Here is a 110,112-nt window from a genome sequence, read left to right on the forward strand (position 1 = left end):
CCGCTGGTCTGCGCCTGCCATGGCGTGAGCGCGGCGGCCATCCGCGCCTGCGGCGCGCGCGACCTGGCCGGCGTCGGCGCCGCGACGGCGGCCGGCACCGGCTGCGGGTCCTGCCGGCCCGAGATCGCGGCGCTGCTGGCCCGCCAGCCGGAGGATGCGTGATGCGCCACTTCCCCGCCTTCCTGGACCTGGCAGGCCGCACCGTGCTGCTGCTGGGGCATGGCGACACCATCGCCCGCAAGTCCGAGCCGCTGCGTCGCGCCGGCGCGACGTTGCGCCAGGCAGCGCGCTTCGATGCCGCACTGCTGGATGGCGTGGTGCTGGCGATCGGCGCCGATGCGCCGGAGGCCGACCTGCAGGCGCTGTCGGCCGAGGCGCAGCGGCGCGGTATCCCGGTGAACATCGTCGATCGCGCCGCGCTCTGTTCGTTCATCATGCCGGCCATCGTCGACCGCGATCCGATCACGGTGGCGATCTCGACAGGCGGCGTCGCGCCGACCCTGGCGCGCCTGCTGCGCCAGCGGATCGAGACGGTGCTGCCGCCGCGCATCGGTGCGCTGGCGGCGCTGGCCGGCCGCTTCCAGGCGCTGCTGCGGCGCCGGCTGCCCGACCTGCCGGCGCGGCGGCGCTTCATCGACGCGGTGCTGCTGGGCCGGCCCGGCGAACTGGCCCTGGCCGGGCGCGATACGCAGGCCGAGGCCGCCTTCGCGCAGGCGCTGGAGGCGGCGGACACGGCGCCCGCGGGGATCGTGCACCTGGTCGGCGCCGGGCCTGGCGCGGCCGACCTGCTGACGCTGCGCGCGCTGCGACTGCTCGGCGAGGCGGATGTGATCGTGCACGACCGCCTGGTGTCGGAGCAGGTGCTCGACATGGCGCGGCGCGACGCCGAGCGGATCTTCGTCGGCAAGGCGCGCGCCAATCACTGCATGCCGCAGGCGGAGATCAACGCGCTGCTGGTGCGCCTGGCACGCGAGGGCAGGCGCGTGGTCCGGCTGAAGGGCGGCGACCCCTTCGTGTTCGGACGCGGCGGAGAGGAAGCCGCCGCGCTGGCTGCCGCCGGCATCGCGCACGAGGTGGTGCCCGGCATCACCGCCGCCCTGGCATGCGCGGCCGAGAGCGGCATCCCGCTGACGCATCGCGATGCCGCGCGGATGCTCACGCTGGTGACGGGGCACACGCGCGACGGGCGGCTCGACCTCGACTTCGCGGCATTGGCGCGGCCGGGGCAGACGATCGCGGTGTACATGGGCGCGGCGACCCTGCCGGATCTCTCGGCCGGATTGATCGCGGCGGGGCTTGATCCATCCACGCCGGCGGCGATCGTGGAGGATGGCGGAAGCGGCGCGTCGCGCCGGCTGGATGGCACGCTCGGCAGCCTGCCGCGGCAGTCGCGTGGCTGGTCGACGCGGCGGCCGGCACTGATCCTGGTGGGCGAGGTGGTGGGCCTGGCGCGACTGCCCTGCCCTGCATTCGAGTTGGTCGACGCAACCGCGGACCCCTGACCGCGCCGGGGCGCGCAGGGACCGGTTGAGAATGCGCCGAGCGGCGCCTTCTGCATGCCGGCACCGGCATTCTCAAACGGTCCCTCCGGCCGGGTGCATTCGTCCGGCGGTGGGCATCGCCATCAGTGCGCGCGGCATGCGGGTTCAGGTGGGCCACGCGGCGCAGCGCGATCCCTGTCGCGCGCCACGACGCGGCGGCGGATGCGCGGCCATCGCGGCGTGCGGTCCCCGGCGCTGTTCGTTGCGGCGGCGCACAACACGACCGGCAGGCGCCGTGCCTGGTGCGCGCCGCGAGAGCGAGTGTCGTCACGCGCATCCCGACCCGATCGGATGCTTCCAGCTGAGCGGGATCTGCTCTGGCGGCTGCGACGCCGTCAGGCGAGGTCGAGCAGCAGCGCCGGATGCCCGCATCCCGCCAGGAAGCGCAGCAGGTCGGCCGGCGCCAGCCCGGTGCTGGCCGCATTGGTCAGCGGATGCACCCAGATGCGATCGAAACCCTCGGCAAGGTGCCGGTCCATCACGAAGCGCACCGTGCCGGGCGCGGCATTCACCAGGCCCAAGGGCGTGACCGAGCCGGGCGGCACGCCGAGCGTGGCCACGAGTTCCTCCGCGCTCGCCATCGTCACCTTGCCGGCCTGCGCCAGGCGCGCAAGCACGTTGACCGAGACCTGGCGGTTTTCCTCGAGCGTCGCGAGCAGGAAGGGGCCGCTGCCCTTGGCCGGCTTGAGGAAAAGGTTCTTCGTGTGGCCGCCCGGCAATGCGCCGCGCAGCGACCGGCTCTCCGCCACCGTGAAGACGGGCGGGTGGTGGCGGGTGTCGGCGGCGATGCCGGCGGCGTCGAGGCGGGCGAGCACGCCCTCGGGCGTTTCCGGCATTCAGTCCAGGCGGATGTTGTTGGCGCGCACCACCGCCGCCCAGACCTCGATCTCGGCATCCAGCCAGCGGCGGAAGCTCTCGGGGCCCTCGGCCTTGTTGACGGCGCCGAGGGCGGTGATGCGTTCGGCGGTGGCCGGGACGGCCATGGCGGCGCGGATATCGGTGGCGAGGCGATTCACCATGGGCGCCGGCGTGCCGCCCTGCGCCAGCACGCCCTGCCAGGTGCCCGACTGCGCCGCCGGCCAGCCGAGCTCGGCGAAGGTCGGCACGTCGGGAAAGTCCGGCAGTCGGGCCGGCCCGGTGACGGCGATCGGGCGCAGCGTGCCCTGGCGGCAGAACGGCGCGGTGGCGGTGGCGCCGTTGATGAGCATCTGCGCTTCGCCCGCGGCAACCGCGGTCAGCGCCGCGGCGCCGCCGCGGTAGGGGACCTGCGTGAGGTCCGCGCCCCAATGCTGTGCCACGAGCAGCCCGGTCAGGTGATTGCCCACGCCGATGCCGGCATGGCCGATATTCAGGCGCTGCGGATTGGCCTTGGCAAAGGCGACGAGCTCGGCCGCGTTGCGCGCCGGCACCGAGGGATGCACGGCCAGGATGTAGGGTGCGTAGATCAGCATCGTGACGGGTGCGAGGTCGCGCTTCAGGTCGAATGGCAGGCGCGAATAGAGCGAGGGCGCCGTCGCCAGCGTCGAGACGTCGATGATCAGCAGGGTGTGGCCATCGGGCGGGGATTTCGCCACGAGGTCGGCGCCGATGTTGCCGCCGGCGCCGGTGCGGTTTTCCACCACGACGTTCTGGCCGAAGGCGCGGGTCAGGTCCGGGGCAAGGATGCGGGCCAGGATGTCGGAGGTGCCGCCGGGGGCGAAGGGGACGACGAATCGCACCGGGCGATCGAGGTTCTGCGCGGCGGACGGGCGGGCTGGCAGCGTGAGGGCGCCGGCGGCAAGGCCGAGCGCGGTGCGGCGGTACATGTCGTGATCCTCCCGGGGCGATGCCGTTGGCGCAAGGATCGCGCCAGCGAGGCGCAGGTGTCGAGGGGCTTTCGGTGCGGCGCGCGATGGCGGCCCCGGGCCGGTGGCCAGGGATGTGGCGTGCGCCGGCGGTCGGCGGGGCGATCGGCGAGGATTCCTGCGCGGGGTGGGTTGCATTCGCCGGCGAGCCATGCGATTAGCCCGGCCCGCTCGGAGCGCGGGCGTAGCTCAGGGGTAGAGCACGACCTTGCCAAGGTCGGGGTCGAGGGTTCGAATCCCTTCGCCCGCTCCAGTCGGTTTTCCAACCTCACATTTCTTGCTGCCAGGCAGCGCCGTGAACCGCAGGTTTCCTGGGGTTTTGCCGCGCCGGCTTGAGGGTTGGAGAACGCAACGACCCCGGAAATCGCTCTCCGGAGGCCCGAAAATCTCCGAAGCTCGGGGGTAACCCGATTTAACCCTCAAGCTTTATCCTATTGATCTTATAATCTTTTCTTTGCGCTGAGCTTGGGGCCATTCCACAAGCAGACCGGGTACCGGTGACTCCTCGGTACGCGAATCCCTTTGGGTAGGCCTCGACCCTTCTCAGTAGGTCCAATTCACATGGCGCACTGGCAGCCTGTTGAGCAGGTCGCGCCGTAGCGGCGCATGGGAAGCACCACCTCCATAACTGGCCCGATTGAACAGGCAGGGCCCAGCCTTGGGCGGGATCCCGACGTTGCGTCGGATCGACTGTCCACCGATGGGCAGTCGATCACCGCCTGCCGCAGCCTGGCCGCACCGGTCACCGTCAATCGAGCCGCCCGCACCGTCGAGGTTGTGCGGAGCACCGCCGCCCGGGCCCGAGCCGACCCGCGCCATACCACCCAGCGATCGCAGCGTTCTGGTCTCCGTCAACCTCGACAACGACGGCCGGCGCGAGGTTCTCGGCATGGTGACCGGCGCTTCCAAGCTCGAAGCTGTCTGTCTCGGCTTCTCTCGCTGCCTTACCAGCAGGGGCCTGCGCAGCGCGGAACTGCTAATCCCCGTATCAATGCGGAAGCGGCCCACAACCACCTTGATGGACAGGCCAAAATGGCCAAAACTAACCACTGATCGGGATGGGGCTACGCCATGCAGAGCATGTCGGCAAAGGAGGCGAAGTACGGCTTTGGGCGTTTGATCGACTTGGCTCGCGCCGCACCGGTGTTGGTCGCCAAGCATGGTCGGCCAGTCGTGGTAGTGATGTCAGTTGAAGAATACACGAAACTGAAAAGCCACGACGTTGTGGACGACAGTATAAAAATCACCAAGAGCAAAACGGCCGATCCAAATGGTGTTGAAAAGAACTGATCCGCATCGATGACAGCGACTAAAACCGAACGCGATCTTGAGGAGGCCTTGGTCTCAAAACTGAAGGACCTCAAGTACGAATGCCGTCCCGACATCCGAGATCGCGCCACACTGGAGCGAAACTTCCGTGAAAAATTCGAAAGCCTGAATCGTGTCACTCTGACCGACGGCGAATTTCAGAGGCTCATAGACGAAATCGTCACTCCTGACGTGTTCACCGCTGCTCGAACGCTTCGCGAGCGCAATAGCTTCATTCGTGATGACGGCACACCGCTCAACTACACGCTCGTCAACATCAGGGACTGGTGCAAGAATTCCTTCGAGGTGGTCAACCAGCTCCGTGTCAACACGGACAACAGCCACCATCGCTATGACGTCATTCTCCTGATCAACGGGGTGCCGGTCGTTCAGATCGAACTGAAGACTCTCGGCATAAGCCCGCGTCGCGCCATGGAGCAGATCGTCGAATACAAGAACGACCAGGGAAACGGCTATACAAAAACAATCCTGTGCTTTCTGCAGCTGTTCATCGTCAGCAACCGCGATCGGACGTTCTATTTCGCGAACAACAATGCACGCCATTTCGCCTTCAATGCCGAGGAGCGCTTTCTGCCGGTCTACGAGTTTGCCGATGTAGACAACAAGAAGGTTGTCCATCTCGATAGCTTCGCTGAGACCTTTCTCGTCAAGTGCACGCTCGGCCAGACCATCAGCCGTTACATGGTTCTGGTCGCAAGTGAGCAGAAGCTCCTAATGATGCGTCCGTATCAGGTCTACGCCGTGAAGGCGATTGTCGACTCCATCGCGCAAGATTGCGGCAATGGCTACGTCTGGCACACGACCGGCAGCGGCAAGACGCTCACGTCGTTCAAGGCGTCAACGCTCCTCAAGGACAATCCGGACATTGAGAAGTGCCTCTTCGTTGTGGACCGCAAGGATCTGGATCGGCAGACGCGCGAGGAGTTCAACAAGTTCCAGGAAGGCTGCGTCGAGGAAAACACCAACACCGCCTCCCTCGTTCGTCGCCTCGTCTCCGACGACTACGCTGACAAGGTCATCGTCTGCACGATCCAGAAGCTGGGCCTCGCGCTGGACGAAAACAGCAAGCGCAACAAGCAGCAGAAGAAGGACGGCAAGAAGAGCTTCAAGGAACAGCTGGAACCGCTACGCGACAAGCGCATCGCCTTCATCTTCGACGAATGCCACCGGTCGCAGTTCGGCGAGAACCACAGGGCTATCAAGGAGTTCTTCCCGCGCGCCCAGCTTTTCGGCTTCACGGGAACGCCGATCTTCGATCAGAACGCCGCCCAGCAGAAGATCGAGGACACGCAAGCCAGCTTGAAGACGACGGAAGATCTCTTCCAGCAGCGCCTTCACACCTACACCATCACGCATGCCATCGAAGACGGCAACGTCCTCCGGTTCCACGTCGACTATTTCAAGCCGCAGGGCAAAACCCTACCCAAGCCGGGTGAACCTCTGGCCAAGCGGGCGGTGATCGAGGCGATCCTCTCCAAGCATGACCAAGCCACCGGTCAGCGTCGGTTCAACGCCCTGCTCGCAACATCTTCGATCAATGACGCCATCGAGTATCACTCCCATTTCAAGACAATGCAGGCCGAGAAGCTGGCGGCCGATCCCAGCTTCCGCCCGCTGAACATCGCCTGCGTCTTCTCTCCGCCCGCCGAGGGCAATCCTGATGTCAAGCAGATCCAGGAAGACCTGCCGCAGGAGAAGGAAGACAACGCGGTTGAGCCGGAGAAGAAGAAGGAGGCCCTGAAGGCCATCCTCGCGGACTACAACACCCACTACGGCACCAACCACAAGATCGGGGAATTCGACCTTTATTATCAGGACGTTCAGAAGCGTATCAAAGACCAGCAATGGCCGAATTCCGACCTACGCAAGGCTTACCCCAATCTGCCGCGCCACAAGATCGACATCACGATCGTGGTGGACATGCTGCTGACCGGCTTTGACTCGAAGTTCCTGAACACCCTTTACGTCGACAAGAACCTGAAGCATCACGGCCTGATCCAGGCCTTCTCGCGCACCAACCGAGTGCTGAACGCCACCAAGCCCTATGGCAACATCCTCGACTTCCGCCAGCAGCAGGGGGCCGTCGATGCCGCCATCGCCCTTTTCTCAGGCGAGGCGGCTGCCGAAAAGGCCCGGGAAATCTGGCTGGTGGACAAGGCTCCCGTGGTCATCCAGAAACTGGAAACTGCGGTGCAGAAGCTCGATGCCTTCATGAAGTCGCAGGGGCTCGATTGTGCGCCCGAAGCCGTGCCCAACCTGAAGGGCGACGCGGCCCGCGCAGCGTTCATCGAGCATTTCAAGGAGGTCCAGCGGCTCAAGACCCAGCTTGACCAGTACACAGACTTGACCCCGGAAAACGCCGCAGCGATCGAGCAGGTGCTGCCGCGCGACAATCTTCTTGGCTTCCGCGGCGCCTACCTGGAAGCGGCCCAGCGCCTGCGGGCCCAGCAGGGCAAGGACGCGGACAAGCCTAGCCAGGACGCCGACCAACTGGACTTCGAGTTCGTCCTCTTCGCCTCGGCCGTCATCGACTATGATTACATCATGGGTCTGATCGCTCGCTATTCCGAGGCGACACCCGGCAAGCAGAAGATGAGCCGTGAGGAGCTGATCGGCCTGATCCAGTCCGACGCCAAGTTCATGGACGAGCGTGAGGACATCGCCGCCTACATCGCCACGCTGAAGGCGGGTGAGGGTCTGAGCGAGAAGGCTATCCGCGAGGGCTATAGCCGCTTCAAGGCCGAGAAGAACGCGGCTGAGCTGGCGGGCATTGCGGGCAAGCACGGCCTTGCCGCCGAGGCGCTTCATGGCTTCGTCGATGGCATCCTGCGGCGGATGATTTTTGATGGCGAGGCACTGACCGATCTAATGGAGCCCCTTGGTCTAAACTGGAAGGCGCGGCGGGTGAAGGAACTGGACCTGATGGCCGACCTGATGCCGCTGCTAATGAAGCGTGCCGGTGGCCGCGATGTTTCGGGGTTGAGTGCTTATGAACACTAGGTCAATATCCCTTACTGCTGAGGATGACAGTAACTCGACGGTGACGCCGAAGCGGCGCTTTCCGAAGTTCGAAGGGGCGGCAGGTTGGAAAATTGAGAAGGTCGACAAACTAGTTGAGACGGTCACTCCGCCTAAGAAATTGCCAACTTCGCACTACGCCCCCAGCGGCCAATTTCCGATTATTGACCAATCTAAATTGGACATCTGCGGTTGGACTAGCGACCATGCTGCTTTGATTCAAGACGGGCTCCCGCTCATCGTTTTTGGAGATCACACTTGTATTCTGAAGCTTATCGACCGTCCTTTCGCTCAAGGCGCCGATGGCATCAAGATACTTAGCTGCCGCCCAAAGGTGGAAACGTATTTTCTATACCAATACCTCAACTATCGACCGGTCGTTACTGAAGAATACAAAAGGCACTACTCTATACTGAAGGAAAAACTAGTCCCCTTTCCTAACGCCAAAACGGGCGAACAACAAAAGATCGCAGACTGCCTGGCTTCTGCGGACGCGCTGATTGAGGCGCAGCGACGGAAGGTGGAGGCGCTCAAGGCCCACAGGAAGGGCCTGATGCAGCAGCTTTTCCCCAAGGAAGGCGAAACCGAACCCCGCCTCCGCTTCCCCGAGTTTGAAAGCTCTGGTGAGTGGGAGGAAGGCACTATCTCTGATATCGGGACCGTGCTGCAAGGTTACGGTTTTCCTGAAAGGCTCCAAGGTCTGAAGACCGGTGATTATCCCTTCTACAAGGTGAGCGATATTTCGAGATCCTTGAGTGTAGGCAGGACATTCATCGAGAGCTCGGCAAACTACGTCAATGAGAACCATCTGAAAGAATTGAGGGCTAAGCTGATCCCAGCAGGAACGACTGTATTTGCCAAGATCGGTGAGGCGATCCGTTCCGATAAGAGAGCTATCACTACAACTCCGTGCCTAATTGATAACAACGCAGCGGGTGTGAAGTCGATCAAAGTAAGAGCGACCGACTTCTTCATTTATTTGACGATGGAGCAGATATCTCTGATCGATCATGCCGGCGGGGTAGTCCCAGCGGTGAATAAATCGGCGATTGAAGCGATACCCGTGAAATTTCCCAAGGTTGCGGAGCAACAGCGCATCGCCGACTGCCTCGGCTCTCTCGACGACCTCATCACCTCCGAGAGCCAGAAGCTCGACACCCTCAAGACCCATAAGAAAGGGCTGATGCAACAGCTTTTCCCCTTGGTCGAGGACGATGACGCATGAGCGGCATCCGGACGTATCAGAGCCTGGCCAAACTTGTGACCCGGTTGCGGGATGATCTGAACGACGCCGATCTCGTGCTGCTTTACGCCTACAACCGCACTGGCAAGACGCGCCTGTCGATGGAATTCAAAGACGCGGGCAAGCGCAAGACCAAGAAGAACCCGACCGCGACCCCAGACACCCTCTATTTCAACGCCTTCACCGAGGATCTGTTCGTCTGGGAAAACGACCTTGAGGGCGACAGCGTCCGTCGTCTTCAGCTGAACGAGAAGTCGTCCTTCTTCAACGCGATGACCGAGCTCGCGTTGGACGAAACGATCGCCCAATATCTCTTTCGATACGCCGATTTCGAGTTCGACTTCACCTACAGGGATGTCGAGCAGGGCAAAGAGACCGTCTCAAAGCCGGATTTCGTGAGCTTTCGGAAGGACGGCGTGCGCAACATCAAGGTGTCGCGCGGCGAACAAAACATCTTCATCTGGTGTGTGTTCATGGCGATCTGCGAGCGCATGCTGGACGGGCATGAATCCTATCAGGGCAAAAAGTATCTCTACATCGACGATCCAATCTCGTCGCTGGATGACAACAACGCGATCTCAGTCGCCTGCGATCTGGCGAAGCTCCTCCGCCGGGCGGCGACCCGGAAAGACGGCGCGGGCGCGCCGGCGCCAATCAAGGTGATCTTCTCCTCGCATCACTCCTTGTTCTTCAACGTGATGTGCAACGAAGTCAGCAGACGGATCGACGGCGAGCCAAAGATCACCCACAAGCGCTGTTTCCTGCATCGCCCAGGTGGCGACGGCACCTACACGCTTCAGGCCACCGAGGACACGCCCTTCTTCCACCACGTCGCCACTTTGGCTGAATTGCAGCGCGCCGCCGATCCCAACAAGGGAAAGCTCTACACCTTCCATTTCAATGCCTTACGCAGCGTCATGGAGAAGACGGCCTCTTTCTTCGGGCATCCGAGCATGGCGTTCTGCCTGAAGACGCTCGACAACGAGGAAGACCGGGCGCTGTTCAACCGTGCCCTGAACCTGCTGAGCCACGGCGCCTATGCCATCCATGAACCCACGGAAATGGGTGAGGATAACAAGGCACTCTTCCGGCGTATCCTGAGCCAGTTCATCACGCGGTTTGAGTTCGCCCTGCCAGGCGTTGTCGCCGCCCAGACCGCGGCCCTGGCGCTGGCGCCCGCCGCTGAGGAAGCACCCGCACAATGAACGACCACAATCAAAAGCAGCTGGGCAGAACGCTCTGGAACATCGCTGATACACTGCGTGGCGCGATGAATGCGGACGATTTTCGCGACTACATGCTGTCTTTCCTCTTCCTGCGCTACCTCTCTGACAATTACGAGATGGCCGCGAAGAAGGAGCTCGGGCGCGACTACCCAGATCCCAACGCGATCGGCAATGGCGGGCGCTCGCCCCTTTCTGTTTGGTACGCGGAGAACCCCGATGATGTGGTGGCTTTTGAGAAGCAGATGCGCCTCAAGGCGCACTACGTCATCAAGCCGGAACACCTCTGGACCAGCATCGCCCATATGGCGCGCACCCAGAACGACGAGCTGCTGAACACCCTGCAGGCCGGCTTCAAATACATCGAAAACGAGTCGTTCCAGAGCACGTTCGGCGGCCTTTTCTCGGAAATCAATCTTGGCTCTGACAAGCTCGGCCGGACATACGCTGATCGCAACGCCAAACTCTGCACCATCATTACTGAGATCGCCAAAGGGCTCGCCGATTTCTCGTCCGATGTGGATGCGCTGGGCGACGCCTACGAATATCTGATTGGCCAATTTGCGGCCGGCTCGGGCAAGAAGGCGGGCGAGTTCTATACCCCCCAGCAGGTATCAGACATCCTTTCCGCGATCGTGACCCTGGACAGCCAGGAGCCCGCAACCGGAAAGAAAGAACGGCTCGCCAGCGTGCTCGACTTTGCGTGCGGCTCCGGTTCGCTGCTGCTGAACGTGCGCAAGCGCATGGGGCCGCACGGCATCGGTAGAATCTACGGGCAGGAAAAGAACATCACCACCTACAACCTCGCCCGTATGAACATGCTGTTGCACGGCGTGAAGGACACGGAATTTGAAATCTATCACGGCGACACGCTGACCAATGACTGGGACATCCTGCGCGAGTTGAATCCTGCCAAGAAGCCCTCCTTCGATGCCGTCGTGGCCAACCCGCCCTTCAGCTTGCGCTGGGAACCGACTGAGGCGATGGGCGACGATGTGCGGTTCAAGAACTACGGGCTGGCCCCCAAGTCAGCCGCGGATTTCGCCTTCTTGCTGCACGGCTTCCACTATCTGAAGGATGAGGGCGTCATGGCCATCATCCTTCCTCATGGCGTGCTGTTCCGAGGAGGGGCAGAGGAGCGCATCCGAACCAAGCTGTTGAAGGATGGCCACATCGACACGGTCATCGGCCTTCCGGCGAACCTTTTCTATTCGACGGGTATCCCGGTATGCATCCTTGTTTTGAAGAAGTGCAAGAAGCCGGACGACGTACTTTTTATCAACGCGGCTGAGAATTTTCTAAAAGACAAGCGTCAAAACAAATTGGGAGATGGTAAGAACGGAACGCCAGATCACATTGGCAAAATCGTCACGACCTACCAATTCCGCAAGGAAGAAGACCGATATTCCAAGCGTGTGAGCTTGGAACGTATTGCTGAGGAGGGGTACAACCTCAACATCTCTCGTTACATCAGCACCGCTGTGGGCGAGGAAGAGATCGATCTGCCGGCCACTCAGGGCGAGCTGTTTGAGATTCAGAAACAGATCCGGGACGCGACTTCGAGGCACAACGCCTTCTTGAAAGAACTTGGACTTTCCCTGTTGCCGGGCGCCGAATGAATGTTTGTATTTCGTAATGCCGAAAACGCGGACATACTGCTCGCACAAGCCAAAGCCCCGGTCGTGTTATGGCGTTCTGGCAATCGGCCTTAATCCTGGCCACTGCTGCTCCCAACAGACTGGGGATGGCCGCATCAGCATCGTCAGCGTCATGCACTCCGGCTGCCGTCCGTCCAGGATTGCCGTGACGATGTCCGGGGCCAGGAGGGTCAGGCGGAGAAGGCTGCTCAGGTAGCCGCGCTCGAGGCGCTCGGCGACGGCCATCTCGGTGATGGACGCGTAGCGCCCCTCGTCGAGCATCCGCTGATATCGGAACCCCCTGGCCAGCGCCTTCACCAGCGTGGGGTCGGCCCTTGTTGTGACCGGCGCCACGCCATCGGTCATCGGTGTCACGACGGTCTTCCGGCCTGGCCGGTGGCGGATCGCCAGCGGCACCCGGACCGTGATGCTGGTCGCGGCCGTCATGCTGCCACCCTTAGGGCATCCGGCCGGATGGCGCCGAGGTCGCGGACGAGCCCGCCGAGCCCTTCCAGCCGCAGTCGAATGTCAGCGCCAGCCGGGCCGACTATCACCCGCTCCACCAGCGACCGCACAATCCGCGCCTGCTCCGCGGGGAAGAGATGCTCCCACAGCGGGTCCAGCCGATGTAGCGCATCCTGCGTCTCGTCCTCGGTCAGGTCGGGCGCCTCCCTGCGCGCCGCACGCCAGGTGCCGACCACGATCTCCGGTTGGCGCAGCAGCGCCCGCACCTGCTCCACTACCGCCGCCTCGATCTCCGCCGCCGATACCCGGCGCACGATGGTGTCGTCGCCGGCGGCGTCGCCCTTCAGCACGCGCTGGGCCACGTAGTAGCGATAGAGGCGGCCGCTCTTCCTGGCGTGGGTCGGCGACAGCGCCCGTCCATCTACCCCAAAGATCAGACCCTTCAGCAGCGCCGGCGTCTGCGCCCGATTCTGGTTGGCGCGGACCCGAGGGCTGATCTGCAGCACGGCATGCGCCCGATCCCAGAGCTCCCGCGGCACGATGCCCTGGTGCTCGCCGGGATAGACCTGCCCCTTGTGCGCGGCCTCGCCGACATAGGTGCGGTTGCTCAGCAGCTTGTAGACGTCACCCTTGTCCAGCGGCCGGCCCGCCTTGCTGGTAGCGCCCTCCGCCCGGAGGCGGGCGACGGTCTCGATGCCGGATCCCGTCTCCGCGAAGATCTCGAACACCCGGCGCACCCGCGCCGCCTCGTCCTCATTCACCACCAGTTTCCTGGCGATCACGTCGTAGCCGAGAGGTACCTTGCCTCCCATCCACATGCCGCGGGCGCGGGAGGCCGCGAATTTGTCGCGGATCCGCTCGCCAATGACCTCTCTTTCGAATTGGGCGAAGCTGAGCAGGATGTTCAGCGTCAGCCGCCCCATGCTCGTGGTCGTGTTGAACGACTGCGTGACGGACACGAAGGTCACGCCATGCGCGTCCATCACCTCCACCAGCTTGGCGAAATCCATCAGCGAGCGGCTGAGCCTGTCGATCTTGTAGACCACGATGACGTCGACCAGATCGGCCTGAATGTCGCGCAGCAGGCGCTGCAGCGCCGGCCGCTCCAGGGTCCCGCCAGAGAAGCCGCCGTCGTCGTAGCGGTCGCGCACCAGCACCCACCCCTCGGCGCGTTGGCTGGCGATGTACGCCTCGCAGGCATCGCGCTGTGCATCGAGGGTATTAAACTCCTTCTCCAGCCCCTCGTCCGTGGATTTGCGCGTGTAGACGGCGCAACGCAGCTTCTTGGTCGTCGCCGGCATGGCCGGCTCGATGCGGGCGCGGCGGCTCATGCATCACCCCGCGCGCGCAGCCCGAAGAACGTCAAGCCGTTCCAGCGCGTGCCGGTGATGTGGCGCGCGATGGCTGAGAGCGACTTGTACGGCCGACCCTCAAATTCAAAGTCGTTGACGCGGACGGTGACCACGTGTTGCACGCCCTGCCATTCCCGGATCAGACGCGTGCCGGCCAGCGGGCGGCTGTCGGCGCGGATGCGGCGCAGGACGACGTTGCCGCCGTCTAACTGCTCGCCCAGCGCCACCAGCCGATCGACGGTCTCGGGCTTCAGCCCGCCATACGCGAGCTCCTGGATGCGATACGCCAGCCGGCTCTGGATGTAGGCCCGGTTCCAGGGCGGCGGCTCCTTGCCGAACAGCTCCCGCCATTGGTCCTTCAGCGTGGCGGTGGGCGCCGCCTGCAGCGCGGCGAGGCGACTCAGCACCTGCGTGGGCGGGATCTTCGGGATGGTGGGTGCCGGCGCGGACGCGGCGGTGGATCGTCTGGTCATGCGAGTCCCTTCCTGTTGGGGTTCGCATGCAGGCGCTGCCTGGCGGTGGAGTGTAGGGGAACGTCTCCCACCCCCCGAGCTATCTCGGCATCGCGCGCTTCATCCTCGGCAACGCGGCTGCGCAGCCGCACCAGGCCGGCAGCAAGGATGCTGCACACCTCGCGGAGGTGGGGCGGAAGCTGGGGGTTGCCGGAGGTCGAGGGGGGGATGCGTGCCACCCCCTCCCATTACTCACCCATCGGACAATCCGTATCACGCCGAAGATGCAGATTGGATTCGACTTTCACCCGCTCTGGTTGATAGAACGGAGAGTGAACTCATCACCGGGCCGTTACGTAATGAGCAAGGACGATTTCCAGCGCTTCGCCGGCCAACGGTTCCTCCGAACCGTTGAGGCTGGTCTCCTGCACGCCTTCTTTGAGCGGTATGGCATTACGCCGGAACGGCTCGACTTGTCGCTGCTTGAGACGTCACCCGATCAGGGCAGGACGGCGGTGAACGCCTATCTCCTCCAGACGCCCAAGGAGGAAATCCCGGAAAGCCTGACGGCGGACCTGCACCGAATCGAGCGCCTCGGGAAGCCGGTCGGCCAGGAAGCCCTGCTGCAGGAGGCGCGGCGCCGCGGTGTCGAACTTCTGCCAGCCGCACTCCTGGCGAAGACCGGCACGCGCAGCCTCGCCCTCCGCGCCTTCATCCACCAACCGGAAGTCTTTGAGGGCGCCGAGAACGGCCTGGCCTTTCTCCAGCCGCAGGCGGTCATGGAATTTGTGGCGCCGGAAGAGGGCATTCCGGCCGATCTCAGCGATGATCGTCTGCGCACGCTCGAGGCGCATGCCCGCGCGATCTTCCAGGCCGAGCTCCGCGATGAGTTCTGCGAAGCGCTCGCGTATCACGATGGGGACGATGTGAAGGTCTCCATCCGTCATGGCGCGGTGCTCACCATCACCGAGGTCCTGGAAGGCCGGCGCAAGCGCATCCGCAGCTTCCGCGAGATCGACAATGCCGTGCTGGCCTATTCTGCGATGGACGGCCGACTAAGGATCTGGGGCTGTAGCAAGGCCAGCCGTGCCGCCTTGGCCAAGGCCTTCGCGGAGGTCATCCTCGATAACCCGGGGCTGTTCAGCGCCGCGGCGTCGCGGCGCCTCTACACGTTGCAGGCCGTAGAGCGGGCTGGCGCTGCATTTCAGTTCCGGCATGGGCACGACGTTGGCATCGCCGGGATCCAGATCTATGAGGCACAGGCCAACAAGGTGGCGGTCGGCAAGGGTGGCCGCGAGAAGGTCATTCGCTCGCTGATCGCGCGTGAGGCCGATGGTAATGCGTTGCAGGCGCTGCACGAAAGCCGCCCGGAAATCAGCTTCCAGTCCGGCACCTGGCGCCTTGCCCACCTGATCTTCAAGATCACGCTAAAGGTGGAAGGCCCGCGGCCTCCCGTTATCACCGTCAAGATCAAGCCCAGCGACATGCTGAGCTTTCCGAGAGAACGCCACCAGCGGCGCGTCATGACGCTGCTCGCCATGAACGAGATGCTGTGTGAACGAGAGCCTGCCCGTACTGCTCTTGCGGCAGAGTGAAGGCGGCGATCCGGCCTATCTGCTGGGCGTCCCCAACCTCTCGCCTGCTGCTGCCAGCGCTTTCCAGCAGTTGCTGGCGCTCGGCGTGGTCCTGCATCGAAGAGTGCTCGACACCTGGGATCCCTGTGCCACCTGCAGTTGCGGCGCGGAGGAGCGCCGCGTCCGATGGATCGACAGCGCACCATTCGCCATTTGCCCCCTCTCCCGCGAGGACGACGAGGCCCTCGATCCAGGCGACCTTCAGCTTTTCCAGATCTCGCTGTCCCGCTTGACCGAATTGGTGGGTCGTGCCGCCGCGCTGGATGACCGGCCTGAACAGGTCGCGCCTTGCCTTTGGCGTTTGGGGCGCCTGGCGGGCGGCCGGGTGCTGCTGCTGGCGACTTCATCCTCGGCTGTGCGCGGCGCTGGCGTCTTCGATCGGCTGAAGGCCTTGGACAGATCGGCGCACATCACGCTGATCGCCAACATGAAATCGGCCGTCGACATCGCCGCGCTCGCGGAGCGCGGCATCGATGTCGTGCCCCCCGACGAAGCGTTCATGCCGAGCGAGCCGACCAGGCCGGTGCGGGTGGATCTGAACCGGCTGCTGATGGTCACGGTTACGTCCGACCCCGACGTGCTCGAGGTGAGTCCGCTGGCGTTCACCTCTGCGTATGGCGGCCGGGCATTGCCGTTGGAACCACGAGACGCTCGGGTACTGAACATCCTGGCCCGCGAAGCCGATGATGGCGGATCCCTGGCGACCCGGGACGATCTGTATCGCGCGCTCGTGGGCAGGGACGATGCCGATGCACCAGTTGGCGACGAGCAGCTGGAGAAGTCCGTCAGCCGCATCCGTGGCGCCCTCTGCGATGCGAGGGGCATGCCTCGTGCCGAGGGAAAGCGGCTGATCGCCGCAGTCCGAGGCCACGGATATCGCCTTGTAACACCGACCATCCGGGTTCTGATCAGGTAGGCGCCAGCCGCCGAGAGGAAGCCGAGAGGTTTCGGGAGGAAGCCGAGAGGCCCGCCCCGGCCATCGGCGCGAAGGTCCGCCATCGCAACACGATGGATGGACCCGCCCATGGCCCAATCGCCTCGCCTTCCCGATCTCACCCCGATTCATTGCCTGGCCGCGAAGGAGGCGAAGCGCCTCTGCCGCACCCTGCATCTGCCCGACCACGAGCGGGAGGATCTGCGCCAGGATCTCCTGCTGGATTTTCTGGCGCGGCTGCCAGCGTTCGATCCGAGCAAAGCTGACCTCCCGGCCTTTGCCATGGTGTGCTTTCGCCATGCCGGGACCCGCATCGCTCGCCGCGTCACGGCTGAGCGCGCCGCCCGCCATCCCCGCTCCCTCGACGATGCGCTGCCGAACACCGAGGGGCTGACGCTCGGCGACACCATCGGCGAGGCCGATGGCTACGCCGCGTGGTGCGGCCAATCCACGGATGCCATCGCGGCGCTGGAGCGCCGCCTCGACTTGGAGCGCGCGGCCAGCGCGATTGCCCCCGAGGACTATCCCCTCTGTGCCGCCCTCAGCGAGCACACGCCGCATGAATTCGGCGAGCAGAAGACGATGCCGCGCATGCGCATCTATCGCCGCATCCGGGAAATGCGCCTGCGGCTGCTCGCCGCCGGCATCCCCTCTGCCGCCTGATACGGATTTCGAGGTGGCTGAGTAATAGTGGTCATGGACAAACCCATCCCCGACATCCGCGCAGTGGCGAAGCCTCTCACCGAGGCGTCGCTCTGCACCTGGCTGGGCGCCGCAGCACCTGGCGACAGCATCACCTACCACCGCGGCGCACTCGCCCGACAGGTCTGCCCGCAGTTGCAGTGCCTGCCCGAGCCGGAGCGCACCGCGCTGCAGCGCCTGGCGGCCCGCGCCTGGAAGCTGGCCGAGCTCGGCCTGGCGGATATCGTGCAGCGCCGCCACGGCTACGAGGACTACGCCTACATCCTCGTCGCCCGGCGCCGGCCGCGTCGCTATGCGTCGTCCATCCTGCCCCTGCTGCTCGCGGAGGCCGCGTGATGGACGCGCCCCGCACCAACCGCCCCACCCTCGACGCACTGCGCCACATGCCGGTGAGCGACGTCATCGCGCTTCCCGCCGAGCATCTGGCGCTGCTGCAGACCGATGCGCGCGAGGCACTGGATGCCGCCAAGCGCATGCAGGACTGGATCGAGGCCGCGATTGCGCTGCGCTACGAGCAGCGTGCCGTCGGCGCACGTGCCGCGGCCGGGAAGGACACTGGCACGGTCCGCTTCCAGGACGGCGCCGTGGAGATCGCGGTCGATCTACCCAAGCGGGTGGAATGGGACCACACGCGGCTCGCCGCGCTGTCCGAACAGATCCGCGCCGGCGGCGAGGATCCCGGCCAGTATGTCGAGGTCAGCCTCAAGGTCTCGGAGCGGGCTTACACCGCCTGGCCGGAGCGTATCCGCGCCGCCTTCGAGCCGGCCCGCACGGTCCGCACCGGCCGCGCCACCTATCGCTTGGCCATCCTGTCCGAGACCGCGCTGTGCGACAGCCCGCATGCCGGTGGAATCATCCCAGTGCGGGCAGGCCGCTGATGGCGCTCCGCATCGTCACGGCCGACGACCGGCTCTCCGCCGCCGCGAACAAGACCACCATGGTCATCGTCGGCGAGAGCGGGTCGGGCAAGACCACGCTGGTCAAGGCATTGCCCGACGTCGAGACGGCCTTCCTCGACCTCGAGGCCGGCATGAAGTCCGTGCAGGACTGGCGCGGCGACAGCATCCCCGTCCGGTGCTTCGAGGACATGGTGGTTCTCGCCTCCCTGATCGGCGGCCCGAACCCTGCCGCCCCGCCCACCGCCTTCTTCTCGAACGAGCACTACGCCCACTACGCCGCGCAGCATCCCGACCTCGTCGCGATGCTCGCCCGCAAGTCGATCATCTTCGTCGACAGCATCACCGATCTGACGCGCCAGGCCATGGTCTGGGCGAAGAAGCAGCCCGAGGCCTTCTCGGACAAGACCGGTAAGCCGGACACCCGCGGCGCCTATGGGCTGCTCGGGCGCGAGGTCATTGGCCTGCTGAAGCACCTCCAGCACGCGCCAGGCAAGACGGTGATCCTGGTCGGCATCCTGGAGAAGCACACCGACGACTTCGGCCGCGTCACCTGGCAGCCGCAGATGGAGGGCGGCAAGGCCGGCCGCGAACTCCCCGGCATCGTCGATCAGGTCATCACCCTCTCGCTGTTCTCCCGCGATGGCGACGGCGCGCTGGTCCACGACCCTCAGCGCGGCACGGAACGCCGGCTGGTCTGCCAGGCGGGCAACCGCTTCGGGCTGCCGGCCAAGGACCGCTCCGGGCGCCTCGACGAGACCGAGCCGCCGGATCTGCTCGCGCTGCTCCGCAAGATCAACGCTCCCGCCCCATCCCCAGCCTGACCCGAACCCGAGAGGCGCACCGATGTACGACATGAACGACGCAGAGCTGCCGCGCGGCTCCGACCTCATCCCGGACGGCACCTTTGCCAAGGTGACCATGGTGATCCGCCCCGGTGGCGTGGACGGTCAGGGCGAGGCGGACCGGGGCCTTCTGAAGGCATCCCGTGGCGGCGGTGACACCGCCATGGTCGACGGCGAATTCACCGTCGCTGCCGGCCCGCACATCCGCCGCAAGTTCTGGCAGACCTTCACGGTGGTCGGCGGCAAGGTCGATGAGCACGGCGTGTCCATCGCCTGGAAGATCTCGAAAGGGACCTTCCGAGCCATGATCGACAGCGCGCTGGGTCTCGACCCGCAGGATATGGGCGAGGCCGCCAAGGCGAAGCGGGTCCTGCGCGGCTTGTCCGACCTGTCGGGCATCACCTTCGCCGCGAAGATCCGGGTCGAGCCGGCGAATGACCCGCGCTACAGCGACAGCAACCGCCTCGACCGCGTGGTGCTGCCGGGCGAGCCGGAATATGCGCGCATCATGGCGGGCGAGCCGGTGCCGGCCTCGCCCAGCGGCCAACGCGCAGCAAAGCCCGCAGCTGCTCCCGTGCCTACCGCCCCGGCCTGGGCCAGCACGGCAGCGCCGCAGGCCGCCGCACCAATGTCGCCCTCCTGGGCAGCACCGGCCGCCGCGCCGTCTGCCCCGCCCCCGCGTTCGGCACCCCCCGCCGCCGGCGGCCCGGCCTGGCTGAACGGGTGATGCGCCGATGGTCCGTCGCCGCTGGACGCGGCCGGCGCAGCCGCGTGCTGCGGCCAAGTCCCTGTCACCGGCGCGCGGTTGCACGCCTGAGGACCAGGTTCGTCGCCTCACCTGCGCGCTCTGCAGCCGGGAGGCGAAGGGCTTCGGCTACATCCACGAGATGCGGCTGGGCGAGTTTCCGCATCACCGCTTCTGCTCGATGCGGTGCTGCGAGGCGGGCGGCGCGATGGCCCGCAGGTCCAACGGCGTGATCGACAAAACGCAGATGGAGGAGCGCGCGGTGAAGGACGCGCGCCGGCCGCTCGCGGAAGTGCTGGTGGAGATGAACCTCATGGCGCCGTTCCACGACCGCAGCGCGGTGGAGATCGACCGCATCATCGAGGCCTGCGTCGACGGCTTTCAGGCATCGATGCAGCGCCAGGCCGCCGAGCGGGATCCGCTCGACGACCCGATTCCTTTTAGCTGAGGGAGCATTGCCATGAGCACCGGTGAAATCTGGCGCGATGTTCCCAGCCTGCCTGGCGTGCTGGCCAGCAGCGAGGGGCGCGTGATGATCACGCCCTATCGCGGCCCCATGCCGAACGGCGGAGAGCGCCCCTATGGCGGCACGCCGACCTTTGGCGTGTGGAACAAGCTCGACGCGCGCTTCGTCACCACCGTCGGCGAACGCACATGGAAGGTGGCGCGGCTTATCGCTGAAGCATTCCACGGCCCGCCGCCATTCGACGGCGCCGTCGTCATGCATCTCGATGAGAACGCGGTGAACAACCGTGCCAGCAATTTGCGGTGGGGGACGCAGAAGGAGAATCTCAACGCACCTGGCTTTCTCAACTACTGCCGTTCGCGGACTGGCGACGATAGCCCGTCCGTGAAGGGGCGGCGGAAGGCCAGCGCCCCATGATCCTCGACCTCAACCACCAATCCGGCCTGGTCTATGGGCGATCCGCGCACACCGGCACGGACACCACCGCGCGCATCAACGCGCATGTCGATGCCGCACTGGTAGTCCGCAATCAGCGGCAGCGACCACGCGACTATCTCGGCGGCAGTCGCGTCGGCGAGGCCTGCGCCCGAAAGCTGGTCTACGAGGTGTCCCACGCGCCAAAGGATGCCGGCCGCGACTTCGACGGCGGCATCCTGCGCATCTTCGACGCCGGGCACCAGTTCGAGACGCTGTCCATCCGGTGGCTCCGCCTGGCCGGGTTCGATCTGCGCGATCGCGGTGCCGATGGCGAGCAATTTGGCTTTGCCGCCGCGGGCGGAAAGCTCCGTGGTCACGCCGACGGCGTCATCGTGGCCGGGCCCGATGTCGGCATCCGCTGGCCGTCGCTCTGGGAGCACAAGGCGCTCGGTCAGAAGTCGTGGAACGACCTGGTCAAGCACGGCCTGCGCCAGTCCAAGCCGATCTACTTCGCCCAGGTGCAGCTCTACATGGCCTACCTCGAACTCGAGGTGGCGCTGCTCACCGCGCTGAACCGCGACACGCTGGCGCTGCACCACGAGGTGATCCCCTTCGACGCAGCCGAGGCGCAGCGCCTGTCCGATCGTGCGGTCGACATCCTGCGCGCTGCTGAGAATGGCGAGTTGCCGCCCCGCATCGCCGCGCACGCTGACTTCTATCTCTGCCGCTTCTGTCCCTACGCGGCCCGCTGCTGGGAGCATGTCCAATGACGCCTGTCACTTCGTCGCGCATGATGCCTCTTGCCTTCAGCTTGAAGCGTCATGTCCTTCGTCACGCGCATCGCTTCTGGTGCGAGATCGATGCCAAGGAGGTCGCGACCGCCCCGATCTACATCTTTCCAGATGGTCGCCGCTTCGACTCTGACGATGTCGAGCGGCTCGCCACCAGCAATTTGGCCGGCACACTCAAGCTGCCGCACCCTCACTGCATCTTTGAACTTCAGGATCCTGAACAGCCCGAGGCATGTCTCGCCTCCTATGCACGTGCCACTGAGGCGGGGGTCGATAGCTTCCTGTTCCGCTTTCTCCCAGAGCGGAATTGCTGGAGCGACCTGATGGCCGCAGTGGAATTCCTGCCCAACGGTGTGGCCGAAGTCATGGGCCACCCGAAGGAGCAGGACCCGAACCACTACGCGCCGACCTTCGAGGCCGCTACCTCCATGGTCTGGCGTGCGCTCGGACTACTTTCGATCCCCACACCCCTGGCCGAACAGCAGCTCTCGCCACTGCGTCGGCGATCCTTTGCGAAGGATGGCGTGCGCGGATGGACCTATCGCGTTGCCGACATCCAGCCGCACATCATCGCATCCGCGCTGGCTGAGCGGAGCGGCTCACATGCCTCACCCCGTTGGCACATTCGCCGTGGCCACTGGCGTGCGCTCGCTGGTGGTCGCCGCGTCTTCGTCCGCGAGTGCGAGGTCGGCGATATCGCGCGTGGTGGCGTGATCAAGGATTACCAGGTGAATGGCGGGGATCTGCCATGAGCTTCACCCCATCCCCACAGCAGGCCGATGCAATCCGCGCCATCGTGGATTGGTTTCAGAACCGCACGCACCAACAGCAGGTCTTCCGCCTGTTCGGCTTTGCCGGCAGCGGCAAGAGCACCGTCATCACCTACGCCATCCAGGCGATCGGCATCGACGTGGCTGCCAGCGGTGACGAGGAGGATGCGGCACGCCGCCGCATTCTCTTCGCCGCCTTCACCGGCAAGGCGGCGCTGGTGATGACGCGCAAGGGCACCCCCGCCTCCACCATCCACTCCCTGATCTATCGCGTCTCGGAGGCGACGCCCGAGGAGATCGACCGCGTGGAGCGGGACCTGCTCGACCTGCAGCGTGGTCTCGGGCGCATGGGACCTGCCGAGCGCGCCTTCGCCGAGATGCAGATCAGCAAGCTGCAGCTGCGGCTGGCGGACATCCACAAGCCGACCTTCTTGCTGAACGAGCAGTCGCTCGTGCGTGATGCCGACCTCGTCGTGTTGGACGAGGTGTCGATGGTCGGCCCCGAGATGGCCGCCGATCTGCTGGCCTTTGGCAAACCCATCCTGGTGCTGGGCGATCCCGGCCAGCTGCCGCCGATCAAGGGCACCGGCGCCTTCACCGAGGCAAGGCCGGACATCATGCTCACCGAGATCCACCGCCAGGCCGGCGAGAGCGCCATCATCCGCCTCGCCACGATGGCGCGGCAGGGCATCGACATCCCGCCCGGCGAGCATGACGCGCATGTCTGGAAGCTGCCGCGCAATGCGGTGCGGCCCGAGCAGATGTTGCGCGGCGGCCAGGTCATCTGCGGCCGCAACGACACGCGGCGCTGGCTCAACAGCCAGATCAAGCAGGCCGCTGGCTTTCCAGCGCCCTATCCCGCGGGCCAGGACGAGAAGCTCATCTGCCTCAAGAATCGCCATGACCTGAGTCTGGTCAACGGGATGTTCCTGTCGCTGGCGGAGATTCAGCACGAGAGCGACCTGGCCTTCTCGGCCACCATCACCACCGAGGATGGCGTCGCCATCTCTGGCCGGCACCGCTTCTATAAGGGCCATTACGACGACCACGTCCGCTACGACCGGGAGCGGCTGACCCGCGACTACCGCGAGATGCGTGGGCTGATCGAGAGCAGCTGGGGCTATGCCATCACCTGCCACAAGGCCCAGGGCAGCCAGTGGGAGAATGTCGTCGTCTACGATGACGGGCTGAGCCGCACGGCCGAGGACCGCAATCGCTGGCTCTACACCGCCATCACGCGCGCCGAACGTGGGTTGGTGATCCTTGATTGACCTGAACGACGCGGCGCCGCCGGCACCATCCTTCCGCTACGACCTGGACGCCATCGGCCCCCGCCTGCGCGACACGGCACATGCTTGGGTGCCCGGGCTGTTCCCCAATGGGCGGCGCCAGGGCGATGAATGGCGTCTCGCCAACATCCAGGGCGCGCCGCCGCGCCAATCCGGATCCTGCGTGATCATGCTGGCCGGCGAGCATGCCGGCGACTGGCATGACTTCGATGGCGCGCAGGGCGGTGGGCCATTCAGCACGCTGGAGCATGGCACCGGCCTCTCGGGCCGGCTGCTGTTCGCCGAGGCTGCGGCGCGTGTCGGTTGGACGGGCGACGCACCGGTGCGTCAGGAGCCACCGCCGGCGCGCAAGCCCGAGCGCGACATGACGCACGAGATCGGCTTCGTGCGGGAGCATGCGGTGCCGATCGCCGGCACGCCCGCCGAGCACTACCTCCAGGGCCGCGGCCTGGCCGTGCCGGTCGGCGCCGACCTCCTGTTTCATCCCGACCTGACGAATTTCGAGACCAAGGCCGGCTACCTGGCGATGATCGGCTTGGTTCGCGATCTCGCCGGCGAGGTGATCGCGCTCCATCGCTCCTATCTCCAGCAGGATGGCGACACCGTCCGAAAGGCCGATGTCCCCAAGCCACGCATGATGATGGGCAAGGTGGGTGGCGGCGCGGTGCGCCTGGCGCCGATCGGCACCCACGGCGTGCTCGGGCTCTGCGAGGGCATCGAGACCGGCCTGGCCGTCATGGCTGCCTGCCCAGGGCTGCCGGTCTGGGCCACGCTCTCCACCTCCGGCCTCGAGCAGGTGCAGCTGCCGCCCGAGGCCCGGCGCATTGTCATCCTGGCCGACCATGACACCTCCGGCGCCGGCATGCGCGCCGCGGACGCTGTGGCAGGCCGCCTTCGCCGCAACGGCATCGTCACCGCCATCGCCGTGCCGCCTCAGCAGGGCGACGACTTCAACGACATGCTGGGCCGGGATGGCCCCGAGGCCATCGCCGCCCTGGTGGACGCCGCCCTGCGCAGTGCCGGCACGCCGCCACCACCGGCCGAGGACGAGACCGGCCGCCACCTGCCGCTGGGATTCCTGGAACCCACAGCGCCATTGCCGGTGCTGCGCGCCGATGAGGGCAATCTCCGCCGCGCCACCGATCGCGCCTGGAGCGCCGTCCTCGCCTCCAACCGCACCCCTTGGCTGTTCCGGCTCGGGGGGCTGCCCAGCTGGGTCACGCCGGACGATGAGGGCCGGCCCGTCGCCGCCACGGTCTCGGAGGAGCGGCTGCGCCACATGCTGGCCAAGCTGGCCGACTGGCGGAAGGTCAACGCCAAGGGCGACGCCATTCCCGCGCCGCCGCCCACCGGCGTGGTGAAGTCGCTGCTGGCCACCCCGGATCCGGGCCTGCCTATCCTCGCTGGCATCGTCACCACGCCGGTGTTCGGGCGAGGCGGCGTGCTGCTCACCGAGCCCGGCTACCACCCCGACGCCCGGCTGCTCTACCGCCCGACCGTGGGCTTTCGCCTGCCATCCGTTCCAGACCGCCCTTCAGGCCAGGACATCGCCGCCGCCCGCTCCCTGCTGTTGGATGACCTGCTGGGCGACTTCCCCTTCACCAGCACCGCAGAGCGCGCCCACGCCCTGTCCCTGCTGCTGCTGAGCTTCCTGCGGGCCATGATCGATGGCCCAACGCCGTTGCATCTGATCGAGAAGCCCACCCCTGGCACCGGCGCCACGCTCATGGTGGACGTCATCGCCACCGTCCTGACCGGGGTCGGCGCCTCCGTCATGACCGAAGGGCGCGACGACGAGGAATGGCGCAAGCGCATCACCGCCAAGCTGCGGCAGATTCCATCGCTGATCCTGATCGACAATCTGCGCGAGCAGCTGGACAGCTCCGCCCTGGCTGCGGCCCTGACCGCCCCGTTCTGGGAGGATCGCATTCTCGGGCAATCCGAGATGACCCGGCTGCCCATCCGCTGCGCCTGGGTCGCCACGGGCAACAACCCCACCTTCTCGAACGAGATGGCGCGGCGCCTGGTCCGCATTCGGCTCGACGCGCACACCGACCAGCCCTGGCGCCGCGACAGCTTTCGCCATCCCGACCTCATGGTGTGGGTGCGCGCCAATCGCGGCCGGCTGGTCGCCGCCTGCCTCACCCTCTGCCAGGCCTGGATCGTGGCAGGCCGGCCCCGCGGCGGCCGCAGCATCGGCAGCTACGAGATCTGGGCGCAGACGCTGGGTGGGGTGCTGGAGGTGGCCGGCATCGAGGGCTTCCTCGGCAACCTCGACGAGATGATGGCGGCGTCTGACAGCGAGGGCGGGGCGTGGCGGGCTTTCGTGCAGACTTGGTGGGACCGCTTCGGCACGGCGGAGGTCAGCGCCAGCGACCTCTTTGGGCACGCCAGGATGGCCGATCCGCCACTGCCGATCAGCGCGAAGGATGAAAACGGACAGCGCGTTCGCCTCGGTCGGGCCCTCAGCAAGATGCGCGATCGCGTGTTTCGGGTCAGCGATAGGCGCGTGCGTCTCCAGTCCGGCGGCGCGTCGCACAACGCCCAGCGCTGGCGGCTGACGACGTCTCAGGAAAGCAACACCGGAAAATCCTCCCCTTCCTCCCCTGTAGGACCGCAGGCGGGGAGGATTGGTGAGGGTCGGGGAGGATTCTCCGACAATCCTAACCTAGCAACGATCCAGGATTTACCTGGCGCGGGGGAGGAAGGGGAGGAAGGGGAGGATTTTTCCTCCCCCTACACATGCGCGCACGCGCGCACACACATGAACCGAGGGCCGGGAATTTCCTCCCCTTCCTCCCCTTCCTCCCCGAACCCTGATTCTACCTCGGTTTTTCGAGGGGAGGATCGCGGGGAGGATGCGGCGCAACCCTCCCCATCCTTCCCTGGTCCCCCGGCCTGGCTGGATGGCGTGCCGTGATGCGCCGTCCGCACAGCACCGGCCCGCCCAGACCCCGATCGACTGAAAGCCGGGCAGCGACGGCGAGCTCCACCAAGAACCGCGCCGTCGCCGCCCTCACCAGGATCATCCCCTCTTGGAGACCACCATGGCACCCGCGACTCTCACCATGCCCGCCGCCCATGCAAGCGGCCCGCCCATCGCCCTCCCGCCCGCGATCAGCCTGGCGCACCACGCGGTCCTCGCCCTGGATCTCGGCACCACCACCGGCTGGGCGCTTCGTAGCCACGATGGTGGCATCACCTCGGGGACCATGACGTTCAGGCCAACCCGCTTCGAGGGCGGCGGGATGCGCTTCCTGCGCTTCCGCGGATGGCTGGCCGAGGTCGCTGCTCTGTCCGGCGGTGTGGCGCGGATCGTGTTCGAGGAAGTCCGCGCCCATGCCGGCACCGATGCGGCGCACATCTACGGCGGCTTCCTCGGCGTGCTCACCGCCTGGTGCGAGGAGCACGAGGTGCCCTACGAGGGCGTCCCGGTCGGCACGATCAAGCGCTACGCCACTGGCAAGGGCAATGCCGACAAGGCGAAGATGGTCGCCGCCATCGAGGCCCGCGGCTTCCGCCCCGCCGATGACAATGAGGCGGACGCGATCGCCCTGCTCCTATGGGCCACTGATCCCACCGGAGGTCGCGCATGAGCATCCATGGCGCACCTCTGCCGCCCCGTTCCTGCCTCGACCGCGGAACGCGCAGCCCGACCAACGACAGCGAGGTGAACGCCATGCGCGCCGCCGCCTGGCATCGGCACGGCGTGGCCGCGCTGCCCGTCGCCGACATCACGGACGACTGGCTCCGTCAGGCCATCACCAACGAAGCCAACCGCCGCTGGGGGCGTCGCAACGGGGAGAACCACGATGGCCGGTAAGCGCAAGCCCAAGGTGGCGAAGCCGAAGCACGACGATCTGGCGAAGCCGTCGAAGTGGCGGCTGCAGCATGGTGGCTTCTCGGAGCCCATTCGCGAGGCGGATCCGGACACCGGGTCGCCGGTGGCGCATCGTCGTGCCGTGGATACGCTGGGCATGATGCTCGCCAACGGCAACATCACGCCGCAGATGCACGAGGCGGGCTGCATTTTCCGCACGCTGTTCCGCAGCGCCGCCATCGACAGCATGTCCACGTCGCAGCTGATCCGCCTGCCGGGCTCGACGGCAGACCGGCTGTCCAACCGCCAACTCGATGCGCGTCGCCGTGTGCTTGCAGCGATGGATGCGCTGGGTGGGCATGACAGCCCGGCCGGCTCCTGCGTGTGGTTTGTCGTGGGCCTTGAGATGTCGGTTCGTGAATGGGCGGCACGTCGAGGCTGGAGCGGCAGGCCAGTGCCGCAGCCGATCGCGGGCGGCATGCTGGTCGCAGGCCTTGGCATCCTGGCTATGCATTTCGGGCTGACGCCACGGTTACAGGCAGCGTGAGAGAATTCCCACGAGGCCGCGTGCGTGATGGGTTCGACCCGGACTTCAGCTCAGGTCGGGTTTTGGCTCATGGCGGGAGGCTGTGGAGGCCTGCCCGTTCTGTCTGGCTCAACTCGAGTGCGGAACTGGTGGGCGAACCGCTTCTACCGGAACGCGCAGAGCGGTGCGCAGGCCGACAACAGCCGGCGCGTTCAGAAGGAACCAAGCGGTCCCCAGCGTTTCCAAAAAAACGACGGAGAGGCCGTTACCCCCGACCCGCAGAACGTGACCGACTTTAGTTAGATGATGGTCAATCTCGTCGAACTTCGCCATGTCGTCGGAATGGTGGGCGCCGCCGCACTTATTTGCGACGTATCGCACCGTCTCCTCGCGCTTAAGCACCTTGCCCACAAAGGCAAGGCAGGGAAGCTGCCCGAACCGGCCGAGCTTCACTTCGCTCAATGGGTGCGTGTCTGGCGACGCCGAGATCTGTCGCTCGAACTGAGACCTGTGTGGGCTCTGAATTCCGGGCTCTCGATAGAAATAATGTGGCCTGACGTGCGCCCCAGCAACCTCGTACCCGCCGCAGGCAAACAGCAGCGCTTGGTCGATCGGCACGCCATCCAGTGTCGGCGCTGGGATGAGAAGTGGGACACCTGCAGCGTGCGCGACCTGGGCAAGCGCACCGTCGAAAAGAAAACGTAGCGACAGGCTTGCTCTGATTGCTTCAGACGCACCCGGACTGGGCTCCTTCATCAGAGCATCCAGGGCATCGAGATGAATGCGTACAACCTCAGCGCGGCGGATCAATACGTCGTCTTGAATCATTTGCTCTCGACCCCTCAGGAATGGAACGCGGACGCATCCATCGTATCGCGGCACATGGCCGGTTCACCAAGACCAGACTTCACCGGCAAGCCTCGACGGTCCTGGAAGAGGCGCATGCAGCGGGCAGAGTCCGAAAGCCAGATCCCGGACCACGCCGGACCGTGTTACAATAGGTCCCCTGGCGGCGCACAAATCGAGTTGGCTATGATGGTGACACGTCGAGAAGGTGCGTCGAGCACCGCGGCTCCCGAGCCACTCGCCAGCTGATCAGTCACTGTGGCTCTCGAGCCGCAGGGTCCTTGCTGGCCCCGCTGTATGCGGGGGGCGGAAGCGCGCAAGGTCGCTAGCGCCAGGCGGAAAATATGGGTTGCGGTTTGCAGCCTTCGCCCACGGCTTCAAATCGTTAGCTGCAAACCGACGCCGGGCCGCGGCCCTGCAAACCACCTGCAAACCGGATGGCATCATGACGCTCCCCTGGATGGCGGCGAAGATTGTGCTGCGTCCGGTGGCGGAGCTGCGCCCGCATGCCAGCAATGCCCGCGTCCACAGCGCCGAGCAGCTGGAGCAGATCAAGGCCAGCATGCTGGCCTTCGGGTTCACCAACCCTCTGCTGGTGGACGACGACGGCGTGCTGATCGCCGGCCACGGGCGGCTCGAGGCCGCGACGGCGCTCGGCATGGCGAAGGTGCCGGTGATCGTGCTGCGGCACCTGTCCGCGGCGCAGAAGGAGGCGCTGCGGCTCGCCGATAATCGCATCGCGGAGAATGCGACATGGGACCAGGCGCTGCTGCGTGATGCGCTAGCCGCGGTGCAGGTGGCGCAGGACATCGACCTCGGCGCGCTCGGCTTCTCGGCGGATGAGCTCGCGGACATCCTCGCGGCGGCTGGAGATGCCGTGTCCGACGGCGACGCGCCCGAGGCTCTGTCCGCGGATCCCGCCGAGGGGGGCGGTGCGGCGGGCGCGGCGGGCACCGGGGAGGAGCCGGAGGAGGATCCCGCCGATGCCGACCCGGAGCCGCCGCGCCAGGCCGTCACCCGCCCCGGCGACCTCTGGCTGCTGGGCCAACACCGCCTGCTCTGCGGCGACAGCACCGACACCGCCAGCGTGGCGCGCGTGATGGGCGATGACCGCGCGGCCCTGCTGTTCACCTCCCCGCCCTATGGAAACCAGCGGGACTACACGACCGGCGGCGTGACGGATTGGGATGCCCTGATGCAGGGCGTGTTCCAGCATCTCGACGTTGCCATGCGCCCGGACGGCCAGGTGCTTGTGAACCTCGGCCTGATCCATCGCGACAACGAATGGCAGCCCTATTGGGCCGGCTGGCTCGACTGGATGCGTGCCCGCGGCTGGCGCCGCTTCGGGCTCTACACCTGGGACCAGGGGCCCGGCCTGCCCGGCGACTGGAACGGGCGGCTGTCGCCCGCCTTCGAGTTGCTCTTCCACTTCAATCGCGAGGCCCGGCGCCCCAACAAGATCATCCCCTGCCGCTGGGCGGGGCACGTCAACTCCGAGAAGGGTGGCCTCCGCGCCAAGGACGGCACCGTCGGTGAATGGCAGCATGCCGGCCAGGGCGTGCAGGAGACCAGGATCCCGGACAACGTGCTGCGCATCACGCGGCACAAGGCCCGCGGCATCGAGACGGAGCATCCCGCGGTGTTCCCCGTCGCGCTGCCGGACTTCCTCATGCGTGCTTATGCTGATGAGGACGATGTGGTGTTCGAGCCCTTCGCTGGCGCCGGCACCACCATTATCGCTGGCCAGCGCACCGGACGCCGCGTGCGCGCGATCGAGCTCGCACCGGCCTATGTCGACCTCGCCGTGGCGCGGTGGCGGATGCTGCATCCGGACATCCCGGTGACGCTGGCGGACGATGGCCGCGACTATGATGCCGTGGCCGCGGCACGGGTGGAGGTCACCGCCAATGCAGCCTGACCTCGTCGTCTCCACACTGCCGGTCGCGGCGCTGGTCCGATACGCCGAGAACGCGCGCACCCATTCGCCGTCGCAGGTGGCGCAGATCGCCGCCTCCATCGCCGAGTTCGGCTTCGTGAACCCGGTGCTGGTCGACGCCGATGGCGTGCTGATCGCCGGCCACGGCCGCGTCATGGCCGCGAAGCAGCTGGGCCTCGCCTCCGTGCCGGTGCTGCGGCTCGGCCATCTCTCCCCGGCGCAGGCGCGGGCGCTGCGCCTGGCCGACAACCAGATCGCGCTGAACTCCGGCTGGGACGAGGCGCTGCTCGCCGCCGAGATCGCGCGCATCCGCGACGAGGCGGTGGTCGACCTGGATGTGCTGGGCTTCTCCGGCATGGAGCTCGACCGGCTGCTGGCAGCTGCCGATGCCGGTCTCGGCGATGATGCTGACGAGGCACCTCCGCCGCCGGTGACTCCAATCACCCGCAACGGCGACCTCTGGCGCTGCGGCGAGCACCGCCTGCTGTGCGGTGACGCCACCCGGATCGAGGACGTTCAGCGCGCTCTCGGCGCCGGCCACCTGGCCGACATGGGCTTCGTCGATCCGCCGTATAATGTCGCCTACGAGGGCGGCACCGCGGCCAAGATGACCATCGCCAACGACGCGCTCGGCGGCGGCTTTCCCGAGTTCCTACGGCCGGCGCTGGCCAACCTGCTCTCGGTCACGAAGGGCGCCTGCTACGTCTGCATGTCGTCCTCCGAATGGCCGACGCTGCATCGCGTCTGGCAGGAAGCCGGCGGGAAGTGGTCGAGCACCATCATCTGGGCGAAGAACACCTTCGCGCTCGGCCGCGCCGACTACCACCAGCAGTTCGAGGCGATGCTCTACGGGTGGAAGGCCGGTTCGCAGCACTATTGGTGCGGCGCCCGCGACCAGGGGAATGTCTGGCACTTCGATAAGCCGGCCAGGAACGACCTGCACCCCACGATGAAGCCGGTGGCGCTGGTGGAGCGCGCGGTCCGCAACAGCAGCAAGCCGCGCGACACTGTGCTGGACTGCTTCGGCGGGTCGGGCACGACGATGATCGCGGCGGAGCGCACGGGGCGCCGCGCCGTCCTGCTGGAGATCGATCCCGCCTATGCCGACGTCATCGTGCGCCGTTGGCAGGAGACGACCGGCGAAGCCGCGGTTTTGGAGGGTGATGATCGCATCTTCGCCGATGTCACCGCGGCGCGCGGCATCGTCGATCATGATGTGATTCAGACCGCCGAAACATAGCAATTCCGCGCCGCTGCATCTTGCTTGGCTCGTGCGCGGCACAGCGCGAATGGTCCGTCACACGCAGAGCACCCCGCCCTGCCCCACGACGGAGACCAAGATGACCGACCGCGAAGCCCGCGCAGCCCGCAACCAGGAACGCAGCCTGGCCGCCTTCCTCGCGAAGAAGGCGGAGTTCGACGCCCTTCTCGCGGAACTCCAGCAGGCCAGCGCGGACCACTTCGGCGCGGATCCCGAGGTGGTGCTTTGGGGTGAGGCGGCCTGGCTTTCCGACGCCACTGCGAAGCTGAAGGACATCGCGGACCAGCATTTCCGCCGCGGCGAATACGACCTCTGACGCGGGCCACTTCCGCACCGCCCCGACCGGGATCTGCCCGGCGGGGCTCCCGGCAGTAGGGGCCGATGGTCGGCGCCCGACACCGGAGACCACCACGATGACCAAGCTTTCCGACAGCCAGCGCGTGATCCTAAGCGCCGCCGCGCAGCACGAGATGGGCCTCGCCCGCGCGCCGAAGACCCTGCCGGCCGCGGCCCGCAACGCGGTCTTCCGCAGCCTGATCAAGAACAACCTGCTCACCGAGTTCAACGCGCCGCGGGACTTCGTCGGGCTCGGCTGGCGCCAGGACGAGGACGGCACCTGGATCGTGGCGCGCATCACCGACGAGGGGCTGCGCGCCATCGGCATCGACCCGAACGAGGGCGACGCGGGGGCCGGCGAGCCCGACGGCTCCGGCATCGAGGGCAGCGTGCCCGACACGGCGCCCACGGTGGCGCTGGCCGCGGAGCCCGCCGGGCAGGACGCCCCGGCGCCCGAAGCCGCCCAGGCTGCGCCCCTGGCGGAGGAGATCGTCCTGCTCGACCAGGCCCTCGCGGCGCGCATCGCCACGCCGCGGACCAGCCTGCGCGACGCCACCACGGCCGTGCTCGCCGCCTGGGACGACGAGGCCAATCGCGAGGGCGACATGATCGGCGCCCTCGAAGCGCCGATGGAGGCGCTGCGCACCCTGCTCGCCGGCAAGCCCGCCCGCGCCGCCCGCGAGCCGGGCGCGCCGCGCAAGCCGCGCGAGGGTACGAAGCAGGAGCAGGTGCTGGCCATGCTGCGCCGGCCCGAGGGCGCCACAGTCGCGCAGATCGCCGAGGCGACCGGCTGGGCGCAGCACACGGTTCGCGGATTCTTCGCGGGGCTGAAGAAGAAGGGCCACGCGGTCGAGGTTCGGGAGCGCATCCGCCAGATCGGCCCGAACAAGACGGGCGCGAAGGGCTCCTTCACCATCTACGCCCTGGCAGAGTGACGCCAGGCGGGAATGGTCAGGGCTCGCTGCTGGAAGGCAGCGGGCCCTGATGCCGTTCCCAGGGCTTCAGTTTCGGCTTCGGGGGATCGAGGGCGAGCACCAGTTCCTCGGCCGTCCACCCTTGACGCTTCGCAGCCTTCGCAACGCCGAGCAGCACCTCGCGCGCATCATCGATGTATAGTTTCACGACGCGCGGTGTGCCGACACCGTTCCCCGCCAGAGCCATCGCTTTCGCCGCCTCATAGACCATCTTCTCGATGTCTTTCGGCCCTCTGCGCTGTGGCATGTTCGTTGCCCTCTGCTCCTCCGAACAGGATGCACATCGCGCATCGCCGCGCCCATCGAAAACCTACAGAGCATATCGATCATTCGAGTTGGCTGCGCTCCGACGCAGCGCGAATCGTCCGTCACCCGCAGGGCATCCCGCCCCACCGAGACGGAGACGCAGATGAGCCAGAAGTCGATGCCCGCTGAACGCCGCTGGATCATCCTCGCGCAGGATGGCCGGCATGTGACGATGGGGCGCGCGGCACCACCCAGCGAGGCCGAGGTGGAAGCGGCCGCCGCGGCGCTCGCCGCTCAGGGCCTCGCCGGCTGGCTCGCCACGCTTGACGGCAATTACTGGACGCGCCGACGCGTGACCCTCGCGCCGGTGCAGCTGCTCGGCGACGGCGCCAGCCTGGATTGGCCCGCTGCCATCACCGCCTTTGAAGCCGCCCGCCAGCGCGCCCTTCGTCCCCTCTGAGAAGGCCGGCATCGCCTACACGCGCGGCGGGAGGTCGCCGCCATGCCGGAACTGACCGCATCCACGCGCGAGGCCGCGCGGCGCCTCGGCGTCAGCGACACAGCCATCCACAAGGCTGAACGCGCCGGCCGCATCGCCCGCGAGCCGGACGGCCAGTGGGACATCGACAAGACCCGCCGCCGCCTGACCGAGACCGCCGATCCCGCCCGCTCGCCCCTGGCCAGCGGTGCCGGCGCGGATGGCACGCCCTTCGCGCGGCTGAAAGTGGCGCAGCTCGCGCTGAAGGTGGAAGCCCAGCGCCTCTCGCTGGATGAGACCAAGCGCCGCCTGGTCGATGTCACTGAGGCCAACGCCGCGCTCGACGAAATCGGCAGCACGATGCGCGACGCGCTGCTGAACTGGCCCGCCCGCGTCTCGGGGCTGATCGCCGCCGAGATCAGCGTCGACCCACATCTGCTGCAGACCATCCTGCAGAGCCACATCAACGACCTGCTGACGGAGGCGGCCGATCGCTTCGATCCAGCAGGCCTCGGAGGGGACCGGTCTTCGCAGCCGTGAGCATGTGCGCCGGCGTGTCGGCGCCATGCTGCGACCACCGCCGCAGCTCACCGTCTCGGAATGGGCCGAGCGGCATCGCATGCTGGGCAGCCGCGCCTCCGCCGAGCCCGGCCCCTGGCGGACCAGTCGCACGCCCTACCTGAAGGACGTGATGGACGCGCTGTCGGCGGTGCACCCCGCCCGGCGCGTCGTGTTTATGAAGGGCGCGCAGGTCGGCGCCACGGAGAGCGGCAACAACTGGCTCGGCTACATCATGCACCATGTGCCGGCACCGGCACTGGCGGTGCAGCCGACTGTGGAACTGGCCAAGCGCTTCTCGCGGCAGCGCATCGACCCATTGCTGGAGGAAACGCCCGCGCTGCGCGATCGCGTGGCGCCCGCCCGGGCGCGCGACAGCGGCAACACCATGCTGTCCAAGGAATTCCCCGGCGGCATCCTCGTGCTGACGGGTGCGAACAGCGCGGTCGGGCTGCGCTCGATGACGGCGCGGTTCCTGTTCCTCGACGAGGTGGACGCCTATCCGGGCGACGTCGCCGGCGAGGGTGATCCGATCGCGCTCGCCGAGGCCCGCGCCCGCACCTTCGGCTGGCGGCGCAAGGCCTTCCTGGTCTCGACGCCCACCATCGCCGGCCGCAGCCGGATCGAGCGGGAGTATTTGGCCTCCGACCAGCGCCGGTTCTTCGTGCCGTGCACGGCCTGCGGTGAGATGCAGTGGCTGCGCTTCGAGCGGCTGATCTGGGAGAAGGGTGCGCCGGAGACGGCGCGGTACCACTGCACCGCCTGCGACCACCCCATGCAGGAGCACGACAAGACCGCGATGCTCGGCGGGGGCGAGTGGCGCGCGACGGCCGAGGGCCAGGATCCGCACACCATCGGCTTCCACATCTCGGCGCTCTACTCGCCGGTGGGCTGGCTGTCCTGGGAACAGATCGCCCGGGATTGGGAGGCCGCCCAGGGCAAGCCCGAGGACATCAAGACTTTTCGGAACACGGTCCTCGGCGAGACCTGGCAGGAGCAGGGCGAGGCGCCGGATTGGGAGCGCCTGGTCGAGCGCCGCGAGGACTTTCCGATGGGCGCGGTCCCGCCCGGCGCATTGGTGCTCACCGCGGGCGTGGACGTGCAGGATGATCGCCTGGAATGCGACGTCTGGGGCTGGGCGGAGGGGTTTTCTTCCTGGCTGGTGGATCATGTGGTCATCCCCGGCAGTCCGCGGGACCGCGAGCCCTGGGACGAACTTGCGCGGCTATTGGCGCGCGATTGGCCACGCCACGGCGGCGGCGCCATGCGCATCGCCCGGCTCTGCGTCGATACCGGCGGCCGCGATACCGCTGCCGTCTATGGCCATCTGCGCCGGCTGCGGGATCCGCGCATCGCCCCCACGAAGGGCATCGACGGGTGGAACCGGGCGCAGCCCGTCCAGGGCCCGACGCCAGTGGATGCGCTGGTTAACGGCCAGAAGCTCCGGCGCGGGCTGAAGCTCTGGACCGTCTCCGTCTCGACCTGGAAGGCCGATCTCTATCGCCGGCTCTGGCTCGGCCGCGGCGATGGGGAGGGGCTGCCGCCCGGGTGGGTGCACCTGCCGCGCGCAGTTGAGGTGGAGTGGGTGAAGCAACTGGTCGCGGAGCAGCTGCGCACCACGAAGGATCGCCGCGGCTTCGCGCGGCAGGAATGGGCCAAGCTGCGCGAACGGAACGAGGCGCTGGACTGTGCGGTGCTGGCGCGCGCCGCGCTTTGGCTGCTCGGCGCCGATCGGTATGGCGAGCAGTTCTGGGCGCGGCTGCGGGATGAGGCGGCAGATGCACCGCTGTGGCCGAGCGAGGTTCCCGCTGCCGGGAACATCGCTCACCCACCGGCTTCGCATGCCGAATCGCCACCAGCCACATCCGACACCCGGCGCCCGCGGGGCTGGCTCGCGCCGCGCAGTGGCTGGCTAAAGGGGAGCGTCTAGGCGCCCAGGAATTCCAGCACGGTGGCATTAAAGGCCGTGGGGTTGTCCCAGCTCATGATGTGACTGGCGCCCGGTATGGTCACCCGCCGAGCATCAGGGATCGCCTGCTCCAGCCCGTCGAGCACGGACAGAAAGGCCGGCCGGGTCAGCTCACCGCCTACCAGCAGCGTGGGCGCGCCGATCGCCTCGGCCGCGGCGCGAGAATATGGCGTTCGTCCCTCCTTGATTTGACCGAGTAGGGTGAGCGCGTTGTCACGGCTGATCCGCTGGCGCTCCTCAGCGAGTTTGTCCCAGGCGTCCGGCCCGATGGCGTATTCGTAGAAGCGGCGAAGCCCGTCCTCGATATCACCTTGCCTGACACGCTCGACTGCCTCGGCGATGAGCGCCGTGTAGGTCGCGGGCGCCGTGCCGGGCGGCAGCAGGGTTTCGTCGAGAACGCCGGCCGGCTCGGCCAGGACCAGCCGATGCACGAGCTGCGGATGCCGCTCGGCGATACGAAATGCGATGTAGGCGCCGCGCGAATGCCCAACCAGATCGACGGGGCCGGCGCCGAGGCCGGCGATGAATACGGCCACGTCAGAAATATGCTGGTCGATGCTGAAGCCGCTGCCGGCGCCATCCCAAGGCTCTGGCCAGTAGTGACGCAGGCTCACCGCGATGGTTCGGAATGGCGCCGCGGCGAAGGCGTCCATCTGCGGCGACCAGTAGCGGTAATCGTTCAGCGAGCCGTGGACCAGGACCAGTGGGTCGCCCGATCCCTGCTCGGCGTAGGCCATGTCATGGCCATCGATCTTCAGGCTCGGCATCGTCGCGTGGCGTCCTCCCTTGGCAGCGAGCATGCGAAAGGCGGCTGGCGGTGTCCACCCGACAGCCCGCGAGCGCGGGGAAGCGAATGACGCCATGACCAATCCTTCCGACCTCGCATGGGCGCTGGCGCAGCCTGCCGGCAGCCGGGCCGCGGCCCTGGCCGCGGCCTTCACCGGCGGCGCCACGCGCGTGACTTTCGACGGCCGCACTGTGGAGTACCGCTCGCTCGATGAGCTGGGCCGCGCGCTGTCGGTGCTGCATGCGGCCGAGAACACCGCCGCGCGCCGGCCGAGTGTGACCTTCGCCAGCTTCTCCCGCGAGGGAAGTAAGTGATGGGGCGTCTCCGCGATGCCTGGCACGCGCTGCGGGGCTACGCCGCGGCGCAGGACAGCCGCGTCTCGAGCTGGGCCGCATCCGGCAGCAGCGCCACGGCCGAGGTCGGCGCCGCCGCACCCACCGTGGCGCGCCGCGCCCGCGATGCCGTTCGGAACGATCCCTACGCCGCCCGCATCGTCGATCTCTGGACCGGCAATGCAGTCGGCGCCGGCATCACCACCCGCTGGCCGGACAAGCCCCATGCTGAGGCCTGGCGCCGCTGGTCCGACAGCACAGCCTGCGATGCCGAGGGGCGCCTCGACCTCTATGGCCTGCAGGCGCTGGTCATGCGCGCGGTGGTGGAGAGCGGCGAATGCTTCGTGCGGCTGCTGCCCGCTGACATCACGCCGGCCAACCCGATCGGCCTGCGGCTCCAGGTGCTGGAGAGCGACCACCTCGACGCGGCCCGCCAGGGCGTCATCGAGGGCGTTCCCACGCTGCAGGGCATCGGCCTGGGCGAGGCCGGAGAGCCGGTCGGCTACTGGTTGCACCGCGTGCATCCGGGCGCCTCCTGGGTGCTGCCGGGCGGCGCCACCTGGCTCAGCAGCCAGCGTGTCCCCGCGCGCGACGTGCTGCACATCTATCGCAAGCGCCGGCCCGGCCAGCTGCGCGACGTCTCCTGGCTCGCCCCCGTGCTCACCCGCCTCCGCGACCTCGGCGACTACGAAGCGGCCCTGCTCATGAAGGCCAAGATCGAGGCCTGCCTGGCCGCAGTGGTCTCCGAGGATGGTGACGACTCCATGACCGGGCCCGCCTCGGGCCTGCTGCGCGACGCGCAGGGCCGGACGGTCGAGAGCTTCGAGCCAGGGATGATCCTCTATCGCCGCGGCATGGGATCGGTGGAGGTGGTGAATCCCTCCGGTGGTGGCAGCCACGCCGCCTTCGCGCGGCGCGCGCTGGAAGCCTCCGCCGTCGGCACGGGCCTGACCTATGATCAGGTCGCCGGGGACCTCACCCAGGCCAACTACTCCAGCCTGCGCGCCGGCAAGATCGAGTTCCGCCGACTCTGCGAGCAGGTGCAGTACGGTATGCTGATTCCGATGCTGGTGCGGCCCATCGCCGATCGCTTCCACCAGCAGGGCGCGCTGCTCGGGCTGTGGGGCGCTGAGGTGCCGGACGGCCTCTCGCATGTACCGCCGGCGCACGAGATGATCGATCCACTCAAGGACACCACCGCGCTGATCGCGCAGGTGCGCGCCGGCTTTGTGCCGCAGCCCGAGGCGGTCGGCGCCTTCGGCTACGACTTCCGCCAGGTGGTCGAGATGATCCGCGAGGCCAATGCCCTGCTCGATGAGGCCGGCCTCTCGCTCGACAGCGATCCGCGCCGCGTCGCGAAGTCGGGCGCTGCTCAGGACGCCGCCCAACTGGCCGCCATCGAGATCGCCGCCACCGGCGCCGCGTCGCCGCGCGCCGAGCCTGCCCCAGGAGACCAACCATGATCGCAGGCGCCTACGACTGGACCGACGACATGCTCAAGATCAAGAGCATGCAGAAGAAGTTCCGCGACAGCTTCAACGGCAACGAGATCAATCCGGCCCGCTGGGAGGTCGCGGCCAGCGGCGGCGGCATCACCCACACCGTCGCCGATGGCGCCGTCACCATCTCCACGGGCACGACCCTCGACGACGAGCTGACGCTCACCAGCCGCACCACCTTCACCATCCCGCTCCGGGTCATGGTGGCGGTGAACATGAGCCAGCGCATCGTCGGCCAGTCCGTCTGGCTCGAGCTGGTCAGCATTGACCCCACCACCGCCCAGCCGGACGGGCGCAGTGCGGCGGCCTGGCGGCTGGACGGCGCCAGTGCCACGCTCGCGAACTACGAAGTGCAGAGCGAGGGCGCCCCGCGCCTTGGCAGCGCCTCCGGCAGCACCATCCCGACCACCGCCCCTGCGGGCTGGTCGGTGCTGGAACTCGAGCCGACCAACGACGAATGCTACTTCCACGGGCGGCTGCTCGACACCACCGCGGCGCGGTCGAACTCCTATGTCCGCCATCAGCAGATCCCGGAGCCGAGTGCGCTGTATCGCTTTCGCATCCGCGTGCGGAACCGGCAGTTCATCAGCGGCATCTCGGCGGTGGCGAACAATGGCGGTGGGGCGGTGCGCATCACTCGCGCCGCGCATGGCTTTGTCACGAATGACACGGTGACGGTCGCCGACGTCTCGGGCGTGTCCGGGGCGAATGGGACCTTCACCATCACGGTGATCGACGCGAACAGCTTCGATCTGGTGGGCTCGACCTTCACCGGCGCCTATCTCAACACCGGCTGGGCGTCGGTCAGTCGCAACCTGGCGCCAGTCTCGAACACGGACATCAAGGTCCAGTTCGTCACCATCGCTGACTATGCCGAGCTGACGACGGAGATCACCGCCGGCCGCGGCCAGTCGGTCGCGGGCCAGGGGCTGGGTGTGAACGTGCTCAGCACCATCCCCCCGACGGTCACGCCCGTGGGTGGTCAGGCGCGCAACACCAGCGGCGCCGTACCAGTCCTGGCCGCGACCGGTTATTCGGCTAACCCGGTCGCGGTGACCACGGCGCGCGGCGTCGATCTGCTGGCGACGCTGATCGGGGCGCTGGTGACCAAGCCCTACGCGATCCCCGAGGCGGACTGGCAGTACGCCGCCGCCGCGGGTGGCATCATCAACACCACCGACGTGGTGCTCCGGGCGGCCGCCGCGGCCGGCATCCGGAACTACGTGACCTCGATCGATGTGCGGAACGCCCACGCGACGGTGGCGACAGAGGTGGTGATCAAGGACGGCGCCACGGTGATCTGGCGGCAGCTGCTGCCAGCCGCGATGGCCTCTCCGGTGGAGATCACCTTTCCCACGCCGCTGCGCGGCACCGCGGCCACGGCGATGAACGTCGCCTGCATCACTACAGGCGCCCAGGTCTACGTCAACGCGCAGGGCTTCGCCGCGCCGTAGCGGCGCCGCCCCAGGAGCACATCTCATGACCGAGCCGATCGAGTCAGGCGGGGAATCCCCCGCACTGGACGGAGACGCTGCGCACGATCGACTGCCCACCGCTGGGCAGTCGATCGCCGCCTGCCGCGCCCTGGCCGCGCCCGTTACCGTCGACCGTGCCGCGCGCACCGTCGAGGTGGTGTGGTCCACCGGCGCTCGCGCGCGGAACTTCGTGCCCCCGCTCGGTCCCATCATCGAGGAGCTCGACATGCGGCCAGAGGCGGTGCGCATGGACTCGCTCCGCTCCGGTCGCGCGCCTGTGCTGGACACCCACCGCCGCGCCGGCACGCGCGACGTGCTCGGCCGCGTCACCGCCGCCCGCCTCGAGGCCGGACGCGGCTACGCAACCCTGCAATTCAGCGGCGCCGATGACGTCGAACCGGTCTGGCAGCGCGTCGCCGACGGCACATTGCAGTCGGTGAGCGTCGGATACCGCGTGCATCGCTACGAGCCCCGGCCCGACGCCGCCACCGGCCAGACCATCCACCGCGCGGTGGATTGGGAGCCCTACGAGATCTCGATCGTGCCCGTCCCGGTGGACGCGGCCGCAGTCGTCCGTGGCGAGGGGGACCAGGACACCCCCGCCACCGCCATCGAACCCGCCCTGAGCAACCCCGAGGAACCACCCATGACCGAGACGACGCCGGCTTCGCCGGATCCCGCGCCGGCGCCGCCCGCGCCGCCCACCGCGCCGCCCGAGCCGACCCGCGCCATGCCGCCCACGCCTGACCTTGAGGCCATCCGCGCCGAGGCGGAGCGCGCCGCGGTCGAGCGCATCGCCGGCTATGAGCCGGTGCTCGCCGCCGCCCGTGGCCTGGTGACCGCCGACATGCTCGACACCATGCGCGAGGCCGCCATCCGCGACCGTGTCTCCCCGGAGGTGCTGCGCGGCCGGCTGTGGGAGGCCTTCACCAGTGGCGCCGCGCGCCCGTCCCTGCCGGCGCGGCCCGACACCGGTCCCTCCAACGAGGACCCGTCGCAGCTCCTCGATGCCATGGCCGAGGCACTCGCCGCCCGCACCATGCCCGGCTACCAGGCCCCGGCCACCGGCCGCCACACCGAGTTCCTGGGCTGGCGCCCCTCCGACATGATCGGCGAGCTGCTGCGCGCCCGTGGCGAGCGGAACGTCCCGCGCAACCCGACCATCCTCGCCGAGCGCGCCTTCCACACCACCTCCGACTTCCCGGCACTGCTCTCGGCCGCGGCCAATAAGATGCTGCTGGCCGCCTATGCGCCGGCCGCGCCCACTTACCGGACGCTGTTCCTCCGCCGCGACTTCCGCGACTTCAAGCCGCACCGCCACCTGCGGGTCGGCGACTTCCCGACGCTGCTGCCGCTGTCGGAGAATGGCGAGGTCCAGGCCGGCACCATGTCCGAGAGCCAGGAGCTCGTTTTCCTGCAGACCTTCGCCCGGCGCATCCGCGTCACGCGCCAGATGCTGGTCAATGACGACCTCGGCGCCTTCACCGACTTCGCCAGCATGATCGGCCGGCGCGTGGCCGATTTCGAGAACGCGACGGCCTATGCGCTGGTGAACAGTGCCAACGGCGATGGCCCGACGCTCATCACCGGCAATGCCGCGGTCTTCGGGACGGCCGCGGCGCGCGCCAACAAAGCAGGTGCCGGCACGCTGCTCGACTTGCCGAACCTCGCACTCGGCCGTGCCGCCGTGATGCGGCAGCGGACGCTCGACGGCCTGCCCATCGCGGTGGGCGCGCAGATGCGCCTGCTGGTCGGGCCGAACCAGGAGCTCGCGGCGCGCCAGCTCACCGTCTCGGTGCAGGCGACGCAGACCAGCAACGCCAACGTCTATGCTGGCTTCGTCCAGCCGCTGGTCGAGCCGCTGATCCCGGCCAACCGCTGGTACCTGTTCTCCGACCCGATGGCCGCGCCGGTCTACGTCTACGGCTACCTCAACGGCGCCGAGGGGCCGCAGGTCACCACCGGCAATGTGCAGGGCGTCGATGGTGTCGAAGTCTCGGTGATCTTCGACTTCGGCGTCGGCGCCATCGACTGGCGCGGCGCCTGGTTCAACCCGGGCACCTAAGGGCACGCCGCTGCGGGGCGGGCAGTGCGCGAAAGCGCCCGCCCAGCCGTAAGGCGTCGCGCGTCGGTATGTGGCCATTTTCGCGGGCGGGGATCAGAAGGACAGGTCGCTGCCCGCGATCCGCGATCACCACCCGATGCCCGCGCTCAACGAGCCGCAGGAACAGAGCGAGCTTGCCCCGCATCGCGCGACTGCTGACCCTCACTTCAAATGCCATGTCGCGCCTCACGCAAAGCCGAGGAAGACCGCCAAGCTTCTGTTCAGCGCGGTGATCTCCTCATCTGAGAGCCTCCCGATCACGGACGTCGCTCGATCGCGGCGGATGCTGGTTAGCTTTTCCACCATCACCCAGCTCGGCTGACGGATCGACAACCGATCACTCGGCGCGACTGCCACACGCAGCAATCCGGCATCGCGCTCCCGCGACGTCAGGGGGCACACCACCAGACTGAGCGTTTGGTCGTACATGTCCGACTGCACCACCACCGCCGGCCTGGGTTTCCCCGCATAGTCGCCGCCTGCACGGTCGGCGACGACCACCACCTCACCGCGGCGCATCGTATTCGGGGATATCGTCGTCTCCCTCGGGCCAGGCCGAATTGCGCTCGATGAAGCCCATCACCTCGCCGAACTCGTCATCCGCATCGACGAGCTGGGATTGCCGGCGCGCCTCCTCGGCAAAGCCGGGGGCGCGGGTGTCTGGGACCCAGATCTGGATCGGGCGCAGGCCGCGCTTGCGCAACTCCGCCCGGTGGGCAGCCACGCGCTTGCGCACATCAGGAGCGGGCATCGGAACCTCCATGAGACGTTACATGTAACGTCTTTGGCGGCCGACTTCAAGGCCGTCCTTCCTCACCAATCCACCCTCCACAGGAGCAATCCATGCGCAACTATGTGCAGCCCGGCGACAGCCTGGCGCTCGCCGTCCCCTATGCGGGCGGCGTCACCTCCGGCCAGGGCGTCCTGGTCGGCGCGCTCTTCGGCGTGGCCGCCGTCGACGGCGTGCAGAACGCCGTCATCGAATGCCAGACCAAGGGCGTCTTCGACATCACCAAGGAGCCGGCGCTCGCCATCACCGCCGGTGCGCGGCTGTTCTGGGACAACACCAACCGGCGCCTCACCACCACGGCCACCGGCAACTTCCAGGTGGGCCTCGCCACAGTGGCGGCGCTCGCGGCGGACACCACCGTCCGCGCCGTGCTGCTGCGCGTCCCGGCGTCCGGCGCATGAGCATCGATCCGAAGGCCACGCGGGGCTATCGCAACCGCAACCCGGGAAACATCGAGCACGTCCCTGCCAACAAGTGGCAGGGGCTGGCCGAGCCGCCGTCGGATGGGCGTTTCTGCCGCTTCACCAGCCACGAGTTCGGCATCCGCGCGCTCGCCGCCCTGCTGGTCACCTACCAGGACCGGCACAAGCTGCGCACGCCGCGCGCGATCATCGAGCGCTGGGCGCCCAAGGTGGAGAACGACACCGCGGCCTATATCGCGGTGGTGGCGCGACGCATTGGCGTCGCGCCGGACGATGCCATCGACCTGCATCGGAACGAACACCTCCGCCCGCTGGTCGAGGCCATCATCCACCATGAGTGCGCCGGGCTGAGCTATCCGGCCGCGGTGATTGACCGCGCGCTCACCCTGGCCGGGGTCCCGCCCGCGCCGCCGGTGACATTGCGGGAGGTGGCCGCCGTCACCGGCACCGGGCGTGGTGCGGTCCTCGTGGGCGCGGCGGGCATCGCCACCGCCGTGGCACAGGCGGCGCCGGCCATCCAAGCGCTGGGCACGCTGGCGCCCGCCGTCGCCATCGCGGTCATCGTCGCGGCCGTGGCGGGCGTCCTCGCCTGGCGGCTGCGGCGGCCCGCATGAGCGCCTTCGTCGCGGCCATGGATGCGCTGGCCGCGGATCCGAACATCGGAGCGGATGCGAGCTATCGCGCGGGCGGGACCGGTGCGCCGGTCCTGCTCCGCGTGGTCCGCTCGTCGCCGGATCGGCTGGGCGATGCCTTCGGCACCAGCGCGATCCAGGCCGGCGACGTGCTGACGGTGGCCATCGCCGTCCTCTCCAGCGTCGAGGCGGACGACACCTTCACCCTCGGCGCCGACACCCTGACCGTCCAGCACGCCGAGCGGGATGCCGCGGGCATCGCCTGGCGCGTCTTCTGCCGCCGATAGGAGAACCGCCATGATCGACCCGGAGCGCATCGGCGGCATCGTCGGCGAGGCGCTGCTCGCCGGCGCCCTGGGTGCGCTCGGGGCAATGGCGCGCTTCTCCTCCACCGACCGGCCACTGCTGACCCGCGCCTATCTGCTGCACGCGCTGGCGGGCGGCAGCCTCGGCACGGGCGCCTGGCTCATCGCGCACGCCTTCGAGCTCGATGGCTGGTGGCTCTTCGCTGTGGCGTGGCTGGCCGGCACGCTGGGCTACGCCGCGCTGCACGACCTGCTGCTGCGCATCCTCAGCCGCAAACTCGGCGGGCGCTGATCCATGCGGCTCGGCGCCAGCATCGTCGGCGATCTCCGCAAGGTGCTGGCCGATGAGGTGCGCGCAGGGGAGCGCGCAGCCATGACTGCCATTCGCGCCGAGACCGATCAGGTGAAGGCCGAGCTACGCCGGCAGGTCACCATCGCCTTCTCCGGCAATGCGCGGGGCATCGCCAATGCCTGGCGGTCGATGATCTTCCCGCGGACGGGGCAGTCGCTGCGGCCGGCGGGGCTGGTGTTCACCAAGGTGCCGAATGTCATCGATGCCTTCGAGCGGGGCGCGCTGATCCGCGCCAAGGGCGGCGGGAAGTTCCTCGCCATCCCGACCGGCTTCAACGCCGCCAGGGGCCGGCGTGGCCGAGGCGAGAAGGGGATGCGGGTGACGCCCGCGCAGATGGTCGCCTCGGGCCAGGCCTTCCTGCGGCCGTTCAAGTCGGGCCGGGGCTTCGTGTGGTGCCTGCCACTGCGGCAGGGCGAGCAGACCGGGCGCCGGCGGCGGACCCGCCTCGTGGCCGGCGGCGTGACGGAAGTCGGCACGGCCAATCGCAAAGGCCGCGAGGCCTGGGCGCGCGGGCTGCTGGAGCAGGGAATGGTGCCGATGTTCCTACTCCTGCCCCAGGTGAAGCTCGCCAAGCGGCTCGATGTGCGCGGCGCCGCCGAGCGTGGGCTGCGCCGCCTGCCAGGGCGATTTGTCGCGGCCTGGGAACGCGAGAGCGGGAGGTCAGCGTGAGCGCGCGCGAGACCGCCATCGCCGCACTGCACAGCCGGCTCGTCACTCAGCTGGTGGTGCGGAATCCGGCACCGCTGGTGCTGCGCGGTGAGACCATCCCGCAGCGCATTCCTGCTGGCGGGCTGGTACTGGTCCGAGATGGCGAGACGGTGGAGGAAACGCCGATCCTTTCCCCGCTCGCCTGGCAGATCGAGCATCGTGCTGAGGTCGAGATCACCGTCGCCGGCGCCACTCCCGCCGCCCGCAACACCCTGCTCGACGCGCTGCTGGTCGATGTCGCCGCGGCCATCACCGCCAACCGCACCCTCGGCGGCGCCGTCGAATGGACGCAGCCCGGCAGCGTCGCCTTCGAGGATGTCGAGTTCGAGGGTGCCGCCGCGGCCCGCGCCGCCGCCATCCCCGTCACCCTCTGGTTCACCGTTGCCGGCTCGCCGCTGGCCTGATCCCCATCCAGGAGAAAGCCCATGCCTCGTGCCATCGGCGCGAATTGCCGCCTGCTCATGCTGCCCGAGACCGTCTACGGGACGGCGCCCGGCAGCAACTGGCGGCGCATGCCGTTCCTGTCCTGCGACCTGGGCGCGGAGCAGCCGCTACTCGATGCCGACGTCATCGGCGTCGGCAGCAACCGGGATCCCGCCGCGCCCTTCCTCGACACGGTGACGGTCGCCGGCCAGGCGGTGGTGCCGGTCGACCTGATCAACATCGGCCACTGGCTGCGGCTGCTGCTCGGTGCGCCGACCACCAACGGTACCATCAACTTCATCCACACCTTCGGCTCGGGCGCGGCCTCGCTGCCCAGCAATGCGATGGAGATCGGCTATCCTGACGTGCCGAGCTTCGACGTCTGCACAGGCGTGCGCGCCGACACGCTGGAGATGGACTTCACGCCTACCGGTGCCGCGACGGCCACCTTCGGGCTGCTCGGCCAGGGCTCGGTGCGCACCGGCGCCACGTCAGGCGGGACGCCCACCAGCGCGGCCTATACCGCCTTCAACAAGGCCCAGGGATCGATCACGCGCAGCAGCGTGGCGCTGGCGCAGGTGACCGGCGCGCGGCTCACCTACGCCAACGGCATGGAGGCGGTGCGCACCATTCGCGCCGATCGCCGCGTGGAGGGCGTGGATCCCGGCATCGCCCGCTGCACCGGCCAGATCACGGTGCGCTTCGAGAACACGACGCTGCTGGCGCAGGCGCAGGCCGGCACCTCGGCGGAATTCGCCCTGGCCTTCACCATCGACGCCAACCGCAGCCTGACCATCACACTGCACGAGGTCTATCTCGCGCTGGCCAAAACGCCGATCGAGGGGCCGGCCGGGGTTGAGGCCAGCTTTGATTTCCGCGCTGCGTTCAACGCGCCGGCCACGCGGATGATGACGGCGGTGCTGCGGAACCAACAGGCGGGGACGGAATACGCGTGACGCTCGTGGCGCTGAAATAGCGAGGGTGCAAGCCTTGCCTCCTAGCCGGCAACCATCGGCAAAGCTTCTGCACGGATTGTCCGTAGGGGAGAGATATAGGGCGAACGAGCCCACGAACGTGGCTGATTGGTTAGTGCGATCATGTGGACCACCTCGCTACCGCGCTCGGGTTGAACCATGACGCGGGCGAGACGGCGCCAGCCAGATTCCTGCAAGTTGCCCACCAGCATCCGACGAATGGCGTTCGTGGCGATGTCGGCCATCTGCAGGCCTGGTTCATTCTGCGAGGCGGCGAAATTGAGGTCCGCGAGAAGACGGTTGATGTCGAGCACGCTTTTGCGCGTGCGCGGCGAAGGGCGTGCGTGCGCAGCCAGGTAATCTGGCAGGCCTTCGCGGTCGCTCTGGAATGCACGGTCGAATGCCGAGTAGTCACACCAGTCGAGATGCGCCATCGGGTTCTGAAGCGACGAAGACTGAAGGAAGGGTTTGACCAGAAAGCTCCAGAGGCTTTCCATTTCGGTTATCGGCTGGCCTTTCGCGTCCAGCGTCCAGGCCAGCGTACCCAGATCATCCGGACGTCGCTGCACGACGTACATCGTCTTCTCGCGAAGAATCGCTTCTAACAGCGCTGAGTATGAGACGAGTTGCACATAGCCTGGCACGCTAAGGCGACGAAGCCTCGAAGCCAAAGCGCGGGCCCCTGCCCAAACGTTGGGATGGTGCTCGGAAGTCAGGTTGGCTGTGATCTTCCGCGCTTGGATTTCTTGATGGTGGCGAATTTCCGATACGCGGTGGAGAGCCAAGTCGATTGCCGTGCATTCCACCAGTCCACCACAGTCAGCGAGGAAACCAAGGAAACGATCGACTTGCGCCTCGTCCAGTAGCCGTCCCTTGACCTCGCCGTTTTCGCTTGCCCAGGCGCTCGAAAGTTTCTTGAACTCAGCCAGAATCTGCGGAGTCTGAAGGCTCGGCAGAAGGACTGCGCCGACGGCAGAAACCGCGGGCTTTTTCGCTTCGCTGGGAACGGTGAAGGAGCCGCTTTCGTCTATAAATATATGCAAGGCTCGCTCCGTCCCTCAGGCAGCGCCTAATAGCTGGACCATGAGGATGTCGAAATCTGCATTTTACTCGCCGGCCGACAACTTGATGGCGAGTGTCCGCCGGGTCGAAGCTTTCCGGTAAAGTCAAGCATGCAAACCCGCCATTCGGGCGACTTTTCTCGCATGAGCGACGAGCTGTCCAGGCAGGTCTTCTTGGGACGCTAAACGGAATTTCCCCGCGTTTGGCGCCGCGCCTTTGATCTGGGCGCGCCGGGGTGTTGGGCAGGCCTCGGTGTTGACGCTGTGCCTTGTGTTGCGCGCTTCCCTGGCCTGTGCCGACTCAGATCATCCCCCCAGACTCAGCCAAAGCGGAGAACCCCATGCTCACCCTTGACCTCCCGGTCGAGCCGTACTGGCTCGACCTGCCGCGCGGCGTCCGCGTGGAAATCCGCCCCGTCACCACCGCCGTCATGGCCGCGGCCCAGGCCGGCTCCGCCCGTCGCCTCGGCGCGCTGCGGGCCGCGTCCGAGGACCTTGACCCCGACATGGCACGCGGCCTGGCCTTCGCCTTCTTGGTGAAAGCCCTGGCCCGCCATGCCGTCACCGCCTGGGAGGGCGTGGGCGATGCCGCCGGCAAGCCGCTGCAGCTCTCGCCCGAAGCGGTCGAGCGTCTCATGGACATGGACGAGATGGCCGCAGCCTTCTGGGACCGCGCCACCGGCCCCGTCGCCGCCGTGGCCCTGGAGGGAAACGGCTGAGGGCCCGGGCCGAATGGCACTTCGGCCAGGGCCCTGATTACTGCCGCGGCTGCGCTGCGCTGAACCGCGACTGCGGCCTGGCCTGCCCCTACGCCGCGCACGCGCCGGCCAGCGTCGTGGGCGCCGCAGCCTGGGCCGCCGGCACCACCTGCGCCACGGCGACGATGGCAGGCCTCGACCTCGACATCCCGGCCGCGCTCGCCGCCGCCCGCGAGATGGGCGCCTCCGGCTGGGCCGCCGCCGAGTTGCTCCTGGCCATGCGCATGGGCCTCGCCGCCGGCAGCGCCGCGCGGCGCACCGATCCCCCTGGAACCTGACCACCCGACCAACGCAGGAGGCGTGACGCATGGCGGATAGCACGCGCCGCGTCTCGGTCCGGCTGTCGCTGGACGACGCCGCCCGGGTCAAGCAGGAGCTGCGCGAGGTCGGCGAGACCGGCCAGCGATCGCTGGAGCGCATCCAGGGCGGCGCCGATCGTGCCTCCCGCGCGCTGGACCTGCTCGACGTCGCCGTGCGTGGTGTGCAGATCGCCGGCCTCGCCGCCGGGCTGCGCGCTGTGGTGGTGGCCGGCGACGCGCTCACCCAATCCATGGGCCGGCTGAACACCGCGCTCGGCTCAGTCGAGCGTGCGGGCGAGATCTACGATCGCCTCTATCGCGACAGCCTGCAGACCGGCGTCGCCGTGCGCGAGAGCGTCGACGCCTTCGCGCGCTTTTCGATCGCAGCGCGGGAGATCGGCGCCACCTCCGACCAGGTCGCCACGCTGGTCGGCGGCCTGCAGCGCATCGCCATCGCGTCGGGCGCCTCGCAGCAGGAGATCGCCTCCAGCACCCAGCAGCTCGCCCAGGCGCTGGCCTCCGGCACTCTGCAGGGCGATGAGCTGCGCAGCATCCTCGAAGGCCTGCCCACGCTCGCCCAGGCGCTGGCGCGCGAGCTCGGCGTTTCCATCGGCGAACTGCGCAAGCTCGGCTCCGAGGGCAAGCTCACCGCCGACACGGTCTTCCCGGCCCTGCTGCGCGCCGTCGAGCGGCTGAATGGCGAGTTCGAGCGCGCCCCGCTTTCCGTGGGCCGCGCCTTTGGGCAGCTCACCGCCGCGGCCGACCAGTTCCTCGCCCGGCTCGACCAGGCGATCGGCCTATCCAACGCCCTGGCCCGCGCGCTGTCCGGCGCCGCGCGCGTGCTGGACGGGGTACGCCGCGGCTCCGGCCTGCTGCTGCCCTCCGAGCAGGAGGCCGACCGCCGCGCCCAGGCCGAGGCGCTGCGTGCCCAGATCGCCCGTCTCGAGGCCGAGAACGACGGTCGCGACAGCCTGCGCTCCCAGCCCCGGCGTGGTTCGATCCGCGGCGGCCTGGTTGGCACCGCGCAGCAGCAGGCGGGCGTCGACCGCGCCGCGCGCCTGGAGGAACTACGCCGGCAGTACACAGAGCTGCAGGAGGAGATCACCCGCGGCGAGCAGGCCGCCGGCGAGCACCAGCGCACCGAGCAGGAGGCCGCGGCTGGGCAGGCTGCCGAGGCGCGCCGTCGTCGCACCGCCGCGGATGCGGAGGAGCTGCGCAAGGCGCTGGACGACCGCTTTCGGATCAACAGCGAGTACGACGACCGCGTCCGCCGCCTTCGCGAGGCCGAGGCCGCGGGCGGCATCACCGCCGCCGACCGCACCCAGCTGGAAACGCTCGCCTTGCGGGAACGCGACGAGGCGCTGCGCCGCATCGAGGGCACCACCCGCCGCGTGGCTGCCATCCCGCGCCCCGACCGCGAGGCCGAGCGCGAGATCAACGACATCATCCGCGAGCGCGAGCGGCTGATCCAGAACAACGAGAACGCCCAGGAACGCTACACTAGGCGCCTGGAAACCCTCGGCCGGCTGGTGGAGCGCTCCGAGCGCATCGGCCAGCCGATCCCCGACGAGACGGTCTCGCGCGAGGCCAATGCCGCGCTGGAGGAGCTGGAGCGCAGCCAGCAACGCGTCCAGCAGGCGACCGAGCGCACCAGCAACACGGCGCGCGAACTCGGCCTGACCTTCTCCTCCGCCTTCGAGGACGCGATCATCAAGGGCGAGAGTTTTTCCAAGGTCCTCCAGGGCATCCTGCAGGACATCGCCCGCATCGTGGTCCGGCGCACCATCACCGAGCCGCTCGGCACCGCGGTGACCTCCAGCCTGGCCGGCTTTGACTTCGGCTCGATCTTCTCCGGGGTCGGCTCAGCGCTGGGCGGGCTGTTCCGCGCCGAGGGCGGGCCGGTGGCGGGTGGGCAGCCGTACATCGTAGGCGAGCGCGGCCCCGAATGGTTCGTGCCGAACCGCAGCGGCACGGTGCTGCCCAACGGCATGGCGCCCGGTGGCCCGGTGATCAACCAGAGCATCACCATCGATGCACGCGGCGCCGATGCCGGCGTCGAGGCGCGCCTGCGGCTGCTCTCGGCGCAGATCGTGCGCCAAGCCAGTGCGGCCACGCTCGACGCCATCCGCCGCGGCGGCAGCGCCACCAGCATTGTGCGGGGATAGGGCATGACCGAATACGCCTGGCCCAGCGTGCTGCGGCCGTCGCGGCTGAGCTTCTACCTGCAGCACAACACCCTGCGCTTTGTCTCGCCCGTCACCCGCGCCACCCAGGTGCTGCGGCGCGAGGGGGCGCGCTGGGTGGCTGAGGCAACCTTCGAGCCGCTGGGGCGCGTGCAGGCCGGGGTGATGGACGGGCTGCTGGCCGCACTCGCCGGCTCCGCCAACACGGTGCGCATCTGGGACTGGCGGCGCGAATACCGCACCGGCGATCCGCGCAGCCAGGGCGATGTGCCGACCGGGCCGTACTCCTTCTCGGACGCGACGATCTTCACGGACGGCACCGGGCTGGTGGTGGGCTCCGGCAATCCGTCACTGGCGGCGGGTGCGCCACGCGGCGCGCTGTCCATCGTGACGCAGGGCTGGTGGCCGAGCACGGTGGCGGTGGGTGCCGGCGACTACATTGGGCTGGGCGGGCGGCTCTACATCGCCACCGCGGCAGTCGCCGCCTCTGGCGCTGGCACCGCCACCATTGGCATTGCCCCGCCGCTGCGCGCCGCGGTGGTGGTGGGCGAGCCGCTGATCCTGTCGCTGCCCAGCGTGCCGATGCGGTTGGTCTCGGACGACGAGGCTGCGAACCCGACACGGCCCGGCCCCTTCGCCGCGGTCACCATTCGCATGGAGGAGGCGCTGTAGTCATGTCCGGCACCCCGCGCCTCAGCAACCAGGCCGCGGCCGCCGCCACCGCGCCGGTCGCCACCCCGGTCGTGCTGGTCGAGCTCGACTTCGCCACCGGTCCCTTTCGCGTCTGGACCGGGCTCGGGCCGCTCGACTGGGCCGGGAAGGTGTTCGAGGGCGCCGGCAGCATCGGCGCCATTTCCGATGTCGAGGAGACGGTCGAACTGCGCGCGGTGCGGCTGACGCTCGCCCTGTCGCCCGTGCCGCAGGAGGTGGTGGATATCGCGCTGGCCGAGCGCAGCTATCGGCTGCGCCCGGTCACGCTGTGGGGCGCGCTGCTCGATGCGCAGGGCGCCTTCGTGGCGGACCCGTTTCCGCTCTGGGCCGGGCTGATGGACACCATGGAGGTGACGGACGGCGCGGAGCCCTCCGTGGCGCTGGCCTGCGAGAGCCGGCTGGTGGACCTCGAGCGCGCCGAGGTGCGGCGGTACACGGATGCCGACCAGCAGGCCGAATACCCCGGCGATCGGTTCTTCGAGTTCGTGCCCGCGCTCCAGGAGGCGGAAATCCGGCTGCCGAACCAGTGAGCCGGCTGCCGGACTGGCCGGAGCGCCTGGCGGCGGCGGTCACGGCGGCGGAGCATCGGCCCTTCGACGCGGCGCGCTGGAACTGCGGGCGCTTCGCCATGGCGGCGGTGGTGGCCTGCACGGGCTACCGGGCCTCGTGGCAGCACCGACCCACCCTCGCCGAGATGGCCGACACCACGGGGTACCCGCGCGTGCCGGTACCCTTCGCCCGCGCCGGCGACGTCGTGCTGGCCGCCGATCCCGATCGCCTCGGCGTCGTGCTGGATGCCGGCCGCGTGGCCTTCGTCGGTCCCGCGGGGCTGGTGCGCCTCCCCATCACCGCCTGCACCATCGCCTGGAGGGTTGGCTGATGCCCGTCGCCATTCCCTTCATCGCTGCCGCCGCAGGGGCCGCCGCCTCGGCCGTCATTGGTGGTGGCGTACTGGGCGCCGTGGCGGCCGCCGGCGCCGCCCTGGTGGTCTCGGCCGTGGGTGCCGCGGTCTTCCGCCCCAAGTCGCCCTCCGCCGCCCGCAGCGCCAACGTCACGCCAGGGACCGACACCGGCCCCGGCTCCGGCTTCGACCCGCGCACGCCCGGCGCCGGCCGCACCCAGTCCTTCCGCCAGCCCATCACCGAGCACCAGATCGTCTTTGGCCGCTGCCGCACCTCGGGTCCCGTGGTGTTTCTGCATTCCGCCACGGACGATGAGGGCCGCGCCGACGGCTTCCTGCACGTCGTCGTGGTGCTGGCCGCGCATCGCGTGCGCGCCATTGGCGAGGTCTTTCTCAACGGCACCGCCTCCACCGACGCGAAGTTCACCGGCCTGCTGCGCATCGACCGTGCGCTCGGCGATCCCGGCCAGGCCGCGAACGCCAATCTCGTCGCCGACACCGGTGGCCAATGGACCGCGGCCCACCGTGGCCAGGGGCGGGCCTATCTCGCCGTGCGGCTCAAGCTCCGGCCCGAAGCCTTTCCCTCCGGCGCGCCCAGCCTCTCCGCCATCGTGGATGGGGCGGACACCATCCTCGACCCGCGCAGCGGCGCCACCGGCTGGTCCGACAACCCCGCGCTGTGCCTGGCCTGGTACCTGACCTCGTCCTTCGGGTGGCGCGCGGCCTGGGCGGATATCGACCTGCCGGCGCTGATGGCCGCGGCCAACATCTGCGACGAGATCATGGGCCGCCGCGATGGCACCGCCGAGCGCCGCTACACGGTCAACGGCGCCGTCACCCTCGGCGAGGGCAAGATCGCTATCACCAGAAAGCTGGTCGCCGCCATGGCGGGCGCCTTGGTGGTCTCGGGCGGGCGCTTCTACATCCATGCCGGCGCGCCGGCGCTGCCGGCGGCGACACTCACCTCCGATGATCTGCGCGGCGACGTCACCATCGTCGGCTCGCGCCCGAGGCGGGATCTCTTCAACGGGGTGCGCGCCGTCTATGTCGAGCCGGCCGCGGCCTGGCAGCCGACCGATGCGCCGCCGCTGCTGGCCAGCAACTACGTCACCGAGGATGGCGGCGAGGCGATCTACCGCGACATGGAGTTCCCGCTCACCACCTCGGCGGCCACCGTCCAGCGCCTGATGAAAATCGAACTGGAGCGCAACCGGCGCCAGCGCGAGGTGGCGATGCAGGCCAACCTCTCGGCGCTGCGCCTGCGGCCCTGGGATGGGGTGACGGTGGCGTTGGAGCGCCTGACGCCCTTTCCGGCGCGGGTGACGGGCTGGGCGCTGGCGCCGGATGGCGGGGTGAACCTGCAACTGGCCGAGGAGGATCCCGCCGTCTGGGCCTGGAACCCGGCAGTCGACGAGCGGGCGACGGGGCAGAACCCGTCCGTGGTGCTGCCGAACCCTGGCGTCATCGCGGCGCCCGCCGCGATCGTGGTGGAGACGCCGCTGGGGGTGAGTTTCACCGCGATCGCCGTCTCCTGGTCGGCGGTGGGCTCGGCCTATCTGGCCGGCTACGAGATCGAGTTCCGCCCCATCTCCGTCGCGGTCTGGCAAGGCTATGCGGGCGGCTTCGGCGCCACCGCCGTCGCAATCCCCACCGCGGAGCCGACCGCCTTTCGCGTACGGGCGCAGGCGCGCAGCGGCGCCGTTTCGGGCTGGCGGGAGGCGCTGGTGCCGGCCGCCGCCTCCGGCCTGGCCGCAACCGGCATCGCCAGCGGCGTGCGGCTGTCGGGCGGCTTTCCCGCGGATGCGGTGCGGCTGCAGGTCTTCGAGGCCAGCAGTGCCAGCCTCGCCGCCGCCACCAAGCTGGCCCCCGAGCCGACCGTACTCCCCTGGGACCGCACCGGCCTGACCACCGGCCAGGTCCGCTGGTACTGGCTGCGCAGCGTCTCGGCCGAGGGCAACGTCTCGGCCTTCGCCGGCCCGGTCACCGCCACCGCCCTCTGATCGGAGAACGCCATGCCGGCGCGCATCGACGACCTGCTGGTCCTCAACGCCAACCTCAACAAGAGCGACTTCGCAAAGTACCTGCGCGACCGCGAGGCGGTGCTGCCGACCGACTTCGGTGGGCTCGGCGATGGCGTGGCGAACGATCGCACGGCCATCCAGGCCTGCTTCGATCGTGCCGCGGCGGATGGGAAGTTTGCGGTCATCCCGCCCGGCACCTGGAACGTGGGCAGCGGCGTCACACTCGGTGGTGGCGCACGCGGGCTGATCATGCGCGGCGTCATCCGCTACACCGGCGCTGCCAACGCCCCGGCCACCGTGCTGACGCTCGGCGATGGTGGCACCACGCGCAACGGCGAGAAGCTCTATGCCGGGCTGCAGGTGGTGCGGCAGACGCAGTCCGACTGGGCCTCCGAGGCCGATATCGGCATCCTGGTCCGCAACATCGATGCCTCGGTGGTCGAGCTGCGCCTCGTATCAGGCTTCACCATCGGCATGCGGACCCTCGGCGATGGCCGTGGCGTGGAGGACAGCACCTTCCACCTGCTGCGCATCCTGAACAACCGCTACGGCCTCGACATCCGCGCCGAGACGGCGACGGCGTGGAACACCTCCATCCGATACTACGGCGGCCATTTCGCCCTCGCCACCGGCATCAACCCGACCATCGACCGCTACGGCATCCGCTTCTCACGCGGGGCTGGCGGTTACAACAACCACAACCGCCACGTCTTTGACGGGCCGAACTTCGAGCTGCGGCAGCTCGACCCGAACGTCGCCATCCCCTTCCTGAACGAGACGGACGGCACCGCCATCATCGGGCGCGCGCTGCGCATGGAAGCCTGCTCGCCGATCGTCGCACGGCACACCGGAAGCGCGACCGACTGCGAGTACGAGGTGGCCTGGGCCAATACCTATGCGGTGCGGATCGACTACACCGCGACCGCCGACCGCGCCGGCAATGCGGTGATCAACCGGCATCGCGCGCCGGCGTCGCGGCTGCTGCGGGTGCTGGAGGCGGTGCCAAACCTGCGCGCAGCCGCCTTCCGGCAGAGCGGGACCGAGATCGGCGTGGAGAAGCTGGCGACGCTGGCGACCTCGACCACCGCGGCGACCACGCTGGCGGGGCTATGCTTCAACGGGCTGGACGGAATCACCGCAACCGCGCGCGGGCTGCTGCTGGATGCCAACCGCGGCATGGCCTTCGTGGTGGACACCTCCTCGGCAAAGGAGTTCGCGCTGGCACATTGGCTGGTCGGCGGCGTCGATGGCGGGCGGCTCTTCGTGCGGGTGTTCGACGGCGCGGCGAATGTGCGGGAGAACATCGCAGGCGACGTGCTGGCCTCCGGCACGACCATGCAGTGGAATGCACCGGCGAAGGGCTGGAACGCTGGCGCGGTGATGGCCGATGCCTCGCTCAACCGGCGGCAGACGATCCACGTCGGCGCCGGCGTGGCGTTTGCGCAGGTCGGGATCGTGGGCTTCGACGGCCAGATCGAGCTTGAGGCGCTGCGGCTGTTCGGGCTGCCGGAGGCGGCGCCGGCGGTGCTCTATGCCTGCCCCTCGGTGCCGATCGGCACCCGCAGCCTGGCGCTGGAGACGACCTGGGACCTGCCGAGCCTCACGGCCGGCGCCACGGCGAACATCGATGTGACCGTGCCGGGTGCGCGGCGCGGCGACTTCGCCGATGCCTCGCTCGACACCAGCAGCATCGCCTTCGTGCTGGACTGCCATGTCTGGAGCAACAACAGCGTGCGCGTCACGGCGCGGAATGTGAGCGCGTCGACGGTGGACCTCGCCGCGGCGGCGCTGGCGGTTCAGGTGGTGAAGCGGCGGGTGCCGTAAACTCATCGGCCCGTTACAGGCGGATAGGCGTGCCCAGCCGCTCCACCATGCTGGGCACGCCCCATCCCTCTCGGCCTGCCCTATGATGGCCGGCCTGGTGGGCACCAGCGGGTTCGCCGCCATTCCCACCACAGCCATCGATCTGCCCCTCGTGCAGCGTCTCCAGCGGTCCCCGCGCTTTCGGGTCCGGGTCCCCATCGGCGCTGAGCATAGGCCAGGTACGCCACGTTGGTCACGCTCAGCGATGCGTAGCGAATAGCGAACCACGCGGCGCCAGGTCCGGCTCGTAAGGATGGAGCCAGAGGACCACCGATCCGCACGTCGATGGCGGCTGCGGTATGCGACGCCCCCGCATCTCCTGACTCGGCGCTATCCCTGCGTCGCAAGCAATGCCGGCAGCTCGGCAAGGCTATGGACTTCGTGGTCCGGTTTCCCGGGCAGCCGTTCGCGCCGCTGGCTGTAGCGGTTGCACCACACGACGCGCATGCCGAAGGCAGAAGCGGCATGCGCATCCCAGGCATTGGAGGATTGAAAGGCAATCGCCTCCGCCGGCACACCGAGCCGGTCGACCGCGCGTTGATAGACGCGAGGGTCCGGCTTGAAGTTGCCGACCTCATCCACCGAGATCACCGCATCGAAGGCCCCTGCGAGCCCGGCGCCCTCCACCGCGCTCGCCAGCATATCCGGCGAGCCATTCGACAGGATGGCGGTGGCAAAACCCGCCTCGCGCAGCGCCCGGAGCACGCCGGGCACTTCGGGGAAGGGGCCGAGCGTGCGGTACAGGTTCATCAGACGCTCGCGAAGCGGCCCGTCCGCCGGCAGGCCGAGTGTCTCCAGCGCGAAGTCCAGGGCGTCGCCCGTGACCTGCCAGAACGGCACGTAGCGGCCCTGCAGCCCGCGCAGCCAGGAGTATTGCAGCTGCTTGTCCCGCCACAGCGCCGTCAGCGGACCGGCCTTGTCACCCAGCACGTCGGCGCAGCCGGCTGCCGCCGAGGCAAAGTCGAACAGCGTGCCATAGGCATCGAAGACGCAGGCGCGGATGCCGGTCAGCATGGCGCGATCAGACCAGCGTGCCGCGGATCGGATAGTTCATCTCCTGGATGCGCTTTGCGCCGCGGGCGATGCCGGCGAGGTCGGGACGCGCGAAGGGTGCGTTGGAGATGTCGATCAGCTGCACCTGTCCGGCGGGGTTGATCAGAAACAGGCCAGGCTCCGAGAACGGCCGATCGGTTTCCTGCGGCGAACGCGGGTTCGAAACGTAGAGACCCAGTGACTGCATCTGCGCCACCGTGAGGCCGTAGCCGAGCGGGAAGCGCCAGCCGAACTCGGCATGGTCGGCCTGCGCCTTTTCCTCAGGGTCCGCCGAGATCGCGAGCACCGAGACCCCGGCCGCCTCGAACTCCTCGGTCAGCTTATCGAGTGTGCCGAGATAGGGCTTGCACAGCGGGCAGTGCTTGCCGCGGTAGACGACCAGCAGGCGCCAGCCTTCCATCGACGCGGGAGCAATCTCCCCGCCGCCGAGGCGCGGAACGGTGATCGCGGGAAAGGTGGCGCCGGCAGCCAGTTTCGTGGCGTGGGTCATGATGCGATGTCCTTGATGGCGGCGAGGTTCAGGCAGCTGCGTAGTTGGACGGGAACATCGCCCGCTTCGACTGCTCGTCGGAATCCTTCTTGAACGCATGGTCCTTGCCGACGGCGCGCGCGCGCGCCACCGCAGGCCGTGCATCAATGCCCTGGAACCAGCGCTTGATGTTCGGGAACGCCGCAAGCGGATCGGCCTCGCCCTTCATCACGCGGGATGCGCGGTCGATCCAGCCCCAGGCCGACATGTCGGCGATGGTGTAGCCGTCGCCCACGACGAATTCGCGCCCGGTGAGGTGGTCTTCCAGCACCTGGTAATGCCGCTCGGCCTCGCGCCGGTAGCGGTTGCGCGCATAGTCGAGCCCCTCGGGCGCGGCCCATTGGAAATGCACGGCCTGGCCGGAGAATGGACCAAGACCTGAGGCGATGAAGAACAGCCAGGAGAGCAATTCCGGCCGGTCCGCGGGCGTGCCCAGGAACTGCCCGGTCTTGTCGCCGAGGTAGAGCAGGATGGCGCTGCTGTCGAAGACACGCGCCTCGGCGCCGCCCGGGCCCTCGGTATCGACGATCGCGGGCACCTTGCCGTTGGGGTTGATGGCCCGGAACGCCGGCGCGTGCTGCTCGCCCTTCATCGTGTCCACCGGCAAGGCCTCATAGGCGAGGCCGGCTTCTTCCAGGAACAGCGCGACCTTCGCGGGGTTCGGCGTCGGGTGGAAATAGAAACGGATCATGGGTGCGTCTCCTGTGTCAGCTCTTGGCTATGGTTGCGGCGGTCTGGCCAAACAGCAGTGCGGCCGAGGCAGCGCTGACCGTGGGTGCGGTGTTCACCTCGGCCGCGCGGGCATAGGCGCGCTCGGTCGCGGGCCGCGCCTTGATGGCGGCGAACCAGCGCGCGAGGTGTGGGAAGTCGTCGAGGTTCTGGCCCTGGCGCGCATGCGGCACGATCCAGGGGTAGCTCGCCATGTCGGCGATGGAGTAGTCGGCGCCGGCCATGAATTCACGATCGGCCAGCCGCTTGTTCAGCACGCCATAGAGCCGCCCGGTCTCGTTGACATAGCGGTTGATCGCGTAGGGGATTTTCTCCGGCGCGTACTGGCTGAAATGGTGGTTCTGGCCGGCCATCGGGCCGAGTCCGCCCATCTGCCAGAACAGCCATTGCAGCACCTCGGCGCGGCCGCGGATGTTGCTGGCGGGCGGCACGAAGCGGCCGATCTTGTCGGCGAGATAGAGCAGGATGGCGCCGCTTTCGAACAATGACACCGGCGCGCCACCATCGGCAGGCGCGTGGTCGACGATGGCGGGGATACGGTTGTTCGGCGCGATCGCCAGGAACTCCGGCTTGAACTGGTCGCCGGCGGAAATGTTCACCGGAATGATGCGGTAGGGCAGGCCCGCCTCCTCCAGGAACATGGTCACCTTGTGGCCGTTCGGCGTGGTCCAGTAGTGCAGGTCGATCATGTCGATTGCTCCGCGAATGGGGGATCGAGCAGCGCCAGAACCTGGCGTGCGGCGCCGCGCAGCAGGACAGGCTCCGGCTTGCTGCGCGCCAGCACGCGCAAGCCCATTACGGTGGTCAGCAGCAGCCGTGCGAGGTCGCGCGCGGGCGGCGCCGCGGCGATGCTCCCATCGCGCTGCCCCGCAAGGACACAACGGTGAAAGAACGCCTCCAACTCACCAAGCCGCGCGGCGATGACGGTACCGATCTCCGCATCATGCGGCGCCACTTCCAAAGCCGAATTGACCAGCAGGCAGCCGCGCGGATCGGCCAGGGAACGCGCCACGATCTCGTTCATGAAAGTCTCGATGGCCACGCGCGGTGTCTGCCTTGCTTCCAGGCGCGCGATCCGTTCCCGCATGTTGCGGTCGAGGTAACGGTCGAGGCAGAGCGCGAACAGGGCGTGCTTGCTGCCAAACGCGTTGTAGAGGCTCGCCGGCACAAGCCCCATCGCCGCACCGAGGTCGCGCACCGAGGTCGCGGCGTAGCCCTGCCGCCAAAAGCGGTCTGTGGCGGCGTCGAGGACTGCGTCGTCGTCGAACTCACGGGCACGTGCCATCAGGAAGCGGCACTCCTATTCTAGAGCGGACGTTTTAGAACGCCTGCGAACGTCGGCAAGTCCCGAAATTTCAACGCCGCCCCGTAACCTTCTATCGAGGCTTAGCGAACTCATCGTGCGGGTGCGCGCCGGGGCGATATCGCGGACGCCTCGCTCGATACCATCAGCATCGCCTTCGTGCTCGACTGCCATGACCCCGCAGGCGCGGCTGGTGGCGCCGAAGGTGCGCGCCTTCCTGGACCTCGCCGCGCCGCGGCTGCGCGCCCGCCTCGCCACCGACCTTGCCGTTCGCCTCGCCACCGACCTTGCCGTTCATCTGGCGACCACGCCGGCCTGATCATTGTCGCGGGCGGAAGGGAGTGTTCCCGACGCCGTACATTCCGCAGGCGCCGCCGCGGCGCGACCCTTTGGCCGACAATGCTCAGCCGATGGCAGCCAAGGCGCGTATCACGGCCGGCCTGGCCGCGATGCGCCCCGCCCACTTCGCGAGGCTCGGCGTGTCATCGAGCGTCAGGCCGGCATAGCCCGCCGAGCGCACCCAGCAAAAATGCGCGATGTCGGCCACCGAGTAGCCGTGGCCATCGAGCCAGTCCTGCGTTTCGAGGCGCCGCTCCAGAACCTCCAGGTGACGCCGTGCCTCTCCCTGGAAGCGGTCAATGGCATAGGGAATCTGCTCGGGCGCACCGCCCAGGAAGTGGCCGGCATTGCCGAAGTTCGGACCGAGCCCGCCCACCTGGAGAAACAGCCAGCCCATGGTCGCTGCCCGTCCCGCGACGCCCGGCGCGATCAACCCGCCCCGTGTCTCGGCCAGGTGCAACAGGATGGCCCCCGACTCGAACACCGCCAGCGGGCCGCCCGGCACGTCGTGGTCCACCACCGCCGGGATGCGCCCGTTCGGATTGATGGCGAGGAAGTCGGGCTGCTTCTGGTCGCCGCGCGAAAGCTGCAGCCGGATGATGCGATAGGGGATGCCGAGCTCCTCCGCCGCGATCGGGATCTTGATGCCGTTCGGCGTCGGCGCCGTGTGGATGTCGAGCATGGGTGCTTGTCCTTCTGCGGAGGATGCGCCCCGACACTGCGGCCGGGGCGCGTGATGCGGTCAGGCGACGCGCGCCTGCACCACCGGGAAGTCGATCTCCGTGCCGCCGACATTGTTGACGTAGTTGGTCAGCGTGTTGAGCGCGACATGCACAACGATCTCGACGAGCTGCGCGTCGGAGTAGCCGGCCATGCGCACCGCCGCGAGATCCGTGTCGGAGACATGGCCGCGCTGTTCCACGACCTTCACGGCGAAGCGCACCGCCGCATCGGCGCGCGGATCGGTCGAGCCGCCGGCAATGTTCGCTGCGATCTCGGCATCGTCGAGCTTCGCCATGTTCTTGCCGATGTAGCTGTGCGCTGAGAGGCAGTAGCTGCAGCCATTGACCTGGGCGACGGCCAGCGCGATGCGCTCGCGCGTGCGGGCGTCCAGGCTGCCCTTCGCCAGCGCGCCGTTCAGGCCGAGATAGCCCTCAAGGGCGGCCGGCGAGTTCGCGACCAGGCGGAACAGGTTCGGCACCACGCCGAGCTGCTTCTGCACGGCGTTCAGCAGCGGCTGCGCGGCCTCGGGAGCAGCGGCGACGCTGGCGGGGGTCGGAATGCGGGACATGGTGGTCTCTCCTTGTTGGATGGCGCGTCGGGCGCTGCGCCCGGCGGTGCTGATCAACTAGGCCCCGCCGCGCCGCACCGGAACGCGCATCCTCGGCAAGAGACAGTTCCGCGCGCCGCAATGGCGCTCACGCAGGCAGCGCGTGGGTCCGCATGCGCACCTCGCCTTCCAGCGTGCGGTGCACCGGGCAGTGGTCCGCGATCTCCAGCAGCCGCGCACGCTGCGCCTCGTCGAGCGGCCCGATCAGGCGGACGCCGATCTCGATGTCGTCGGCCTTCCCCGACCCATCGGTGGCCGGCACCTTGGCGTGGTCGAGTTCGACCTCGACGCCCTCCAGGGGCCAACCTTTGCGGTCCGCATACATGCGCAGCGTCATCGAGGTGCAGGCGCCGAGCGAGGCGAGCAGCAGGTCGTAGGGGCCCGGCCCGGTGCCGCCGCCGCCCAGCCGCTCCGGCTCGTCGGCAAGCAGCCGGTGCGTGCCGCTGCGAACCTCGTTGCGGAAGGCGCCGGCGCCGGTCTCGCGCACGATCACGCCCTCGACCGGCGCTTCCGCCATGCGCTGCGGGAAGTAGGGATCGGCCCAGGCGAGGATGATGCGTGCCGCCCGCGCCGCATCGCCGGGGCCGGAGAGGAAGTGGTCCGCACCGTCGAGCGCGACCAGCGTCTTCGGGTGCCGCGCCGCAGCCAGGATGCGCTCCGCCTCGGCAGCGTCCACCACCCTGTCGCCTGGCGCGTGCAGCACGGCGAGCGGACGGCCAAGCGATGCGATCCGCTCGGCCTGTCGGTGCCGGGCGAGATCGACGACGAAGCCGTGGCCGATCACGAGGGATCGGCCACCAAGCACCACCTCGGCACGGCCGGAAGCCTCGATCGCAGGCAACGCGGCGTCGAAGTGACGGGTGATGCGCGCGATGTCGAAGGGTGCGCCGATGGTAACCACGGCGCGCATCTCCGGCAGCCGCGAGGCGACGGCGAGGACCGCTGCCCCGCCGAAGCTATGGCCGATCAGCAGCGACACCGACGCGACGCGCCCCGACAGCGCCGACGCCGCGGCAGCGATGTCGTCGAGGTTGGAGCTGAAGCTCGTCTCTGCGAACTCGCCCTCGCTCCCGCCGATCCCGGTCATGTCGAAGCGCAGGACCGCGAGGCCATCCGCCGCCAGCGCACGCGCAAGCCGCGTCGCCGCGGTGGAGTCCTTGCCGCAGGTGAAGCAGTGCACGAGCAGCGCGACCGCGCGCGGCATGCCGGCTGGTCGTTCGAGGCGCCCGGACAGGCGCTGTCCGCGGGGATTGTCGAAGTCGAAGTGCTCGGTGGTCGGCATCGTCCATTCTCCGTGCGGCGAAGGGCGCCGCCTGTCGGCGAGATGCGCGCACCGTGCCGCGGTCGGAAGCGCCGCTCGTGGCAAGACACCGTTGCGGATTTCGGCCGCGATCCTTCCCCGAGCCACTACGATCCGGCGCGCACCCACCAGGGCCGCCGGTGCTTCGGCAAGACCCCGATGCAGACTGTCCTGGACAGCCGGTCGCTTGCGCGCGGAAAACAGCAGAACGGCGAGGCCGATTGACCCACGCCGCCCGACGGCTTCGACCCGGTGGACACTCGCCACGCCAAGTCCATAACCGTCAGATCGAATCCAGACTTCTACACATGCTCAGAGCCATTGGCCGGCCACATCACGGTTGGCCTGGCGAGCACCAGCGGGTTCGCCGCCATCCCCATACTGCGCTCCATCTGCTCCTCGTGCAGCGTCTCCGGCGGTCTCGTTCCATCCAGCGTCGCCCGCGCGAGCTTCACGAAGGCGCGGCCGGCGCGGTTCATCGGCCGTCCTGCCACGGCGCAGAGCAGCACCCGGTAGTCGAACGCCGGCGCTACCAGCGGACGCATCACCGCACCGCGCGGCAGGATCGTGCCGGCCGGGACAAGCGCGATGCCAAGGCCGAGTGCGACGAGCAGCCCAACCTCCGCCTCTTCCCCACGATGCACGGCACGCAGCCTGAGCCCGTACTTCGACGCAAGCCCCCGCGGAACGAAGGCGCAAGCAGCGGGCGGTTCGGCCTCCACCAGTGTCTCACCTTCCAACTCGGCGGCCTCAACCTGTTCATGGGCTGCCAGGCGGTGACCCTCGGGCAAGACCACCGCAACGCTCTCCTGCCAGAGCGGCCAGGTGTTCAGACGGTCGGGCAACGCCTCGCTTTCCGGAAGCACAGCGAGGTCCAGCGTCCCATGCAGCATCGCCTCCACCAACTCGGGCGAGCGCGTTCGCCGCAGGTTCATCTCGAACCCTCGAACCCGCGTTGCGACCTCCATGAACAGGGCGGAGAAGTTACAGACCGGGACGGATGGCGCGAGGCCGATGCGAAGCGCCGCGGAACCCCCCACGCAACGGTGGGCGGCGGCATGAGTGCGCACGGCCTCCGCCGCATCATGCGTGCTCTGCAACAGCGGCAGCATGGCGCGTCCGAGTTCGGTGAGCTGGGTGAGCGACCTTTCGCGCCGCACGAGCGGGCCGCCAAGCACATCCTCGAGCCGCTGGATCGAACGCGACAATGTTGGCTGCGTGGTGTTGCAATCCGCCGCGGCGCGCGTGAAGTTTAGCCTGCACGCAAGTGCGAGGAAGTGACGGATCTGCACCAGGTCCATGTCATCGAAGTCCCTCTTCTCGCGCGGTCGCGGCTTGCAGGTTTAGGCATAAAGGTTGCGCCACGCGGTCCCGCCCGGTGCTGCCTTGTCCAGCCAGCGCCTCACGCCACCCGCCACCGGCTGTTCGGATGAACCGGCTGTCTTTCAGAGCCGCTCACAAACGCGCCATTCAGGGGCGGATCGGCGCCCGACGCGCCGCACATCCCCATGCGCTCACCGAGGTGACGCCTTCAGGGCCTGCACCTGCTGGATGGCGCGCATCGCGACAACGCGGCCGATGCGCAGCCCTTCCTCGTTGGAAAAGCGGAAATGCGCGCCAGCCCAGACTCGGCTCGCCGCGCACTCCGCTGCGGCCGCTTGAAAGCTCGCGAACCGGCGTGAGGCCTCATCAATCGGCCCCATCGCGCGATAGAGGATCTCCCGCGGTGCCGGCCCGAAGGTGGCATCCAGCACCGCCGCCGCAGCGCCGCAATCCGCAGCATGGCCCGAGGGGTATTCCGGATGGGGCGGGGTGAACACCAACGGCTGCCAGCCCGGATCAGGCGCCACCCCATTGCCGCCCTGGTGGATGGCGGTGATCGGCCGCCAGTGACTGTGGAAGCGCTTCTCCGCCCATGCAAGCGTGGCAACGTCGGTCAGTGCGACCGTCAGCGCGGAGAGCGTGCGCGCTTCCTCCCACCATCCGCCCGGGCGCGGCTCTGTCTGCAACAGATGCAGTGCCAGATGCAGGAAGCCGCGCTGGCTGCTCTGTCCCGCCCAGAATTGGGCCGCAGCCGTTTGCGCTTCGGAGCGGGTTGCGGAACCGAGCACCCCGTCACGACGCACTTCCTCCAGATCGGCGCGGAATCGCGGGCTGTCCGGCAGGGGAGGCGCCGCGCCCCGGACAGCATCCCGACCTGAAAACATGAAGGGGAGGTTGTCCTCGAAATTCCCGTTGCGAAAGAACGGAGGCGCGGGCCGCCATTCGCCCGGGCGTTCGCCGCCTGGGAAGGGGCTGATGTGTGGTCCGCGCGCCAGATCGGATGCAATGCTGGCGCCGATCGCCGTGCCGAGAGCGAGACCAGCCTGGCGCCGATCGGGCGCTGCTTGGCGCAGAACTGACAGTAGCAGGGGCTCCGCGTCCTCTCGCATGAGCGGCAACGAAAAGACCGAGGCCAGCACACTGAAAGCCGCCATGGAGAGCGCGACCTCCGCCGAGGCACCCTCGCCTGTTGCCTCCTCGGCCGCTGCCGGTCGCCAGCGGCGGTAACGCGGCACTACCGCATTCAAGGCATCATGCATGGCTATGGCAACCGCCGCCTGCACCCGGGGGGATGCCATCCCGCCGCCCATGCGGTCTGTCACCAAAGTCCAACGCGCGACAAGGCCGCCTGACGTCGTATCGGGCGCGGGTCCAGGCGACGAGGCAAGTTGTGGCAGATGCGCCGGCGGCGCCACCTGCGCCGAGCCCGTGGACGCACTTCCCCCGACCGCGGTCACGACAAGCCATGTCGCCAGGTGTCGAATTGCCCTTCGGCGGATGTGTGAGCGGTCGGACATGACAGTGTTCCCTCTCCCGAGCTAGCCAAACTTCGCGCAGGCTGCTCCCGATGCCGACGGGGCGGAATGCGCGCCGACGGCAAGAGATTGTTCCCCGTGGCGCAATGGCGCAGTCTGCGCGCCGGAGCGAAACGCAATCACGGATGCGCGGGGCGACGATGGACCGTTTGCAGGGCATGGAGATATTCGTCGCCGTCGCCGAGACCGGCGGCTTTGCCAAGGCCGCCGTGCGCCTGCACCTTTCGCCGCCCGTCGTCACCCGCGCCGTGGCCGCGCTGGAGGAACGCCTCGGCGTGCGCCTGTTCGACCGCTCGACGCGCCACGTCGCACCGACCGAAGCCGGGCTGCGCTTCCTGGAACGCGCACGCACGCTGCTGCAGGAACTCGACGAGGCGGAGAAGGCCGCCACCGGCGAATTGGCGCTGCCCACCGGGCACCTGACCGTCACCGCATCGGTCGCCTTCGGGCGGCATGTGGTGGCGCCGGTGGTCGCGGAATACCTGCGCGCCAATCCGCGCGTCAGCGTCTCGATGCTCATGCTCGACCGCCAAGTGAACCTCATTGAGGAGGGCGTGGATATCGCGGTGCGGATCGGCGACCTGCCGGATTCCAGCCTTGTCGCGCGCACGGTCGGGCGGGTCCGGCGAGTGCTGGTCGCGAGCCCCGACTACCTGGCGCGCCGCGGCATGCCAGCAACGCCGGCCGATCTGCGCCTGCACGAGGTGATCGGCTTCACCGGCCTGATGCCCAATCGCGAATGGCGCTTCGTGCAGGATGGACGCAGCGCGGTGCTGCGCCTCGCGCCGCGCTTCGAGGTGAACGACGCGGCCGCCGCCATCGCCGCAGCTGAGGCGGACGAGGGCATTACCCTGGCACTCTGCTACATGGTGGCCGGCGCGGTCCGTGAGGGGCGGCTGGTGCCGGTGCTGCTGCCGTTCAGCCCGCCAGCGGTGCCGGTCCACCTGGTGACCCCGCAGGCGCGGCTGGTGGCGCCGAAGGTGCGCGCCTTCCTGGACCTCGCCGCGCCGCGGCTGCGCGCGCGCCTCGCCACCGACCTTGCCGTTCATCTGGCGACCACGCCGGCCTGATCATTGTCGCCGGCGGAAGGGAGTCTTCCCGGCGCCGTACATTCCGCAGGCGCCGCCGCGGCGCAATCCTCCGGGCACCGCAAAGCGCGGCACCGCCCGGAAGGACCCCGCCCATGACGCTGCTCTCCCGCCGCCTGTTCGGCAACGCCCTGCTCGCCGCGCCGCTGCTGGGCGCAAGCCCTGCTGCCGTCACCATCGCCGCCGCTGCGACACCCACGCCGACGCCGCCCGTCATCCGCCGGCGCGTCGGCCGGTTCGAGGTGAGCTTCCTGCTCGACGGCTACATCGACTTCCCCTACGCGGTGTTCACCGGCATAGCGCCGGATGTGCTGGAAGGTGCCGCACGCGGCCTGCACATCGCGCGACCCACCGGCGTGCGTTCGGGCTTCACCCAGTGGCTGATCCGCGATGGTCGCCACACCGTGCTGGTGGATGCCGGCCCGGCCGGCACGGTCAGCCCGACCACCGGCCGCCTGCCCCAGGCGCTCGCCGCCGCCGGCGTGCGGCCCGAGCAGGTGGAGGCGGTGATCGCCACGCACCTGCACGTGGACCATATCGCCGGGCTGGTGGTCGGTGGCCGCCGCGTCTTCCCGAATGCCGAGGTCTTCGCCGACCGGCGCGACGTTGCGCATTTCACCGACCCAGCCCGCGCCGCCGCCGCACCGGACCTGCTGAAAAGCTCCTTCCAGGCGGCCGCCGAGCTGGTGCGGCTCTATCCGCGCCTGCAGCGCGTGGACGGGCCGCGGACCATCATCCCCGGCGTGACCACCTTCGACCTCGCGGGCCATACGCCCGGCCAGGTCGGCGTGCGCATCGAGGATGGCGGCGAGAGCCTGCTGCTGGTCGCCGACATGCTGTTCCACCCCGGCCTGCATCCCGCGCATTCGGGCATCGGCATCCTGTTCGAACAGGACCGCGCGGCGGCGGATGCGTCCCGCGCGCGCTTCTTCGACCAGGCGGCCGCCGAGGGCGCGCCGCTCGCTGCGACGCACATGCCTTTCCCCGGCGTCGGGCGCATCGTCGGCTCGGGCAGCGGGCGCGCCTGGCTGCCCGCCGATTTCGACTACGCGGCCTGAGGCGGGCCGCGCCATGACCAACGAGACCCGCCCCCCGCTGCCGCCCTTCACGCACGAGAGTGCTGTCGTGAAGGTGCGCGCCGCCGAGGATTCCTGGAACAGCCGCGACCCCGCGCGCGTGGCGCTGGCCTATAGCGCGGACAGCCGCTGGCGGAACCGCGCTGAGTTCCCGCAGGGGCGCGAGCAGATCCGCGCCTTTCTGGAGAGGAAATGGGTGCGCGAGTTGGACTACCGGCTGATCAAGGAGCTCTGGGCCTTCACGGCCGATCGCATCGCAGTGCGCTTCGCCTATGAATGGCGCGACGACAGCGGCCAGTGGTTTCGCAGCCACGGCAACGAGAACTGGGAATTCGACGAAGCCGGGCTGATGCGCCTGCGCTTCGCCTCGATCAACGACCAGCCGATCACCGACGCCGAGCGCCTGTTCCGCTGGCTGCCCGGGCCGCGCCCGGCCGGCCACCCCGGCCTGACCGAACTGGGGCTGTGAGGCAGGGAAGGCCTGCGACGACCAATCGCCGCCTGGACCTGCAAGCCCAAGGCACCGGCGCGGCGGTGTTGTTTCCCCCGCGCGAACGAACACCCCTCGACAGACAGGAAAAAAGACCATGACCATCATGATCAACCGCCGCCTCATGCTCGGCGGCATTGCCGCAGCGACCCTGGGAGGCTCCTCCCTGGCACTCGCGCAGTCGCGCACGGGCGGCACCATCAACCAGATGCATGCCGGCCAGGCGCTGATGGGCTACGACCCCGTCGCCTACTTCGCGGGCACGGCCGTCGCCGGTCGCGAGGACCTGACCGTCGCGCGCAATGGCGGCACCTACCGCTTCGCGACCGCGCAAAACCGAGACGCCTTCCAAAGCAACCCGGCGCGCTATGAGCCGCAATTCGGCGGCTTCTGCGCCTGGGGTGTCGCGAACGGCAAGCTGTTCTCCATCGACCCGGTTGCCGGCTGGGAAGTGCGCGACAACAAGCTGTTCGTCTTCTTCAATGCGGGAGTGATGGGGCTTTGGCGGGCCGAGCGCAGCACGCTGCTGGCCCGCGCCGAACAGAACTGGCCGCGCCTGAACGCCTAATCACTGAGGGTGCTACCGGCGCGGCCGCCTGGCCGCGCCACCTCCCCCAACGACCCGCCGTTCGTGGAGACAGAGCGCCTGTTCCGCTTACCGGCCGGACCGCGCGCGACCGATCATCCCGGCCACACTGAGCTTATCTTGTAGGAGACGCAGATTGGCACACGCCTTTATGAATTTGGTTTTTACACCTCAGGTGCAGGCGGAGCAGGAACGCTACGGCAGCCGCGCCGGCTATGCGCGGTTCGATCGGGGCGAGCAGCACGCCGACCGGCTTGGCCCGGAGGAGGCCGCCTTCATCGGCGCGCGCGACAGCTTCTACATGGCGACCGTGGGTGCGACTGGATGGCCCTATATGCAGCATCGCGGCGGGCCGGAGGGCTTCGTGCGGGTGCTTGACGAGACGACGCTCGGCTTTGCCGACTTCCGCGGCAATCGGCAGTATGTCTCACTCGGCAACCTGGCCGGCGACGACCGCGCAGCCTTCTTCTTCATGGACTACGCCAATCGCGCGCGGCTCAAGCTGCTCGGCCGCGTGCGAGCGACAGAGGACCCAGCGCTGCTCGCACGTCTTGCCGCGCCGGGCTATCCGGGCAAGGTGGAACGCGGATTTCTGATCGAGGTGGTCGGCTTCGACTGGAACTGCCCGCAGCACATCACGCCGCGCTTCACGACTTCGCAGGTCGAGGCCGCCGTAGCGCCACTCCGTGCCCACGCTGAGCTTCTGGAGCAGCGCTTGCGCGAGATGGACGCCGAGGGGGGCTCCGACCCGGGCGCAGGAGCCCGCTTGTCGTCGGGGCCTTGATCGGCGCGACCCTGCCGCCGAGCTTGCGCTTCTGTCTGGCCATCGCAAGCTGACTCAGCCGGCGAGACGCGTCTCACGAACACCAGAGAAGGTTGGAATCCGGTTCCCACCGCTGCTCCAGTCGGTTTCCCAACCACAAATTTCCCATGCGCCGCTGGCGCCGTGAACCGCAGGTTTCCTGGGGTTTTGCCGCGGTGGCTTGAGGGTTGGAGAGCGCAACGACTCCAAGGAACTCTCTCCGGACGACCAAACGTCTCCGAAGCTCGGGAGTAGCCCGATTTGACCCTCAAGCTTTATCCCATTGATTTTTCTTGATTAATCCGTGCCAAGCTTTGGACATTTCAGGAACCCGACCGCCCGGGCGGAGGACACCGGAGAACGTAGTTTTGCTGCTGACCCCCAAGTCATGTATCAATATGCGACTCCTGCCTCGCCACTGGCGTTGTTCGGCGGGTCTGGCGGGTGGCTGTCGGACTGTTTTTATGCCACCGAACACAGAAACCGCCCTTACTTTGTATCTGCAGCATATTTTGCGCAGAGCTGTAGCGTCAGAGTGCTTGCATCACAGATAAGGAAAGCCGGGGCTATCAATGATGCCTACGAAGACCGCCGAAGATTATCTAGCTGCGCTGGCTGAAGAACTCACAATCAGCGAGACGCGATATGATGAGGCGTGCCGCAGCTACGCGTCTCTGGGCGAGTGGCTGAACCGACCGGATTCTGATGTTCTTGAATATGATCCGCAGATCTATGTTCAGGGCTCCTTTCGCCTGGGCACCGCCATCCGCCCCCTGAGCGACGAGGAGGAGTACGATGTCGACTCGGTCTGTGTGCTCCGTAGCCTAGGCACGAGGGGGCTTAGTCAGAAGCAGCTGAAGACGCTCGTGGGCGATGAGATCAAGGCCTACCGCCGCGCCCAGAACATGGTGAAGCCCGTCCGCGAGGGGCGTCGGTGCTGGGTGCTCTCCTATGCCGATGGCGCCATGTTCCACATGGATATCGTGCCGGCCGTTCCCAACGCTGCGCGGCAGCGCCTAATGCTGGAGGCACGTGGCCTCGACCTCCGGTGGTCGGACACGGCCATCGTCATCACGGACATCCGTTCGCCTGTGTATGAGTACATCTCGGACGACTGGCAGCGGTCAAATCCAAAAGGCTACGCCGAGTGGTTCAGACTACGGATGGGCTCGGTGTTCGAGCGGCGCAGGCGCGCTCTCGCCGAAGCTATCAAGGCTAGTGTCGAGGACATCCCCGACTATCGCGTGAGGACCCCTCTCCAGTCCGCTATCATGATTCTGAAGCGGCACCGCGACGGTATGTTTGCCAACCGGTACGACGAGCGCCCGATCTCCGTCATCATCACTACCCTCGCCGCCCATGCGTACAATGGCGAGGAGAAGATCGCGGATGCACTATACTCGATACTCACGCGCATGGATCAGTTCATCGAGCACGACGGACAACGGTGCATAATCCGCAACCCGTCCGACCCGCTCGAGAACTTTGCGGATAAGTGGCCCCAGCATCCCGAACGGCAGCGGGCGTTCTTCCAGTGGTTGGCGCAGGCCCGCCTCGACTTCAGCGAACTCGCCCGGCAAGTCGACCGCCGCCGGCTCATCGAGAGTGTCCAGCCCCGCATGGGTGCCGTGGCGGACAGGGCCGCCGCCCGCCTCGGGCCACCGCCTGGAAGCATGCTGCGTCCCCCCACCGCGCCAGCGGCGGTTGGCGCTGCCGCGTCGAGCGCCCCCGCCTTTCCGAACACCCGGCGTGAACCGACTTCGCCCAAGGGCTTCGCTTGATCTGGTGGGCAGACCAGCCCACTAGGGCGCAATCTGAGCGCAATGCTATCGGGCATCTCGCCAGCCGCAACGAATGGCTCGTGAACGTAACCTGGCGCCTGGCGGCGAATCTACAGCTCGCCGCGGATATCGACATCGAGATCGATGGGCGAATGATTCCTTTGACACTAATCTATCCGGATTATTTCCCCGACACGCCACCCTCTGTCCTTCCACGCGACGGCGTACGCCTATCCGGTCACCAATATGGTGCGGCGGGGGAACTGTGTCTGGAGTATCGCCCTGACAACTGGACGCCCGGCATCACGGGCGCGATGATGATAGAGAGCGCGTATCGCTTGCTCACGTTCGAGCGGGAGACCGGGCAGCCAGCTCCGTCCGACCATCGGGACCTGCCGTCGCAGCGGTCGCGTAGCGCAAGCCTGCGGTTCCTCTATTCCCGCGAGTCCTGGGCGGGCATGTCGATGGTCGAGGAGGGGCAGAGCGCCGGTGCAGAGCTCCAGGAGCACGACGCCGCCGGCTTCTACGTCGCGCAACTGTCGCACATCGGACCTGCCGACGAGCCAGTCTGGTCGGAACCAAGGAAGCGGGGCGGCGACCCACGCAAGCTTCGGGCGGTGATCGTCCGCCTACCCGCTGGGGCTAGCCGCAGGTGCAAGAACTTCAACGAACTCGAGCTATTACTCCAGACGCACGGTTTCGCCACTCTGGCCAAGGATCTGTCAAACGCCTCCGACTGGGTCGGCGTCATCTTATTCGATGGCAGCAATCTTCATGTTCCAATGTTGTTCGGCGGAAGCGGGTCGCGTTCGCTAATCAGCTACGACGCCGTGTTCGCCGAGATCGATGGCGTACGCCTGGATCCTGAGTATGCGATGCTGCGCGGGGCCAAGGTCGCGGTTGTCGGATGCGGATCGGTCGGCTCGAAGGTCGCCGTCCAGCTTGCCCGATCCGGTGTGGGCAGCTTCGTGCTGGTCGATGGCGACGTGTTAGCCTCGGGGAACTTGGTACGCAACGAGCTAGACTGGCGAGCCGTCGGAATCCACAAGGCCCCGGCGCTCGGCGCACGGCTCAAGGAGGTCAGCTCGGACTGCGCTGTCACCACCCGAACGACCGTCATGGGCGGCCAGGAGAGCGGCGGGACGATCTCGGCGACGATGAGCGCCATCGAGGAATGCCATCTTATCATCGACGCGACGGCAGACGCTGGCGTGTTCAATCTCTGCGCGGCCATCGCACGACGGGCGGAGAGGGCGATGTGCTGGGCGCAGGTGTTTGGCGGAGGTGCCGGCGGCGTCGTCGTTAGGCTGAGGCCCAAGGTCGACCCCACCCCGCTCACCGCCCGGCAGCGCATCGAGGCCTGGTACGCGGAGCAGGGGGTAGAGTGGCCCGACAACGGGTCCTCGCAGCCCTATGCCGAGACCAGCGGTGCGGGAGTACCGCTCATTGCAGATGATGCCGACGTCTCAGTCATCGCCTCGCATTTGTCGCGCCTCGCCATCGACCTTCTCGCGCGCCCGGGCGCGACGATCTTCCCTTACTCCGCCTATTTGATCGGTCTCGCCGAGAGGTGGATCTTCACCGCTCCGTTCGACGTGCGCCCGATAGATCTTGGCGAAAGCGACGCGTGGACCGCGGAACCAAAGCCCGGCGACGTTGATGCGCTCAAGCAGCTGCTGGCCGATCTACTTCCGCGAGAGATCGATGCGGGTTGAGATCTCAGGGGAAGTGCGGGCAAGGCTGCGGCGGGCATTGCGTGCTGCCGGCCGCCGGGAGATTGGCGGTGTGCTCATGGGCGAGCAGATCGAACCCGGCCACTTTCGCGTGGTCGACCTGTCGATCGACAAGGATACCGGTGGCCGCGCCCATTTCGTCCGCAGTCCCGAGGCGCATGCTGACGCGCTGGACGCGTTCTTCCAGCGCACCGGCAACGAATACGGCAGATTCAACTATCTCGGCGAGTGGCATTCGCACCCCGGTTTTCCGGTGATGCCGAGTGTCCAGGATGCCGCGTCGATGGACGAGCTCGTCCATGGCGAACGGGGCATCGACTTTGCCGTCCTTCTGATCGTCAGGCTGCACTGGTGGTGGACGATCGTCAGCTCTTGCACGCTATTCCGCAGAGACCTCCGTCCCTCACCCGTCAAGATATTGGAAGAATGAACTTGCTCAGCTACTTCGTTCGCTCGTTCATCGACTGGGTCTTCAGGCGTCGGTCTGTCGGCGTCACGCTCATTAAGCTAGGTCTTCCGCTCTTCGGCCTGGTGCTATTGGGTCTAACCATCGGCGTGACCATCCCCACAGCAAATGGTCCCTTGGTCTTCAGCTGGGACACGTCCAGTGGCGGCTCGGCCGCGCTGAGCTGGGGCGTATTCCTTATCGCCACTCTCGTCGTCCTGCTCGGGGTGGCACTGATTGCCCGCGACATCCGCCTGGAAAGTCGGAACAAGGTTATAGTCATAGAAGCGCGAGGACTGCGGGACTGGCAAGGTGAACCGTTAGTCAAGGCCGTGCCGACCTCGATCAAGGGACGGCGCGAGCAGGTGATGCTCGACGTTCGACAGGGCATTGTTGACGGTCAGATTGTAAGCCCCGATGTGGCAATGCGCCGCCTCTCGGGTCTGCGAGATGACATTGCACGGCGCTGCGACGGCCTCGATCGTACAGATGTATCGTTCGTTCTTGGCGGCCTAGCACCCGTGCCGCTGCTCTTCCTACTCGGCGTGATTGTCGACGACGAATCCCGCACGCTCATCATGGACTGGGATCGCAAACGGCATGTCTGGCGCCCGCTGGACGAGCAGGACGATCGCAAGCGCTTCTCCATCTCTGGCCTCGACGTAGTGACTGCGGGAACGCCGCGCGCCGCTCTTTGCATATCCGCGTCCTATGACGTGCTCGAAGTGGATGTGCGGCTAGTTGAACCCTCCGTCCCGATTGTCAGAATGGATCTCGAGGATCGCACGACAGCTTCGCACTGGTCGGAGGAGAAGCAGCAGCAGTTGGCGCAGCAGTTTATCGACACGGTGATGGCGTTAGCTCGCCAGGGGGTCACCGAGATCTCCCTGTTCTTGGCTGCTCCGGCGAGCGTTTCGCTTCGCTTTGGCACGTTGTACGATAAGCGCAATCTGCCGAGTGTGATGGTGAACCAGTACGAGCAGGCTGATCCAAAGAAGTTTCCCTGGGCGATACGGATGCCAGTCGCCGGACTGGCGCAGGCCGAATTAGAACAGCGCTGTAAGCAAGCCAAAATTCACTAGGACTGCAAAAGAAATTCCCAGGATCGTCCTTTCACAGCAGATTCGACGCTTCAGCCTTGTGTGGCTGCCGTTGAAGCGATTTGGGCGCGGGGGGAGTATCGGTATGCGGCTGATCTTGGGGGCATATACGGCCACTACCTGCGCGACATCACGGAAAACGCAGCACGTGAGACCGAGGAGGTATTTGCTGCTGTCGCCTATGCGGGCGCCGTCACTGCACCGGGCGCGATGGCGGTGAGATCACGAACGAGCCCGCCGAGCCCACACAGCCTTAGCTGATTGTCTGCACCGGCTGGGCCATTCTCGCTCATGCACACTTCAGTATGATGTACCCATCATCACGCTGGGGCGGGTACATGGCACTACACGACAAGGTTGCTGCGCTGCGTGCAGAGCGCCTCAAGCATGGAGGAGATGCGGTACCAGCGCGACTGCACGGCGTCGACAAGGCGAGGATCGTCCAGGTCCTTGCACGCATCGACCTCGGTACCAACGCAGATTTGGTCGATGGTGTCTTTGCCCTGCTCGACGATCAGACGGAGAGCTGGTTCGCGCGTCCGCCCACTGGTGCTCGCTTCTGCGACGGAGCAACAACGGCGCACCTAGCTTGCCATGTTGGCATTTTGCAACGTGGGAGCGGGAAGCTCGACCGTGAAGGGCGGGATTACTGGATCAAGCCACTTCGGGAGCTTGGAGGCATCGAGGCGGTCACGCTGGTGGACGGCGAGTTCGTCGCTGGGCACGTGATCGCGAAGTCGGGCAACTCCTGCTATCGCCTCGATGAAAGCTTAAAAGCGGTGCTGATGGCACCCGATGCCGAGTGGCCCGACCTTCTCGTCCAGTGGGTTAGCAAAGATGCGGCACGTGCCCGCCGCGAGTTCCAAGCACAGGCGGCAGAAGCGGCCCGGCAGCTTGTCGACAGCGGACACAGCGACCTCATCCAGGCATCCATCAATGTCTACGCTTCACGCTTCCTGCCTGGCTATCAGGTCATCTATGTCGACGACGGCGACGGCGATCGGATCACGCGTGAGGATCGTGCCCTCTTCGCGAAAGCCGGAATTGAGCTTCGTCTGGAAGATGGGATGCCCGATGTGCTGCTGTGGAACCCACAGACGGACCGGCTGTGGGTGATCGAGGCGGTGACTAGCGACGGTGAAGTTGACTTGCACAAGGTCAATCAACTCCGGCGTGTCGCGGAACGTTCAGGCAAAAAGGGCATTGATTTCACAACCACCTACCGGACGTGGAAGGAAGCAGCTGCGAGGCAAGGGACTCATCAGAACATTGCGGTCGGGACCTATGTGTGGATCCAGGCCGATCCGGCGAGGCACCTTCTTGTGGGATCGTTCAACTGAGTAGGGCTTCAACCGCATCATCGATCTGCACCTGCGGCGGTAGCGCGACTCCATAGATCAAGCCCAACTCCGCAAGCTGCTCCCGCGTCGGATAATGCAGATTGCGAAGGTCGGTCGCATTGACCTGGGTGTGCCCACTGAATTGCCGAAAATACTGATCGACGGCGGTGGAGTTTAGGAAAAGCGCGAGGCCACGTGCAAAGGCGGGGTCTATCCCCCTGCCCCCGATATGGAAGTAGTTGAGGTGGTTCTCGAAGCCCACATGCTCAGCATCCATTCGCGCCGGATCGTAAACTACCGCGACGAGGCGGCGCTTTTCCTCCTTCGAGGTGAACCGCTTGGTCAGAACATAGGTGCCGCGGGGCACAACGAGGTCGGTGGTTGCCGCGTTGAGAGCGAGCGCATTGTGCTTACGCCCAATAGGCTGGGGCCAAACAACGAATCCCTGCTCGAAGTGTGCAGGGTAGATCAGCGGCACCGCACCAGGCTCTGGCTCCTTCCTCAGATGATCTCGCGCACGAAAATCAACGACTCGCCCGGTTGAAACCGTCACCCCGAGATCGCGGAGGGTGCATGGCAGCGATCGGACACGCTCTGCTAACTCACTGTCTTCGTCCAAGATGGGGAGATGGATATAGAAGTGCGGGTCGCCTGCATGAACGACTTCCCGGAAAGGGACATTCCGAGTCGTCGGATTGGTGTCCTGGGGGCTGTCACTGAAGGAAAGATTTACGTTTTCGGTCTGTGGCTTGGCCTTTACGACCTTAAAAACGATGTTCTCCTGTAAGACATCGTCATCTTGGAAGGCCTTTTTGCGTGACTGGTATAGGTGGATGCGCTCAAGAGCAGATGCACTGAGTAAGTTCTGACGGAATTTAGAAAAATATGAACCATTACAAAAACTCCGTGGCGTAATGGCCACCACTTGACCTTCCCGGCTCATCTGTTCGATGGCAAGCGCTACAAAGGCGGTATATAGATTACTTGTCTCGATCCCAACCGTGCGAAGTGCATTCCTAGCTCTCGAGCCACTGTTTAATTTTGCGTAGGGAGGATTGAGAATCGCACAGTTGTATTTTTGGTCAGCATTTTTTTCTGCGATCAATGGCTCCGCTGAATGCAATATATAGTCGTCTCGTATGATTTTGAATTTGAATTCTATGCCTGCGCCTTCGCACTGAGCGGCGCATGCCTTCATGGTGACGGCGAGGCGGTCCGCGAGGCAGGGGTCAACCTCGAACGCAGTTACCGCGATCGAAGCCGGAGGCGACTCCAGCCTACACGCGCGATCAACGAACGCAGCAGTGAGCATCCCCACTCCCGCTCCAGCATCGAGCAGGCGAACCGCGCGTGGAAGCATGGCAAACAAGCTGGCCATGAAGGTGGCGACCGGCGCAGGCGTCATAAACTGCCCAAGTTCGCTCCGCCTGCCAGGATCAAGAGAAGGTGACACCTCGAGCCGAAAAAGATCGGCCTGAAGAACTCCCGAGAGCGCTTCGTCGTGCACTTCGTGGATCAGCATTTGGCAGCTATGGGCATTCGATTCTCCTGGACCCAGATAGCATTTTCGTGGGGCATCTCGTAGCGAGTGTTTCCTGTCGCTGGACTAGCATATTGCCGCCCGTCGTTATCGACCCGCTTCGGGCCGACCAGCACAGGGTCCGTTTAACTCCGCCAGGCCAACGGCCGCACGTTGTTCATCCCAACCGAACGCTGTAGGGCCTGCAAGCACAGCGAGGGACAGGCTGCCCCGTTGCTGCCCGTCGAGAATAGCCGACACGATGTCCGGCGCCAGCAGCGTCAGCCGTAGCAGGCCGCCCAGGTAGCCACGCTCAATTCGCTCTGCCTGTGCCATCTCGGTGATGGTCGCGTAGCGCCCCTCGTCCAGCATCCGCTGGTACCGGAACGCCCTGGCCAGCGCCTTCACCAGCGTGGGGTCGGCCCGCGTTGTCACCGCCGCCACGCCATCGGTAATCGGGGTCACGACGGTTTTCCGCCCTGGCCGGTGGCGGATGGCCAGCGGCACCCGGACAGTGATGCTGGTCGCGGCCGTCATGCTGCCACCCTCAGTGCGCTGGGCGAGATGGCAGTGAGATCGCGGACGAGCCCGCCGAGCCCTTCCAGCCGCAGCCGAATGTCGGCGCGGTCGGGCCCTACCACCACCCGCTCCACCAGCGATCGCACAATCCGCGCCTGCTCCGCCGGGAACAGGTGCTCCCACAGCGGGTCAAGCCGATGCAGGGCGTCCTGCGCCTCGCCCTCAGTCAGGTCCGGCGCCTCCCGGCGCGCCGCCCGCCAGGTACCGACCACGATCTCGGGCTGGCGCAGCAGCGCGCGTACCTGATCCATAACCGCTGCCTCGATCTCCGCCGCCGACACGCGGCGCACGATGCTGGCGTCGCCGGCGGCATCCCCCTTCAGCACGCGCTGCGCCACGTAGTAGCGGTAGAGCCGGCCGTTCTTCCGGGCGTGCGTAGGGGAGAGCGCCCGGCCATCCACCCCAAAGATCAGCCCCTTCAGCAGCGCCGGCGTCTGCGCGCGGTTTTGGTTGGCGCGCACCCGCGGGCTGATCTGCAGCACGGCATGCGCCCGGTCCCACAGCTCCCGCGGCACGATGCCCTGGTGCTCGCCGGGATAGACCTGCCCCTTGTGCGCGGCCTCGCCGACATAGGTCCGATTGTTCAGCAACTTGTAGACATCGCCCTTATCGAGCGGCCGCCCGGCCTTGCTGGTGAGGCCCTCCTCACGAAGGCGCTTTACGGTCTCCATGCCCGATCCCGTCTCGGCGAAGATCTCGAACACGCGGCGCACGCGCGGTGCCTCGTCTTCGTTCACCACCAGCTTGCGGGCCACGACGTCATAGCCGAGCGGCACCTTGCCCCCCATCCACATGCCGCGGGCGCGCGACGCTGCGAATTTGTCGCGGATTCTCTCGCCAATGACCTCTCTTTCGAACTGGGCAAAGCTGAGCAGGATGTTCAGCGTCAGCCGCCCCATGCTGGTCGTCGTGTTAAACGACTGCGTGACCGAGACGAAGGTCACGCCATGCGCGTCCATCACCTCCACCAGCTTGGCGAAATCCATCAGCGAGCGGCTGAGCCTATCGATTTTGTAGACCACAATGACATCGACAAGGTCCGCCTGGATATCGCGCAGCAAGCGTTGCAGCGCCGGCCGTTCCAGCGTTCCGCCGGAGAAGCCGCCATCATCGTAGCGATCGCGGACCAGCACCCACCCCTCAGCGCGTTGGCTGGCGATGTACGCCTCGCAAGCGTCGCGCTGCGCGTCGAGGGTGTTGAACTCCTTCTCCAACCCTTCGTCGGTGGACTTCCGCGTGTAGACCGCACAGCGCAGCTTCTTCGTTGTCGCCGGCATTGCCGGCTCTATGCGGGCGCGGCGGGTCATGCGTCACCCCGCGTGCGCAGCCCGAAGAACGTCCAGCCGTTCCACCGCGTGCCGGTGATGTGGCGCGCGATGGCCGAGAGGGACTGGTATGGCCGCCCCTCAAATTCGAAGTCGTTGACGCGCACGGTGACAACGTGCTGCACGCCCTGCCATTCGCGGATGAGGCGCGTGCCGGCCAGCGGCCGGCTGTCGGCGCGAATGCGGCGCAGCACCACGTTGCCGCCATCCAGTTGCTCTCCCAGCGCCACCAGACGGTCGACGGTCTCGGGCTTTAGCCCGCCATACGCGAGCTCCTGGATGCGGTACGCCAGCCGGCTCTGAATATAGGCCCGATTCCAAGGCGGCGGCTCCTTGCCGAACAGTTCCCGCCATTGCTGCTTCAGGTCGGCGGTCGGCGCCGCCTGCAGCGCGGCGAGCCGGCTCAGCACCTGCGTCGGTGGGATCTTCGGGATGGTGGGCGCCGGCGCGGGCGCGGCACTGGATCGTCTGGTCATGCGAGTCCCTTCCTGTTGGGGTTCGCATGCAGGCGCTGGTGGGCGGTGGAGTGTAGGGGAACGTCTCCCACCCCCCGAGCTATCTCGGCATCGCGCGCTTCATCCTCGGCAACGCGGCTGCGCAGCCGCACCAGGCCTCTGGCCAGGATGCCGCAGACCTCGCGGAGGTGCGGCGGGAGGTGAGCGTTTAGTCCCACGGGCGGTTGCTTCATACTTAGCCCTACCCGCCTCACCGGTGATCCGTCCCAATCAGGCGCGGCGGCGTTCCAACTGGGGCGCGATCCGCCGCCAGGGCTGACTCAACTTCTTCTTGATCGTGCTGGAGTCCGGATGCTCGCCACGATCGGCGAACCAAGCCTCCATGCGGCGAACGTATTCTGCCAGCGTCGCCGGCGGCCCGTCCTGGAACATGCTGACCAGTGCCTCGGCCCAGAAGGCATCCCAGTCATAGCGCGGTGCTGCGCCACGCGCGGCCGGTGGCGGCGCCACGGCAGCGGCTCCGCTGCTTGCCGTCGCCGCACCCACCTCCTGCTCCGCCTCAAATCGCAAACGCTCGGCGTGCCGGACGACCAGCCGTTCGCGCGAAACCACGATCGTGCCCGCGTCATCGCCGCGCGCTTCAATACTGATGTAGCGACCTGGCTCTGCCTTGAAGCTGCTGATCGTCTCGGACCCGTTCATGAGGGTGGCCCAGGCCTGCGACTGGTGGAGATCTGCGGCGCCCGAGAGGTAGCTGCGCTCGTCCGGGATGTGGCACCAGTCCCGATCATTCACGTCCTCGATGCTGCCCTTCTCGACAGCGAGGCCCGCGACGACGACGGAGAGTGTGAGCTCATTGGCCGCGACGAAATTCGCCACGTCCAGTTCCGTCACGCCCCAGCGCTCACAGATCTCGGCCAGCCCATAGCAGGGCTTCCTCACAATTCGGCCGCCCACGACATTCATCCCTTCCCGACAAAGCGCAACCGCCGATACGCTTGCACAACCTTGGCCATATCCCTCCGCATGTCGGGCGGCAGTCGCTGCGCCTCGACGAACAGATCATCCATCCGCACGCCGAGAATGGCGGCGGCGCGCTCTATCAGCTCGTCGCGGGGCGGATTCTCCTGGTCGCGCTCAATGCGCGACCAATAGGCCGCCGAGATTTCCAATCGCTCCGCGAAATCGTTCAACCCGATGCCGAGCGCAGTCCGTCGCTCGCGGATGACCGATCCAAAGCTCACCGTTGCTCTCCTTGCACCAGGCCGTAGCGGCTCAGCCGCACGGCGATAAAGCGCTCCGATACGCCGAAGTCGCCCGCCAGCGCGGCGACCACGCCCTCGATCACCTCGGGCGGGTTGTCGGCCGCAAGGACGCGACAGCCCTGCCGTCCCCGATGCGGCGCATGGACCGTGCGCAGCCGCTCCGACCGCGCGTGCACCAGCATCCGGAGATGGAGCTGCACCGGGGGAGCGAGTAGCGCGCCCATGAATTCATTCGCCCGACGCTCGGAGGCCGCTGTGGTCCGATCGAGCAGCGCGCTCGGGCCAGCCGTCACTGACCGATACCGCCGCGCTGGCGTGCCGAGTGCCACAGGCACGTCGAACACAACGTGGCCCAGCTCGTGCGCCGCGGTGCTGACTGCCAGGTCCGGCCGCCCGGCCACCATGCGCGCATTCACGGAGACCAGCGCCATGCCCGGCATGTCGGGATCCGTCTCGCAGACGCCGAGCACGGCTTCTCCGGAGCCATCATGCACGGGATGGTCGAGTTCCCACGCGACCAGGATGGCCCGGCCATTCGCCGACACCGTCCGCGTGGCGCCGACCAGTGCGGCGAGCGGCAGCGCGAATCCGCCAGGCTCGGTCATGGCCTGGCGGCGCACCTGCGCGGCGACGGCCCAGAGGGTCTGGGCCGACAACGGCCGAGGCGCGCCAGAGGCGGCGTGATGCGGGTACTCAACGGTGATGGACATGCCGGGATCATGACGAATTGCTGTGCGATTGGTCAACAGCATTGTTCCCTTCCTGTTCGCGTATCCCCGATATCCACAGGCGACCGGCTGAGGCAGCAGTTCCCGCATGGGTGGGGCGGAAATCGCCGGGCTATCCATCTGATTTCCGATAAAATCGGCCATAAGCCACTGATTTAGCGATGGGGAATAAATCCCAGGCCGCTTCAATTCCCCATTGCGCCCCATTCGGCCTCTTCGCCCCAACCGGTCGTGTGGTTGCTTCTGGACGTCATAGCCGTCCAGCAGGAGCCGCGCCCGATGCCCACCCAGCTTTCCCTCGCCGATCTCGACGTCGTTCACCCCCTTGCCGAGCGCTACGCGCGGCGCCTCTACCGCACCCTGGGGCGCCCCAGCCATGAGCAGGAGGACATGGAGCAGGACATGCTGCTCGACCTCCTGGCGCGGCTGCGCGGCTTCGATCCGGCGCGAGGGACGTTGGCGGCCTTCGCCACGGTCTGCTTCCAGCACCGCGCATCCCGTCTCGCCACACGCCTTCGCCGCGAGAAGCGCGAACGGCACGAGGCGTCGCTGGATGACGCAGTGCCGGGCCAGGAGGAGGAGCTGACGCTCGCCGACATCATCCCCGAATCGGAGGGGTATGCGGCGTGGTGCGGCCAGCAGACCGACGCGGTGGCCGCGCTGGAGCGCCGCCTCGATCTGGATCGCGCCGGCACCGTGCTGGACCAGCGCGACCACAGCATCTGCGCAGCCCTGACGCAGTGCACGCCGCACGAACTCGGCCAGCAGGGCCCGATGCCGCGCTCGGTTCTGTACCGCCGCATCCGCGAAATGCGCCTGCGGTTGCTCGCCGGCGGCATCGCCGCGGCGGCCTGAGACGCATCGGCGAGGGGCTGGGTAGGGCTAAGTATGGACACCAACATCACCGACATCCGCGCAGTGTCGAAGCCTCTCACCGAGGCGTCGCTCTGCACCTGGCTGGGCGCCGCGGCCCCCGGCGACAGCATCACCTATCACCGCGGCGCGCTCGCCCGGCAGGTCTGCCCGCAGTTGCGGTGCCTGCCCGAGCAGGAGCGCACCGCGCTGCAGCGCCTGGCAGTCCGCGCCTGGAAGCTCGCCGAGCTCGGCCTGGCCGATATCGTGCAGCGCCGCCACGGCTACGAGGACTACGCCTACATCCTCGTCGCCCGGCGCCGGCCGCGTCGCTATGCGTCGTCCATCCTGCCCCTGCTGCTCGCGGAGGCCGCGTGATGGACGCGCCTCGCATCAACCGCCCCACGCTCGATGCGCTGCGCCACATGCCGGTGAGCGACGTTATCGCGCTTCCCGCCGAGCACCTTGCGCTGCTGCAGACCGATGCGCGCGAGGCGCTGGATGGCGCCAAGCGCATGCAGGACTGGATCGAGGCCGCGATCGCGCTCCGCTACGAGCAGCGCGCCGTCGGCGCCCGTGCCGCGGCCGGCAAGGACACCGGCACGGTCCGCTTCCAGGACGGCGCCGTGGAGATCGCGGTCGATCTGCCTAAGCGAGTGGATTGGGACCAGGCGCGGCTCGCCTCCCTGTCCGAGCAGATCCGCGCCGGCGGCGAGGATCCCGGCCAGTACGTCGAGGTCAGCTTCAAGGTCTCGGAGCGGGCCTACACCGCCTGGCCGGAGCGCATCCGCGCCGCCTTCGAGCCGGCCCGCACGGTTCGCACGGGGCGCGCCACCTATCGCCTCGCCCTCATGTCCGACGTCGCACGGCGCGATAGCCCGCATGCTGACAGCGTCATCTCGATGCGGGGAGGTCGCTGATGGCACTCCGCATTGTCACGGCCGACGAGCGCCTGTCGAGCGCCGTCAACAAGACCACCCTGGCGCTGTTCGGGCCGAGCGGCGTGGGCAAGACCACGCAGGTCCAAACGATGCATGCCGAAAAGACCCTCTGCATCGACCTCGAGGCCGGCCTCAAGTCGGTGCAGGACTGGCGCGGCGACAGCATCCCTGTCCGCTGCTTCGAAGATGCCATCGACCTTGCCTGCCTGGTCGGCGGTGTGAACCCGGCGGCCGATCCGACCGGGTTCTTCTCGGAAGGGCACTATCAGCATCTCGCCGCGGCGCATCCCGACCTGGTGCAGCTGCTCGCCAGCAAATCCATCGTGTTCCTCGACTCGATCACCGACCTCACACGGCAGGCGATGGCCTGGGCCAAGACGCGGCCCGAGGCCTTCTCGGAGAAGACCGGCAAGCCGGACACCCGTGGCGCCTATGGCTTACTGGCGCGCGAGGTGATCGGCCTGCTGAAGCACCTGCAGCACGCGCCGGGCAAGACCACCATCATGGTCGGCATCTTAGAAAAGGTGACCGACGAGTTCGGCAAGGTCACCTGGCAGCCGCAGATGGAAGGCGGCAAGGCCGCGCGCGAACTGCCCGGCATTGTCGATCAGGTCGTCACCATGGGGCTGTTCAGCCGCGAAGGCGATGCCTGGCGATACGACCCGGAGCGTGGAACCGAGCGTCGCTTCGTCTGCCGCGCCGGCAACAGCTTCGGGCTGCCTGCGAAGGATCGCTCCGGCCGTCTCGACGAGACCGAGCCTGCGGATCTCGCCGCCCTGCTCCGCAAGATCAACGCCACCAGCACCAACCAGGGGTGATGCCATGACCTATGACATGAACGATGCCGAACTGCCGCGCGGCTCCGATCTGATCCCGGACGGCAGCTTCGTGAAGGTCATCATGCACCTCCGCAAGGGTGGACTGGATGGCCAGGGCGAGGCCGACCGCGGTCTGCTCAAGGCGACGAAGACGCAGGGCAGCGACGTGAAGATGCTGGACTGCGAGTTCACCGTCACAGCCGGCCCGCACATCCGCCGCAAGTTCTGGCAGACCTTCACCGTCGTCGGCGGGAAGGTGGACGAGCAGGGCGTGTCGATTGGCTGGAAGATCTCGAAGGGGGTCTTCCGGGCGATGATCGACAGCGCGCTCGGGCTAGATTCGCAGGACATGAGCGAGGCGGCGAAGGCCAAGCGCATGTTGCGCGGTCTCGCCGATCTGCACGGCATCACCTTCGCTGCGAAGGTGCGCGTCGAGCCCGCCAACGACCCCCGGTATTCCGACAGCAATCGCCTGGACCGTGTCGTGCTGCCGGGCGAGCCGGAATACGCCAAGGTTATGGCCGGCGAAGGCGTGGCGGCGGCGCCCAGCCACCGGCCGGCGCGTCCGCCGGCCGCAGCGGCCACCACGCCGCCCGCCTGGTCGGGCACGGCTGCCGCCGCGCCCGGGGCTCCGGCGCCCCGCATGTGGGAACGCCCGGCCACCGCGAGCCCCGCCCCCGCCGCGCGGCAACCCGCGGCTCCGCCCGCCCCGGCGCCGGTGGCAGGCGGCCCGGCCTGGTTGAACGGGTGATGCGCCGATGGTTCGTCGCCGCTGGACGCGGCCGGCGCAGCCGCGTGCTGCGGCCCAGTCCCTGCCACCGCCGCGCGGCTGCTCGCCTGAGGATCAGGTGCGTCGCCTCACCTGCGCGCTCTGCGGTCGGGAGGCGAAGGGCTTCGGCTACATCCACCAGCTTCGCTGGGGCGAATTCCCGCATCACCGCTTCTGCTCAATGCGGTGTTGCGAGGCAGGTGGCGCGCTGGGCCGGAGGTCCAACGGCGTGATCGACAAAACGCAGATGGAGGAGCGCGCGGTGAAGGACGCGCGCCGGCCGCTCGCCGAGGTGCTGGTGGAGCTGAACCTCATGGCGCCGTTCCACGACCGCAGCGCGGCAGAAATCGACCGCATCATCGAGGCCTGCGTGGACGGCTTCCAGGCATCCATGCAGCGCCAAGCCGCCGAGCGGGATCCGCTCGACGACCCGATTCCTTTTTGAGGACGCCGATGATCCTCGATCTCAACCACCAATCCGGCCTGGTCTACGGACGCGCCGCGCACGGCATGGCCGACACCACCGCCCGCATCAATGCGCATGTCGATGCCGCACTGGTCGCGCGCAACCAGCGGCAGCGCCCGCGCGACTATCTCGGTGGCAGCCGGATCGGCGAGGCTTGCGCGCGAAAGCTGGTCTACGAGGTGGCGCATACCCCGAAGGATGCGGGTCGCGATTTCGACGGCGGCATCCTCCGCGTCTTCGATGCGGGACACCAGTTCGAGACGCTGTCCATCCGCTGGCTCCGCCAGGCGGGCTTCGATCTGCGCGATCGCGGCACCGATGGCGAGCAATTCGGCTTTGCCGCCGCGGGCGGAAAGCTGCGCGGTCACGCCGATGGCGTCATCGTCGCGGGTCCCGATGTCGGCATCCACTGGCCTTCCCTGTGGGAGCACAAGGCCCTCGGCCAGAAGTCGTGGAACGACCTGGTCAAGCACGGCCTGCGCCAGTCCAAGCCAATCTACTTCGCGCAGGTCCAGCTCTACATGGCCTACCTCGAACTCGAGGTGGCGCTGCTGACCGCGCTGAACCGCGACACCCTCGCCCTGCACCACGAGGCGGTGTCCTTCGATGCAGCCGAGGCGCAGCGCCTGTCCGATCGGGCCGTCGACATCCTCCGCGCTGCCGAGGCCGGCGAGTTGCCCCCGCGCATCGCCGCCCACGCCGATTTCTTCCTCTGCCGCGTCTGTCCCTACGCGGCTCGCTGCTGGGAGGCCAACCCGTGAGGTCACCTTCGCCATTTCCGCCCGTGCCGCTGGCCTACGCGCTGAAGCGCCACATTCATCGTTACGCGAACCGCTTCTGGTGTCCCGTCGATGCATCCGGCGTCCTCAGCGCGCCGGTCTACCTCTTTCCTGACCAGACCAGCTTTGACTCGGACGAGGTCCAGCTGCTGTCGCAGACCATCATGGCTGGCCCGCTGCGGCTGCCTCACGAGCGTGTGCTGTTCGAGGTCACCGAACAGCTCCATCCCGGCGCATCTCTCGTTGCCTACGCGGTCGGGACCGAGCAGGGCGTCGATGCATTCCTCTTTCGCTTCGACACCGGTCGCAAGCTCTGGACCGACGTCTTGGCTCGGGCCAGCTTCCTGCCCGACGGCGTCGCGGACGTCGAAGCGCATCCGACCCTCGTCGATCCGGCAGAGCACACTCCATACTTTCAGGCGCTCACCGGCATGGTCTGGCGTGCGCTTGGCCTGCTGTCGGTCGGCACCCAGCTCCGGGAACACGTGGTGTCGCCGCTGCGGCGCGCTTCGCTCGCCAAGCACGGTGTCCGCGGATGGACCTACCGCATCGCCGAAATCGACACGACGCAGGTTGCGGCCGCAGTCGCGCTTCGCGGCGGAACACACGCTTCGCCGCGCTGGCACATTCGCCGTGGGCACTGGCGCACGCTCGCCGACGGGCGGCGCGTGTTCGTCCGCGAATGCGAGGTCGGCGATCAGTCGCGCGGGGCTGTCGTGAAGGACTACCGCATGGAACTGGGAAGTGCAGCATGAGCGGCGACATCACGCCCTCCGACACCCAGCACCGCGCCATCAGCGCGATCCGGGCATGGTTCGAGCACGGCACCGAGCAGCAGCAGGTGTTCCGGCTGTTCGGCTTCGCCGGCACGGGCAAATCGACCGTGCTGAAGTTCGCGCTGGGTGAGATCGGCCTCGAGCCGCATCGCGCCGGCGGTGATGGCGAGGGCTGCGTGCCCGGTGTCGTCACAGCCACCTTCACCGGCAAGGCCGCCCTGGTCCTGCGCCGCAAGGGCACGCCCGCACGCACCATCCACAGCCTGATCTACAGCGTCATCGAGGCGACCGAGGAGGAAGTCGAGGCCGCCGAAAAGAAGATCACCGAGGCGATGGCCAGCGCCCGGCAGCTCTCGGGCTTCGATCGCACCACCGCCGAGGCGACGATCGAGGCGATGCGACAGGCCGTCTCTGAGATGAAGCGGCCCCGCTTCGCGCTGAACCCGAAAAGCGACGCGGCGCATGCGCGTCTCATCGTGCTGGATGAGGTGTCGATGGTCGGCGAGGACATGGCGCGCGACCTCATGAGCTTCGGCAAGCCGATCCTGGTCCTCGGCGATCCCGGCCAGCTGCCACCCATCCAGGGTGAGGGTGCCTTCACGAAGGATGCGCCCGACATCATGCTTACCGAAATCCACCGCCAGGCTGCGGAGAGCGCCATCATCCGCCTCGCGACCATGGCCCGCGAGGGCATGGCGATCGGCTTTGGGCAGTACGACACCCACGTCTGGAAGATGCGCAAATCCGACGTGACGCCGGAACAGGCTCTCCGCGGTGGCCAGGTCATCTGCGGCATGAACGCGACGCGCCTGCAGCTGAACAACGCCATGCGCCAGGCTGCCGGCTTTGGGCCAGGCTGGCTGCCAACCGGCCCCGCCGAGAAGATCGTCTGCCTGAAGAACCAGAATGACCTCGGGCTGATCAATGGCATGTTCCTTTCGCTCGACGCCGTCGTCGACGAGGGGACCCATTACTTCTCGGCCGTGGTGACCGATGAGGACGGCAATCGCATCGGGCCGCCGCAGCAGGACGGGAGCCGCGGCCGCCTGCGCATCTACAAGGGCCATTTCGAAGATCACATCGCCTTCGACAAGCAGCGCCATGACCGCGACTGGAAGACCAAGCGCGCGCTGACTGAGGCGACCTTCGGGTGGGCCATCACCGGCCACAAGAGCCAAGGCTCGCAGTGGGAGAACGTGGTGGTCTGGGACGACGGGCTCGGCCGCACGGAGCTCGATCGCCGCCGCTGGCTCTACACCACCATCACCCGCGCCGAGCAGGGCCTGGTGATCCTGGCATGAACGCCGAGCCCCATCCCGCCGTCACCGCATCGGCATGCATCGACCTCAACGATGCTGGGCCCGTGCTGCCGGTTCGGCACGACTTAGCCGAGGTGCGGCGCAGGCTGGCGGACACGGCGCGGGACTGGCTGCCGGCGCTGTTCCCGGAGGCGGTTCGCTCTCCGGACCGGAAGACGCTGCGCTGCGCCGACCTCTCGGGCCGCCGGCCCCGTGGCGAGGGATCCTGCGTCCTGCACCTCGAGGGTCGCTTCGCAGGATGGGGCTTCGACCACGCCACCGGCGAGAGCGCCGGGCCGATCGACATGGTCTATCACGCGACGGGGCTGACGGAGGCGCGGCTCTTCGCCGAGGCCGCACGGCTGGCCCAGATGGAGCAGCCGGCGCCCAGCCCGCGGCCGCAGGAGCCTCGGCCCGACCATAGCCGCGAGGTGGCGCGGCTGCTGGAAGGCTGCCGGCCAATCGCCGGCACGGTGGCCGAGACCTACCTGCGCAGCCGCGGCCTGGAGGTGCCGGACAGCCCTGACCTGCTGTTCCACCCGGACCTTCCCGACTTCGAGACGAAGCGTGGCTGGGCGGGGATGGTGGCGGTCGTCCGCGACGGCGCGGGCGAGCCCACCGGCGGTATCCATCGGACCTACCTGCTGGACGACGGCTCGGCGAAGGCGCCGCCGGGGAAGAAGATGCTCGGGCCCATCGCCGGCGGCGCGGTGCGCCTGGCGCCCTTCCCCGAGGACGGCCGGATCGGCGTCGCCGAGGGGATCGAGACCGCGCTTGCGGCGCAGACCATCTTCGCCGTGCCGACCATGGCGGCGCTCTCCGCGGATGGGTTGCGGCGTTGGCGGTGGCCGGACGGCACCACCCACGTCACCATCTTCGCCGATGCCGGCCTGCCCGGCATGCAGGCCGCGGCCACGCTGGCGGACCAGCTGAACCTCGCCAACATCCCCTCCCGCATCCTCGCGCCGCTGCATGGCGACGACTTCAACGACGACCTGCAGCATGGCGTGACGGCAGCGGAATATGCCGCGCCGGCGACCGCTGGTGACCAGGCCTCGCCACCCGCCACCGTGGAGGAGTTGCTGGCGGCCGCGGCCACGCTCACCAACCCGCCCGACATGGCGCCGCTGTCCCAGCTGCTGGGGCGCCTCGTCACCCTCCGCCTCGAGCCACTGCCCGAGCGCCAGGTCCTCGGCGCCATAAAATCTGCGACCGGCATCGCCGTCTCGATCCTGGAGAAGCAGCTTGGCGAGCTGCGGCGCCGCTTCAACACCACGGGCGATGTGAACCAGGCGCCGATCCGGCCGCGCTGGGCTGCTCTGCTGCGCCTCGAGCCGAGCGGCACGCCGGAGCGGAACGAGGCGAATGTGATCACCGCGCTGTCGCTCGACGCGGCGTTCGCCGGCGCGCTGGTGTTCGACGAATTCGCGCAGGAGATCCTGGTCACCCGAGCCCTGCCCTGGGAGCCGGCCGCCAGCACGCTGCCGCGGGCCTGGGGCGACGCGGACGACGTGCGCTGCGCCGAATGGCTGCAGCGCCACGAGATCAACGTCCCACCCGTCGTGGTGGGGCGCAGCGTCGTGGCGGTGGCCCGCAACATCCGCATCCATCCGGTGCAGGACTACCTCCGCGCGCTCGCCTGGGATGGGAAACTGCGCCTCGACGCATGGGCGGCGACCTATCTCGGCGCCACGGACACGCCACTGAACCGGGCCATGGCGTCACTGTGGATGATCTCCGCCGTCGCGCGGATCATGCGCCCCGGCTGCAAGGCCGATCACATGCTGATCCTGGAGGGACCACAGGGCATCCGGAAGTCGACGGCGCTGAAGGTGCTCGCCTCGGATGCTTGGTTCACCGACGAACTGGCAGAGATCGGCTCGAAGGACGCCGCGCAGCAGATGCGTGGCGTGTGGATCATCGAGATGGCCGAACTCGACGCGATCGGCAGGGCCGAGGTGTCGCGGATCAAGGCCTTCCTCACCCGTACCTCCGATCGCTACCGGCCTCCCTATGAACGGTACGTGGTCACGGTGCCGCGGCAGTGCGTCTTCGCCGGCAGCGTGAATCCCGACACCTATCTGCGGGATGAAACCGGCAATCGCCGCTTCTGGCCGCTGCGCTGCGGGGAGATTGACCTCGACGGACTCCGCCGCGACCGCGACCAGCTCTGGGCTGAGGCCGTTGCGCGATTCAACGAGGGCGCGCCGTGGTGGCTGGAGGATCGCGACCTCATCGTCTCCGCCACCGCCGAGCAGGAGGCCCGCTACGAGCCGGATGCCTGGGATGCGCTGATAGAGCGCTGGCTGGTCTCCGAACGGCGCAGCGTGAACGTCGGCTTCGGCAGCTACGACGACTGGCAGGAGCGCTACGTGCCTCGCCCGACGCCACTGACCGACGTCACCGTCGGCGAGGTGCTGGAGATGGCGCTCAGCATCGAGCCGGCGAAATGGACCCGGGCAGACCAGATGCGCGTCTCCAGCTTCCTGAAGGCGAGGAAGTGGGAGCGGTACAAGGCCACCGTGCCCGGTAAGGATGGCGGCACGCGGGAGTGGCGATATCGGGCCCCGCGTCCGGACGGCAGGGCGTGATGGCTGCCGCGCTCATGTCCCAACGCCCCCGCCACGTCCCAACCCATGCGCTGAGGTTGGGTCAGACGAAATCGACTGCAACTCAGTCACTTGCTGACCCGCGTCCCAACGTCCCAACCGTCCCAACGGGTCTGAAACCTAGATGCGGAAGGTCTGGGTCGGGCCGGACATACATTTTCCTTATAGGTTTAGGGGAGGTCGCCCCGGGTTGGGACGTTGGGACACACTCGCATAACGCGTTGATTTGGACCGCAAATGCTTCCTACCAGGTAGCCGCAGGTTGGACCCGGTTGGGTCCTGGGTTGGGGCGGCACCGGCCGCCAGCGATAGGCCCCCCGGATACAGGTCCGCCGAAATGCCGGGCAGCGACGGCGAGCTCCGCCAAGAACCGCGCCGTCGCCACCCTCACCAGGATCATCCCCTCTCGGAGACCACCATGGCACCCGCGACTCTCATCATGCCCGCCGCGCACGCAAGCGGCCCGCCCATCGCCCTCCCGCCTGCGACCAGCCTGGCGCACCACACCGTGCTCGCGCTCGATCTCGGCACCACCACCGGCTGGGCGCTGCGCGGCCAGGACGGCAGCATCACCTCGGGGACCATGACGTTCCGCCCCAGCCGCTTCGAAGGCGGCGGGATGCGCTTCCTGCGCTTCCGCGGATGGCTGGCCGAGGTCGCCGCTCTGTCCGGCGGGGTGGCGCGGATCGTGTTCGAGGAAGTGCGCGCGCATGCCGGCACCGATGCGGCGCACATCTACGGCGGCTTTCTCGCCCACCTCTCCGCCTGGTGCGAGGAGCGGAGCATCGCCTACCAGGGCGTGCCCGTGGCCACGATCAAGCGCTTCGTCACCGGCAAGGGCAACGCTGACAAGGCGAAGATGGTCGCCGCCATCCAGGCTCGCGGCTTCGCGCCGGCCGACGACAACGAGGCGGATGCCATCGCCCTTCTGCTTTGGGCCACCGACCCCACGGGAGGCCGCGCATGAGCATGCACGGCGCACCACTGCCGCCCCGGTCCTGCCTCGACCGCGGCACGCGCAGCCCGACCAACGACAGCGAGGTGAACGCCATGCGCGCGGCCGCCTGGCATCGCCATGGCGTCGCCGCCCTGCCGATCGCCGAGATCGCCGACGACTGGCTGCGTCAGGCCATAACCAACGAAGCCAATCGGCGCTGGGGGCGTCGCAACGGGGAGAACCACAATGGCCGGTAAGCGCAAGACCAAGGTGCCGAAGCCGAAGCACGACGATCTGGCGAAGCCGTCGAAGTGGCGGCTGCAGCACGGTGGCTTCTCCGAGCCGGTCCGCGACGCGGATCCGGACACGGGCTCACCCGTCGCGCATCGTCGTGCCGTCGACACGCTCGGGCTGATGCTGGCGCACGGCAGCATCACGCCGCAGATGCACGAAGCGGGTGAGATCTTCCGCGGGCTGTTCCGCGCCGCCTGCTTCGACAGCATGTCGACGTCGCAGATCATGCGCATCCCAGGCACGCGCGTCGACACGCTCTCGACGATGCAGGTCGAGGCACGGCGCCGCGTCGCTGCGGCGCTCGATGCGCTGGGGGGGCAGGACAGCCCCTGCGGCTCCTGCGCGTGGTTCGTCGTCGGCCTGGAGTTCTCGGTCCGCGAGTGGTCAATGCGGCAGGGCTGGGCCGGACGGACGGTGCACGGCCCAGTGGGACAGGGCATCCTGGTTGGGTCCCTCGGCATTCTCGCCCTGCACTTCGGGCTGATGCCACGAGCGAGGGCGGCGTGACGCGGGACGATCGGGGCGGTCATCATTGCCCCGATCACGCTGTTACAATTGACCCCATGGCGGCACCGAAATCGATAAGGGTAGAGTCAGGACACGTAGAGAAGGTGCGAGAGCGCCGCGGCCGAACAGCTACGCTGCGGCTCGATCGAGACAGTGGCTCTCGAGCCGCAGGGTCCTTCCTGGCCCCGCTGTATGCGGGGGGCGGAAGCGCGCAACATCGCTAGCGCCAGGCCGGAAATATGGTTTGCAGTTTGCAGCCTTTCCGAGCCGCTTCAGATCGTTAGCTGCAAACCGACGCCGGGCCGCTGCCCTGCAAACCTCCTGTAAACCGGATGGCCCGATGACGCTTCCCTGGATGGCAGCGAAGATTGTGCTGCGCCCGGTGGCGGAGCTGCGCGCGCATCCCGGCAACGCGCGCGTGCACGGTGCCGCGCAGATCGAGCAGATCAAGGCCAGCATGCTGGCCTTCGGCTTCACCAATCCGCTGCTGGTGGATGAGGCCGGCGTGCTGATCGCCGGTCACGGCCGGCTCGAGGCCGCGACGGCGCTCGGCATGGCCAAGGTGCCGGTGATCGTGCTGCGGCACCTGTCCGCGGCGCAGAAGGAGGCGCTCCGCCTCGCCGACAATCGCATCGCGGAGAACGCGACCTGGGACCAGGCGCTGCTGCGTGACGCGCTCGCCGCGGTGCAGGCGGTGCCGGACATCGACCTCGGCGCGCTGGGCTTCTCGGCGGATGAGCTGACCGCGATCCTGGCTGCGGCAGACGAGGCCGTCATCGATGGCGACCCGCCCCAGGATGCGGACCAGCCCGTCGGCGCCCAGGACGCGGCGGAGGCGGAGGACGCGCCGGCGGAGGATCCCGCCGATGCCGATCCGGTTCCACCGCGCCAGGCGGTCACCCGCCCTGGCGATATCTGGCTGCTGGGCGAGCATCGCCTGCTCTGCGGCGACAGCACCGACGCCGCCACCGTGGCGCGCGTGATGGGCGATGATCGCGCCGCGCTGCTGTTCACCTCGCCGCCCTACGGCAATCAGCGCGACTACACCACCGGCGGCGGCACCGATTGGGATGCCCTGATGCAGGGCGTGTTCCAGCATCTCGACGCCGCGATGCGGCCCGATGGCCAGGTGCTGGTCAACCTCGGGCTGATCCATCGCGACAACGAATGGCAGCCCTATTGGTCGGGGTGGCTCGACTGGATGCGCGCCCGCGGCTGGCGCCGCTTCGGCCTCTACACCTGGGACCAGGGTCCCGGCCTGCCCGGCGACTGGAACGGCCGCCTCGCACCCGCCTTCGAGTTCCTGTTCCACTTCAATCGCCAGTCGCGCCAGGCGAACAAGATCGTGCCCTGCAAATGGGCCGGCTCGCCGAACAAGGGCAGCGGGCTGCGCGCCGCCGATGGCACCATCTCGGAGTATCAGCACGCCGGGCTGCCGGTGCAGGACTTCCGGATCCCGGACAACGTCCTGCGCCTGACCCGCCACAAAGGCCGCGGCATCGAGACGGAGCACCCCGCGGTGTTCCCGGTGGTGCTGCCGGAGTTCCTGATGCGGACCTACACAGACGATGGCGAGGTGGTGTTCGAGCCCTTCGGCGGCAGCGGCACCACCATTCTCGCCGGCCAGCGGACCGGACGCGCTGTCCGCGCGATCGAGCTGGCGCCAGCCTATGTCGATCTGGCGGTGGCACGGTGGCGCATGCTGCAGCCCGACCTGCCCGCGACGCTGGCGGATGACGGGCGCGATTACGATGCCGTTGCCGCAGCGCGCACGGAGGTCACCGCCAATGCAGCCTGATCTCGTGGTCTCCACCCTGCCGGTCGTGGCGCTGGTCCCCTATACCGAGAACGCGCGCACGCATTCGGCGGCGCAGGTGGCGCAGATCGCCGCCTCCATCGCCGAGTTCGGCTTCGTGAACCCGGTGCTGGTCGACGCCGAGGGCGTGCTCATTGCCGGCCACGGTCGCATCATGGCGGCGAAGCAGCTTGGGCTCGCCTCCGTGCCGGTGCTGCGGCTCGGCCATCTCACTTCCGCGCAGGCGCGTGCGCTACGCCTGGCCGACAACCAGATCGCGCTCAACTCCGGCTGGAATGAGGCGCTGCTCGCGGCGGAGATCGCGCGCATCCGCGACGAGGCGGTGGTCGACCTGGACGTGCTCGGCTTCTCGGGCATGGAGCTGGACCGGCTGCTGGCCGCGGCGGATGCCGGCCTCGGCGATGACGCCGACGAGGCGCCGCCGCCGCCAGTGGTGCCCGTCACGCGCACCGGCGATCTCTGGCGCTGCGGCGAGCATCGGTTGCTATGTGGCGATGCCACCCGGATCGAGGACGTGCAGCGTGCGCTCGGCGCTGGCCACCTGGCTGACATGGGCTTCGTCGATCCGCCCTACAATGTGGCTTACGAGGGCGGCACGGCGGCCAAGATGACCATCGCCAATGACGCGCTCGGCGGCGGCTTTCCGGAGTTCCTGCGCCCCGCGCTGGCCAACCTGCTCTCGGTGACGAAGGGCGCCTGCTACGTCTGCATGTCCTCCTCCGAATGGCCGACGCTGCATCGTGTCTGGCAGGAGGCGGGCGGCAAATGGTCCAGCACCATCATCTGGGCAAAGAACACCTTCGCGCTCGGCCGCGCGGACTACCACCAGCAGTTCGAGGCGATGCTCTATGGCTGGAAGGCGGGCGCGCAGCACTACTGGTGCGGCGCGCGCGACCAGGGGAATGTCTGGCACTTCGACAAGCCGGCGCGGAACGACCTGCATCCCACCATGAAGCCGGTGGCGCTGGTGGAGCGGGCCATCCGCAACAGCAGCAAGCCGCGCGATACGGTGCTGGACTGCTTCGGCGGCTCGGGCACGACGATGATCGCGGCGGAGCGCACGGGGCGGCGCGCCGTGCTACTGGAGATCGATCCCACCTATGCCGATGTGATCGTGCGGCGCTGGCAGGAAGCGACCGGCGGGACGGCCGTGCTCGACGGCGAGGATCGTACCTTCGCGGACATCGCAGCCGCGCGCGATGTCCTGGGAATCCCGCAACGGTGAGCGCGAGCTCATGGTCACGCGTGCACAACAGCAGCCGTCACGAACCAACTGCTTGCTCTTCAATCTTCGCCAGCGAGGCTCGAAGCATTTCGATCTGCCGCTCATGATGTCGGATTTTTGACCGCAAGCGGTCTGCCGAAGCGGGGGCATCGTCGTTCAAGAGCGGCTCGCCGCGGGCGATGGCCGCTGCGATCTCGGCCCGTTCAAGGGCTATTCGGGGCTTCGGATCTGCGACGCTCTCGCCGACGAAGATGTCGACGCTGCCACCCTTCGCAGCCTTGATCTCGTGCTGGATCACATGCTCGCCTTCATTGCCCTTCGTAGGGTGGCGATAATCACCGAGGCGACGACGAAGATCCTTCGCTTGCCCGATGTAAAGGCGGCCATCCGCCAGTCTGATCCGATAGAGCCCCGGGCTCTTGGGCACTTTCGGGAAGCGGGGCTTGCCCTTCTCACAAATCGTGACTGGACCGGCCTGCACCCATTCCACGCCTGTCATCGTTGAGCGGCTCCTCCAGAGCGGTCCGATGCCTGATCCTGTTCCGATCATGATGTGATCCAGACCGCCGGAACATAGCAATCGAACGCCGATCCATCGTGCTTGGCTCGTGCGCGGCACAGCGCGAATGGTCCGTCACACGCAGGCGATGCCCTGCACCACACGACGGAGACCAGCATGACCGACCGCGAAGCCCGCGCCACCCGCAACCAGCAGAAGAGCCTCGAAGCCTTCCTCCAGCAGAAGGCCCGCTTCGACGCGATGGTCGCCGAGCTGCAGCAGATGAGCGCGGACCACTTCGGCGCGGATCCCGAGGACGTCCTCTGGGGCAAGGCCGCGACGCTGGAACACTGGAACAGCCGGCTGGCGAGCGTGACGGATTGCTACTTCAAGCGCGGCGAATTCGCCGAGTAGCGCGTCGCGCCTGCCGCCACGCGGCGCCGCCATCGCCCCGACAGGTCAGCCTGCGGGGCTCGGGGTGGTAGCACCCGGCTGGTCGGGTGCCGAACCGGAGACCCCGACGATGAAGCTTTCCGACACCCAGCGCGTGATCCTGAGCGCCGCCGCACAGCACGAGATGGGCCTCGCCCGCGCGCCGAAGACCCTGCCGGCCGCGGCCCGCAACGCGGTGTTCCGCAGCCTGATCAAGAACAACCTGCTCACCGAGATCAATGCGCCGCGGGAGCATGTCGGGCTCGGCTGGCGGCAGGACGAGGACGGCACCTGGATCGTGGCGCGCATCACCGACGAGGGGCTGCGCGCCATCGGCATCGACCCGAATGAGGGGGACGCGGCGGCCGGCGAGCCCGCTGGCACGGCCACGGCGCATCTGCCGGACCGCGAACTCGGCGGTCTGACCCCCGCCGAATTCGAGGAGGAGCAGGAACTCGCGCAGGCCGCGCTCGATGCGGGCATGGACCTCAGCCTCGCGCCCGAGGATGCGCGCACGGCGCCCACACCCGCCCCGCGCGCCAGCCTGCGCGACGCCGCCGCGGCGGTTCTGACCGCCTGGGACGCCAGCCCGGCGCAGGACGCGACCGACAACCCGATCAGCCGCGCCATCGAGGCCCTCCGCGCCGCGCTCGCCGGCAAGCCCGCCCGCGTCGCACGCGAGCCCGGCGCCCCGCGCAAGCCGCGCGAGGGGACGAAGCAGGAGACGGTCCTGACGATGCTCCGCCGCGAGGAGGGTGCCACCATCGCGCAGATCTGCGAGGCGACGGGGTGGCAGCAGCACACGGTCCGCGGCTTCTTTGCGGGCTTGAAGAAGCGCCAGGGCATCGAGGTGCAGGTGCTGGAGCGGGTGCGCCAGGTCGGCCCGAACAAGGAGGGCGCCCGCGGGTCCTACTCGGTCTACCACCTGCCGGCCTGACCACGGCGCCGAACACGTCGAGGGCCCGCCGCCGGACGGTAGCGGGCCCTTGCTCGTGATGACCATCACGTGCGGCGGGAGGTCGCCGCCATGCCGGAATTGACCGCCTCCACGCGCGAGGCCGCTCGCCGCCTTGGCGTCAGCGACACCGCCATTCACAAGGCCGAACGCGCGGGCCGCATCGCCCGCGAGCCGGATGGCCAGTGGGACATCGACAAGACCCGCCGCCGCCTGACCGAGACCGCTGATCCCGTCCGCTCGCCGCTGGCCAGTGGTGCCGGCGCGGAGGGCACACCTTTCGCCCGGCTGAAGGTCGCGCAGCTCGCCCTGAAGGTGGAGGCGCAGCGCCTCTCGCTGGACGAGACCAAGCGCCGCCTGCTCGACGTCACCGAGGCCAATGCCGCGCTCGATGAGATCGGCAGCACGATGCGCGACGCGCTGCTGAACTGGCCCGCCCGCGTCTCCGGTCTGATCGCCGCCGAGCTCGGCGTCGACCCGCACCTGCTGCAGACCATCCTGCAGAGCCACATCAACGACCTGCTGACGGAGGCGGCCGATCGCTTCGATCCAGCAGGCCTCGGAGGGGACCGGGCTCCGCAGCCGTGAGCATGTGCGTCGGCGGCTCGGCGCCATGCTCCGCCCGCCGCCGCAGCTCACCGTGTCGGAATGGGCCGAGCGTCATCGGATGCTCGGCAGCCGCGCCTCGGCCGAGCCCGGGCCATGGAGGACAAGCCGGACCCCGTACCTGCGCGACGTGATGGACGCGCTGTCCGCGGTGCATCCCGCCCGGCGCGTCGTGTTCATGAAGGGCGCGCAGGTCGGCGCCACGGAAAGCGGCAATAACTGGCTCGGCTACATCATGCACCACGTGCCGGCGCCTGCGCTGGCGGTGCAGCCGACCGTGGAGCTCGCCAAGCGCTTCTCGCGCCAGCGCATCGACCCGCTGCTGGAGGAGACGCCGGCGCTACGGGAGCGGGTTGCCCCGGCGCGGGCCCGCGACAGCGGCAACACGATGCTGTCGAAGGAATTCCCCGGCGGCATCCTGGTTCTGACGGGCGCGAACAGCGCGGTCGGGCTACGCTCGATGACGGCGCGGTTCCTCTTTCTCGACGAGGTGGACGCCTATCCAGGTGACGTCGCCGGAGAGGGTGATCCCATTGCGCTCGCCGAGGCCCGGGCGCGGACCTTCGGCTGGCGCCGCAAGGCCTTCCTGGTCAGCACGCCGACGATCGCCGGCCGCAGCCGGATCGAGCGGGAGTACCTCGCCTCCGACCAGCGGCGGTTCTTCGTGCCGTGCACGGCGTGCGGCGAGATGCAGTGGCTGCGCTTTGAGCGACTGATCTGGGAGAAGGGCGCGCCCGAGACGGCGCGGTACCACTGCACCGCCTGCGATCACCCGATGCAGGAGCACGACAAGACCGCCATGCTCGGCGGCGGGGAATGGCGCGCGACCGCCGAGGGCCAGGATCCGCACACCATCGGCTTCCACATCTCGGCGCTGTACTCGCCGGTGGGCTGGCTCTCCTGGGCGCAGATTGCCCGCGATTGGGAGGCGGCGCAGGGCAAGCCCGAGGACATCAAGACCTTCAAGAACACGGTCCTCGGCGAGACCTGGCAGGAGCAGGGAGAGGCGCCGGATTGGGAACGGCTCATCGAGCGGCGCGAGGATTTCGCCATGGGCGTCGTGCCCACCGGTGCGCTGGTGCTGACGGCCGGCGTGGATGTCCAGGACGATCGCCTGGAATGCGACGTCTGGGGCTGGGCGGAGGGGTTCTCGTCCTGGCTCGTCGATCACGTGGTGATTCCGGGCAGCCCGCGGGATCGCGAGCCTTGGGACGAGCTTGCTCGCGTGCTGGCGCGCGACTGGCCCCGCCAGGGTGGTGGTGCGATGCGGATCGCCCGGCTCTGCGTCGACACGGGCGGCCGCGACACCGCCGCCGTCTATGGCCATCTCCGCCGCCTGCGGGATCCGCGCATCGCGCCGACCAAAGGCATCGACGGTTGGAACCGGGCGCAGCCCGTCCAGGGCCCAACGCCGGTGGATGCGCTGGTCAACGGCCAGAAGCTCCGCCGCGGCCTGAAGCTCTGGACGGTCTCGGTCTCAACCTGGAAGGCCGACCTCTATCGCCGGCTGTGGCTGGGCCGCGGCGACGCGGAGGAGCTGCCACCCGGCTGGGTGCATCTGCCGCGCGCGATCGACGTCGAATGGGTCAAGCAGCTGGTCGCCGAGCAGCTGCGCACCACGAAGGATCGGCGCGGCTTCGCCCGGCAGGAATGGGCGAAGCTGCGCGAGCGGAACGAGGCGCTGGACTGCGCGGTGCTGGCGCGCGCCGCGCTCTGGCTGCTCGGCGCGGATCGGTATGGCGAGCAGTTCTGGGCGCGGCTGCGGGATGAGGCGGCGGATGCGCCGCTTCGGCTGAGCGAGGTTCCCGCTGCCGGGAATGTCGCTCCGGCGGCGCCCGTGCAGGCGGCACCAGACACCCATCGACCGCGCGGCTGGCTCGCGCCGCGCTCGGGTTGGCTTCGCTGACAGGAGGACGCGCATGGACCCGACCGTCCTCGCCTGGGCGCTCGCCCAGCCCGCTGGCACGCGCGCCGCAGTCCTGGCCGCCGCCTACACCGGCGGCACCACGCGCGTGACCTTCGACGGGCGCACCGTGGAATACCGCTCCCTGGACGAGCTCGGCCGCGCGCTCTCGGTCCTGCATGCTGCCGAGAACACCGCGGCACGCCGGCCCAGCGTGACCTTCGCCAGCTTCTCTCGCGAGGGCAGCAGGTGATGGGGCGCCTCCGCGATGCTTGGCAGGCGCTGCGTGGCTATGCCGCCGCCCAGGACAGCCGCGCCTCCTCCTGGGCGGCCTCGGGCGGCAGCGCCACGGCCGAGGTCGGCGCCGCGGCCCCCACCGTGGCGCGCCGGGCCCGCGACGCGGTCCGCAACGACCCCTACGCCGCCCGCATCGTCGACCTCTGGACCGGCAACGCCGTCGGCGCGGGCATCACCACCCGCTGGCCGGACAAGGCGCACGCCGAGGCCTGGCGCCGCTGGTCCGACAGCACCGCCTGCGACGCCGAGGGCCGGCTCGATCTTTATGGCCTGCAGGCCCTGGTCATGCGCGCCGTGGTCGAGAGCGGCGAGTGCTTCGTCCGCCTCCTACCGGCCGACATCACCCCGGCCAATCCGATCGGTCTGCGCCTGCAGGTGCTGGAAAGCGATCACCTCGACACGGCGCGGCAGGGCGTCATTGAGGGCGTCCCCACCCTGCAGGGCATCGGGCTCGGCGAGGCCGGTGAGCCGGTCGGCTACTGGCTGCATCGCGTGCATCCCGGCGCCTCCTGGGTGCTGCCCGGTGGTGCGACCTGGTTGGGCAGCCAGCGCGTGCCGGCGCGCGACGTGCTGCACATCTACCGCAAGCGCCGGCCCGGCCAGCTGCGCGACGTCTCCTGGCTCGCACCGGTGCTCACCCGCCTGCGCGACCTCGGCGATTACGAGGCTGCGCTGCTGATGAAAGCCAAGATCGAGGCCTGCCTCGCCGCGGTGGTCTCCGACGACGGCGACGATGCCATGACCGGCCCGGCGTCGGGCCTGCTCCGCGATGCGCAGGGCCGCACGGTGGAGAGCTTCGAGCCGGGGATGATCCTGTATCGCCGCGGCATGGGCAGCGTGGAGGTGGTGAATCCGAGCGGCGGTGGCAGCCACGCTGCCTTCGCGCGCCGGGCGCTCGAAGCCTCCGCCGTTGGCACCGGCCTGACCTACGACCAGGTGGCGGGCGACCTCATCCAGGCGAACTACTCGTCGCTGCGGGCCGGCAAGATCGAGTTCCGCCGTCTCTGCGAACAGGTCCAGTACGGCATGCTGATCCCGATGCTGGTGCGCCCCGTCGCCGATCGCTTTCACGCCCAGGGCGCGCTGCTCGGACTGTGGGGCGCGGAGGTCCCGGACGGCCTCTCCCACGTCCCGCCGGCGCACGAGATGATCGACCCGCTGAAGGACACCACCGCGCTGATCGCGCAGGTGCGCGCCGGCTTCGTGCCGCAGCCCGAGGCGGTGGGCGCCTTCGGCTACGACTTCCGCCAGGTCGTCGAGATGATTCGCGAGGCCAATGCCCTGCTGGATGAGGCGGGGCTGTCGCTCGACAGCGATCCGCGCCGCGTTGCGAAGTCGGGCGCGGCCCAGGACGCGGCGCAGCTCGCCGCCATCGAAATCGCGGCCACCGGCGCCGCCAGCCCGCGCGCTGATGCGCCCGCCGATGCGGGCGCTGCCCCCAATCCAGGAGCAACCCCATGATCGCCGCCGCCTACGACTGGACGGACGACATGCTCAAGATCAAGAGCATGCAGAAGAAGTTCCGCGATAGCTTCAACGGGACCGAGATCAACCCGGCCCGTTGGGACGTCGCGGCCAGTGGCAGCGGCATGGCGCTCGCGGTCGCCGACGGCACCGTCACCATCTCGACCGGCACGACCCTCGACGACGAGTTGGTGCTCACCAGCCGCATCGCCTTCACCATCCCGCTACGCGTCATGGTGGCGGTGAACCTCAGCCAGCGCATCGCCGGCCAGTCGGTCTGGCTCGAGCTGGTCTCGGTCGATCCAACCTCCGCCCAGCCCGACGGCCGCAGCGCCGCCGCCTGGCGGCTCGACGGCACCAGCGCGACGCTGGCCAATTACGAGGTGCAGAGCGAGGGCGCGCCGCGGCTGGCGAGTTCCTCGGGCTCGCCGATCCCGACGACCGTTCCCACCGGCTGGTCGGTGCTGGAGATCGAGCCGACCAACGACGAGTGCTGGTTCCACGGCCGGCAGATCGACACCACCGCGGCGCGGTCGAACTCCTATGTTCGCCACCAGCAGATCCCGGAGCCGAATGCGCTGTATCGCTTCCGGATCCGGGTGCGGAACCGGCAGGTGATCAACGGCATCTCGGCGGTGGCGAACAATGGCGGTGGGGCGGTGCGCATCACTCGCGCGGCGCATGGCTTTGCCACGAATGACACGGTGACCGTCGCCGACGTCTCGGGCGTGCCCGGCGCGAATGGGACGTTCACGATCACGGTGATCGACGCGAACAGCTTCGATCTGGTCGGCTCGACCTTCTCGGGCGCCTATCTGAACACCGGCTGGGCCTCGGTCTCGCGCAATCTCGCACCCGCCTCGAACACCGACATCAAGATCCAGTTCGTCACCATCGCGGACTACGCCGAGCTCACCACTGAGATCACCGCCGGCCGCGGCCAGTCCGTCGCCGGCCAGGGGCTGGGCGTGAACGTGCTCAGCACCATCGCGCCGTCCGTCACGCCGGTAGGCGGCCAGGCGCGCAACACCTCCGGCGCGCTGCCGGTGCTGGCGGCCACCGGCTATTCGGCCAACCCGACCGCCGTCACGACGGCGCGCGGTGTGGATCTGCTGGCGACGTTGATCGGCGCGCTGGTCACCAAGCCCTACGCGATCCCCGAAGCCGACTGGCAGTACGCGGCCGCCGCCGGCGGGATCGTCAACACCACCGACGTGGTGCTCCGGGCCGCGGCGGCCGCCGGCATCCGGAACTACGTGACCTCGATCGACATCCGCAACGCGCATGCGACGGTGGCGACGGAGGTGGTGATCAAGGACGGGGCGACGGTGATCTGGCGGCAGCTCCTGCCCGCGGCGATGGCGGCCCCGGTGGAGATCACCTTCCCGACGCCGCTGCGCGGCACCGCCGCCACAGCGATGAACGTCGCCTGCATCACCACCGGCGCGCAGGTCTACGTCAACGCGCAGGGCTTCGCCGCGCCGTAACGGCGCCGCGCCAGGAGCACATCCATGACCGAGCCGATCGAACCGGGCGGGGGCTCCCCTGCACCGGAGGCCACGCCATTGCCCGATCGACTGCCCACCGTTGGGCAGTCGATCGTGGCCTGCCGCGCGCTGGCCGCGCCCGTCACCGTCGACCGTGCCGCGCGCACCGTCGAGGTGGTGTGGTCCACCGGCGCCCGCGCGCGCAACTTCGTGCCCCCGCTCGGTCCCATCATCGAGGAGCTCGACATGCGGCCGGAGGCGGTGCGCATGGATGCGCTCCGGTCCGGCCGCGCCCCGGTGCTGGACACGCACCGCCGCGCCGGCACCCGCGATGTCCTCGGCCGCGTCACCGCGGCGCGCATCGAGGCCGGCCGTGGCTACGCCACGCTGCAATTCAGCGGCGCCGACGACGTCGAGCCGATCTGGCAGCGCGTCGCCGACGGCACGCTGCAATCGGTGAGCGTCGGCTATCGCGTGCATCGCTACGAGCCCCGGCCCGACGCCGCCACCGGCCAGACCATCCACCGCGCCGTGGATTGGGAGCCCTACGAGATCTCGATCGTGCCCGTCCCCGTCGACGGCCTGGCCGTGATCCGTGGCGAGGAGCCGCAGGGCACCCCCGCCACCGCCATCGAACCCGCCCTGACCGAGGAACCACCCATGCCCGAGACGACGCCGGCTTCGCCGGATCCCGCACTGGCGCCGCCCGAGCCCACGCGCGCCGCGCCGCCCGAGCTCACGCGCGCCATGCCGCCGGCGTCTGACCTCGAGGCCATCCGCGCCGAGGCGGAACGCGCCGCCGTCGAGCGCATCGCCGGCTATGAGCCGGTGCTGGCCGCCGCCCGCGGTCTGGTGAGCGCCGACATGCTCGACACCATGCGCGAGGCCGCCATCCGTGACCGCGTATCGCCCGAGGTGCTCCGCGGTCGGCTGTGGGACGCCTTCACCAGCGGCGCTGCGCGCCCGTCCCTGCCGGCGCGTCCCGACACCGGCCCATCCAACGAGGACCCGTCGCAGATCCTCGACGCCATGGCCGAGGCGCTCGCCGCGCGTTCCATGCCCGGCTACCAGCCGCGCGGCGACGGCCGCCACGCCGAGTTCATGGGCTGGCGCCCCTCCGACATGCTGCGCGAGCTTCTCGCCCGCCGCGGTGATCGCAACCCACCGCGCAACCCGACCCTGCTCGCCGAGCGCGCCTTCCACACCACCTCCGACTTCCCCCTGCTGCTCTCGGCCGCGGCCAACAAGATGCTGCTCGCCGCCTACCAGCCGGCGCAGCCGACCTACCGGCAGATCTTCCTCCGCCGTGATTTCCGGGACTTCAAGCCGCATCGCCACCTGCGCATCGGCGACTTCCCGACGCTGCTGCCGCTGCTGGAGAACGGCGAGATCCAGGTCGGCACCATGTCCGAGAGCCAGGAGATCGTCGTCCTGCAGACCTTCGCGCGGCGTATCCGCGTCACGCGACCGATGCTGGTCAATGACGACCTCGGCGCCTTCACCGACTTCGCCGCGGCGATCGGCCGGCGCGTCGCCGAGTTCGAGAACGCCACCGCCTACCAGCTGCTGAACAGCGGCAATGGCGATGGCCCGACGCTCACCACCGGCAATGCCACGGTCTTCGGCACCGGCGCGGCGCGCGCCAACAAGGCGGGGGCGGGCTCGGCGCTGGATCTCGGCGGCCTCGCCACGGGCCGCGCCGCCATCATGCGCCAGCGGACGCTCGACGGGCTGCCCATCTCCATCGGCAGCACGATGCGCCTGCTGGTCGGCCCGAACCAGGAACTCGCCGCGCGGCAGCTGACGGTCAGCGTCGCTGCGACGCAGACCAGCAACGCGAATGTCTTCGCGGGCTTCGTGCAGCCGCTCGTCGAGCCGCTGATCGGCGCGAACCGCTGGTACCTCTTCTCCGACCCGCTCTCGGCGCCGGTCTATGTCTATGGCTACCTGAACGGGGCGGAGGGACCGCAGGTCAGCACCGGCCCGGTCCAGGGCGCCGACGGCGTCGAGGTCAGCGTGATCTTCGACTTCGGCGTCGGCGCCATCGACTGGCGCGGCGCCTGGTTCAACCCGGGCACCTGATCCCTCCCACCACCACAGCAGCTTCGTCGAAGGCGCCCCCACGGGCGCCTTCGGCGTTTCAGGAGACCTCTCCATGCGCAACTGTATCCGTCCCGACGCCCGCTCCGTCCCCATGGTCGTGCCCTATGCCGGCGGCATCCTCTCCGGCCAGGGCATGCTGGTCGGCGCCTTCTTCGGCGTGGCCGCGGCCGACGCCGCACAGAACGCCACGGTCGAATGCGAGACCCGCGGCGAGTTCGAACTCGCCAAGGATCCGACCCAGGCCATGGCGGCCGGCACGCGGGTCTTCTGGGACAATATCAACCGTCGCCTGACCACCACCGCAGCGGGCAACTTCCAGGTCGGCGTCGTCACCGTCGCCGCCCTCGCCGCCGACACCATCGTGCGCGTCATGCTCGCCCGCATCCCGGCGGCCGGCGCATGAGCGGCGATCCCAAGGCCGCGCGGGGCTACCGCAACCGCAATCCCGGGAACATCGAGCACGTCGCCACCAACAAGTGGCTCGGCCTGGCCGATCCGCCCTCGGATGGGCGCTTCTGCCGGTTCCACTCGCATCAGCACGGCATCCGCGCGCTGGCGCTGCTGCTGCAGAGCTACCAGGACCGGCACGGCCTGCGCACGGTGCGCGGCATCGTCGCGCGTTGGGCGCCGAGCACGGAGAACAACACCCGCGCCTACCAGGACGTCGTGGCCAAGCGCCTTGCCGTCGGGCTGGATGAGGTCATCGACCTGCACGACGCCGCGACGATGCGCGGGCTGGTCGAGGCGATCATCCGCCATGAGCTCGGGGGCCAGCCCTATGCGCCGGAGGTGATCGCCGAGGGCCTGCGCATGGCGGGGCTGGTGCAACCCGGCCTTGCCCACAGCGGGACGGTCCGCGCCGCCGCGGGCTCGGTGGTCGCCGGCGTCACGGCGGCGGCGGTGGTCGATGCCGTCACCACGCTCGCGCCGCATGCCGAGGGCCTGGCGTCAGTCCTGCGGGCGCTTGGCCCCTGGGGCGTCGCCATCGCGGTGATCGGCGTCGCGGCCTGGACCATCCACCAGCGGCTGCAGCGGCAGCGGGAGGTCGCGCGATGACGGACCACGACCGCGAACTCGGCACCATCGTCACCCGCCTGACCGAGATCGAGCGGCGCCTGGCGGAGGGCGACAAGGACATGCGGGAACTGACCCGCACGGTGACCGAGCTGGTCAAGGCGATGGCCGGCCTCACGGCGCGGCTGTCACTGGCGGCGGGCCCGATGCCGGGCACGTCGCCCGCGATCCCGGCCACGGGTGCGGCGGCGGCCGGAGGCATCGTTGGCGCGGCGGTCGGCGCGAAGCTCGCCTCCTGGCTCGGGCTCGGCTGACCCGCCATGGGCGTGTTCGACGATGCGCTGGCGGTGCTCGCCGCTGACCCGAACCTGGGAGTGGACGCGACCTACAGGGCGGCGGGCGCCGGCGCGCCCGTGCCCCTCCGCATCCTGCGCTCCAGCCCCGATCGGGTGGTGGACGCCTTCGACACGCCGATGCTGCGCGCGACCGATGTGCTGACCGTCAGCATCGCCCTGCTGGCGGCGATCGAGCCGGGCGACACCTTCACCGTCGGTCCGGACCTGCTGACAGTGGACAGCGCGGAGCGGGATGCCGCCGGGGTCGCCTGGCGCGTGCTCTGCCGGCGGTAGGGCGTGCGGCTCACCGCCATCGTCGGCGACCTCCGCAAGGCGCTCGCCGAGGAGGTCCGCGCCGGCGAGCGCGCGGCCTCCCGCGCCGTCCGAGCCGAGACGGATGCGCTGAAGACTGAGCTCCGCGGCCAGGTCACGGGCTCGTTCGGCGGCAAGGCGCGCGGCATCGCCAATGCCTGGCGATCGATGATCTTCCCGCGGACGGGTCAGTCGCTGCGGCCTGCCGGGCTGGTCTTCACCAAGGTGCCGAACGTCATCGACGCCTTCGAGCGCGGGGCGCTGATCCGGGCCAAGGGCGGCGGCAAGTTCCTCGCCATTCCGACGGGATTCAACGCCGCGCGCGGTCGGCGTGGCCGCGGTGGGAAGGGCATGCGGGTCACGCCAGCGCAGATGGTCGCGTCCGGTCAGGCCTTCCTGCGGCCGTTCAAGTCGGGGCGCGGCTTCGTCTGGTGCCTGCCGCTGCGCCAGGGCGCGGCAACGGGCAGGCGTCGGCGCACCCGCCTGATCGCCGGCGGCGTCGCCGAGGTCGGCACCGCCAACCGCAAGGGCCGCGAGGCCTGGGCGCGCGGCCTGCTCGAACAGGGAATGGTGCCGATGTTTCTCCTCCTGCCGCAGGTGAAGCTCGCCAAGCGCCTGGACGTCCGCGGCGCCTCCCTGCGCGCCCTGCGGCGCCTACCGCGGCGGTTCGTGGCGGCCTGGGAAGCCGAAGCCGGGAGGTCCGGGTGAGTGTACGCGAGACCGCCCTGGCCGCCCTGCACGCCCGCCTGGGCGCCACCCTGGCCGCGCGGAACCCCGCCCCGAAGGTCCTCCGCAATGAGACCGCCCCGCAGCGGCTGCCGCCCGGCGGCCTCGTCGTGGTGCGTGACGGCGAGACGGTGGAGGAGATCCCGATCCTCTCGCCACTCGCCTGGGCGGTCGAGCACCGCGCCGAGGTCGAGGTCGTCGCGACCACGGGCGCGCTGCTCGACGCGCTGCTGGTCGACATTGCGACCGCGGTCGCCGGCGACCGCACCCTCGGCGGCGCGGTCGAGTGGGCGCAGCCCGGCGCGCCCTCCTTTGCCGATGCCGAGGCCGAAGGCGCCGCCGTGGCGCGCGCTGCTTCCGTCCCCGTCACGCTGTCCTTCACCGTCGCCGGCTCGCCGCTGGCCTGACCCCGCTCCCGGAGACGCCCCATGCCCCGTGCCATCGGCGCGAACTCGCGCCTGCTCATGATCCCCGAGGTCACTTATGGCACCGCCCCCGGTGGCAACTGGCGGCGCGTGCCATTCCTCTCCTGCAACCTCGGCGCCGAGCAGCCGCTGCTGGATGCGGACGTCATTGGCCTCGGCGGCAATCGCGATCCCGCCGCGCCGTTCTTCGACACGGTCACCGTCGAGGGCGATGTCGTCGTGCCGGTGGACCTGATCAACGTCGGCCATTGGCTGCGGCTGCTGCTCGGCGCGCCGACCACGACCGGCACCAACCCCAACTTCACGCACACCTTCGGCTCCGGCGCGGCGACGCTGCCCTCGCAGGCGATCGAGATCGGCTACCCCGACGTGCCGAGCTACGACGTCTGCGCCGGCGTCCGAGCCGACGCGCTGGAGATCGACTTCTCGCCGACGGGGCCGGCGACGGCCACCATCAAGCTGATCGCCCAGGGCTCGACGCGCTCCGGCTCGTCCTCAGGCGGCACGCCGGTCTCGGCGGCCTACACCGCCTTCAACAAGGCGCAGGGCTCCATCTCTCGCGCCGGCTCGG

General features: G+C 68.2%; 119 protein-coding genes and 1 tRNA gene (1 of these 120 only partly in view). 91 read left to right on the forward strand and 29 right to left on the reverse strand.

Annotated features, from left to right (window positions below; genetic code table 11):
• Positions 1-3 precede the first annotated feature (3 nt).
• Positions 4-162, forward strand: coding sequence for a (2Fe-2S)-binding protein (locus LQ222_RS00005; RefSeq protein ID WP_256443976.1), 159 nt, complete (start codon positions 4-6; stop codon positions 160-162).
• Positions 162-1,502 (forward strand): siroheme synthase CysG, encoded by a 1,341-nt coding sequence (cysG, locus tag LQ222_RS00010; RefSeq protein ID WP_230163704.1) that lies wholly within the window; start codon positions 162-164, stop codon positions 1,500-1,502. Before LQ222_RS00005 ends, cysG begins: the two co-directional genes overlap by 1 nt.
• Positions 1,503-1,876: 374 nt before the next feature.
• Here the strand turns inward: cysG and LQ222_RS00015 are convergent, their stop codons facing one another.
• Positions 1,877-2,377, reverse strand: coding sequence for a prolyl-tRNA synthetase associated domain-containing protein (locus tag LQ222_RS00015; protein WP_230163705.1), 501 nt, complete (start codon positions 2,375-2,377; stop codon positions 1,877-1,879).
• Positions 2,378-3,346 carry a tripartite tricarboxylate transporter substrate binding protein gene (locus tag LQ222_RS00020; protein ID WP_230163706.1) on the reverse strand — a complete coding sequence of 323 codons (969 nt, stop codon included), beginning with the start codon at positions 3,344-3,346 and terminating at the stop codon, positions 2,378-2,380.
• Positions 3,347-3,563: 217 nt separating this feature from the next.
• Here LQ222_RS00020 and LQ222_RS00025 point away from each other — a divergent pair.
• The 6 genes from LQ222_RS00025 to LQ222_RS00050 all read left to right on the forward strand — a co-directional run bounded on the left by LQ222_RS00025 (position 3,564) and on the right by LQ222_RS00050 (position 11,817).
• Positions 3,564-3,638: transfer RNA gene (locus tag LQ222_RS00025), tRNA-Gly, on the forward strand.
• Positions 3,639-4,456: 818 nt separating this feature from the next.
• Positions 4,457-4,675: a type II toxin-antitoxin system Phd/YefM family antitoxin gene (locus tag LQ222_RS00030; RefSeq protein ID WP_230163707.1), complete on the forward strand. Its 219-nt coding sequence runs from the start codon at positions 4,457-4,459 to the stop codon at positions 4,673-4,675.
• 9 nt (positions 4,676-4,684) lie between these two features.
• The gene (locus tag LQ222_RS00035) at positions 4,685-7,714 is read left to right on the forward strand and encodes a type I restriction endonuclease subunit R (protein WP_230163708.1); all 3,030 of its coding nucleotides are present in this window, start codon (positions 4,685-4,687) and stop codon (positions 7,712-7,714) included.
• A 40-nt stretch (positions 7,715-7,754) separates the two neighbouring features.
• Positions 7,755-8,957 carry a restriction endonuclease subunit S gene (locus LQ222_RS00040; protein ID WP_230163709.1) on the forward strand — a complete coding sequence of 401 codons (1,203 nt, stop codon included), beginning with the start codon at positions 7,755-7,757 and terminating at the stop codon, positions 8,955-8,957.
• On the forward strand, positions 8,954-10,180 hold the full coding sequence (locus LQ222_RS00045; protein ID WP_230163710.1) for an AAA family ATPase: 1,227 nt from the start codon (positions 8,954-8,956) through the stop codon (positions 10,178-10,180). The genes LQ222_RS00040 and LQ222_RS00045 overlap by 4 nt, the downstream gene beginning before the upstream one ends.
• Complete coding sequence (locus LQ222_RS00050; RefSeq protein ID WP_230163711.1) at positions 10,177-11,817, forward strand: type I restriction-modification system subunit M; 1,641 nt, start codon at positions 10,177-10,179, stop codon at positions 11,815-11,817. The genes LQ222_RS00045 and LQ222_RS00050 overlap by 4 nt, the downstream gene beginning before the upstream one ends.
• A gap of 66 nt (positions 11,818-11,883) precedes the next feature.
• Here the strand turns inward: LQ222_RS00050 and LQ222_RS00055 are convergent, their stop codons facing one another.
• Genes LQ222_RS00055 through LQ222_RS00065 form a run of 3 tightly spaced genes read right to left on the reverse strand, consistent with a single transcriptional unit; the run spans position 11,884 to position 14,125 of the window.
• The gene (locus tag LQ222_RS00055) at positions 11,884-12,282 is read right to left on the reverse strand and encodes a hypothetical protein (RefSeq protein WP_230163712.1); all 399 of its coding nucleotides are present in this window, start codon (positions 12,280-12,282) and stop codon (positions 11,884-11,886) included.
• Positions 12,279-13,631, reverse strand: coding sequence for a recombinase family protein (locus tag LQ222_RS00060; RefSeq protein WP_230163713.1), 1,353 nt, complete (start codon positions 13,629-13,631; stop codon positions 12,279-12,281). The genes LQ222_RS00055 and LQ222_RS00060 overlap by 4 nt, the downstream gene beginning before the upstream one ends.
• Entirely contained in the window at positions 13,628-14,125 is a 498-nt protein-coding gene (locus tag LQ222_RS00065) for a DUF2924 domain-containing protein (protein ID WP_230163714.1), read from the reverse strand. Before LQ222_RS00065 ends, LQ222_RS00060 begins: the two co-directional genes overlap by 4 nt.
• A gap of 338 nt (positions 14,126-14,463) precedes the next feature.
• On the opposite strand from LQ222_RS00065, the gene LQ222_RS00070 reads away from it, so the two are divergent.
• From LQ222_RS00070 to LQ222_RS00145, 16 genes are all read left to right on the forward strand, one after another.
• Positions 14,464-15,699: a hypothetical protein gene (locus tag LQ222_RS00070; protein WP_230163715.1), complete on the forward strand. Its 1,236-nt coding sequence runs from the start codon at positions 14,464-14,466 to the stop codon at positions 15,697-15,699.
• Positions 15,659-16,654 carry a helix-turn-helix domain-containing protein gene (locus tag LQ222_RS00075; RefSeq protein WP_230163716.1) on the forward strand — a complete coding sequence of 332 codons (996 nt, stop codon included), beginning with the start codon at positions 15,659-15,661 and terminating at the stop codon, positions 16,652-16,654. Before LQ222_RS00070 ends, LQ222_RS00075 begins: the two co-directional genes overlap by 41 nt.
• A gap of 108 nt (positions 16,655-16,762) precedes the next feature.
• A complete protein-coding gene (locus tag LQ222_RS00080) occupies positions 16,763-17,335 on the forward strand; it encodes a sigma factor (RefSeq protein WP_230163717.1) in 573 nt (190 codons plus the stop codon).
• A 33-nt stretch (positions 17,336-17,368) separates the two neighbouring features.
• Complete coding sequence (locus LQ222_RS00085) at positions 17,369-17,710, forward strand: hypothetical protein (protein ID WP_230163718.1); 342 nt, start codon at positions 17,369-17,371, stop codon at positions 17,708-17,710.
• Complete coding sequence (locus tag LQ222_RS00090) at positions 17,710-18,252, forward strand: hypothetical protein (protein WP_230163719.1); 543 nt, start codon at positions 17,710-17,712, stop codon at positions 18,250-18,252. Before LQ222_RS00085 ends, LQ222_RS00090 begins: the two co-directional genes overlap by 1 nt.
• Positions 18,252-19,094: an ATP-binding protein gene (locus LQ222_RS00095; protein ID WP_230163720.1), complete on the forward strand. Its 843-nt coding sequence runs from the start codon at positions 18,252-18,254 to the stop codon at positions 19,092-19,094. The genes LQ222_RS00090 and LQ222_RS00095 overlap by 1 nt, the downstream gene beginning before the upstream one ends.
• 31 nt (positions 19,095-19,125) lie before the next feature.
• The gene (locus LQ222_RS00100; RefSeq protein ID WP_308071520.1) at positions 19,126-19,842 is read left to right on the forward strand and encodes a hypothetical protein; all 717 of its coding nucleotides are present in this window, start codon (positions 19,126-19,128) and stop codon (positions 19,840-19,842) included.
• Between the two features lie 7 nt (positions 19,843-19,849).
• On the forward strand, positions 19,850-20,308 hold the full coding sequence (locus LQ222_RS00105; RefSeq protein ID WP_230163722.1) for a DUF6511 domain-containing protein: 459 nt from the start codon (positions 19,850-19,852) through the stop codon (positions 20,306-20,308).
• Between the two features lie 12 nt (positions 20,309-20,320).
• The gene (locus LQ222_RS00110) at positions 20,321-20,743 is read left to right on the forward strand and encodes an HNH endonuclease signature motif containing protein (RefSeq protein ID WP_230163723.1); all 423 of its coding nucleotides are present in this window, start codon (positions 20,321-20,323) and stop codon (positions 20,741-20,743) included.
• Positions 20,740-21,513 carry a PD-(D/E)XK nuclease family protein gene (locus LQ222_RS00115; RefSeq protein ID WP_230163724.1) on the forward strand — a complete coding sequence of 258 codons (774 nt, stop codon included), beginning with the start codon at positions 20,740-20,742 and terminating at the stop codon, positions 21,511-21,513. The genes LQ222_RS00110 and LQ222_RS00115 overlap by 4 nt, the downstream gene beginning before the upstream one ends.
• Positions 21,510-22,286 (forward strand): hypothetical protein, encoded by a 777-nt coding sequence (locus LQ222_RS00120; RefSeq protein WP_230163725.1) that lies wholly within the window; start codon positions 21,510-21,512, stop codon positions 22,284-22,286. The genes LQ222_RS00115 and LQ222_RS00120 overlap by 4 nt, the downstream gene beginning before the upstream one ends.
• Positions 22,283-23,575 (forward strand): ATP-dependent RecD-like DNA helicase, encoded by a 1,293-nt coding sequence (locus tag LQ222_RS00125; RefSeq protein ID WP_230163726.1) that lies wholly within the window; start codon positions 22,283-22,285, stop codon positions 23,573-23,575. The genes LQ222_RS00120 and LQ222_RS00125 overlap by 4 nt, the downstream gene beginning before the upstream one ends.
• Entirely contained in the window at positions 23,568-26,513 is a 2,946-nt protein-coding gene (locus tag LQ222_RS00130) for a toprim domain-containing protein (RefSeq protein WP_230163727.1), read from the forward strand. The genes LQ222_RS00125 and LQ222_RS00130 overlap by 8 nt, the downstream gene beginning before the upstream one ends.
• Positions 26,514-26,640: 127 nt before the next feature.
• Complete coding sequence (locus tag LQ222_RS00135) at positions 26,641-27,189, forward strand: crossover junction endodeoxyribonuclease RuvC (protein WP_230163728.1); 549 nt, start codon at positions 26,641-26,643, stop codon at positions 27,187-27,189.
• Positions 27,186-27,416 (forward strand): hypothetical protein, encoded by a 231-nt coding sequence (locus tag LQ222_RS00140; protein WP_230163729.1) that lies wholly within the window; start codon positions 27,186-27,188, stop codon positions 27,414-27,416. Before LQ222_RS00135 ends, LQ222_RS00140 begins: the two co-directional genes overlap by 4 nt.
• On the forward strand, positions 27,406-27,960 hold the full coding sequence (locus LQ222_RS00145) for a DUF6456 domain-containing protein (protein ID WP_230163730.1): 555 nt from the start codon (positions 27,406-27,408) through the stop codon (positions 27,958-27,960). The genes LQ222_RS00140 and LQ222_RS00145 overlap by 11 nt, the downstream gene beginning before the upstream one ends.
• A gap of 108 nt (positions 27,961-28,068) precedes the next feature.
• Here the strand turns inward: LQ222_RS00145 and LQ222_RS00150 are convergent, their stop codons facing one another.
• The gene (locus LQ222_RS00150) at positions 28,069-28,767 is read right to left on the reverse strand and encodes a hypothetical protein (RefSeq protein WP_230163731.1); all 699 of its coding nucleotides are present in this window, start codon (positions 28,765-28,767) and stop codon (positions 28,069-28,071) included.
• A gap of 463 nt (positions 28,768-29,230) precedes the next feature.
• Between LQ222_RS00150 and LQ222_RS00155 the strand changes: the two genes are divergently transcribed.
• The 4 genes from LQ222_RS00155 to LQ222_RS00170 all read left to right on the forward strand — a co-directional run bounded on the left by LQ222_RS00155 (position 29,231) and on the right by LQ222_RS00170 (position 33,253).
• A complete protein-coding gene (locus LQ222_RS00155) occupies positions 29,231-30,703 on the forward strand; it encodes a site-specific DNA-methyltransferase (RefSeq protein ID WP_230163733.1) in 1,473 nt (490 codons plus the stop codon).
• On the forward strand, positions 30,693-31,961 hold the full coding sequence (locus LQ222_RS00160) for a site-specific DNA-methyltransferase (protein WP_230163735.1): 1,269 nt from the start codon (positions 30,693-30,695) through the stop codon (positions 31,959-31,961). The genes LQ222_RS00155 and LQ222_RS00160 overlap by 11 nt, the downstream gene beginning before the upstream one ends.
• Positions 31,962-32,061: 100 nt before the next feature.
• Positions 32,062-32,298 carry a hypothetical protein gene (locus LQ222_RS00165; RefSeq protein WP_230163736.1) on the forward strand — a complete coding sequence of 79 codons (237 nt, stop codon included), beginning with the start codon at positions 32,062-32,064 and terminating at the stop codon, positions 32,296-32,298.
• A 97-nt stretch (positions 32,299-32,395) separates the two neighbouring features.
• Positions 32,396-33,253 carry a DUF3489 domain-containing protein gene (locus tag LQ222_RS00170; RefSeq protein WP_230163737.1) on the forward strand — a complete coding sequence of 286 codons (858 nt, stop codon included), beginning with the start codon at positions 32,396-32,398 and terminating at the stop codon, positions 33,251-33,253.
• Between the two features lie 16 nt (positions 33,254-33,269).
• On the opposite strand, the gene LQ222_RS00175 is transcribed toward LQ222_RS00170, so the two are convergent.
• Positions 33,270-33,539: a hypothetical protein gene (locus tag LQ222_RS00175; RefSeq protein WP_230163738.1), complete on the reverse strand. Its 270-nt coding sequence runs from the start codon at positions 33,537-33,539 to the stop codon at positions 33,270-33,272.
• 162 nt (positions 33,540-33,701) lie between these two features.
• On the opposite strand from LQ222_RS00175, the gene LQ222_RS00180 reads away from it, so the two are divergent.
• The 3 genes from LQ222_RS00180 to LQ222_RS00190 are packed head-to-tail and all read left to right on the forward strand — an operon-like array spanning position 33,702 to position 36,504.
• On the forward strand, positions 33,702-33,998 hold the full coding sequence (locus LQ222_RS00180) for a hypothetical protein (RefSeq protein ID WP_230163739.1): 297 nt from the start codon (positions 33,702-33,704) through the stop codon (positions 33,996-33,998).
• Positions 33,999-34,040: 42 nt separating this feature from the next.
• Positions 34,041-34,556: a hypothetical protein gene (locus tag LQ222_RS00185; protein ID WP_230163740.1), complete on the forward strand. Its 516-nt coding sequence runs from the start codon at positions 34,041-34,043 to the stop codon at positions 34,554-34,556.
• A 25-nt stretch (positions 34,557-34,581) separates the two neighbouring features.
• Positions 34,582-36,504 (forward strand): phage terminase large subunit family protein, encoded by a 1,923-nt coding sequence (locus tag LQ222_RS00190; RefSeq protein ID WP_230163741.1) that lies wholly within the window; start codon positions 34,582-34,584, stop codon positions 36,502-36,504.
• Here LQ222_RS00190 and LQ222_RS00195 read toward each other — a convergent pair.
• Positions 36,501-37,310 carry an alpha/beta fold hydrolase gene (locus LQ222_RS00195; RefSeq protein WP_230163742.1) on the reverse strand — a complete coding sequence of 270 codons (810 nt, stop codon included), beginning with the start codon at positions 37,308-37,310 and terminating at the stop codon, positions 36,501-36,503. The genes LQ222_RS00190 and LQ222_RS00195 overlap by 4 nt on opposite strands.
• 94 nt (positions 37,311-37,404) lie before the next feature.
• Here LQ222_RS00195 and LQ222_RS00200 point away from each other — a divergent pair, with 94 nt between their 5' ends.
• The 4 genes from LQ222_RS00200 to LQ222_RS00215 are packed head-to-tail and all read left to right on the forward strand — an operon-like array spanning position 37,405 to position 42,701.
• Positions 37,405-37,644, forward strand: a complete 240-nt coding sequence (locus tag LQ222_RS00200; protein ID WP_230163743.1) for a phage head-tail joining protein — start codon at positions 37,405-37,407, stop codon at positions 37,642-37,644.
• Entirely contained in the window at positions 37,644-39,125 is a 1,482-nt protein-coding gene (locus LQ222_RS00205) for a phage portal protein (protein WP_230163744.1), read from the forward strand. The genes LQ222_RS00200 and LQ222_RS00205 overlap by 1 nt, the downstream gene beginning before the upstream one ends.
• A complete protein-coding gene (locus LQ222_RS00210) occupies positions 39,122-40,615 on the forward strand; it encodes a ubiquitin-activating E1 FCCH domain-containing protein (protein WP_230163745.1) in 1,494 nt (497 codons plus the stop codon). Before LQ222_RS00205 ends, LQ222_RS00210 begins: the two co-directional genes overlap by 4 nt.
• Positions 40,616-40,640: 25 nt before the next feature.
• Positions 40,641-42,701, forward strand: coding sequence for a prohead protease/major capsid protein fusion protein (locus LQ222_RS00215; RefSeq protein ID WP_230163746.1), 2,061 nt, complete (start codon positions 40,641-40,643; stop codon positions 42,699-42,701).
• 225 nt (positions 42,702-42,926) lie between these two features.
• Here LQ222_RS00215 and LQ222_RS00220 read toward each other — a convergent pair whose 3' ends face one another.
• On the reverse strand, positions 42,927-43,259 hold the full coding sequence (locus tag LQ222_RS00220) for a type II toxin-antitoxin system PemK/MazF family toxin (RefSeq protein WP_230163747.1): 333 nt from the start codon (positions 43,257-43,259) through the stop codon (positions 42,927-42,929).
• Positions 43,246-43,491 (reverse strand): antitoxin MazE family protein, encoded by a 246-nt coding sequence (locus LQ222_RS00225; RefSeq protein WP_230163748.1) that lies wholly within the window; start codon positions 43,489-43,491, stop codon positions 43,246-43,248. The genes LQ222_RS00220 and LQ222_RS00225 overlap by 14 nt, the downstream gene beginning before the upstream one ends.
• Positions 43,492-43,583: 92 nt before the next feature.
• Between LQ222_RS00225 and LQ222_RS00230 the strand changes: the two genes are divergently transcribed.
• From LQ222_RS00230 to LQ222_RS00260, 7 genes are read left to right on the forward strand one after another with little or no spacing between them, the layout of a single operon-like run.
• Positions 43,584-43,931, forward strand: a complete 348-nt coding sequence (locus tag LQ222_RS00230; RefSeq protein WP_168034008.1) for a DUF2190 family protein — start codon at positions 43,584-43,586, stop codon at positions 43,929-43,931.
• A complete protein-coding gene (locus LQ222_RS00235; protein WP_209318682.1) occupies positions 43,928-44,566 on the forward strand; it encodes a structural protein in 639 nt (212 codons plus the stop codon). The genes LQ222_RS00230 and LQ222_RS00235 overlap by 4 nt, the downstream gene beginning before the upstream one ends.
• Positions 44,563-44,871: a hypothetical protein gene (locus LQ222_RS00240; RefSeq protein WP_168034007.1), complete on the forward strand. Its 309-nt coding sequence runs from the start codon at positions 44,563-44,565 to the stop codon at positions 44,869-44,871. Before LQ222_RS00235 ends, LQ222_RS00240 begins: the two co-directional genes overlap by 4 nt.
• A gap of 10 nt (positions 44,872-44,881) precedes the next feature.
• Positions 44,882-45,181, forward strand: coding sequence for a hypothetical protein (locus LQ222_RS00245; RefSeq protein ID WP_168034006.1), 300 nt, complete (start codon positions 44,882-44,884; stop codon positions 45,179-45,181).
• A gap of 3 nt (positions 45,182-45,184) precedes the next feature.
• Entirely contained in the window at positions 45,185-45,910 is a 726-nt protein-coding gene (locus LQ222_RS00250) for a DUF6441 family protein (protein ID WP_168034005.1), read from the forward strand.
• Positions 45,907-46,353: a hypothetical protein gene (locus LQ222_RS00255; RefSeq protein ID WP_168034004.1), complete on the forward strand. Its 447-nt coding sequence runs from the start codon at positions 45,907-45,909 to the stop codon at positions 46,351-46,353. The genes LQ222_RS00250 and LQ222_RS00255 overlap by 4 nt, the downstream gene beginning before the upstream one ends.
• Before the next feature lie 21 nt (positions 46,354-46,374).
• Entirely contained in the window at positions 46,375-47,328 is a 954-nt protein-coding gene (locus LQ222_RS00260) for a phage tail tube protein (RefSeq protein WP_230163751.1), read from the forward strand.
• 41 nt (positions 47,329-47,369) lie between these two features.
• Here LQ222_RS00260 and LQ222_RS00265 read toward each other — a convergent pair whose 3' ends face one another.
• Positions 47,370-48,389 carry a DUF3800 domain-containing protein gene (locus tag LQ222_RS00265; protein WP_230163752.1) on the reverse strand — a complete coding sequence of 340 codons (1,020 nt, stop codon included), beginning with the start codon at positions 48,387-48,389 and terminating at the stop codon, positions 47,370-47,372.
• 359 nt (positions 48,390-48,748) lie between these two features.
• Here LQ222_RS00265 and LQ222_RS00270 point away from each other — a divergent pair, with 359 nt between their 5' ends.
• The 8 genes from LQ222_RS00270 (at position 48,749) to LQ222_RS00305 (ending at position 57,104) form a co-directional block, all read left to right on the forward strand.
• Positions 48,749-49,126, forward strand: coding sequence for a hypothetical protein (locus LQ222_RS00270; protein ID WP_230163754.1), 378 nt, complete (start codon positions 48,749-48,751; stop codon positions 49,124-49,126).
• 116 nt (positions 49,127-49,242) lie between these two features.
• A complete protein-coding gene (locus LQ222_RS00275) occupies positions 49,243-49,443 on the forward strand; it encodes a hypothetical protein (RefSeq protein WP_230163755.1) in 201 nt (66 codons plus the stop codon).
• 29 nt (positions 49,444-49,472) lie between these two features.
• Positions 49,473-51,629: a tape measure protein gene (locus LQ222_RS00280; protein WP_230163756.1), complete on the forward strand. Its 2,157-nt coding sequence runs from the start codon at positions 49,473-49,475 to the stop codon at positions 51,627-51,629.
• Positions 51,630-51,632: 3 nt separating this feature from the next.
• Positions 51,633-52,319: a hypothetical protein gene (locus LQ222_RS00285; RefSeq protein ID WP_230163757.1), complete on the forward strand. Its 687-nt coding sequence runs from the start codon at positions 51,633-51,635 to the stop codon at positions 52,317-52,319.
• 2 nt (positions 52,320-52,321) lie between these two features.
• Complete coding sequence (locus tag LQ222_RS00290; protein ID WP_230163758.1) at positions 52,322-52,888, forward strand: hypothetical protein; 567 nt, start codon at positions 52,322-52,324, stop codon at positions 52,886-52,888.
• Positions 52,885-53,238 carry a DUF6950 family protein gene (locus tag LQ222_RS00295; protein WP_230163759.1) on the forward strand — a complete coding sequence of 118 codons (354 nt, stop codon included), beginning with the start codon at positions 52,885-52,887 and terminating at the stop codon, positions 53,236-53,238. The genes LQ222_RS00290 and LQ222_RS00295 overlap by 4 nt, the downstream gene beginning before the upstream one ends.
• On the forward strand, positions 53,238-55,259 hold the full coding sequence (locus tag LQ222_RS00300) for a phage tail protein (RefSeq protein ID WP_230163760.1): 2,022 nt from the start codon (positions 53,238-53,240) through the stop codon (positions 55,257-55,259). Before LQ222_RS00295 ends, LQ222_RS00300 begins: the two co-directional genes overlap by 1 nt.
• Positions 55,260-55,271: 12 nt before the next feature.
• On the forward strand, positions 55,272-57,104 hold the full coding sequence (locus tag LQ222_RS00305) for a glycoside hydrolase family 55 protein (protein WP_230163762.1): 1,833 nt from the start codon (positions 55,272-55,274) through the stop codon (positions 57,102-57,104).
• A 369-nt stretch (positions 57,105-57,473) separates the two neighbouring features.
• Here LQ222_RS00305 and LQ222_RS00310 read toward each other — a convergent pair whose 3' ends face one another.
• Genes LQ222_RS00310 through LQ222_RS00330 form a run of 5 tightly spaced genes read right to left on the reverse strand, consistent with a single transcriptional unit; the run spans position 57,474 to position 60,739 of the window.
• Positions 57,474-58,157 carry a haloacid dehalogenase type II gene (locus LQ222_RS00310; protein ID WP_230163763.1) on the reverse strand — a complete coding sequence of 228 codons (684 nt, stop codon included), beginning with the start codon at positions 58,155-58,157 and terminating at the stop codon, positions 57,474-57,476.
• A gap of 7 nt (positions 58,158-58,164) precedes the next feature.
• On the reverse strand, positions 58,165-58,686 hold the full coding sequence (locus LQ222_RS00315; RefSeq protein ID WP_230163764.1) for a peroxiredoxin-like family protein: 522 nt from the start codon (positions 58,684-58,686) through the stop codon (positions 58,165-58,167).
• A 28-nt stretch (positions 58,687-58,714) separates the two neighbouring features.
• Positions 58,715-59,416 (reverse strand): glutathione S-transferase family protein, encoded by a 702-nt coding sequence (locus LQ222_RS00320; RefSeq protein ID WP_230163765.1) that lies wholly within the window; start codon positions 59,414-59,416, stop codon positions 58,715-58,717.
• A 16-nt stretch (positions 59,417-59,432) separates the two neighbouring features.
• Positions 59,433-60,143 carry a glutathione binding-like protein gene (locus tag LQ222_RS00325; RefSeq protein WP_230163766.1) on the reverse strand — a complete coding sequence of 237 codons (711 nt, stop codon included), beginning with the start codon at positions 60,141-60,143 and terminating at the stop codon, positions 59,433-59,435.
• Positions 60,140-60,739 carry a TetR/AcrR family transcriptional regulator gene (locus LQ222_RS00330; RefSeq protein ID WP_230163767.1) on the reverse strand — a complete coding sequence of 200 codons (600 nt, stop codon included), beginning with the start codon at positions 60,737-60,739 and terminating at the stop codon, positions 60,140-60,142. Before LQ222_RS00330 ends, LQ222_RS00325 begins: the two co-directional genes overlap by 4 nt.
• 190 nt (positions 60,740-60,929) lie before the next feature.
• On the opposite strand from LQ222_RS00330, the gene LQ222_RS00335 reads away from it, so the two are divergent.
• Positions 60,930-61,076 (forward strand): hypothetical protein, encoded by a 147-nt coding sequence (locus LQ222_RS00335; protein ID WP_230163768.1) that lies wholly within the window; start codon positions 60,930-60,932, stop codon positions 61,074-61,076.
• A gap of 84 nt (positions 61,077-61,160) precedes the next feature.
• Here the strand turns inward: LQ222_RS00335 and LQ222_RS00340 are convergent, their stop codons facing one another.
• The 5 genes from LQ222_RS00340 to LQ222_RS00365 form a co-directional block, all read right to left on the reverse strand.
• Positions 61,161-61,778 (reverse strand): glutathione S-transferase family protein, encoded by a 618-nt coding sequence (locus tag LQ222_RS00340; RefSeq protein ID WP_230163770.1) that lies wholly within the window; start codon positions 61,776-61,778, stop codon positions 61,161-61,163.
• Between the two features lie 60 nt (positions 61,779-61,838).
• Complete coding sequence (locus tag LQ222_RS00345; protein ID WP_230163772.1) at positions 61,839-62,387, reverse strand: carboxymuconolactone decarboxylase family protein; 549 nt, start codon at positions 62,385-62,387, stop codon at positions 61,839-61,841.
• A gap of 127 nt (positions 62,388-62,514) precedes the next feature.
• Entirely contained in the window at positions 62,515-63,708 is a 1,194-nt protein-coding gene (locus LQ222_RS00350) for a bifunctional alpha/beta hydrolase/OsmC family protein (RefSeq protein WP_230163774.1), read from the reverse strand.
• A 320-nt stretch (positions 63,709-64,028) separates the two neighbouring features.
• Complete coding sequence (locus tag LQ222_RS00360; RefSeq protein ID WP_230163776.1) at positions 64,029-65,027, reverse strand: LysR family transcriptional regulator; 999 nt, start codon at positions 65,025-65,027, stop codon at positions 64,029-64,031.
• Between the two features lie 213 nt (positions 65,028-65,240).
• Entirely contained in the window at positions 65,241-66,308 is a 1,068-nt protein-coding gene (locus tag LQ222_RS00365) for a vanadium-dependent haloperoxidase (protein ID WP_230163777.1), read from the reverse strand.
• Between the two features lie 434 nt (positions 66,309-66,742).
• Between LQ222_RS00365 and LQ222_RS00370 the strand changes: the two genes are divergently transcribed.
• From LQ222_RS00370 to LQ222_RS00415, 10 genes are all read left to right on the forward strand, one after another.
• The gene (locus LQ222_RS00370; protein ID WP_230163778.1) at positions 66,743-67,654 is read left to right on the forward strand and encodes a LysR family transcriptional regulator; all 912 of its coding nucleotides are present in this window, start codon (positions 66,743-66,745) and stop codon (positions 67,652-67,654) included.
• A gap of 113 nt (positions 67,655-67,767) precedes the next feature.
• Positions 67,768-68,730, forward strand: a complete 963-nt coding sequence (locus tag LQ222_RS00375) for an MBL fold metallo-hydrolase (RefSeq protein WP_230163779.1) — start codon at positions 67,768-67,770, stop codon at positions 68,728-68,730.
• A gap of 13 nt (positions 68,731-68,743) precedes the next feature.
• Positions 68,744-69,217 carry a nuclear transport factor 2 family protein gene (locus LQ222_RS00380; RefSeq protein WP_230163780.1) on the forward strand — a complete coding sequence of 158 codons (474 nt, stop codon included), beginning with the start codon at positions 68,744-68,746 and terminating at the stop codon, positions 69,215-69,217.
• A gap of 118 nt (positions 69,218-69,335) precedes the next feature.
• Positions 69,336-69,806, forward strand: a complete 471-nt coding sequence (locus tag LQ222_RS00385) for a YHS domain-containing (seleno)protein (protein WP_230163781.1) — start codon at positions 69,336-69,338, stop codon at positions 69,804-69,806.
• 154 nt (positions 69,807-69,960) lie between these two features.
• Positions 69,961-70,608: a pyridoxamine 5'-phosphate oxidase family protein gene (locus LQ222_RS00390; protein WP_230163782.1), complete on the forward strand. Its 648-nt coding sequence runs from the start codon at positions 69,961-69,963 to the stop codon at positions 70,606-70,608.
• A 590-nt stretch (positions 70,609-71,198) separates the two neighbouring features.
• Positions 71,199-72,407 carry a nucleotidyltransferase gene (locus LQ222_RS00395; protein ID WP_230163784.1) on the forward strand — a complete coding sequence of 403 codons (1,209 nt, stop codon included), beginning with the start codon at positions 71,199-71,201 and terminating at the stop codon, positions 72,405-72,407.
• Positions 72,408-72,487: 80 nt separating this feature from the next.
• Positions 72,488-74,122 (forward strand): ThiF family adenylyltransferase, encoded by a 1,635-nt coding sequence (locus tag LQ222_RS00400; protein WP_230163785.1) that lies wholly within the window; start codon positions 72,488-72,490, stop codon positions 74,120-74,122.
• Complete coding sequence (locus tag LQ222_RS00405) at positions 74,112-74,570, forward strand: Mov34/MPN/PAD-1 family protein (protein WP_230163786.1); 459 nt, start codon at positions 74,112-74,114, stop codon at positions 74,568-74,570. Before LQ222_RS00400 ends, LQ222_RS00405 begins: the two co-directional genes overlap by 11 nt.
• On the forward strand, positions 74,567-75,667 hold the full coding sequence (locus LQ222_RS00410) for an SAVED domain-containing protein (RefSeq protein WP_230163787.1): 1,101 nt from the start codon (positions 74,567-74,569) through the stop codon (positions 75,665-75,667). Before LQ222_RS00405 ends, LQ222_RS00410 begins: the two co-directional genes overlap by 4 nt.
• A 356-nt stretch (positions 75,668-76,023) precedes the next feature.
• The gene (locus tag LQ222_RS00415; RefSeq protein ID WP_230163788.1) at positions 76,024-77,025 is read left to right on the forward strand and encodes a BsuBI/PstI family type II restriction endonuclease; all 1,002 of its coding nucleotides are present in this window, start codon (positions 76,024-76,026) and stop codon (positions 77,023-77,025) included.
• Here LQ222_RS00415 and LQ222_RS00420 read toward each other — a convergent pair.
• From LQ222_RS00420 to LQ222_RS00450, 7 genes are all read right to left on the reverse strand, one after another.
• Entirely contained in the window at positions 77,018-78,547 is a 1,530-nt protein-coding gene (locus LQ222_RS00420) for an Eco57I restriction-modification methylase domain-containing protein (protein ID WP_230163789.1), read from the reverse strand. The genes LQ222_RS00415 and LQ222_RS00420 overlap by 8 nt on opposite strands.
• A 105-nt stretch (positions 78,548-78,652) precedes the next feature.
• On the reverse strand, positions 78,653-79,081 hold the full coding sequence (locus tag LQ222_RS00425) for a hypothetical protein (RefSeq protein WP_230163790.1): 429 nt from the start codon (positions 79,079-79,081) through the stop codon (positions 78,653-78,655).
• On the reverse strand, positions 79,078-80,430 hold the full coding sequence (locus LQ222_RS00430) for a recombinase family protein (protein WP_230163792.1): 1,353 nt from the start codon (positions 80,428-80,430) through the stop codon (positions 79,078-79,080). The genes LQ222_RS00425 and LQ222_RS00430 overlap by 4 nt, the downstream gene beginning before the upstream one ends.
• Positions 80,427-80,924, reverse strand: a complete 498-nt coding sequence (locus LQ222_RS00435; RefSeq protein WP_230163794.1) for a DUF2924 domain-containing protein — start codon at positions 80,922-80,924, stop codon at positions 80,427-80,429. The genes LQ222_RS00430 and LQ222_RS00435 overlap by 4 nt, the downstream gene beginning before the upstream one ends.
• 249 nt (positions 80,925-81,173) lie before the next feature.
• Positions 81,174-81,797 (reverse strand): hypothetical protein, encoded by a 624-nt coding sequence (locus LQ222_RS00440; RefSeq protein ID WP_230163796.1) that lies wholly within the window; start codon positions 81,795-81,797, stop codon positions 81,174-81,176.
• A 68-nt stretch (positions 81,798-81,865) separates the two neighbouring features.
• Positions 81,866-82,147, reverse strand: a complete 282-nt coding sequence (locus LQ222_RS00445; protein WP_230163797.1) for a helix-turn-helix domain-containing protein — start codon at positions 82,145-82,147, stop codon at positions 81,866-81,868.
• Positions 82,144-82,920: an ImmA/IrrE family metallo-endopeptidase gene (locus LQ222_RS00450; protein ID WP_230163798.1), complete on the reverse strand. Its 777-nt coding sequence runs from the start codon at positions 82,918-82,920 to the stop codon at positions 82,144-82,146. The genes LQ222_RS00445 and LQ222_RS00450 overlap by 4 nt, the downstream gene beginning before the upstream one ends.
• A gap of 255 nt (positions 82,921-83,175) precedes the next feature.
• Here LQ222_RS00450 and LQ222_RS00455 point away from each other — a divergent pair, with 255 nt between their 5' ends.
• From LQ222_RS00455 to LQ222_RS00525, 15 genes are all read left to right on the forward strand, one after another.
• Entirely contained in the window at positions 83,176-83,751 is a 576-nt protein-coding gene (locus LQ222_RS00455; protein ID WP_230163799.1) for a sigma factor, read from the forward strand.
• A 33-nt stretch (positions 83,752-83,784) separates the two neighbouring features.
• Positions 83,785-84,126 (forward strand): hypothetical protein, encoded by a 342-nt coding sequence (locus tag LQ222_RS00460; protein WP_230163800.1) that lies wholly within the window; start codon positions 83,785-83,787, stop codon positions 84,124-84,126.
• Positions 84,126-84,668: a hypothetical protein gene (locus tag LQ222_RS00465; protein WP_230163801.1), complete on the forward strand. Its 543-nt coding sequence runs from the start codon at positions 84,126-84,128 to the stop codon at positions 84,666-84,668. The genes LQ222_RS00460 and LQ222_RS00465 overlap by 1 nt, the downstream gene beginning before the upstream one ends.
• On the forward strand, positions 84,668-85,507 hold the full coding sequence (locus LQ222_RS00470; protein WP_230163803.1) for an ATP-binding protein: 840 nt from the start codon (positions 84,668-84,670) through the stop codon (positions 85,505-85,507). The genes LQ222_RS00465 and LQ222_RS00470 overlap by 1 nt, the downstream gene beginning before the upstream one ends.
• A gap of 4 nt (positions 85,508-85,511) precedes the next feature.
• Complete coding sequence (locus tag LQ222_RS00475; RefSeq protein ID WP_230163805.1) at positions 85,512-86,258, forward strand: hypothetical protein; 747 nt, start codon at positions 85,512-85,514, stop codon at positions 86,256-86,258.
• A 97-nt stretch (positions 86,259-86,355) separates the two neighbouring features.
• The gene (locus tag LQ222_RS00480; RefSeq protein WP_230163806.1) at positions 86,356-86,721 is read left to right on the forward strand and encodes a DUF6511 domain-containing protein; all 366 of its coding nucleotides are present in this window, start codon (positions 86,356-86,358) and stop codon (positions 86,719-86,721) included.
• A 65-nt stretch (positions 86,722-86,786) separates the two neighbouring features.
• Complete coding sequence (locus LQ222_RS00485) at positions 86,787-87,503, forward strand: hypothetical protein (RefSeq protein ID WP_230163807.1); 717 nt, start codon at positions 86,787-86,789, stop codon at positions 87,501-87,503.
• Between the two features lie 23 nt (positions 87,504-87,526).
• Entirely contained in the window at positions 87,527-88,276 is a 750-nt protein-coding gene (locus LQ222_RS00490) for a hypothetical protein (RefSeq protein ID WP_230163808.1), read from the forward strand.
• The gene (locus tag LQ222_RS00495) at positions 88,273-89,598 is read left to right on the forward strand and encodes an ATP-dependent RecD-like DNA helicase (RefSeq protein ID WP_230163809.1); all 1,326 of its coding nucleotides are present in this window, start codon (positions 88,273-88,275) and stop codon (positions 89,596-89,598) included. Before LQ222_RS00490 ends, LQ222_RS00495 begins: the two co-directional genes overlap by 4 nt.
• 428 nt (positions 89,599-90,026) lie before the next feature.
• Positions 90,027-92,186: a VapE domain-containing protein gene (locus LQ222_RS00500; RefSeq protein WP_230163810.1), complete on the forward strand. Its 2,160-nt coding sequence runs from the start codon at positions 90,027-90,029 to the stop codon at positions 92,184-92,186.
• 457 nt (positions 92,187-92,643) lie between these two features.
• Complete coding sequence (locus tag LQ222_RS00505) at positions 92,644-93,171, forward strand: crossover junction endodeoxyribonuclease RuvC (protein ID WP_374202141.1); 528 nt, start codon at positions 92,644-92,646, stop codon at positions 93,169-93,171.
• Positions 93,168-93,398, forward strand: coding sequence for a hypothetical protein (locus tag LQ222_RS00510; RefSeq protein ID WP_230163811.1), 231 nt, complete (start codon positions 93,168-93,170; stop codon positions 93,396-93,398). Before LQ222_RS00505 ends, LQ222_RS00510 begins: the two co-directional genes overlap by 4 nt.
• On the forward strand, positions 93,388-93,942 hold the full coding sequence (locus tag LQ222_RS00515) for a DUF6456 domain-containing protein (protein WP_230163812.1): 555 nt from the start codon (positions 93,388-93,390) through the stop codon (positions 93,940-93,942). The genes LQ222_RS00510 and LQ222_RS00515 overlap by 11 nt, the downstream gene beginning before the upstream one ends.
• 340 nt (positions 93,943-94,282) lie before the next feature.
• Positions 94,283-95,740, forward strand: a complete 1,458-nt coding sequence (locus LQ222_RS00520; protein WP_230163813.1) for a site-specific DNA-methyltransferase — start codon at positions 94,283-94,285, stop codon at positions 95,738-95,740.
• Entirely contained in the window at positions 95,730-96,983 is a 1,254-nt protein-coding gene (locus tag LQ222_RS00525; protein WP_230163814.1) for a site-specific DNA-methyltransferase, read from the forward strand. Before LQ222_RS00520 ends, LQ222_RS00525 begins: the two co-directional genes overlap by 11 nt.
• A gap of 37 nt (positions 96,984-97,020) precedes the next feature.
• On the opposite strand, the gene LQ222_RS00530 is transcribed toward LQ222_RS00525, so the two are convergent.
• Positions 97,021-97,482 carry a GIY-YIG nuclease family protein gene (locus tag LQ222_RS00530; protein ID WP_230163815.1) on the reverse strand — a complete coding sequence of 154 codons (462 nt, stop codon included), beginning with the start codon at positions 97,480-97,482 and terminating at the stop codon, positions 97,021-97,023.
• Between the two features lie 177 nt (positions 97,483-97,659).
• On the opposite strand from LQ222_RS00530, the gene LQ222_RS00535 reads away from it, so the two are divergent.
• From LQ222_RS00535 to LQ222_RS00605, 15 genes are all read left to right on the forward strand, one after another.
• The gene (locus tag LQ222_RS00535; protein ID WP_230163816.1) at positions 97,660-97,896 is read left to right on the forward strand and encodes a hypothetical protein; all 237 of its coding nucleotides are present in this window, start codon (positions 97,660-97,662) and stop codon (positions 97,894-97,896) included.
• Between the two features lie 109 nt (positions 97,897-98,005).
• Positions 98,006-98,851 (forward strand): DUF3489 domain-containing protein, encoded by an 846-nt coding sequence (locus LQ222_RS00540; protein WP_230163817.1) that lies wholly within the window; start codon positions 98,006-98,008, stop codon positions 98,849-98,851.
• Positions 98,852-98,941: 90 nt separating this feature from the next.
• Entirely contained in the window at positions 98,942-99,457 is a 516-nt protein-coding gene (locus LQ222_RS00545; protein ID WP_230163818.1) for a hypothetical protein, read from the forward strand.
• Positions 99,458-99,482: 25 nt separating this feature from the next.
• A complete protein-coding gene (locus LQ222_RS00550; protein WP_230163820.1) occupies positions 99,483-101,381 on the forward strand; it encodes a phage terminase large subunit family protein in 1,899 nt (632 codons plus the stop codon).
• Between the two features lie 13 nt (positions 101,382-101,394).
• The gene (locus LQ222_RS00555; RefSeq protein WP_230163821.1) at positions 101,395-101,631 is read left to right on the forward strand and encodes a phage head-tail joining protein; all 237 of its coding nucleotides are present in this window, start codon (positions 101,395-101,397) and stop codon (positions 101,629-101,631) included.
• Entirely contained in the window at positions 101,631-103,136 is a 1,506-nt protein-coding gene (locus LQ222_RS00560) for a phage portal protein (protein WP_230163822.1), read from the forward strand. Before LQ222_RS00555 ends, LQ222_RS00560 begins: the two co-directional genes overlap by 1 nt.
• Positions 103,133-104,626, forward strand: a complete 1,494-nt coding sequence (locus tag LQ222_RS00565) for a ubiquitin-activating E1 FCCH domain-containing protein (RefSeq protein WP_230163823.1) — start codon at positions 103,133-103,135, stop codon at positions 104,624-104,626. Before LQ222_RS00560 ends, LQ222_RS00565 begins: the two co-directional genes overlap by 4 nt.
• Positions 104,627-104,650: 24 nt before the next feature.
• A complete protein-coding gene (locus tag LQ222_RS00570) occupies positions 104,651-106,708 on the forward strand; it encodes a prohead protease/major capsid protein fusion protein (protein WP_230163824.1) in 2,058 nt (685 codons plus the stop codon).
• Between the two features lie 73 nt (positions 106,709-106,781).
• The gene (locus tag LQ222_RS00575) at positions 106,782-107,132 is read left to right on the forward strand and encodes a DUF2190 family protein (RefSeq protein WP_230163825.1); all 351 of its coding nucleotides are present in this window, start codon (positions 106,782-106,784) and stop codon (positions 107,130-107,132) included.
• The gene (locus LQ222_RS00580; protein WP_230163827.1) at positions 107,129-107,785 is read left to right on the forward strand and encodes a structural protein; all 657 of its coding nucleotides are present in this window, start codon (positions 107,129-107,131) and stop codon (positions 107,783-107,785) included. Before LQ222_RS00575 ends, LQ222_RS00580 begins: the two co-directional genes overlap by 4 nt.
• On the forward strand, positions 107,782-108,057 hold the full coding sequence (locus LQ222_RS00585) for a hypothetical protein (protein WP_230163828.1): 276 nt from the start codon (positions 107,782-107,784) through the stop codon (positions 108,055-108,057). The genes LQ222_RS00580 and LQ222_RS00585 overlap by 4 nt, the downstream gene beginning before the upstream one ends.
• Before the next feature lie 6 nt (positions 108,058-108,063).
• Positions 108,064-108,372, forward strand: coding sequence for a hypothetical protein (locus LQ222_RS00590; RefSeq protein WP_230163829.1), 309 nt, complete (start codon positions 108,064-108,066; stop codon positions 108,370-108,372).
• 3 nt (positions 108,373-108,375) lie between these two features.
• The gene (locus tag LQ222_RS00595; RefSeq protein WP_230163830.1) at positions 108,376-109,098 is read left to right on the forward strand and encodes a DUF6441 family protein; all 723 of its coding nucleotides are present in this window, start codon (positions 108,376-108,378) and stop codon (positions 109,096-109,098) included.
• Positions 109,095-109,523: a hypothetical protein gene (locus LQ222_RS00600; RefSeq protein WP_230163831.1), complete on the forward strand. Its 429-nt coding sequence runs from the start codon at positions 109,095-109,097 to the stop codon at positions 109,521-109,523. The genes LQ222_RS00595 and LQ222_RS00600 overlap by 4 nt, the downstream gene beginning before the upstream one ends.
• Before the next feature lie 21 nt (positions 109,524-109,544).
• Positions 109,545-110,112, forward strand: the 5' portion of a protein-coding gene (locus LQ222_RS00605; RefSeq protein ID WP_230163832.1) for a phage tail tube protein. Its footprint extends 389 nt past the window's final position; 568 of the gene's 957 nt are visible here — the first part of the coding sequence; its start codon is at positions 109,545-109,547; its stop codon lies off the right edge, out of view.

The organism is Roseomonas sp. CECT 9278, from assembly GCF_918698155.1.
Classification (GTDB): domain Bacteria; phylum Pseudomonadota; class Alphaproteobacteria; order Acetobacterales; family Acetobacteraceae; genus Neoroseomonas.

Coding starts and splice junctions, on each gene's coding strand:
- LQ222_RS00510 (WP_230163811.1), top strand. CDS start 93,168: ATGAGCATGCACGGCGCACCACTGCCGCCCCGGTCCTGCCTCGACCGC.
- LQ222_RS00585 (WP_230163828.1), top strand. CDS start 107,782: ATGACGGACCACGACCGCGAACTCGGCACCATCGTCACCCGCCTGACC.
- LQ222_RS00350 (WP_230163774.1), bottom strand. CDS start 63,708: ATGCCGACCACCGAGCACTTCGACTTCGACAATCCCCGCGGACAGCGC.
- LQ222_RS00180 (WP_230163739.1), top strand. CDS start 33,702: ATGAGCCAGAAGTCGATGCCCGCTGAACGCCGCTGGATCATCCTCGCG.
- LQ222_RS00335 (WP_230163768.1), top strand. CDS start 60,930: ATGACCCCGCAGGCGCGGCTGGTGGCGCCGAAGGTGCGCGCCTTCCTG.
- LQ222_RS00360 (WP_230163776.1), bottom strand. CDS start 65,027: ATGGACCTGGTGCAGATCCGTCACTTCCTCGCACTTGCGTGCAGGCTA.
- LQ222_RS00230 (WP_168034008.1), top strand. CDS start 43,584: ATGCGCAACTATGTGCAGCCCGGCGACAGCCTGGCGCTCGCCGTCCCC.
- LQ222_RS00150 (WP_230163731.1), bottom strand. CDS start 28,767: ATGATTCAAGACGACGTATTGATCCGCCGCGCTGAGGTTGTACGCATT.
- LQ222_RS00110 (WP_230163723.1), top strand. CDS start 20,321: ATGAGCACCGGTGAAATCTGGCGCGATGTTCCCAGCCTGCCTGGCGTG.
- LQ222_RS00420 (WP_230163789.1), bottom strand. CDS start 78,547: ATGCTGATCCACGAAGTGCACGACGAAGCGCTCTCGGGAGTTCTTCAG.
- LQ222_RS00250 (WP_168034005.1), top strand. CDS start 45,185: ATGCGGCTCGGCGCCAGCATCGTCGGCGATCTCCGCAAGGTGCTGGCC.
- LQ222_RS00135 (WP_230163728.1), top strand. CDS start 26,641: ATGGCACCCGCGACTCTCACCATGCCCGCCGCCCATGCAAGCGGCCCG.
- LQ222_RS00530 (WP_230163815.1), bottom strand. CDS start 97,482: ATGACAGGCGTGGAATGGGTGCAGGCCGGTCCAGTCACGATTTGTGAG.
- LQ222_RS00200 (WP_230163743.1), top strand. CDS start 37,405: ATGACCAATCCTTCCGACCTCGCATGGGCGCTGGCGCAGCCTGCCGGC.
- LQ222_RS00120 (WP_230163725.1), top strand. CDS start 21,510: ATGACGCCTGTCACTTCGTCGCGCATGATGCCTCTTGCCTTCAGCTTG.
- LQ222_RS00185 (WP_230163740.1), top strand. CDS start 34,041: ATGCCGGAACTGACCGCATCCACGCGCGAGGCCGCGCGGCGCCTCGGC.
- LQ222_RS00460 (WP_230163800.1), top strand. CDS start 83,785: ATGGACACCAACATCACCGACATCCGCGCAGTGTCGAAGCCTCTCACC.
- LQ222_RS00165 (WP_230163736.1), top strand. CDS start 32,062: ATGACCGACCGCGAAGCCCGCGCAGCCCGCAACCAGGAACGCAGCCTG.
- LQ222_RS00330 (WP_230163767.1), bottom strand. CDS start 60,739: ATGGCACGTGCCCGTGAGTTCGACGACGACGCAGTCCTCGACGCCGCC.
- LQ222_RS00540 (WP_230163817.1), top strand. CDS start 98,006: ATGAAGCTTTCCGACACCCAGCGCGTGATCCTGAGCGCCGCCGCACAG.
- LQ222_RS00590 (WP_230163829.1), top strand. CDS start 108,064: ATGGGCGTGTTCGACGATGCGCTGGCGGTGCTCGCCGCTGACCCGAAC.
- LQ222_RS00115 (WP_230163724.1), top strand. CDS start 20,740: ATGATCCTCGACCTCAACCACCAATCCGGCCTGGTCTATGGGCGATCC.
- LQ222_RS00055 (WP_230163712.1), bottom strand. CDS start 12,282: ATGACGGCCGCGACCAGCATCACGGTCCGGGTGCCGCTGGCGATCCGC.
- LQ222_RS00465 (WP_230163801.1), top strand. CDS start 84,126: ATGGACGCGCCTCGCATCAACCGCCCCACGCTCGATGCGCTGCGCCAC.
- LQ222_RS00045 (WP_230163710.1), top strand. CDS start 8,954: ATGAGCGGCATCCGGACGTATCAGAGCCTGGCCAAACTTGTGACCCGG.
- LQ222_RS00155 (WP_230163733.1), top strand. CDS start 29,231: ATGACGCTCCCCTGGATGGCGGCGAAGATTGTGCTGCGTCCGGTGGCG.
- LQ222_RS00015 (WP_230163705.1), bottom strand. CDS start 2,377: ATGCCGGAAACGCCCGAGGGCGTGCTCGCCCGCCTCGACGCCGCCGGC.
- LQ222_RS00575 (WP_230163825.1), top strand. CDS start 106,782: ATGCGCAACTGTATCCGTCCCGACGCCCGCTCCGTCCCCATGGTCGTG.
- LQ222_RS00395 (WP_230163784.1), top strand. CDS start 71,199: ATGATGCCTACGAAGACCGCCGAAGATTATCTAGCTGCGCTGGCTGAA.
- LQ222_RS00235 (WP_209318682.1), top strand. CDS start 43,928: ATGAGCATCGATCCGAAGGCCACGCGGGGCTATCGCAACCGCAACCCG.
- LQ222_RS00320 (WP_230163765.1), bottom strand. CDS start 59,416: ATGATCCGTTTCTATTTCCACCCGACGCCGAACCCCGCGAAGGTCGCG.
- LQ222_RS00410 (WP_230163787.1), top strand. CDS start 74,567: ATGAACTTGCTCAGCTACTTCGTTCGCTCGTTCATCGACTGGGTCTTC.
- LQ222_RS00095 (WP_230163720.1), top strand. CDS start 18,252: ATGGCGCTCCGCATCGTCACGGCCGACGACCGGCTCTCCGCCGCCGCG.
- LQ222_RS00085 (WP_230163718.1), top strand. CDS start 17,369: ATGGACAAACCCATCCCCGACATCCGCGCAGTGGCGAAGCCTCTCACC.
- LQ222_RS00475 (WP_230163805.1), top strand. CDS start 85,512: ATGACCTATGACATGAACGATGCCGAACTGCCGCGCGGCTCCGATCTG.
- LQ222_RS00325 (WP_230163766.1), bottom strand. CDS start 60,143: ATGATCGACCTGCACTACTGGACCACGCCGAACGGCCACAAGGTGACC.
- LQ222_RS00105 (WP_230163722.1), top strand. CDS start 19,850: ATGGTCCGTCGCCGCTGGACGCGGCCGGCGCAGCCGCGTGCTGCGGCC.
- LQ222_RS00090 (WP_230163719.1), top strand. CDS start 17,710: ATGGACGCGCCCCGCACCAACCGCCCCACCCTCGACGCACTGCGCCAC.
- LQ222_RS00285 (WP_230163757.1), top strand. CDS start 51,633: ATGACCGAATACGCCTGGCCCAGCGTGCTGCGGCCGTCGCGGCTGAGC.
- LQ222_RS00485 (WP_230163807.1), top strand. CDS start 86,787: ATGGCCGACACCACCGCCCGCATCAATGCGCATGTCGATGCCGCACTG.
- LQ222_RS00370 (WP_230163778.1), top strand. CDS start 66,743: ATGGAGATATTCGTCGCCGTCGCCGAGACCGGCGGCTTTGCCAAGGCC.
- LQ222_RS00380 (WP_230163780.1), top strand. CDS start 68,744: ATGACCAACGAGACCCGCCCCCCGCTGCCGCCCTTCACGCACGAGAGT.
- LQ222_RS00220 (WP_230163747.1), bottom strand. CDS start 43,259: ATGCGCCGCGGTGAGGTGGTGGTCGTCGCCGACCGTGCAGGCGGCGAC.
- LQ222_RS00170 (WP_230163737.1), top strand. CDS start 32,396: ATGACCAAGCTTTCCGACAGCCAGCGCGTGATCCTAAGCGCCGCCGCG.
- LQ222_RS00560 (WP_230163822.1), top strand. CDS start 101,631: ATGGGGCGCCTCCGCGATGCTTGGCAGGCGCTGCGTGGCTATGCCGCC.
- LQ222_RS00050 (WP_230163711.1), top strand. CDS start 10,177: ATGAACGACCACAATCAAAAGCAGCTGGGCAGAACGCTCTGGAACATC.
- LQ222_RS00405 (WP_230163786.1), top strand. CDS start 74,112: ATGCGGGTTGAGATCTCAGGGGAAGTGCGGGCAAGGCTGCGGCGGGCA.
- LQ222_RS00030 (WP_230163707.1), top strand. CDS start 4,457: ATGCAGAGCATGTCGGCAAAGGAGGCGAAGTACGGCTTTGGGCGTTTG.
- LQ222_RS00430 (WP_230163792.1), bottom strand. CDS start 80,430: ATGACCCGCCGCGCCCGCATAGAGCCGGCAATGCCGGCGACAACGAAG.
- LQ222_RS00495 (WP_230163809.1), top strand. CDS start 88,273: ATGAGCGGCGACATCACGCCCTCCGACACCCAGCACCGCGCCATCAGC.
- LQ222_RS00520 (WP_230163813.1), top strand. CDS start 94,283: ATGACGCTTCCCTGGATGGCAGCGAAGATTGTGCTGCGCCCGGTGGCG.
- LQ222_RS00455 (WP_230163799.1), top strand. CDS start 83,176: ATGCCCACCCAGCTTTCCCTCGCCGATCTCGACGTCGTTCACCCCCTT.
- LQ222_RS00470 (WP_230163803.1), top strand. CDS start 84,668: ATGGCACTCCGCATTGTCACGGCCGACGAGCGCCTGTCGAGCGCCGTC.
- LQ222_RS00205 (WP_230163744.1), top strand. CDS start 37,644: ATGGGGCGTCTCCGCGATGCCTGGCACGCGCTGCGGGGCTACGCCGCG.
- LQ222_RS00365 (WP_230163777.1), bottom strand. CDS start 66,308: ATGCATGATGCCTTGAATGCGGTAGTGCCGCGTTACCGCCGCTGGCGA.
- LQ222_RS00210 (WP_230163745.1), top strand. CDS start 39,122: ATGATCGCAGGCGCCTACGACTGGACCGACGACATGCTCAAGATCAAG.
- LQ222_RS00435 (WP_230163794.1), bottom strand. CDS start 80,924: ATGACCAGACGATCCAGTGCCGCGCCCGCGCCGGCGCCCACCATCCCG.
- LQ222_RS00140 (WP_230163729.1), top strand. CDS start 27,186: ATGAGCATCCATGGCGCACCTCTGCCGCCCCGTTCCTGCCTCGACCGC.
- LQ222_RS00415 (WP_230163788.1), top strand. CDS start 76,024: ATGGCACTACACGACAAGGTTGCTGCGCTGCGTGCAGAGCGCCTCAAG.
- LQ222_RS00260 (WP_230163751.1), top strand. CDS start 46,375: ATGCCTCGTGCCATCGGCGCGAATTGCCGCCTGCTCATGCTGCCCGAG.
- LQ222_RS00065 (WP_230163714.1), bottom strand. CDS start 14,125: ATGACCAGACGATCCACCGCCGCGTCCGCGCCGGCACCCACCATCCCG.
- LQ222_RS00345 (WP_230163772.1), bottom strand. CDS start 62,387: ATGTCCCGCATTCCGACCCCCGCCAGCGTCGCCGCTGCTCCCGAGGCC.
- LQ222_RS00195 (WP_230163742.1), bottom strand. CDS start 37,310: ATGCCGAGCCTGAAGATCGATGGCCATGACATGGCCTACGCCGAGCAG.
- LQ222_RS00375 (WP_230163779.1), top strand. CDS start 67,768: ATGACGCTGCTCTCCCGCCGCCTGTTCGGCAACGCCCTGCTCGCCGCG.
- LQ222_RS00425 (WP_230163790.1), bottom strand. CDS start 79,081: ATGACGGCCGCGACCAGCATCACTGTCCGGGTGCCGCTGGCCATCCGC.
- LQ222_RS00515 (WP_230163812.1), top strand. CDS start 93,388: ATGGCCGGTAAGCGCAAGACCAAGGTGCCGAAGCCGAAGCACGACGAT.
- LQ222_RS00580 (WP_230163827.1), top strand. CDS start 107,129: ATGAGCGGCGATCCCAAGGCCGCGCGGGGCTACCGCAACCGCAATCCC.
- LQ222_RS00080 (WP_230163717.1), top strand. CDS start 16,763: ATGGCCCAATCGCCTCGCCTTCCCGATCTCACCCCGATTCATTGCCTG.
- LQ222_RS00215 (WP_230163746.1), top strand. CDS start 40,641: ATGACCGAGCCGATCGAGTCAGGCGGGGAATCCCCCGCACTGGACGGA.
- LQ222_RS00545 (WP_230163818.1), top strand. CDS start 98,942: ATGCCGGAATTGACCGCCTCCACGCGCGAGGCCGCTCGCCGCCTTGGC.
- LQ222_RS00125 (WP_230163726.1), top strand. CDS start 22,283: ATGAGCTTCACCCCATCCCCACAGCAGGCCGATGCAATCCGCGCCATC.
- LQ222_RS00550 (WP_230163820.1), top strand. CDS start 99,483: ATGCTCCGCCCGCCGCCGCAGCTCACCGTGTCGGAATGGGCCGAGCGT.
- LQ222_RS00505 (WP_374202141.1), top strand. CDS start 92,644: ATGCCCGCCGCGCACGCAAGCGGCCCGCCCATCGCCCTCCCGCCTGCG.
- LQ222_RS00225 (WP_230163748.1), bottom strand. CDS start 43,491: ATGCCCGCTCCTGATGTGCGCAAGCGCGTGGCTGCCCACCGGGCGGAG.
- LQ222_RS00305 (WP_230163762.1), top strand. CDS start 55,272: ATGCCGGCGCGCATCGACGACCTGCTGGTCCTCAACGCCAACCTCAAC.
- LQ222_RS00570 (WP_230163824.1), top strand. CDS start 104,651: ATGACCGAGCCGATCGAACCGGGCGGGGGCTCCCCTGCACCGGAGGCC.
- LQ222_RS00525 (WP_230163814.1), top strand. CDS start 95,730: ATGCAGCCTGATCTCGTGGTCTCCACCCTGCCGGTCGTGGCGCTGGTC.
- LQ222_RS00160 (WP_230163735.1), top strand. CDS start 30,693: ATGCAGCCTGACCTCGTCGTCTCCACACTGCCGGTCGCGGCGCTGGTC.
- LQ222_RS00035 (WP_230163708.1), top strand. CDS start 4,685: ATGACAGCGACTAAAACCGAACGCGATCTTGAGGAGGCCTTGGTCTCA.
- LQ222_RS00315 (WP_230163764.1), bottom strand. CDS start 58,686: ATGACCCACGCCACGAAACTGGCTGCCGGCGCCACCTTTCCCGCGATC.
- LQ222_RS00240 (WP_168034007.1), top strand. CDS start 44,563: ATGAGCGCCTTCGTCGCGGCCATGGATGCGCTGGCCGCGGATCCGAAC.
- LQ222_RS00145 (WP_230163730.1), top strand. CDS start 27,406: ATGGCCGGTAAGCGCAAGCCCAAGGTGGCGAAGCCGAAGCACGACGAT.
- LQ222_RS00270 (WP_230163754.1), top strand. CDS start 48,749: ATGCTCACCCTTGACCTCCCGGTCGAGCCGTACTGGCTCGACCTGCCG.
- LQ222_RS00340 (WP_230163770.1), bottom strand. CDS start 61,778: ATGCTCGACATCCACACGGCGCCGACGCCGAACGGCATCAAGATCCCG.
- LQ222_RS00385 (WP_230163781.1), top strand. CDS start 69,336: ATGACCATCATGATCAACCGCCGCCTCATGCTCGGCGGCATTGCCGCA.
- LQ222_RS00310 (WP_230163763.1), bottom strand. CDS start 58,157: ATGCTGACCGGCATCCGCGCCTGCGTCTTCGATGCCTATGGCACGCTG.
- LQ222_RS00070 (WP_230163715.1), top strand. CDS start 14,464: ATGAGCAAGGACGATTTCCAGCGCTTCGCCGGCCAACGGTTCCTCCGA.
- LQ222_RS00565 (WP_230163823.1), top strand. CDS start 103,133: ATGATCGCCGCCGCCTACGACTGGACGGACGACATGCTCAAGATCAAG.
- LQ222_RS00190 (WP_230163741.1), top strand. CDS start 34,582: ATGCTGCGACCACCGCCGCAGCTCACCGTCTCGGAATGGGCCGAGCGG.
- LQ222_RS00555 (WP_230163821.1), top strand. CDS start 101,395: ATGGACCCGACCGTCCTCGCCTGGGCGCTCGCCCAGCCCGCTGGCACG.
- LQ222_RS00245 (WP_168034006.1), top strand. CDS start 44,882: ATGATCGACCCGGAGCGCATCGGCGGCATCGTCGGCGAGGCGCTGCTC.
- LQ222_RS00020 (WP_230163706.1), bottom strand. CDS start 3,346: ATGTACCGCCGCACCGCGCTCGGCCTTGCCGCCGGCGCCCTCACGCTG.
- cysG (WP_230163704.1), top strand. CDS start 162: ATGCGCCACTTCCCCGCCTTCCTGGACCTGGCAGGCCGCACCGTGCTG.
- LQ222_RS00450 (WP_230163798.1), bottom strand. CDS start 82,920: ATGCTGTTGACCAATCGCACAGCAATTCGTCATGATCCCGGCATGTCC.
- LQ222_RS00290 (WP_230163758.1), top strand. CDS start 52,322: ATGTCCGGCACCCCGCGCCTCAGCAACCAGGCCGCGGCCGCCGCCACC.
- LQ222_RS00060 (WP_230163713.1), bottom strand. CDS start 13,631: ATGAGCCGCCGCGCCCGCATCGAGCCGGCCATGCCGGCGACGACCAAG.
- LQ222_RS00100 (WP_308071520.1), top strand. CDS start 19,126: ATGAACGACGCAGAGCTGCCGCGCGGCTCCGACCTCATCCCGGACGGC.
- LQ222_RS00300 (WP_230163760.1), top strand. CDS start 53,238: ATGCCCGTCGCCATTCCCTTCATCGCTGCCGCCGCAGGGGCCGCCGCC.
- LQ222_RS00280 (WP_230163756.1), top strand. CDS start 49,473: ATGGCGGATAGCACGCGCCGCGTCTCGGTCCGGCTGTCGCTGGACGAC.
- LQ222_RS00535 (WP_230163816.1), top strand. CDS start 97,660: ATGACCGACCGCGAAGCCCGCGCCACCCGCAACCAGCAGAAGAGCCTC.
- LQ222_RS00175 (WP_230163738.1), bottom strand. CDS start 33,539: ATGCCACAGCGCAGAGGGCCGAAAGACATCGAGAAGATGGTCTATGAG.